Source organism: Methylotenera sp., from assembly GCF_029945535.1.
In the GTDB taxonomy this organism is placed as follows: Bacteria; Pseudomonadota; Gammaproteobacteria; order Burkholderiales; family Methylophilaceae; genus Methylotenera.
Genome location: NZ_JAQSCU010000008.1, coordinates 57,672 through 159,527, shown reverse-complemented (window position 1 = coordinate 159,527; position 101,856 = coordinate 57,672). Strand labels below are relative to the sequence as shown.

The window sequence follows — 101,856 nt, the reverse complement described above, 5'->3', positions numbered from 1 at the left end:
GGCAGATACTGTACAAGAGACATTGGCAAATGTAGAGCAACCCCTAGAAACGTTAACGACTGTGCCTATTGAGTCGCCAATATTCACCCAAATTGCCAGTGAAAACGGCGATTACTTATTTGTGCTGCCAAACTCCGCAATGAACGCAGAAGAGTTACAGTTATTTCAAAATATTTGCAAAGCACTACGAATTAAAACCAAGCCTGCTGAAACTTCATCTGATATTTTAGCGTCTATCAAAGATATGCAAGCAAAGTTGTTGATTGCGATGGGCGAGGCAACCGCACAAGCGATATTGCAATCCGCTGAGCCAATCGCGCACTTAAGTGGCAAGTTGCATCAACTGCATGGCGTTACTTTAATCGCTACTTATGATTTGCCGCACCTATTAAAAAATCCTGCAGGTAAAGCAAAAGTCTGGCGTGATTTATGTATGGGGCTGCAAATTTTACAAGACTTAAAAGTTGCAAATAGTTAAATCAGCTAGAATTGTAAGGTCTTGAAATGTAGTGCATAAGGCGCAATCTAATTAGTACAGAATATATCTCGGTGTTATGTATATCATTACAACGAGTCTTTAAATTTGATTTATTCATAAGGAATGAACATGCAAAAAATTTACTTAAAGCTATTCACAGTTTTACTTTTGTTGAATCTAAGTGGCTGTGGCTACAACAACTTTCAGTCGCTAGATGAAGAATCAAAAGCCAGTTGGTCAGAAGTGCTTAATCAGTATCAGCGTCGTGCCGACCTAGTGCCTAACTTGGTGAATGTAGTGAAAGGTTATGCAGAACATGAAAAAGAGGTGCTGACACAAGTGACTGAGGCACGTTCAAAAGTAGGTAGTATGCAAGTCACGCCAGAACTGCTGAATGACCCAGAGGCTTTTGCCAGATTTCAAGCGGCACAGGGTCAGTTAACAAGTGCTTTATCACGATTAATGGTGGTTTCTGAGAACTATCCAAACTTAAAAGCAGACCAAGGTTTTAGAGACTTGCAAGCACAGCTTGAAGGCACTGAAAATCGCATTACTGTTGCGCGCAATCGTTACATCGAAACGATTAAAGTTTACAACATTGCAATACGCTCATTCCCGCAAAATCTAACGGCAATGATGTTTGGCTATAAAACTAAACCATCATTCACTGTTGAAAATGAAAAAGCGATTTCAGTCGCACCAACCGTTGATTTTGGTGACAAGAAATAGCCTCTGTAATTTTACTAATCATTTTAAATGAGCAGTAAGTGATTACTCACATTAAAGCGACTCTGTTTGCAGTTTGCACAATGCTGTTATTTGCAACGTGTAATCTGCATGCTGAACTCGTTGCTATCCCTGCACTTCAAACACGCGTCACAGATTTAACGCAAACTCTTACTTCAGATCAGCAAAGCCAATTGGAAGCAAAGCTTAAGGCTTTTGAGTTGGAAAAAGGTAGTCAAATCGCGGTGTTAATTGTGCCTAGCACCCAGCCAGAAGAAATTGAGCAATATAGTATTCGGGTGGTCGATGCTTGGAAACTAGGTCGCGAAAAACAAGATGATGGCATTCTTGTTTTAGTGGCTAAAAATGATCATAAAATGCGGATTGAAGTTGGGCAAGGCTTAGAAGGCGCGATTCCAGATTTAATTGCGAAGCGGGTCATCAATGAGGTAATGTCACCAAGTTTCAAGCAGGGCGATTTCTACGGTGGAATTAATAAAGCTACAGATACATTGATGGGCTTGGTTAATGGTGAAAAGCTTGCACCGCCTCCACCTCAAGCCAATCATGCCAATATGAGCTTTGATAATAGCTTAGCGCTATTTGTCATCGGTTGCGTGGTAGTTGGTGCCTTTCTCAGCTCAGTCTTAGGTCGATTTTTTGGCGCGGGTGCTACGGCAGGCATCATTGGCGGCGTGTCTTGGTTCATTTTAGGTACCTTAGGCATGTCAATTTTTGTTGGCATCATGGCATTTGTTTTTACCTTAATCATGCCCTATATTTTTGATGGCACGCGCGGTGGCGGAACATATTCCAGTGGCGGTTTTGGTGGCGGTGGATTTGGTAGCAGTAGCGGAAATGACAGCTTTAGCGGTGGCGGCGGTGGGTTTAGTGGCGGTGGCGCGTCAGGAGATTGGTGATGTCATTTAAACGCTTGAAACGGTTAGCTAAACACTTATTTATTTTGCCCGGTATTGTTAAAAAATACTTTCCAAAAGAATCAATGCAGCGCATAGAAAACGCGATTGCAGCCAGTGAAAAAACACATTTTGGTGAAATTTGTTTTGTGGTTGAATCGAATTTGCATGCGTTTGATATTGTTAGACAGGTATCGGCTAAAAAGCGTGCCATCGAGATTTTCTCAAAACTTCATGTGTGGGATACCGCGCAAAATAACGGCGTGTTAATTTATTTGTTGTTGGCTGATCATGACTTTGAAATTGTCGCTGACCGAGGCATTCATCATTATGTGGGCACTGAGGGATGGGAGCAAATCAGTCGCGAGATGGAAAAGCACTTCAAGCACGGTGATTTTGAGCTTGGCGTTTTACAAGGCATTGCAAAAATAGCCGAACATTTAGATCGACATTTTCCTTCAGGCTCAGAAAACACCAATGAGTTAAGTAATGCGCCTATTGTTATTTAGTGTTGTTTGTTTATCATTGATTTCGTTTGATGCAACAGCCGCACTCTCTGACATATCAAAAATTTATCGCGAAGTGCCAACTTTAGGTGGTTTAGATGTTTGTTTTGGCGGAGGTTGCGCTGAAATTAGGCATGTCTCCATTAACACGCAAGAATGGACTCAAGTGGTCTCTGTTTTTGCATTCAAGACAGATGATGCAACACTTGAACGTCAGCAGATTGCCGATGCTGTAGGCATGTTAGAAATAATTGTCGGCGCTAAGATAGGCACATCAGGTGACCGCGCAGGCACTTTCAGTAATTCAAAATTTCCAGATCAGTTAGATTGCAATGATGAGGCAATTAACACCACGACTTATATGCATTTGATGCAATATTACGGCTTGATTAAATTGCATGAAGCCGAAGATATGCGCACAAGAAGCTTCTTTTTTAATGGCTGGCCGCATACCACCGCGGTGATGCATGAAAAAGCCACAGGCGAACGCTTCGCGGTGGATAGCTGGTTTTATGATAATGGCGTACCAGCAACGATAGTGCCGTTTGAGCTTTGGAAGTCAGGCTATATTCCTGCGGACAGCCCAGTTCGTCGTCACTAGATTTCTATGGCTGTAGCGCGGCTCAATAATGCGTTATAACTATTGCTGACTAAATGACTGATTAAATGTAAAATTCGGTCTTTGATTTTTGCTCAGATTTGATACCACCATGCGCGCCTCACAATTTTTCTTCAACACACAAAAAGAAGCTCCAAACGATGCAGAGTTGCCAAGCCATATCCTAATGGTACGCGCAGGACTGATTAAGCGTTTGGGTTCTGGTTTATATAGCTGGATGCCGCTAGGTTTGCGTGTGCTGCGTAAAGTTGAAACCATCGTGCGCGACGAAATGAATAAGGCTGGCGCTTTAGAGTTGTTAATGCCCGCAGTACAACCCCGTGAGTTATGGGATGAAACCGGTCGCTGGGCAGTATTTGGTCCACAAATGCTCAAAATTACCGATCGCCATTCACGTGAGTTTTGCTTTGGTCCAACGCATGAAGAAGTGATTACTGACATCGCACGTTCAGAGGTGCGCAGTTATAAGCAATTACCACTTAATTTCTACCAAATACAAACTAAATTTCGCGATGAAATTCGCCCACGCTTTGGTGTGATGCGCGCGCGTGAATTTATGATGAAAGATGCTTATTCTTTCCATACCGATTTTGCCTCTCTAGAAACTACGTATGCGAATATGTATCAAGCGTATAGCAATGTTTTCAATCGCTTAGGTCTAAAGTTTCGTGCAGTAAAAGCCGATACAGGTGCTATAGGCGGTGATGGTTCTCATGAGTTTCATGTGCTTGCTGATTCAGGTGAAGATGGCTTAGCGTATTGTGATACGTCTGATTACGCAGCCAACGTAGAGTTGGCCGAAGCAGTTGCGCCTAGTGTGCGCGGCGCCGCAACAGAAGTGATGCAAGATGTTGAAACGCCAAAACAAACCTCTTGTGAAGAGGTGGCAGCATTACTCAACATAGGCTTAGATCGTACGATTAAAGCCATGGCATTAATCGCAACGCTTGAGGATGGCAGCACACAGTTTAATTTATTACTTATTCGTGGCGATCACCGCATGAATGAAATTAAAGTGAATAAATTGGAAGGTTTACATGACTTCCGATTCGCTACAGAAGAAGAAGTCCGTGAGAACTTAAAATGCCCACCAGGTTTTATCGGCCCAGTAGGCGTTGGCGCACATGTGCGGGTGATTGCAGATAGAACAGTCGCGGCGATGAGTGATTTTGTGTGTGGTGCGAATAAACCAAAATACCATTTAAGCGGTGTTAATTTTGGTCGCGATTTACCAGAGCCAAGTTTAGTCGCGGACATTAGAAATGTGGTGGAAGGCGATGCAAGCCCAGATGGTAAAGGCACATTGTCACTTTGCCGAGGTATTGAAGTTGGGCATATATTCCAGTTGCGAACTAAATATTCTGAGGCAATGAATGCCACTTATCTTGACGAAAGTGGTCAAACACAAGTAATGGAAATGGGTTGTTACGGTATCGGCGTTTCACGTATTGTCGGTGCGGCAATTGAGCAAGGCAACGATGCGCGCGGAATCATCTTTCCAAAAAGCATGGCACCGTTTACCGTGACAATTTGCCCGATTGGTTATGATAAGTCAGAGGCGGTTTCAGCAGCGGCGAATAAGATATACGCTGATTTGAATGCTGTAGGCATCGAGGCGATGCTAGATGATAGAGGCGAGCGCCCAGGTGTGATGTTTGCCGAGGCGGATTTGATGGGTATTCCACACCGTTTAGTCATTGGTGAGCGCGGCTTGGCAGATAGCACAGTGGAATATAAAGGTAGAACTGATGCGGAAGCGCAGATGGTTTCATTGAATAATGTAGTTGAATTTATGCAAAAAGTGGCACTATAATCAAACATGCTTAAAAATATTCAAATCTGCTTGCTGACATTGATTGGAGCTTTGGCCTCAATCAATAGCTATGCTGGTGCGCAGATTGAAGAGCCGTTATCAAATAGCGTAAAAGCGATGATGCAGCGCAGCATTAGTGATAAAGCCGTTCCAACGCTCACTTTTGCCAGCCCAGAAGAAGGTGAAGCTTGGCTGAATGAGATGTCAAGACGCTTGCAAAAACGCATTCCTGATACTAATTATCGTGAAGATTTACTTCGTACTGTTCACTATGAAGCGACTCGTGCAGGGCTGGATCCTCAAATGGTATTAGGTTTGATTCAGGTGGAAAGTGGCTTTAAGAAATACGCATTATCTTCAGTTGGTGCGCGAGGATTTATGCAGGTGATGCCATTTTGGGCGCGTAGCATTGGTGCAACAGACCATAACTTATTCCTTTTACGTACTAACTTACGTTATGGCTGCACAATTCTAAGGCATTATATTGATATCGAGCATGGTGATTTATATCGTGCTTTAGGTCGATATAACGGTAGTTTAGGCAAGCCGCAGTACCCTAACTTGGTGCTTGGTGCTTGGCGTAAGAACTGGGACTATTCGACCAAAAACTGGAATTACGCACCAAAAAACACCTAAATTATTAGGCGTTTTCTCAATTAGCATGGTTTTGGCACTAGATTAGTGCTAAAAACCCCTTCAAAAAAGTTTACATTTCTGTAAAAATCATTCAGTATGCCCCTAGCGTTTATACGACTAAGGCAAAATTTGCACTATTCCAATAAGCCCAGCGTATGACGTTGCTGTTCGAAAAACTTGCTACTCAATATAAAAATTAGGAGAAAAGTATGTCGAAATTAACTGCATTAGCACTAAGTATTGCTGTTTTAGGTGGGGTATGGGCATTTTTAGCATTGGGTCCGTTGGGTGGAGCTGCGCCAATTGCTTTAGTATGGGTTGGCTTTATTGCATGGGGTTGTTATTTTCATACGGGTGGCGATAGCGCAGCATTACAAAAAACAATCGCTGGTATGTCTTTTGGTGCAGTAATTGCAGGTGTTGCTTTATATCTAGTGAGTTCTGGAATGTTGGCTGCCTTGGGCACATTAGCTGCACCTGTTATTATTGCAGTGACTGTGTTCGTACTGGTGATTGTGGCAGGTAATACCTTACTGTCAGTTGTTCCTGCAAACGTGTATGGCTATGCAGCAACCGCTGGCTTGGCTTTAACTGCAGGTACGGCAGGTAACGCAACGGCAATGAACTTGACTAATCCAGTGCTGCTAGTCATTGTTTCTACAATTATTGGTGCAATATTTGGTATGCTTTCAGGTAAATTAGCTGGCATGCTTGGTAAGTAATCAGAACTAAATAAGTCTTACTTCAGTTGTAAATTAAGATAATAGTAGCTTAATCTAAGCTGTTAAGTGAGATTAAAAAAACCGCCTTAAGTGGCGGTTTTTTGTTTTTAAGAGTTAGGTCAATCTTTATGGTTAGTTGGCTTTTTGCACTTTGAAACCATAGTAGGTACCAAACTCACCTTCAGACTCATGGTAAACAAATAACATGTCATTAGCATACCCAGCGCCATTTAGATGATTATGTGAGCGTAGTTTTAAGTCTTTAGGTAACTCGCTTTTACCTATGAACTTGCCAGTTAAATCAAATACCAGAACGGCTTTGTGGTCGATGTCGAGTAACTCTAACTCTTCACCTTTTATGCCGGTGTAAGCTACAAAGAAATCGCTGACATCATCAAATGCTACGCCCGCTTTAACTAAATCTAAATTAATTTCACCGATTTGCTCTCTGGCTTTTAGGTCTACTATCAGAACCTTATTGCTACGTCCTTGCTTTGCATAATACAGGTTCTTTTCTGCGTTATAACTAGGCATGGTATTCGCGTCACCAAAAGCGGGGTTAAAGCCAAATACATCGGAAGAGGTGTCTTTTACTTCGCCTGTTTCAGTCAGGTCAATTGAAAATATGCCTGTGTTCGGCGAGAAGCCACCAAAGCTTGAAATATTGTAAGTAATGGTTTCCAGCTTATTGGAGTTTGAGTTGTAATAAATTGAGCGGTTGTCATAGCCGGGTTTTGCAGAATTGATATATTTACCTGCATCATCATAGGCATGAATTTGAGATTTAGAAATAGGCGCTTCTGTTTCGCTACCCATAGGCGCTAATCCACCATCAGCAATATAGTAACGTTTCAAGTTAGGGATATAAGCTACCGTCATTGGGCGTGTACTTGGTTTTTGTGTCAATGGGATTTTAATGCCAACTTGCGCTTCAGGAAAAATCGCTGCTTGAGAGGTTTGCAGCGCGGTAGCGAATGCCATTGAAACTATCACTGTAGAAATACGCATTATTATTCTTTCTTTCAAAACTTAATTTATAACGTTAGGTTTAAGCCGAGACTGAGTTTAGTCAGTCTGTTGTTCTCAATCGTTCAATTCAATTTATGCTGCGGGGTGCTTCTCAATCAGCATGGCATCACCATAACTAAAAAAGCGGTAATGCTCATTGATGGCGTGCTCATAAGCTTTTTTAATATTATCCATCCCAGCAAACGCAGACACTAACATGAGCAGGGTACTTTTAGGTAAATGAAAGTTGGTAAATAGTCGATCCACTACTTTAAATTGATAACCTGGTGTAATGAATATATCGGTATCACCATTACCCGCTTGCAAATAACCTTTATTATTAGACTCAGTAACTCTCGCGGCACTCTCTAAAGCACGTAGCGCAGTGGTGCCGATTGCTGTTACTTTTGCGCCATTGTTTTTGGTGGCATGAATCATGTCAACAGTCGTTTGTGAAATGCTGTAAAGCTCACTATGCATTTTATGCTCATTAATATTATCTACTCGTACTGGCTGAAAAGTACCTGCACCAACGTGCAATGTCACGTAGGCAATGTTGATACCTTTTTGTTTCAGAGTGTCTAACATGGCGTCGTTAAAATGCAAGCCAGCGGTAGGCGCAGCCACCGCACCTAGATGTTTACTGAATACCGTTTGATAACGTTCTTCATCGTCACTAGTCGCGGTGTGCGTTATATAAGGAGGCAAAGGCAATGCACCATGTTGTTCCAGTAAATCTAATACAGAGCTTTCACTTAAAAAACGAAGTTCAAATAAATCGTCGTGTCGTGCAGTCACTTCAACATCAAAAGCGTTTGATAAAGTTAAGCGAGAGCCAACTTTAGGCGCACGAGATGCCCTAATTTGTGCATATGCGGTATGTTGATTAATAACACGCTCTATCATTACTTCGACATTGCCGCCTGTATGTTTCACGCCAAATAAGCGAGCTTTGATGACGCGCGTGTCATTAAACACTAATAAATCACCGGCTTGCAGGTGTTCTGGTAGGTTGATAAACATCTTATCGGTTACCTCACCTTTGCTGCTATTCAGGTGCAACATACGGCTGGCCGTTCTCTCAGCGGTGGGGTGCTGCGCAATTAATGCGTCAGGTAAATAAAAATTGAAATCTTCTGTTCTCATAAATGCTATAGCTTGCTATAATGGCGACCGTTGCAATTATACAGTAATGTATATTCCCAAATGCCCGGGTGGCGGAATTGGTAGACGCACGGGACTCAAAATCCCGCGCTGGCAACAGCGTGCCGGTTCGATTCCGGCCCCGGGCACCAAAAAACAATGACTTGCATTTTTGCAGGTCATTTTTTTGCCTACTTTTATGAAAATTTAAGCCAACCTCCTGAATTTTTAAATTTAAAACCTAGAGTAATGCTCGGATGCTGCCCTTGGTGTCCCGAATTCAGGCAGCTTAATCACCACATTTATGTTGTATTAGTATTGCCAAATTGTTACATAAGTGTAACTTTTCGCTTGAGCCTAACTGCTTTTTGTGATACTTTTAACATGCGTCAAATTGTCGCATGTCAAAGAAGTGTAAGAAAATTTAACTAAATAAGTTTTCTGAGTGAAGGGCGGTCTGTGGTGATAACTGATTTAGGTTACAAAATCATTGCTAGACACAATAACTCACTTACGCCTAAAGCTGGAGTCAGGCTTCTTTTGGCATTGGCAGGAATAGTATTAGTGGTAGGGATCAGTTTTGCTCGCATAGGTGCTTGGTTGGTATTGCCTTTTGCTGGCTTGGAAATATTAGCATTTGCTTATGCTTTTCATTACATCTATTTGCATTCAAGTGATTTTGAAAGCATTACCATAGGAAATGACAGTGTTGTTGTAGAAAAAAGAGATTATAAAGAAGTTACTACAACAGTTTTTCAGAGACATTGGGCGCAAGTTAGTTTGCGTGAAGTAGCAAGTGTTGGTGGCGTAATTGGTAGGAACGGACTTTTTATTCGTTCGCACGGAAAAGAAATTGAGTTTGGTAAACACTATATGAATGATGAGCAACGTGCTTTACTTGCGCGTGAGCTCAAACAAAAATTAAAAAATATTGATTAATTAGTTTTGGAGCATGTTTTATGCAGGTATTTAGAAAAATTGGTTTAGGTGTTTCAGCAATGCTGGTTTCATTCAGTGCTTTTGCTGATTATGCATGGAATTTCCCTACACCAGCTACCCCTATGGCATTAGATACTTTGCATGTGCATAACAAGTTCATGCTGATTTCTATGGCTATTTTTGTTTCTGTATTAGCTATAATGATCTATTCTATTTTTGCGCATCGCAAAAGTAAGGGCTTTAAAGCCGTTGCTGATAAAGCGCCCTCTACAGCAGTCGAGATTTTTTGGACGCTGATTCCATTTGTAATTCTGCTAGTGATTGACTTTGTTATTATGGGTATTCCTGCTTATCACAGTGTGATTATGATGGAGAATACTCGTGAAAAAGCAGATATGGTCATCAAGATAACTGGTTCACAATGGCGCTGGCAGTATGAGTATTTGGATGGTGATGCTAAAGGGGTTAAGTTTGTAAGTAATTTGTCGACACCAAAAGAGCAGACAGATAAAGGCTTTGATGGCAAGAAAGATGAGCATTACTTACTCGAAGTGGATAATCGTTTAGTTTTGCCCGTAGGTAAAAAAGTACGTATTTTGATGACATCTACAGATGTATTGCACAACTGGTGGGTTCCGCAATTTGGCTCTTCACGCGTTGCTGTACCTGGTTTTCTTCGTGAAACTTGGGTTCAAGTTGAAAAAGAAGGTACTTATCGCGGTCAATGTAAAGAACTCTGCGGTAAAGGTCATGGTTACATGCCTATCGTAGTGGATGCGATGCCGGCAGAAGAGTACAAAGCTTGGGTTGCATCTAAAAAAGATGAATTGGCTAAAGCTTCTGCAGGTGCTGATAAAGAGTGGACAAAAGAAGACTTGGTTGCAACTGGTAAAGGTGTTTATGAGAAAAACTGTGCTGTTTGTCACCAAGTGAGTGGTGCTGGTCTTCCTCCAGCATTTCCGGCTTTAACAGGTAGTAAAGTAGCTAATGGTCCAATTTTTGGTGCTGATGGAAAATATTTAAAAGATAGCCATTTGGACCGTGTTTTAAATGGTAAAAATGTGATGCCATCATGGAAGGCATTGTTGAACGATACCGAAATCGCCGCAGTCATCACATACGAACGTAATGCATTGGGTAACAGTGTCGGCGATGTATTGCAGCCTTCACAAGTAAAAACGGCTCGCCAGTAGTAAATTGGCAATTAAATTTTAAGCATTAACTATTAGTTATTTAGTTTGAGTATTAGGAGAAAGCAATGAGTACAACAACGGTAGCACATCATGATGATCATGCTGAACATCCGACAGGGATTATGCGCTGGCTAACCACCACGAATCATAAGGACATCGGGACGATGTACTTAACGTTTTCACTGATCATGTTCTTTGTTGGCGGTGCGATGATTTTAGGTATTCGCGCAGAGCTATTCAAGCCGGGTTTGCAATTGATGAATCCAGAGTTTTTTAATCAGTTAATTGGTGTACATGCATTGATTATGATTTTTGCGGCATTAATGCCAGCAGCGACGGGCTTTGCTAACTGGATGATTCCACTACAAATCGGCGCGCCTGATATGGCTTTGCCGCGTTTGAATAACTGGGGCTTCTGGTTGCTTCCTCCTTCAGCAATTCTTTTAACCTTACCATTCACACTTGCATTATTTGGTATCGGTGATGGTGCTTTAGCAACGGGTTGGACATTCTATCCACCGCTATCTGTGCAGGGTGGCATTGGCGTTGACTTCGCGATTTTTGCAGTTCACTTGTTAGGTATTTCTTCAGTACTTGGCTCAATCAATGTGATTGTGACTGTATTTAATATGCGCGCTCCTGGCATGACATTAATGAAAATGCCAATGTTTGTATGGGGTTGGTTGATTACTGCTTTCTTGTTGATTGCGACTATTCCTGTTTTAGCTGGTGCTGTGACTATGCTACTGACTGATCGTCACTTTGGTACGCATTTCTTTGATGCCGCTGGTGGTGGTGATCCAATCATGTTCCAACATTTATTCTGGTTCTTTGGTCACCCTGAAGTGTATATTTTGTTATTACCAGTATGGGGTTTCATTCCACAAATTCTAGAAACATTCTCACGTAAACCTATGTACGGCTACAAGGCTCAAGTATATTCACTATGGGGTATCGGTGCTTTAGCTGTGGTTGTTTGGGCGCATCACTTCTTTACTGCTGGTATGCCTGTACCTGCTTTACTTTACTTTATGTATAGCACGATGGCAATTTCACTTCCATTAGCTGTATTGTTCTTCTGCTGGATAAAAACAATGTGGAGAGGCTCAATGAGCTTTGAGACACCAATGTTATTTGCAGTGGGTTGGATTATTTTATTTGGTATTGGTGGGTTAACTGGTTTGGTGTTGGCCGATGTAGCAGCTGATGCGCAATATCATAATAGTTATTTCGTGGTAGCTCACTTCCATTACACGCTTTTTGCTGGTGGCATTATGGGGATTATGGCTGGTACTTATTACTGGTTACCAAAAATGACTGGTCATATGTACAGTGAGAAATTAGGTAAACTACATTTCTGGCTCACTGCAATTTCATTCAACATGACCTTTATTCCTCAGTTCTTCTTAGGTTTAGCAGGTATGCCTCGCCGAATTCCAGACTATGCATTGCAGTTTGCTGAATTCAATATGATTTCATCAATTGCCGCATTTACACTAGGTCTGTCACAGTTGCTATTTGTTTACAATATTGTAAGTTGTGCAAGAGGCGGTAAAAAAGCGACTGATAAAGTTTGGGAAGGCGCGCAAGGTTTGGAGTGGACGTTACCTTCACCTCCTCCATATCACAGCTTTACTGAGCAACCAGTAATTAAATAAATATAGCAGCTAGGTTCATTGAAATTGAACCTAGCTGTTTAGTAACAGGAATATGATTCGGGTAAATATGAACGACCAAGAAGCAAAAACTAAACGTAGCAATAAAAAGATCGCATTAGTTTTAGGGGGCATTGCTTTGATTTGGTATGTGGTGTCTATGTTTTCAATATGGCATTAAACGAAGAACCAAAAGTAAAAGCGCCTGAAAACTTAACGGCTAAAGAGCAGCTGGATTTAAAAAACAAAAAATTAGTGCGTAAGTTATTGTGGTTGGTTGTTGGGTCTTTATTATTTGCATTTGCTTTAGTGCCTTTGTATGACGTTTTATGCAGTCTTACAGGCTTAAATGGCAAAACACAAAACTCTGCTGCATTAGCTGCTAAGGCTAAAGTTGATAATTCTAGATGGGTAACTGTTCAGTTTACTTCAAGTGTGATGCCAGGTTTAGGTTGGAATTTCTATCCTAAGCAGACTAGCATTAGGCTGCATCCCGGACAGATAGAAACCGTGTTATTTGTAGCAAAAAATATCACGAATGAAGTAGTGGTTGGTCAAGCAGTGCCAAGTATTACGCCAGGTATTGCAGCAGCTAATCTTAAAAAAATTGAGTGCTTTTGTTTTGTGAGGCAATCGCTCAAACCGGGCGAAGAAAAAGAAATGCCTTTAAGGTTTTTTGTAAGCCCTGAATTGCCAAAAGATGTATCTGATATGACATTGTCATATTCATTCTTTCCAGCAGTGAGTCAGAGTAAATAGATTTAGTAATTAAATGTAAGTAGTTTCAGGCGAGGAAATGGCGGCTATAAGCCATTGTGAATTTAAAATATTTATAAAAATGCACAGGAGTTATTGCATGGCGACACATTCTAACAATCAATATTATGTACCTCACGGTAGCGTTTACCCGTCTATCATATCTGTAGGCTTACTATCGTTAGCATCAGGCTTTATTTTTAGCGTAGCAACCGATAGAAGTAAAGAGTTAGCATATTTGCAAGCACCTGGTAAATGGATGATGATATTAGGTGCACTACTTATTCTGGCTATGGTGTTTAAGTGGATGGGTTCGGTTATTACTGAAAATGTAACTGGTAAGTTTAAGGGCTGGGAAGATAAGTCATTTCGTATTGGTATGATAGTATTTATTTGCTCTGAAGTTGCATTCTTTGCCGCGTTCTTTGGCGCATTGTTTTATATGCGCGTTATTTCAATTCCAGATTTAGCTGGTTACGACCTTGATATCACCCCATATAAGGACTTCTTAGCTTCTTGGCCTTCAATTGGTCCCGGTGGTAGTGTTCTAGGTGCAGAGTATAAACCACCTGCAAACTTTAAGCCGATGGCAGCTTGGGGCTTACCCGCTATTAATACTGCACTTTTGCTAACATCGGGTGCAACAATTACTTGGGCGCATTGGGGTTTAATTAAGAACAATCGTAAGCAGTTAATTATCGGTATGGCACTTACTGTAGCTCTTGGTATTGCTTTCTTGTGCTGCCAAGCAATGGAGTATCACGAAGCTTATACAGAGATGGGATTAACACTTGGTTCAGGCGCTTACGGCGCGAGTTTCTTTATGCTAACTGGATTTCATGGCTTCCATGTGATGCTTGGTACTATCATGTTGATTGTTATTTTGATTCGCTGCATGAAGGGTCACTTCACACCAGAGCATCACTTTGGTTTTGAAGGTGTTGCTTGGTATTGGCACTTTGTAGATGTAGTATGGTTAGGCTTGTTTATTTTCGTATACTGGCTATAAATCATCTAAATAAAAAGGGCGATGCAGCAGCATCGCCCTTTTTATTTTGTTTTATTAATTACAAATAATGTTGATTTAAAGTGGATGGCCAATCAAGCCAAATTTGCCTGCAATTAATAAAAGAATAAATAATAGAATAGACAGTCCAATCCGAACAGTCAACGCTTTAACGGTTCTATCACCACCGGTTTTGTCCTTAGATAAAAAGAATAGTGCAGAAAATAAACTGCCAACAATAACAATTAAAGTTAATACAACAATGATCTTTATTAACATAACTTTGTCCAATTAAGCTTTAAATAGTCATTATGAGACTCTAATGAAACAATTGCAATTTAGAATGCATCGCTATGTTTTTCAGCCAACTTTAGTTGGCATAGTTGTTACTTTGATATGCATTCCATTGTTTATTAAGCTTGGTTTATGGCAATACAACAAAGCGCAACAAAAGCAGGCTATTCACGAGGCGTATGATCAAGCAAAAGTAGATAAAGCTCTAAAGTTTCCATTAGAGCTAACGGATAGTAAAGCCATCAATATTGATGATTGGAAGTACAAGAAAGTAATTGTACAAGGTGTGTATGAAACAAAATATCAGTTTTTGTTAGACAATCAAGTTGAGGGTGACAGGGTGGGTTATCATGTGATAACGCCACTAAAAATTGATAATACTAATGAGTATTTGTTGGTCAATCGTGGTTGGATATTAGGTAAAGATACTCATACGGAGCTACCAATATTTAATACACCTACAGGCAAGCAAACGCTAACAGGTCAGGTATGGGTGCCTAGTAAAAAGATTTTTACTTTAGAGAGTTCTGATAACCAATCCATAGCCAGCGCTCAATCTGGCAATCAACCTTGGCAGCAAGTTTGGCAGAATATGAGTATGGAAAAGTATAAGCGCAGCGTGCCATTTGTTGTTTCAGAATTGGCAATAAAGTTAGATCAAGACAGTCATGCTGGTGGTTTTGTACGAAATTGGCAGATTCCAGCAGAGCGAATTACTAGCAATCTAGGCTATGCCTATCAATGGTTCGGCTTCGCATTTACAGCGTTGTTAATATTTATTTATACGAGTACGACTAAAATTAGACCAGAAAATAGTTCTGATAAATTGTAATTAATTTAACCCCTAGATATTGAGTCAATGCCTTCATCATCAATTTTTATTAGTAGAGCGATACATGCAAAACGAAAAGCAATTAACTGAATTAGAAATGCAGAGTAAAGGCCGCAAGGTTTTTATGTTGATGGTGGTATTTTTTGTAGTGCCTGTCATCGTGGTGATATTGATGTATCAATTTAACTGGAAACCAAATGGCAATAGCTTGGGTGAGTTAGTTAATCCGCCGCGCCTATTAAACAACCCAAAAGAGCTTACTGATGAACAAGGCTTATTATTGTCAGATCAGTTTTGGAAAACCAAATGGAGTATTGTTTATGTGGCAGCAGAATGTAAACAAGCTTGCCTGGATAATCTACATGATTTACGTCAACTACACGTGTCACTTTACAAAGACATTGAGCGTGCGCAACGCGTATTAATTACCAACACACAGGATGTTGCGAAAATTAAACATGATTACCCTGACTTAATTATCATCAATAAACCGGAAGCTAAGGTGTCGAGTCTTGCTCAGGAGTTTCAAGTTAAAGCAGAAAATCCAATGAGCACTAATCGAATCTATTTAGTGGATTCGCTCGGTTATTTTATGATGAGTTATCCAGCTAGTTTTCCTTTGGCGGATGTACGTAAAGACATTACTCGCTTATTAAGATACTCTTGGGCAGGATAAGTATGTACGGTAATTCAAAAAGTTTTAAATGGTTCAGAGCGTTAGTCTTAATTGGCACCATGCTCTCTTTAGGAGTTGTTGCACTAGGCGCATACGTTAGACTTACCGATGCGGGCTTAGGTTGCCCAGACTGGCCAGGATGCTATGGCACGCTGACAGTTCCGCAAAGCGAAGCCGCGATCGCCAGCGCACAAAGTGCTTATCCAAGTAATATGATTGTAGTTGGTAAGGCATGGCGAGAAATGATTCATCGCTACTTTGCAGGTACTTTAGGTTTAATCGTACTGGCGATTTTTATCCTTGGCTGGAAGGCTAAACGAGAAATTAAATGCTCACCATGGACGCCAAGCTTCTTACTTATATTAATTGCATTTCAAGCTATGCTAGGCATGTGGACCGTGACAATGTTATTAAAACCTGCCATTGTCAGTTCGCATTTGCTTGGGGGAATGTCTACGTTAGCCATACTCACTTGGATAGCGCATAGGCATTGGGGGCATTCTTCTGCCACTATCGTTACTTCAACTCGATTAAGAGTCACGATGCGCATCGGATTGTTGATATTGTTTATGCAGATTTTTTTAGGTGGCTGGACTAGTACTAATTATGCCGCTTTAGCCTGCACAGACTTTCCTACATGTCACGGTGTATTTCTGCCTGAAATGGACTTTAAAGATGCGTTCCACATGGTACGGGAACTTGGCAAAGGCGCTAATGGCGGTGGATTAACACTCGCGTCCATCACCGCAATACAATGGACACATAGATTGGGTGCTTTAATCACTTTTATATACTTAGGTTTATTAGCGCTCAATACCTTCAAGTACTGGCAGATGAAACGTATAGGCGTTATTTTGTTGATTGTGCTTTGCGCTCAAATCTCGTTAGGTATTGCCAACCTGTTATTACATTTACCCTTAGTGCTAGCCGTTGCACACAATTTTACTGCAGGGTTATTAGTCATTATTTTAGTAACAATGAACTCCAAAATAACTGGATATAAAAAGTAGAGCTCACACAATGATAGTTGAATTACATGAAAACAAGCGAGAAAGTAAAATGAGTAACAGTGTAAGCGCCATGCGAAATATAGGATTAAGCTTTAAAAGTTTCTTCTCGTTATGTAAACCTAGAGTCACCTCACTTATTGTATTTACGGCGATTATCGGTATGTATCTTGCAAAACCAGCAGAGCTGCCTATGTACTGGCCATTACTTATAGCAACAACAATAGGTATTGCTTTCGCTTCTGGTGCCGCAGCTGCCTTTAATTGTTTGATTGAACACAAAATTGACGCGATTATGGCACGTACACGTGCGCGTGCACTACCTACAGGACAAGTGTCTTCAGCGCAAACCACAGTATTTGCAACCATACTCGGTAGCACAGGCTTGACCATTTTGTACTTTTACGTTAATCCACTCACCATGTGGCTAACCTTCGCAACATTTGTAGGATATGCGGTTATTTATACGGTATTTCTAAAGCCAGCTACACCAATGAATATTGTCATCGGCGGCGCATCTGGTGCTATGCCGCCAATACTAGGTTGGGCTGCTGTTAACAATACCGTATCGCCAGAATCATTGATTATGTTTTTGATTATATTTGCTTGGACCCCACCGCACTTTTGGGCGCTAGCATTATATCGACGTGAAGAGTATGCAAAAGTCGGCATGCCTATGCTGCCAGTGACGCATGGTGAAGCGTTCACCTTGTTACATATTTTGTTGTATACCATAATTTTAGTTGCGGTCTCACTCATGCCTTATGGGCTTGGTATGAGCGGCTTACTTTACTTAATCTCAGCAATTATTCTGAACGTGATTTTTATGGCCTATGTGATTGGTCTTTATCGTCATTATTCTGATGACTTAGCTAAAAGGACATTCAAGTATTCAATTATTTACTTAACACTGCTATTTGCAGCACTGTTAATTGATCACTATTGGGTGATTTAGTCAGAATAGCTCAGAAGGAAATGAATTTTAAATACTCAAGCTACAGTGCAATTGCTTCCTAGCTTGAGTACATTACTGCAAAATGGCTTGCAATCAAGGTCTCTCTTAATCCCAATGCATAGCGTTAGTACTAATGGACTAACTAACGAACTCATGTCGTTAGTACTAACGGGCTATTGTCGAAAAAATCTAATTTAGTAATATGTGGTTGTACTCAAAGCAGGCTAAGACTAATTAGATGCTTTCACAAATTTGCTTAATATTGGATGAATCATGAAAACACGTCAACTTATACAATTGGGTTTATTAGCCGCTTTAACAAGCACATCGCTAGCAGCCAACGCTACAGCCAACACATTTAACACTATCTACGGTACAAATTTCGGTACAAATAGCAGCTACTCAACAACTTTCCTAGGTGATATCAACACTACTTTCTCTGCGAAAGTGGGCGCAGATGACGGTAAGTTCAGCTTTAAAACTGCACAAGGTGGTTATCAAGGTGTGGGTGTTTCACCAAAGCATGGCTCAGAAAGAACGCCAGGTGAAATTGATATCGGAGAATCAATTAATGCTAGTTTTTCTAAAGGCATATTCATTACCAACTTTAAATTGGGTCTATTGTTTGATGGTCCTGAATACGGTGATGTGAATGAAAAAGCGCAAATTACAGCAACTTATTTAGACAACTCAGTGCGCAGCTTTACATTTACAGCCACGGGAAAAACTACCGGTATTTGGACAGGTGAAGGAAGTTACGCGAACTTAAGTAAGGCTGTAGAAGGTTATGGCGGCGTTTGGAGTCTTAGTAACCCATTTGGTGATGTCCGAGTTAAGGGGCTTTCATTCACTGCGCTAAAAGGTGTATGTGGAACCGCAGGTGGATCATGTTCAAACCAATCTGATTTCACTTTGATTAGTGTATCTGCAGTACCAGAACCAGAAACTTACGCAATGATGTTGCTTGGTCTTTTGGGTGTGGGCTTTATGTCACGTAGAAATAAACAAGCTTAATAGCTTAGTACGTATGGACTATTGTTCGCTAGCAGCTAATAAGGTCTAATGCTTGTCAGAGAAATACGTTTTATAGCAATTTTGTTTGGTTTTAAAAATGTTAGATTCAACGGTATTTTTAGTTTAATTTTTTAATATTTATAGGGGTAACATCATGAAATCTTTAAAGTTAAAAGCTTTAGTTTTAGCTGCTGGTCTAGTTGCAGCTTCTTTATCAACAAGCGCTAGCGCAACAGTAACAACATTTCAGGCAAGTCCAGTTGGCTATACGTTTTCAGGTATAGCTCTTCCAGGTAGCTTTACTGATTACATTGGTACATTTACACTAGCGCCTTCTACAAGTTACACTGCTGATGTATTTTTTAGTTATCTCGGTTTCGGCTCTGTTGACATTACATCGTTTTCATTGGTAGATGCTGTAAGTCATGCTGTAGTTTCTACAGGTACAAACACAGACTATGGAGTATTTTCATTTGCGAATGTGCATGGCTCATCTAGTGGTAAGTATTCACTAGCGCTAAATGCTAGTAGCTCAAATGGTGGTACTTACCTTGGCGGTATTACGGTTAAAGCAGCTTCAGCAGTTCCAGAGCCAGAAACTTATGGCATGATGTTAGCTGGTTTAGGTTTAATGGGCTTTGTAGCACGTCGTCGTAAATCTGTATAAGTTACTTAGGCAGATTAATGTATTAATCTGCCTACGGTGATTAAAAAAAAGCCCATTCAATGAATGGGCTTTTTGTATTGAGTTTGTGTTCTTTGTACCGCTGATATTATTGTAAATAATTCCGTTACGAATCACCTATGGCTGTTGATTACAGGTAGGGTTATCTCACTACATGATGTCCGCGAACGGTTGGTTTCTTGAAATCTCATAGGTTTTAGAGCCGCACGTTTTAATATATATTGAAACCTTCAAACGTTACAGTCAATGTGGTCTAATCACTTGTTGTAACAGGGTGCTCTAGCTCTTAATGGAAGTCGGTTGTTGAAGAGCAAACGTAGCTGCAAAGAGCTAAACCCAAGCAAGTCTTATCAAATGCGTTGATCGTAGGAAGGCCTGTTATATCTGAGTTTATTGTCAATAAAAATATAAGGCCTGATTTTGCAAGAAGGCGCTGCTGGATTCAGTATTTTAAATAGACCTGTGATGAATCCCTGCCAGGACAGCCATCATGAAAATGAACTTATGCAAACAGCTATAAAGTAAAACAGCTGGGGTGCTCAATAAGCATTTTTTTCGCCTTTGAATACAACACTTATCGTTCTAAACACGATGTATATATCTAGTTTTGGGCTCCAGTTGCGTAGGTATTCTAAGTCGAAATCAATGCGCGCTTTCATTTTGTCAAGCGTTTCTGTTTCTCCACGTAATCCATTCACTTGAGCCCAGCCTGTAATGCCTGGCTTCACTTTATGGCGAATCATATAGCCCTTGATGAGCTTACGATACATTTCATTATGAGAAACAGCGTGAGGACGTGGCCCCACCACGCTCATGCGGCCTTGAAGGACATTAATGAATTGAGGCAGCTCATCTAAAGACGATTTGCGCAGAAAGGCGCCAAGTTTTGTAACACGTTGATCATTTTTTGTTGCTTGTGTGACTGCGCCGCCATCTTCACAAACTGACATAGATCTGAACTTGTAGACGAGGATCTCTTTCCCGTCTAGACCGTATCTGCGTTGTTTGAAGATGATAGGGCCTGGTGAGCTTGATTTAACGCCAATTGCAATAATAATAAGTATTGGTAATATTAATAAAAGTATTGCCAGCGAAAACACAACGTCGGCTGAACGCTTAATAACGCCATTAAAACCTGTGAATGGAGTTTCACATACTGCAACAACTGGAATGTCATCGACTTGTCCCATGCGTCCTTGAATAAGGTCTGTCATGAAAATGTCGGGAATAAAATAAATTGAAGCCGTAGTGTCTTTAAGGTCATCAAGCAGTTTAAGTATGCGCGGGTGACCAGACATTGGTAAAGATAAGTAGATGATGTTAACTTGATGAGATTTGATGTAATCAGCTAATTCATCGATTTTTCCTAATATTGAAACGCCAATATTGCCATTAAGTAGTACATCGATATCCGTATTTTCTGCAACACGCTTTAAAGTCCGATCTTCAAAAAAGCCGATGATGTTCGTAGATTGAAGTTTTGTATCATTCAGTCTCAGCGCAAGTTCGATACTCTGTTCATTAATGCCAGCAATAACGGCCTGTTTAACTGGGCCTTGAAGTGACATGATGAGTGGCGCCATGCTTCTAAGGAGAAGTAAGGCAAGGATTTGCATAATAGGCGTTAAGACCACCCATAAGACAATGGTTTGAGTGGAAAACAAATACATATAACGAGTTGTGTACGCAAACAGTATCAGTAACGAAGACAAGATTATCCACGTGACGATTATATTCATGACGCCTTTATTGATGGGGAGGTTTACTTTAGACTCACCAGGGTATGAGAGAAAAAAGATAATCAGCGAAAGAAATAGATAGATTGGGCCTAGATGGCCTTCTTGAATAAAAGCGACAGCCCATAAGCCAATAACAGCGACCAATGGATCGGCTAATGACTCTGTAATTGATAGAATGTTGTCGCGCGCTAATCTAATGCCAGATGCTTTACGTACGAGAGGAAGATAGTTTTTATTGCTCATTAAGATTGATATATTCGATTATATTTTGTGGCAGCTTGTGCGCGATTTAGAACATCTAATTTTTTAAAAATACGCTGTAAGTGATTCTTAACAGTAAAAGCACTAATGTTAAGTATCATTCCTATTTCGTGATTAGTTTTCCCCATTTTAACCCAAAGCATAATTTCTGACTCTCTGTCTGAAAGTATATCAACAAATTCACTTTCTGGTTCATTAAGTATCGGCGGCACAACAGGAAGTTGCTCAGGAAGATGTTCTAGCTGTCTTAAGGCTGAGTCGATAAAAGGTAAAAATACAGGCGTCATTTTACTTGTGCGATTGAGTATTCTAGCTGAAGCGTTAATGAAAACATATAAACAATCATGCCCACCCCTAAAATCTTTGATGCCGTGAACGATAGCACATTTCATTTTTTGAAGGTTAATATTAGCTTCAATACAGCCTAATTCGTGCTCGTGAAATATACCTTTATCTACATTTAGGGTAAAAGGAGACTTGGCGTTTTCAAGCCAATATTTAAAAAGATTTTGCAGTAAGGCGGTTAAGCTTTTGCTGGAAATTTTCCCAGTTCTAACCCCTGGTAGTGCTGAAACAATATCAACATATACGATTCCAAGTGAGAAATCACCCCAAGCGGCAATCATGACTTCATGCGGAATGTAACGTTGAAAATCTCCCTGCAGCCAAAATAGCAATTCAACATGTGAGCGAATATGCAAAGATTCTTGAATGAGTTTCTTCAACCCTGATTCACGCCTATTCATTAAATGCTCTTCAATTATCATGCAGGGTTTCTTTTCGAGTTAATAAAACTCCTTTCGCTAGTCAGCATTTTTATTTGCTATAGATGCATTCGGACTATTGAAAGTGGTGTTTAAAGGTTATATTATCAAATAGTGGTATTTTGTAAAGATAATGCGCACTGCAATAGAGTATGCACGAAATGTGCCAGCTTTTTATTTAACGTAACAAATGAGAAGTCTTGTGTGCTGAGATTTGGTAATGCTTGTCGTAAGAACGAAGTAAATACGGGTGCTAAGTGAAATTATGAAAAGAGAAATTATGGAGTTGCATCCAGACTTGGTATATTTAGGTGGGGCAGATCAGTATGAAGAAGAGATTTTTGAAATAATCGAAGATATTAAGCTTTTTGAGACTTTTAGTCTTGATGAAGTGAGAACGCTGTGTCAATTGATGCATTGTTATGCAGCGCCCAAAGATATGACTTTGCTAAAAGAGGGTGATGCTGGAGACTTCTTGATTTTAATATTAACTGGTAATGTGGAGGTTACTAAAACTATTTCTACAGGAGAAGTTAAACTAATATCGCAGGTTGGTGTAGGTGCCACTCTTGGCGAGATGTCCATGATAGATGGGTGTCCAAGATTTGCCAGTTGTGTCACGGTTTTGCCAACAGATTTTGCAGTGTTAACACGTGAAACACTAAATGATGTTCTTTTGCAAATGCCCCGGTTGGGAAATAAGCTCTTACTAACTTTATTGCAAACCATGAGTATTAGGCTTCGTGAAGCCATTGTTGAATCAAAGTCAGACCTCTCTAATGGATTGTATGTTGCATCGCTTTAACGAATCCTTTGTGGGGAATAAACACAATAAAAATGCGTTCAAGACATTTGCTTTAGTAATTTCTTGCTTCTTATTTCAGTGCGCCGCCACTTCGGCTTATGCAGATAGCGACGATACAATTAACTTTTTGATTGGAACGGACTATAGTCATTATGATAATTTATTTCTGCTGCCAGATGGCCAAAACCCAACTGGGGCGGCTGAGCGATCTGATAATGTGCTGAGAACGAATTTTGGCATTAAAGTGAATAAAAAATATGGCTTGCAAGCGTTCAGATTTGATTACTCTCATTTGGATAGCAAATACGACAACGCTAGTTTTCTAAACTTTAACTCCAATAATTATAAGGCGGCATGGCTTTGGTCGCTTACACCTAGTTTAAAGGGTAATTTATCATCAGAGCGCAAAGTTGATTTGATACCATTTCTCGATAATAGAAATTCAAACACTCAAAATATACGCACTCTCGAAATGCAAATGTTCGATTTTGACTGGTCACCACATAATGTTTGGCACTTACTAGGCGGCTATACTAAGCTTGAGAGTGTCAACAGCCAAACATTTCTGCAAGAAACTAGTTTCAAATTTAACGCAGCGGAGGTTGGAGTTAAGTATTCATTTCCATCCGATAATTTTATTGCATTGAAGCTGCGTAAAAGAGATGGAGAGAACCAAGAAATTAATGTTCCAAATCAAGTTGGTAAAGATTTTTCTGAAAATGAAGCAGAGTTAAGCGCATTATGGAGGCTCTCGGGTAAATCTAAGTTAACTGCAAATTTAGGTCATAATGGACATACGGATGATACGTATGGTTTGCGGGACTTTTCTGGGTATTTTGGGGGAGTCAATTACTCTTGGGATGCTAGTGCTAAACTAAATGTAGGTGTTGATTTGACTAGAAAACTTGCGTCTTATCAGGATTTCACTAGTAGTTACACTGTGAACGATGTGCTAAGCATAAGGCCAACTTGGGCTTTAACTTCAAAAGTAACGCTTGGGGGCTCTCTGTCAGCAAGCAAAAGAAAATTTCTTGGTGATGGTCCTATAGTAAGTGCAACAACGCCTACTCGGATTGATGATGGAGTTACATATGGTATTGAGGCTACTTGGGTGCCAAGGAGTACTATGAGGTTTGGTGTTAATTTGCAGCATGATAAAAGAGACTCAAATTTTGCAGATAGAGATTTTTCATCAAATACGGTTGGTATCAATGGACAACTTACTTTTTAATCTACTTACAAGGTTTTTATGCTGATGAATAAAATTCTAAAACTTACTCTGGTTGTTATTTTTTGCAACTTAGCTGCGTGTGGTAAGGGCGGCGAAAAGGTCGCTAGTTCGCAAATAGCAGCCAAAGTGAACGGTGTGGAAATTACAACGCACCAAATAGATTCGGTGATGGCTGGTGCGCAAAACGTAACCGCAGAAAATGTTGCGGAATTCAGAAAAAAAGCCTTAGATAAGCTAATTGATCAGCAACTTGTGCTTGATAAAGCAAGCAAAGAAAGTTTAGATAGAACTCCAGATGTAATTTTAGAGATAGAAGCCGCTAAAAAAGAAATATTAGCAAGAGCCTATTTAAAGAAAATGTTGGCTAGCTCTTCAGAAATAAATGATAGTGAATTCAAGAAATACTACGACGAGCATACCGAGTTATTTTCTAAACGTCGTGTATACAACCTGCAAGACATTAGTACACAAAGCAATGCGCAAACACTTGAGCTTTTGAAAGGGGATGTGACCGCGCAGAAGTCGATGATGGATATTGCGGAGAGTCTAAAAGCTAAAGGAATTAAATTCTCAAGTGGTTCGTTTACACGTCCAGCAGAACAGTTACCATTAGATATTTTACCCAAAATGCAATTGCTAAAAGATGGTGATATGTTTGTTTGGCAGTCTGGTGATATTGCTCATGCCATCAAATTAACAAGTATTGAAGAGTCGCCAGTCGGATTGCTTGAAGCAACTCCAATGATTAAAAATTACTTTATTAATACGCGAGGCAAGCAAATCGTTGAAGATAAAATCAAAAAATTCCGCCAAGAAGCCAAAATTGAGTATTTAGGTGCTTTTGCGAGTCAATCAGGTGCTAGTCAAGTTAAGCTCCCCGCAGCTGACAAAGCTGAAGCTGCCTCGAACCTTACAGAAGAGCAAAAGAAGTCAAAGAAAGACTCAACTATTGAAGCTGGTGTAGCAGGTTTAAAATAAGTATGAACAGACCTGATAACTTTTTACTCAAGGACATATCGTGAAACTACGTTTTTTAAGATTCATCACTTTAATAGGCTTATTTTTGACAATCATGTCGTTTAGTAATTTAGCTCGAGCGGATGGTAAGCCGGACTATTTGCTTGGTGTTGGAGATTCTATTCGTATTAGCGTTTTCCAGAACCCTGAGCTAATGACGGAAACTCGTGTTTCAGGTACTGGGTTAGTGACGTATCCTCTAATTGGTGAGGTGAAGGTTGGTGGAAAGAGTATTCAAGCTGCAGAACAATTAATCGCTCAGGCCTTGATTAAAGGTGGTTATGTAAAAGAGCCGCAAGTCAACATTGTATTGTTACTAGTTAGAGGTAATCAGGTTGCAGTATTGGGGATGGTAAATAGACCAGGGCGTTATCCACTAGAAACTTCAGATATTCCACTGAGTCACGTTGTAGCTACTGCGGGTGGTGTATCAATCAACGCAGGTAATGGAATGGCTCTTTTATTAGGTACTCGTGATGGTCAGCCTTATAAGTATGAAGTTGATCTTGCTACCCTCTTTCTCGGAGATAAAAAGGCTCAAGATATTTTAGTGAGCAACGGGGATGTAATTTATATCACTCCTGGAAACCAAGTTTCAATTATAGGGCAAGTATTGCGCCCAGGTAGGTTCTCTTTAGACGGTGTGAAAATGCGACTTGTAGATGCGCTAGCACTCGCTGGAGGTATGATTCCTACTGCGTCAGATTCTGTTGTTGTTACCGGGATGCACGACGGGCAGCCATTCAAAAAAGAATTTGATGTTGCAGGTCTTTTCCTCTCAAGTGAAACTACTGAAGACATGTACGTCTTTGCCAATGACCAAATCTATGTACACCGCGCACCTGTGTACTACATTTATGGTGAAGTACAACGTCCAAGCAGTTATAGGGTAGAACGAGATATGACGGTAGTGCAGGCGCTAGCTCAAGGTGGAGGGCCAACTGTACGTGGTACGCAACGCAATATTAAACTGATGCGTCGCAATGATGCTGGTGTTGTAGAAAAAGTAGTGCCTAAGTTGACTGACTTAATTAAAGCAAATGATGTGTTGTATGTTGAAGAAAGTCTATTTTAGGGATATTTATGAATTTGCTTCAATTTTTACTGATATTAAAGGCGCGTTATAAAGTTATTCTTATTACTTTTTTAATTACAGTATTCACTGCAACCGTAGTGACGTTATTTTTACCCAAGAGCTATACTGCAACAACCTCATTATTACTCAACTATAAAGGCATGGATCCAGTGACAGGCATGGTGCTGCCTGCACAGTTAATGCCAGGTTATATGGCAACGCAGAACGATATTATACAAAGCCGAAATATTGCACTTAAAGTAGTTAGTCAGCTTGGACTGGATAAATCTGAGCAAGCACAAGAGTTGTTCAGGACATCAGCTAAAGGTGTAGGAGATATTAAAAACTGGTTGTCCGATTTGTTACTGAAAAATCTAACGGTAAAGCCATCTAAAGAAAGTAGTGTCATAGAAATTTCTTTTAATAGCGAAGACCCCAATTTTGCAACTGTTGTGGTGAACTCATTTGCAGAAAACTATCAACAAACCAGTACTCAATTAAAAGTGGCGCCAGCACAACAGGCTGCAGGATACTTTGGGCAGCAAGTCAAAGTTTTAAGAGACGACTTGGAGCAGGCACAGTCAAGACTGTCTGCATATCAGCAAGAAAAAGGTATTACCAACCCTGAGCAAACATTAGATGTAGAAAGTATCAGATTGAATGAGCTATCTACACAATTGAGCATGGTGCAAGCGGCTTCGATAGATTCGCAATCACGTAGTGCAAACTCTCAGAGAAGCGCATTAGATGCCCCAGATATTGCATCTAGCCCAACAATACAAGGTCTAAAGTCTGATTCAGCTCGTGCAGATGCTAAATTAGCTGAATTAGCCCAGCGCTTAGGCAAGAATCATCCTGCTTATAAATCTGCAGAAGGTGAAGCGAATAAAATTAGAAGTCAGTTGCATGAAGAGGCGCAGCGTTTATCAAATAGTATTAGTAATTCAGCAAGCATTAACCAGCAACGAGAGTCGCAACTTCGTGCTCAAGTTGAGATACAAAAGAAAAAGGTACTGACCTTAAATCGTTTGAGAGATGAAATGGGCATTCTCCAGAAAGATGTAGAGGTTGCAAAAAAAGCTATAGATGCTGTCACACAACGATTTAGCCAAACTAGCATAGAGGGTCAATCAAATCAAAGTGATATTGCTATTTTGAATCCTGCCATTGCACCAACTGTCCCTAGTAGTCCTAGAGTCCTTTTAAATATAGTCTTGGCCGCTTTTGTGGGGATGGTGCTAGGTGTAGGTTTTGGCCTATTGGCAGAGTTGTTAGATAGGCGAGTTCGCGGTAGAGATGATATTTCCATTATTCTGGGCGTGCCAGTATTTGCTGTGATTGAAGGCAATACTACAAAGACAAGTGAAAACTTATTGCTAGGGCAAGCACGAAAATTGCTTACTTCTAATTAGAAACATATGGGTGATATTAACGTGGATAAAAAGCAGTTAGTGCCAAATGATGGTCGCAAGGCCGATTCAAGTATAGGTAAGTTACTGCTTGATTTAGGCAAAATAAAGCCAGAGGATGCTGAGCGCATTCTTAGATTGCAAAAAGCAGAAAATATTCGTTTTGGTGATGCTGCTCAAAAGCTTGGTTTAATCACTGAGGCAGATATTAAGCAAGTGCTGTCATTACAATTTGATTATCCTTATCTTCAACCTAATCAAGGCCAGTTTAGTAAAGAACTTGTGGCTGCTTATAAGCCCTTTTCTAAGCAAGTAGAAGCGCTCAGAGCGTTAAGAAGCCAGCTAATACTTCGTTGGTTTAATGAGGGGTATAAGTCGTTAGCGATTGTATCTGCAACATCAGGCGATGGTTGCAGTAACTTAGCGGCAAACTTAGCGGTAGTGTTTTCTCAATTGGGTGAGCAAACCTTATTAGTTGATGCAAACTTAAGAGAACCTGTTCAACATAAGATTTTTAACTTAAATGAAACAAGAGGACTTTCTGATATTTTAGTGGGTCGTGCAGGTCTTGAAGTTGTGCAGAAAGTAGATTCATTTGTAGATTTAACAGTGTTAGGTGCAGGTACCGTGCCGCCAAACCCTCAAGAGCTATTAAGCCGTTCAAATTTTGTAGAGTTTATGAAGCAAGCAACAGCCCATTACGACGTAGTGATTGTTGATACAGCACCTGCGGTTGAAACATCTGATGCGCAAACTGTAGCGAGCCGCTGTGAAGGTGCATTGCTGACATCAAGGCTCAACCAAACGCGACTATCGGATTTAACCAACATTCGCGATCAGCTAACGCTTGCTGGTGTTCAAATTGTTGGAGCAGTGGTTAACGACTTTTAAGAGCCTCAATAAGTGTAAGAAATTAGACTGCAATACAATCGTAATACATTTGGAAAATAGCCATTAACTACTCAGTTTCAAATTTAAGCAAAAGAAACCTAATGCCACTATTGCCATTGCTAACAATATTGCTTGGTTTGGTAGTTGTTTATGTGCCTACATTTTATGATTTACTTCATGGTATTTGGAAAACAGACCAACAAGCGCATGGTCCGATTGTATTCGCGGTAGCGTTGTGGTTTTTTTATTACAAAGCTAAGCTATTAGTAGGTACTAAAATCCCCGTTATTCCTGCCCCCAAGTTAGGTTGGCCTGTTTTAGTGATTGGCTGCATACTTTATGCCATTGGTCGATCTCAATCACTCTATATATTTGAAGTGGGTTCATTAGTAGTTGTACTACTCGCTTTAACACTTATGTTTTTTGGCGTTGGCATTGCTAAACACTTTTGGTTTGCATTCTTTTTTATGTGCTTTATGGTGCCGTTACCGCCATCTATTATTGATATTATTACGCAACCAATGAAAATGGCGGTTTCTTTTGCATCTGAACACTTGCTATATCAAATGGATTATCCAGTCGCTAGAAATGGCGTCATCATCTATATTGGGCAATATCAGCTGCTAGTTGCTGATGCGTGCGCAGGTCTAAACTCACTATTCACTTTAGAAGCACTAGGCTTACTCTATATGAACGTAATGAGGCATGAGTCGCCCATGCGTAATGCACTGCTAGCTACATTGATTGTGCCAATATCTTTCGCTTCTAACGTCACTAGAGTCATCGTACTCGCGCTCATTACTTTTTATTGGGGTGATGAGGCAGGGCAAGGCTTTGTGCATCAGTTTTCTGGCATGTTTCTATTTATGACGGCTTTAATGTTGATTATTGGCGTTGATAGCTTATTAAGATACATTACAAGCAAGCTAGAAAAACGCTCAGTTGTAGCGCTTAAGGATTAGTCAACATGATGAAAATAAGCATGTTAGTTTTTCCACAAATAACACAAAGAAAAAGTCTGCTAGTCGCAGCACTTCTGATTGTAGCCGCATTGCTTGCCGTTAAATTAACGCCTACTTCCCACGCGGTCGAAACTACGCCAGATCTAGATACAATCATCCCAGTAGAGTTTGGAGAGTGGAAACAGATTGCAGATCCATTTACACAAGTTGGCCTAACTACTGGCGGTAACGACCTAGCAAGCCAACTTTATGACAAAGTGGTGATGCGCACCTATGCTAATAAAAATGGTGATAGAGTCATGCTAGCCATCGCTTATGCTCGCGAGCAAAAGCAAGATATTAAAATTCACCGCCCTGAGGTTTGCTACGTCGCCCAAGGGTTTCAATTGTTAAGCAAAAACAATAACACTATTAATGTGTCAGCAGCCAACTCTATAAAAGCGCTGCGCTTGCTAGTTAGTAACCAAAACCGTTATGAAGCCGTCAGTTATTGGGTAAGAATCGGTGATGATTATCCTGCAAACGGAATGTCCGCTAGGTTAAAAATATTACGTGATGGATTAAAAGGTAAGGTTTTGGATGGAGTGTTAGTTCGAGCCTCAACTGCAATTAGCGATCCAGCAGCTGCAGAAGCAGCCTACAAAAAGCAAGAGGCGTTTTTGGTTGAGCTAGTTAATTTAACTAAAGCAAAGATCCCTAATGTGCTAGCAGCTAAGTAGCTAACGTATCAAAATAAAATACCTATTTCGAAAGACTTATTTGACCAATCTTAATTTATTAACTTACATTAAATGACTGCTGCATCAAACTCTAAATGGGCAGCAGTTGGGCAGTCAGCAAGAATACTATCTCAGTTAGCTAATATTTTTATATTGGCGAGAATTCTACCTCCATCAGACTACGGTCTAATGGCAATGGCTGGTGTTGCAACTAATCTGGCCTTATTGCTAAGAGATATGGGCACAGCGGCCGCGGTAGTACAAAAAAATGAATTAGACCACCATATTGTCAACGCAGTATTTTGGTTAAATGTAGCAATGGGCGTAACCATAGCAATAGTACTCGTCGCCACCTCGCCTTTAATAGCCAATGTATTTAAAACACCAACATTAGTTGGAGTCTTATGTAGTTTAGCCATAGCCTTTCCGTTATCTAGCTCATCTGCAGTACACCAAGCATTGCTAGAGAGGCACTCGCAATTTAAACGTTTAGCACTCATTGATGTCACGTGTGCCATTCTCGCGATGGCTGGCGCTGTAGCTGCAGCAATGTACGGATTAGGTGTTTATAGTTTGGTTATACAGTCGATACTTACCGCAGGGTTAACAACGCTATTTCTGTGGCTAAACTCAACTTGGCGACCTAGTAAAGACGTTCAAATGTCACGCCTAAAAGAACTATTTGCCTTTAGTAGCAACATGGCAGGCTTTCAGTTGGTCAACTATTTTTTCCGCAATGCGGATAGCATCGTAGTTGGGCGCTTACTTGGTCAAAGTGCATTAGGTATCTACTCTATTGCCTATAAAGTAATGCTAATGCCAGTACAAAATATTACTTGGGTGTCATCTAGAGCCATATTCCCTGTGATGAGCAGGCAACAAAACGACATACCAGCCATGGCAGCGTTATATTTAAGCACTGCGCGAACAATTTCATTTTTAGCGGCCCCAATTATGGCTGGAATATTTGCAGTGCGGCATGACTTTGTGCAGCTTGCCTTAGGTCCACAATGGAGCATGGTGGCTACATTATTAGCTGTTATGGCGCCTATTGGTTATTTGCAATCAATCAATGCCTCAGCCGGTCCTGTATTTATGGCACAGGGTAAAACATCCCTGATGCTAAAATTAGGTATATATAGCGCAATAGTACACATCTTTGCCTTTATTATCGGTTGTAGATGGGGAATTCAAGGAGTGGTTTGGAGTTATCTAATCGCTTCTATTTCTGTAATAATACCTACCTTGTACGTCGTTCAAAAAGCACTGAGATTACATCTTTTTGATACAGCAAAAGCTATTCTGCCATCAGCACTTACGGCTATATTTGCTGCAATTATCGTATTACTACTTCAGCAAAGTGTGATGCAAACAAAGTATCTAACAGTTAACTTACTTATACAATTTTTAGTAGGTACGAGTGTATATCTATCTATATTATATTTTTGCTTAAAACCATATTTTGTTAATGTTTTAAAGCGTAAGTAATTTGTAATCAATAGAATATAACTTAATATAAAAATCACAGACTTTACTTTTTAAATAGTTTTGAGGAAAACATGCAATTAACCAAAGACATTATTCTAGACAATCAAAAAAGTTTTGTACTTTTTGGCGGTATCAATGTACTAGAGGATGTAGATAGCACGCTAAAAGCTTGTGAGCACTATGTAACTGTTACGCAAAAGTTAAATATACCACTAGTGTTTAAAGCTTCATTTGATAAAGCTAATCGTTCCTCTATCAACTCACACCGTGGCCCTGGTATGGAAGAGGGCTTAAAGATATTTCAAGCAGTAAAAGCTGAATTTGGTGTGCCATTAATTACCGATGTGCATGAGCCATGGCAGGCTGCGCCAGTAGCTGAAGTCATTGATATTTTACAGTTGCCAGCATTCTTAGCACGTCAAACAGACTTAGTTGTAGCATTGGCAAAAACGGGCAAGCCAGTTAACGTAAAGAAACCACAGTTCTTAAGCCCACATCAAATGCTCAATATTGTTGAAAAATTCAAAGAGGCGGGCAATGATAAAGTGATTCTGTGTGAGCGTGGCAGTGCTTTTGGTTACGATAATTTAGTGGTCGATATGCTTGGCTTTGGGGTGATGAAAAAAGTATGCCCAGGCACGCCAATCATATTTGATGTGACACACGCACTGCAACAACGAGAGGCCTTAGGCGCAGCATCAGGCGGTAGGCGTGAGCAAGTAGTAGACTTAGCACGTGCTGGTATGGCGGTCGGTTTGGCTGGCTTGTTCTTAGAGTCACACCCAAATCCTATAGAAGCTAAATGCGATGGTCCAAGTGCTTTGCCTCTTAATCAGTTAGAAGCATTTTTAAGGCAAATTAAGGCGATTGATGATTTGGTGAAATCTTTTCCACCAATTAGCATTGTGTAATAAATTGCAGATAGCCTACTTTGCTTTTGTGAGATTCATAGATTAATTTTTAACAAAAATCTACTTTTGAGGCCTATTGTGAAAGTTTCCGTATATACACCAACAAAAAATAGACTAGAGGCGCTAGCCAAAGCTATAGATTCTGTGTTGAATCAAACTTATCAAAATGTTGAAATGATAGTAGTCAACGATGGCTCTACTGATGGTACTGCTGAGTATTTAGAAGGCAGGGCAAAGCTTGATAACCGTCTTAAATTTTTCAATAAAACAGTTTCAGAAGGTGCGCCAATAGCAAGGAATCTTGCAATTACAAATGCTACGGGTGATTTTGTAACAGGGTTGGATGATGACGATGAATTCACGCCTGAGCGAATTCAAGCGTTTGTTGAGTATTGGGAGCTGCTAGCTCGATTGGGATTTAAGCCTTCGTGTATTTATGCGCAGGATATTTTTACACGCCATGGAGAGGTTTTATTTACTACTCAGAAAAAAGGCATGGTAAAGGCTGATGATTTATTCGAGTTCAATCACATAGGTAATCAGGTTTTTGCCCCTAAAACCCATTATATTGAGGCGGGGTTGTTTAATCAAACCTTGCCAGCATGGCAAGATATGGAAATGTTTATAAGAATTGTAAAGATGTTTGGTACGGCACATTTGCTTGATTGTGCAACCCAACTTTATGATGACTCTCCCAAGAAAGATCGAATATCAGTTAAGGCTGAAAGTAAAGTTCGTAATGCATATAAGCAGTTCTCTACTATACATGCTGTAAATCAGCCAAGAAATTCGCAGGCCCTGATGCTACAAATGTTTTCTAAGCATTATGGCGTTCGACCTGGACTAACCGATTGGTTGAGTTTTACTAAGCTAGGTTTTTGGCCAAAAGGGCTTCTTAAATTGGCACTTGCCACATTTAGACCATAAAAGTGTTAGTTAATTGAATTTAGTTTTTAATTGTTGATGATTGGTTGATTAAATATGAAGTCTTACAAAATATGTATTGCTGGAACAGGTTATGTTGGTCTCTCAATTTCTGTTTTATTAGCACAAAATCATGAGGTTGTTGCTCTAGATATTGTGCCTGAAAAAGTAGCCATGCTTAATAATAAGCAGTCAACAATCGCTGATCATGAAATTGAAGATTATCTTAAAAATAAGGTATTAAACTTTAAAGCTACGCTGAATAAGCAAGAGGCTTATGAAGGTGCTGATTATGTAGTGATTGCTACCCCTACAGATTATGAAGCTGAAACTAACTCTTTTAATACCAGCTCTGTTGAGCAGGTGATTCAAGATGTGATTGCGATTAATCCTAATGCGGTGATGGTGATTAAATCAACCATACCAGTTGGGTTTGTGGCGAGCGTCAAACAAAAATATCAGACTGAAAATATCATTTTCTCACCAGAATTCTTACGAGAAGGTAAAGCGCTATACGACAACCTTTACCCATCGCGCATCGTGATGGGCGAACGGTCAGCGCGCGCTGAGATTTTTGCAGGCTTATTGCAGCAAGGCGCTATAAAAGAAAATATAGCTACGCTCTATACTGATAGTACTGAAGCTGAGGCGATTAAATTATTCTCGAATACCTACTTGGCAATGCGTGTAGCTTATTTTAATGAGCTTGATACTTATGCGGCTACCCACAATCTTGATACTCGCCAAATTATCGATGGCGTATGCTTAGACCCACGCATTGGTCAGCACTACAATAACCCTTCATTTGGCTATGGTGGCTATTGCTTACCTAAAGATACTAAACAGCTGCTAGCAAACTATCAAAACGTACCGCAAACCTTGATCCGTGCAATTGTTGATGCCAACACCACTAGAAAAGACTTTATTGCACAGGATGTACTAAAACGAAATCCTCAAGTGGTGGGAATTTATAGGCTAATTATGAAAGCCGGCTCCGATAACTTTAGAGCATCTAGCATTCAGGGTATTATGAAGCGCATAAAAGCTAAAGGTATTGATGTGATTGTTTATGAACCCGTCATCACCGAGGCTGAGTTTTTTAGATCACCAGTCGTGAATAATCTTGAAGAGTTTAAAAAACGCGCTGACGTTATTATAGCAAACCGCATTACTGAAGATTTAAGTGATGTGCTAGATAAAATTTATACGCGCGATTTGTTTGCTAAGGATTAATATTTCTTAGGCAGCCTTTTTGCGATTGCTAAATTTTTAAACAATAATCATCACTATTTATAATAAATAGAGCACTTTGTGCGGAACAGAATACGGCTAAAAATCTGAAGAGTAACTGCAACTCGTCCTTCTAGCGGAAGCGGGAATCCATTTTAATCAAACTGTTAAATGGATCCCTACCTTCGCTACGATGATAATGTTGTAAGATTTTAGATTGAAAGTAAGTGCGTGCAATGTTCTCAAATATATTTTATTGAAGTGATTTTACACACCTCTGCTACAAGTTACTTTAAGGATGATTTCTTGGCTAAATCTGCATCATCAATGTCTAAACCAATAGTGGTTCTTATGTTATTGGGGATGTTCATAGCCATTTTTTTTGGTATTTTTGTAGCGTACTTTGGTTCCGCTGTCGGTGATAGTCTGGGACTTCTTGTTGCGTTACCAATGGCGATGGTTATTGGCTTCCTATTTCTGTTTGATCGATATTCACTGCTACTTTTAATTATGCTTTCTAGAGCGTCACTAGACGTACTTTTAGATAATACTCGTTTTGGTAGTTTCGGGCTTGGCGCTGTATTAAATGCATTAGTCATATTTATGGCAATAATTGCTATTATTCAACACCCTATTCCAGCGCGAAAAGTTTTTTGTCAAACATGGTTGTCGTTCTTATTGATTGCGCTTATGAGTATATTCTTTGCGCCAGAAAAACTTACAGCATTAAAGTACTTCTTAGTGCTTTTATCTTTTGCATCAACTTTTGTATTGGCTATAGTGCTGATAAAAAGTGAGGAAGATTACGGTCGTTGGATTAAAGCTGTACTTTTATCTTCAGTTATCCCTGTTATTTATGGATTTATTGATCTTGCTAATGGTGGCTATAATGGGCAAGAGTCAGAAGGTTTGAGAATAAGTAGCACCTTCTCACACCCCAATGTGTTTGCGTTTTATTTAGTACTGATGATTTCTTTAAGTTTTTATTGTTATAAAACTAAAGCTGCATATATTTCAGTATTCATACGTCGCACTTTACCCATCTATATATTTATTCTGCTGGCTCTATTAGTGCTCACTAAAACACGAACTGCATGGGTATCATGTGCTGCGTTCTTTACTATGTATGCTTTGATTTATGAGCGTAAGTATTTGCTTTACATTTTATTAGCACCAATATTGGCCTTCATGATTCCTGAAGTTAGGGATCGGCTTTTAGATCTTGGTCAAGGCAACCAGGTTATCAACTATAGTAAGTTAAATTCGTATGCTTGGCGCAAGTTAATTTGGCATGATGGTTTAAGTTTTATGAGCCGGAGCCACTACTTTTTTGGTTATGGATTAGAGGCATTTAAAGAGCGTTCGGTAGATTTTTTCACCATGTCGGGTGGTAAAAAAATGGATGCACATAGTGTTTATGTACAATTGTTTTTTGAAACAGGCATTTTTGGCTTAGTCACCTATATTTGGCTACATATTAAAACGGCAACGTTATTGGCGCCATTTTATAAAAAGAATAAACTCATGATATTTACAATGATTATGCTCTTATTAGAGTTTGCTTTTGAAGCATATGCAGACAATATGTTGTCATACTTATCTTATATTTGGTATATGTGGTTTGTATTAGGCGCTGTTTATGCCGTGAACACATTAAAGCCAATAGAATCGCCGGCCGAGGCAAAGACGTAAGTGTTTTAATTTTTAAAATCATAGATGTTAGGTTTACTATGTTGGTTGGTAATGACTGGTTGGAAGATTTAGCGCGGTATCCGCAAGTAAGGCCTTTTTTTAAAGAGCAATCAATTTGGGCTGTTTGGGTTTATCGTTTCGGCCGAAGCGTCGATATAAAGCCAGCAGGTCTGTCTCGTAGGGTATGCACGATTATCTACTGGCTTCTGTTTAGAGTGGTAGAGACAATTACAGGTGTTAGCTTGCCAAAGTCAGCTACTATTGGTGGAGGGTTGCGTATATGGCATTTCGGAGGAGTTTTTGTTAATCCAGATGCTATTATTGGTAAAAACTGCACTCTAAGGCAGGGGGTAACTATTGGTAATAGAAAAGAGAATGGCCCTGTACCTGTAATAGGCGATGATGTTGATATTGGTGCGTATGCTCAGATTTTGGGGGATATTAGAGTAGGTAATCACTGTAAAATCGGTGCTATGTCTGTAGTTCTATGCGATGTGCCTGATGGAGCAACTGCTGTTGGGAATCCTGCTCGTATTATTTTAAAGTCAGTTAATTAAAGTTTGAGTATTGAAGGGCATATATGAGTATAAATAATCTAACATTAGTGAAAAGGCTTTTAATAAGCTCAGCTTTAATATTCATGCCAATGAAATTAGTCGCGGCGAGTTTAGTGACAGATCAAGTTTTTGCGCCGAGTAGTTTTTGGTATACACCAATTCCGAATATTGTACCGCTACATCCAAATTCATCTGGGTTTTTGTCTGATTTTATTAGGCAGAAAAATACTTATTACGGCACTGTTAGTATTAATACTTTTAAATATGCTAGCCCTGTTTACAACGCAGACTTAAGCTTACGTAAAGTCAAAGTCACTCAGTGGGATTGCCAAAATAAAGGGTCGTTAGATACTAGTTTGGCGGAACAGTGGGCTGAGGTGCCGATTCCTAGTTATGCTAAACCTGCTGATGGTACAGATGCTGAGATGACGATTTACCAAGCTTCAACAGATACCTTATGGGAGTTTTGGAAGACTAGGCAGGTGAATGGGCAATGGCAAGCATGTTGGGGTGGTCGTATACAGCATGCGTCTTTGAGTGATGGTGTTTTTAATACTTACTACGGTACTACTGCGACTAGTTTACCTTTTCTTGGTGGACAAATTACTGCAGAGGAGCTACAGCGCGGTGAAATTAAACATGCAATCGGTATTTCGCTAGTAGAAACTGAAAGTTCTAAAGTTTTTTCATGGCCAGCGCATCGTTCCGATGGATTTAACCCTAATAATGTGCCAAACCGTATTCCCGAAGGTTTACGTTTTAGATTAGATCCAAAAGTGAATGTAGATGCACTCAATATGCATCCCGTTGGTAAAATTATTGCTAAAGCCGCACAGAAATATGGTTTTGTTGTTTGGGATAAAGCTGGCGCTATTACGTTACGCGCACAAAATCCTTACTCATATACTGCTTTAAGTAAACCTAATCCTTATGAAGCTTTATATGCAGGCTCTCCTGGATATAAAATTTTGGAGAATTTCCCTTGGGATAAATTACAGTTTTTACCCATGGATTACGGTAAGCCAAAGTGATATTTATGATTATTGACCAGTATTGATTTGAAACAATCATTCATGATAAGTAACAATGTAGTGATGATTGCGAGATTTCCTGTGCGAGTGACATCGCCAGACGAGTTAGCTGCGCATATATCCAGCTGCATTGGGGCTTCTAAAAAGAGTATTTTGTTTTTTGCCAATACTAACTTTATTGTTAAATGCAGGTTACTGGTAGAGCGTTTTTCAAATGAAAATATTGTAATTGTTAACGATGGTTTGGGCATGGACATTGCTTGTATGTTGTTGCATGGGCGCAAATTTAGGTCTAATTTAAATGGTACGGATTTTATGCCGTATTTCTTTATGCAGTCTAAGCAAAAGTTGCGTGTATTTTTGTTGGGTGGTCAACCTGCTACTTTGAATGGTGCTGCGTATTATTTAACCCATACATTGGGGCATGAGGTGGCCGGTACTTGCGATGGGTACGACGGCTTAAATAATGGTTCAAGTTTAGTTGATACTATTAATGATAGTCGTGCCGATGTCGTGCTGGTTGCGCTGGGTAATGCGCAACAAGAAGAGTGGATATTGGCTAATTCTGAGCAAATCAATGCAAAGTTCTTTGCAGGTGTTGGGGGGTTATTTGACTTTTGGAGCGGTGATAAACCTCGTGCACCAAAATGGATGCAAAATATTCGTATGGAGTGGTTTTACCGATTATGCTTAGAGCCAAAGCGGCTTTATAAACGCTATACGCTAGACGCGTTAAAGTTTTTAGTTAGCTGTATTAAATATAGAAAGCCGAGTATTAAGTCATGATGTTTGTTGAGAAGCGCATAGCGGTGTTGCTGCTTGTTGGAGTGTAGATGAAAATATTAGTCGTTGGTGGGGCCGGTTATATAGGCTCTCACATGGTGAAAATGCTGCATGATTTAGGAAATCAGGTTATTACGTTTGATAACTTATCCTCTGGATTTAGAGATGCAGTATTGGGTGGAGAGTTTGTACAGGGTGATTTAGCTGATATACCCACTATTGATAAAGTGTTTCAGCAATATCAGCCAGATGCTGTGATGCATTTTGCCTCATACATACAGGTGGGTGAGTCCGTACAGCACCCCGATAAATATTATTTAAACAACTTTACAAATACGCTTAATCTTTTAAACGTGATGGTAAAGCATGATGTTAAGAGCTTCATTTTCTCATCTACTGCTGCTGTATTTGGCGAGCCAGAATATGTGCCAATTGATGAAGCGCATCCTAAAGCGCCGTTAAATCCTTATGGCCGTTCAAAATGGATGGTAGAGCAGGTGCTTGCAGATTATGAGCGCGCCTATGGTTTAAAATCTGTCTGTTTGCGTTATTTTAATGCGGCTGGAGCAGATCCATCTGCTTTGCTGGGTGAGCGTCATGAGCCTGAAACACACTTAATTCCATTGGTATTACAGGCAATATCAGGTAAGCGGCCGCATATAAGTGTGTTTGGCCGCGATTACGATACGCCAGATGGCACGTGTATTCGTGATTATATTCATATTGTTGATCTATGCTCCGCACATTTATTGGCGCTTAAGCAATTAACTGTAGATGGCGTGAGCAAGCGTTTTAACCTTGGTAATGGAGCTGGGTTTTCAGTGCAAGAGGTTATTTCAGTCGCTGAGCAAGTGACTGGCAAAAAAGTCAAAGTAATTGATGCGCCTAGGCGCGATGGCGATCCAGCTAGGCTGGTGGCAGATGCAACCTTAGCGAAACGCACACTTGGCTGGGCGCCAGTCTATACTGATCTAGCGACCATTATTAAGCATGCATGGGCTTGGGAAACTAAGGTTCGGTAGTCAGTTTAATTTAAATAATAATTCAATTTGCAGGAACAACATTTGAACAACATCAAAGTAGCATACCTAACCAGCCAATATCCTAAAGTGAGTCATAGTTTTATTAGGCGAGAAATTCTTGCCCTTGAAACTAACAACGTAGAGGTTAGCCGTATATCTGTGCGCGGTTGGGGGGATGAGCTAGTTGACCCTATTGATATACAAGAACGAGCTAAAACACAATATGTACTGAGAAATGGCGTTGCTGGCTTGTTGTCAGCTACTTTAAAGGTATTCTTGAGTAGCCCGGTCAGCTTTTTGAAAGCACTTGGTTTGGCTGTGAAGCTAGGTTTAAGAGCCGATAGGTCTTGGCCGTATCATTTGATTTACGTGCTAGAGGCGTGCCAAGTATTATTATGGCTTAAACAAAGTGATGCACAACATATGCATGTACATTTTGGCGCAAATGCTACCGAAGTGGCATTGCTGGTGCGCACGCTGGGTGGCCCTAGCTATAGTTTTACTATTCATGGCCCAGAAGAGTTTGATAAGCCTGAGTTTATCAAGTTAGCAGAAAAAATTAATGGTTGTGCTTTTGTCGTCGCAATTTCATCATATTGCCGCAGCCAAATTTTTCGCTGGATTCCTTACTCGCAATGGTCAAAGGTTAAAGAGGTGCATTGTGGTATTGAAGATGCCTTCCATAATATTAGCCCTGTACCTATCACGGCAAAGCCAAAGTTGGTATGTGTGGGTAGAATTTGTGAACAAAAAGGCCAGCTGTTATTAGTAGATGCGGCTAATATTTTAGCCAAAAAAGGCATTGATTTTGAATTGGTATTAGGCGGGGATGGCGAAATGCGCTCAGAGGTTGAGGCGCAAATTAAACGCTACGGCTTAGGCGACAAAGTGCGCATTACAGGCTGGATTAGTAGCGACCAAGTGCGCAATGAAATTTTAAATGCAAAAGCATTGGTATTGCCTAGTTTTGCTGAAGGTTTGCCAGTGGTGATTATGGAGGCTATGGCACTCAGGCGTCCTGTGATTAGCACTTATATTGCGGCCATTCCTGAGTTAGTGATTACTGGTGAAAATGGTTTTCTCTTCCCTGCGGGAGATGTGGATGCTTTGGCAGATACACTAGAGAAATTTTTAGCCTTACCCAATGAACAGTTAACGCAAATGGGTAATTTGGCATATAAACGTGTGTTAGAACGACATTCGGTGAGTATAGAAGCCGCCAAATTGGCGCAATTATTTAACGAAACAATTGCTAATAGCAAGGCTAGTGCATGATAGTGCTAGAAGTGCTTTTTTGTGTGGCTATTGCTGTAATCAGCATTCCAGTGGCTACTTTCTTCGTGCAAATTTTAATGTCGCTGTTGCCTATAAGCAATAAAAGTAGAAGTGAAAAATCGACCTCATTAACGACAATATTGATTCCTGCACATAATGAATCTACAGGGATCACTCAAACTTTACGGTCTATTAAGGCGCAATTAACAGCTAATGTTAAGGTACTAGTGGTGGCTGACAATTGTAACGATGATACGGCCACTGTGGCTAGAAGCCATGATGTTGAGGTGATTGAGCGGTTTCATGAGACCAAGCGTGGTAAAGGTTTTGCACTTGATTTTGGTATCCAACATTTGGCTAAAAATCCGCCAGATATTGTGTTAATTTTAGACGCAGATTGCGTACTAGGAACGAATGCAATTTCAATCTTAGTGAGTGAGGCCGTGCAATATAAGCGTCCTATACAGGGCTTATATTTAATGCATGCTAAGGCAGATTCACCACTGAAAATAAAAATTGCAGCGTTTGCTTGGGCAGTGAAAAACTGGGCTAGGCCATTGGGTTTTCACCGATTGGGCTTGCCCTGTCAGTTGATGGGTTCAGGAATGGCGTTCCCTTGGCAGGTGATTAGCCAAGTCAATTTAGCGAGTGGGCATATTGTGGAAGACATGAAACTGGGTGTGGATTTGGCTAAGTTAAAGCTTGCGCCAAGATTTTGCCCTGCTGCGCTCGTTACGAGCGAGTTCCCAAGTAGTGCCGAAGGTATTAAAACCCAGCGTACGCGCTGGGAGCACGGACATATTGGCATGATCGTTAAAGAGGGTTTGCCTTTAATTATGCAAAGTATTCAAAAAGTTAACTTAAATATGTTGGCTATCGCGCTTGATATGTGTGTGCCGCCACTTGCCTTGCTAGTGTTAATTATCTCCACATTAAGTACGGTTGGCGTGCTGATGGTGATACTGACTCAGCAACTGATGCCATGGTCTTGGATATTTTTAGATTTTCTATTGGCTGCTATGGCGGTGATATTGGCATGGTCTAAATTTGGTCGTAATATCGTCAAGTTTTCAGAGCTACTAATGGTTCCGTTTTATATCCTTGCAAAAATCCCTTTGTATATCAAATTTGTGTTTAAACGCCAATCTGAATGGGTGCGCTCTAAGCGCGATAATTAATTAAGCATTTGAGAAATTTAAAAAATATGGCAAATATTATTGCAAAGAAAATTAATATATTCGGTATTACGATTAATCCGCTCACGATGAATGAAGCCGTTGATTATGTGAGTACATGGATAAGGTTTGCAGAAAGTAACTGCAAATTTATAGTGACACCAAATGTAAACTGTGTGGTGCAGCTAAGTAAAAATCAAGCTTATCGAGATGCTTTTGAGAGTGCCTCAATGGTTGTGGCAGATGGTAAACCTGTGGTCTGGACTGCAAGATTAATGGGTGAAAGCATCCCCGGTACGGTCACTGGTAGTGACCTCGTGCCAGCCATTTTTCAACACTTTCATGATAATGCCGATGCTGAGTTAAAAGTCTTTTTGCTTGGCGCTATGCCTGGTGTAGCTGAAATTGCTGCTGGAAATATAGAACGCACATACCAACACGTTAAAGTCACCGGCTTGTATAGCCCACCGTTTGGTTTTGAAAAAGATGCCGTTGAATGTGAGCGAATTTGCCAACTGATTAGTGATTCTGGTGCAGACTTTTTGCTAATAGGACTTGGCGCGCCTAAACAAGCAACATGGGTAAATCAGTATGCTCGTCAATTACCCGTGAAAGTGGCAATATGTGCCGGCGCAACGATAGACTTTTTAGCAGGTAATAAACCACGTGCACCTAAATGGATGACTAATATCGGCATTGAGTGGTTTTACCGCATGATGACGGAGCCTAGGCGTTTGGCAAAGCGCTACGCAGGTGATGCCTTGGTGTTTCCAGGGTTAGTTTGGAAAGAGTGGACGAGTCGTCGTTAATTGAAATTAGGTGTTGGAGGAAATTGCAACGATGAGATTTGAAAAGCTAGACTTATTACGATTTGTTGGCCTTTCAATGATTATCTTGGCTCACTCATCGCCTGGGTCAGTTATATTCCAACTTAGAAATTTTGATGTTCCCTTAATGGTACTACTGTCTGGGGCAGTATTTGGACTATCGTACAAAGGCGAGAACTATTTCGCTTATGTTTGGAAGCGCTTTAAGCGATTGGTCTTGCCGGTCTGGGTTTTCCTCACGGTATATTTCTCAGCCATTTATATCACTGGCTACCAGCTCAACTCAGTCTCGTACGATGTTATATTTAATACTTATGCGCTACTCAGCGGAATTGGCTATGTATGGGTGATACGAGTTTTCTTATTGGTGGCTCTTATCGCCCCAGTTTTATATTGGTTGAATAAAAAACAGACTTCGACTTCAGTCTATTTGGTGGCGCTGCTTAGCATATATTTAATTTATGAATTTTTTGTTTTTACCAACAGCGAGTTGCTTGAAAAAGCCCCAGAGTCATTTACTTTACAAAGCATATTTTTACTAGTGGGCTATGGTTGCGTCTTTGCTTTAGGGTTGCGTATGCCATTATTAAAAACAAGGGCAATATTACTTCTTGCAGGATTTTTCTTTATAACCTTTACTTCGTATTTGCTCTATTATATTTTCACAACAGGTCATTTAAAATATACGCAAGCTTTTAAATACCCGCCAACCGGCTACTATTTTTCCTATGCTCTTTTTGCTGGATTTATCCTCTGGGTATTTTCAGATCGACTGTATGCCTATTCTGTTAAGATTCGGTTGAGTAAATTCATCTTATTTATTGCTAAAAACAGTATATGGATTTATATGTGGCATATTCCACTGATACAGGCCGTGCATCTTATATGGTTTGTTAAGTTCCCAATAGCCTTACTGGGTGCAACTTTAATAACATACATCCAAGTTACTGTTGTGACTCGGTTCTTGGAGCCAAGAATTTCTAACCATGTAGTAAGGAAAAATGTGCATTTGGTCTTAACTGGCTAATTAACTCCCAAAAGAAAATTCAATAATTTAACTCGTTATATTACCCCTGTAGCAAAATATAAAATCAATCACAGAAATCGTATACCAATTAAATTGAAGGTAACGTCACTTCACTAAGTGACGTTACAGCTTTAATCTGAAGTTCCTTCGCCTGAACTTGCTCTATTCCCGTGATAGTTCGGTCTATGCGATTACTAATAAATAGATTCAAATGCCCCACCCCGGCAGCAATAGCAGCCTCTAAATCAGATATATTGTCGCCAACCATCACAGAGGCTTGCATATCAATATTAAATGCGGCTTGCGCTTTTAAAAACATGCCCGGTGCTGGCTTTCGGCAATCGCACTCAGTATGGTATTCACCTAAACCGTGTACTGGGTGGTGTGGGCAAAAGTATATTTCATCAATATGTGCTTGATTGCGGCTGAATTCATTCTTCATCCAAGCGCTGAAATCTAGAAATTGAGCTTCAGTATAATAACCACGGGCAATTCCAGCTTGGTTGGTGACAACGATTACTTTATAGTCTAACGAATTTGCCCGTTTTACTAAGTCGAAAATGCCTTCTACGAACTCGCATTCTGCGGCCTGATGTACGTAGCCTTTATCTATATTGATGACGCCATCTCTATCTAGAAACAGCGCGGGGGTGAGTGTCATGAATGGTAGGCTTACTTATTGAATGTTATTTTTTTAATACCATATTTGGTACTTTTTCTTGAGCTAGCGCGTAGTCTTCTGGGATGCCAATATCAATAAAATCTGTGACTTCGCTATAGGCAATCAAATTTAAGCTGTTGATGTGTTTCATTAGAATATCTGCTTCGAATGAAAACTTTTGTGGCAGATTAAAATCATTAAATAATGACTTATTCAGCAAGTAAATACCTGCATTTATTAAACCTGCACCAGTTTTGCCTTTTTCAGCAAAGCCCGTAATTTGGTTGCCATCAACAATGACTGTGCCATATCGGCCCGCATCTGTAACTTTGGCTACGGCTAAAAACAGTTTTGAAGCAAAGCTATTTGCGAAATTTATAAAGTCATTTAAGTCTGTCATGGCCAACGTGTCGCCATTTAACACTAAAACTTCTTGTTCTGGAATTTGTTGGCAAGCATTCATAATTGCTCCACCAGTGCCTAGCGGCTCAGTTTCTACAATATAGTGAAGATTCATTTGATTGAATTTTGCACCAAAATAACTTTGTATATGCTCATGCATATAGCCAACTGATAGATACACCTCTTTGGCGCCTTGGTTTTCAAGCTGCTGTAATAGCCACCATAAAAATGGTTTGCCATTCACATCTGCCAAGGGTTTAGGTAGGTCTGGCACAACACTTTTAAGGCGCGTACCAAAGCCGCCTGCTAGAATTAGAACTGGATGCATCATGTTGGTGCGTATTGTTCGCGTGGGAATATTTTAAGCTCTACTAAGCCACAAATAATATGGCCTAAGAGCAAATGGCCTTCTTGTACTTTTGGCGTTTCAGGAGACGGAATCTCTATAGAGAAATCGACTAGGTCTGGACGGCTCCAGCCATTTTGACCTGTAAAGCCAATGACTTTCAAACCTAGTTGTTTTGCTGTTTCCATTGCAGCGATAATATTCGCTGACTTACCCGAGGTTGAATATGCCCAGAAAATATCGCCTGGTACACTGACTGCTTGAATTTGCCTAGAAAATAACTTGTCGTAGCCATAATCATTGCCAATAGCCGTTAATATTGAGGTATCCACTGTGAGTGCAAATGCAGCTAAACCAGGTCTGTCATAATTAAAGCGGCTGACAAACTCACCTGCAATATGTTGCGCATCCGCCGCGCTACCACCATTACCAGCCAGCAAAACTTTATTTTTGTTGCCAAGGGCTGAGCAAATTTCAGTCACGCAAACTTCAACTTGCGAAAGTAATTTCTCGTTGCCCAGAATGCTAGAAAACGTATTGATTGACTTTTCAATCTCTTGATTGATGAATGATCTCAAGCTTTTCTCCATGATTGAGTGCCCGTATCAGTAAAGTTACATGTTGATACTTGGCCGTTAAATTTAGAAAGTGCGCGCATTACGTAGGGGCGCTGTGCTGGGTCAACAAAAAACATAATGAATCCACCGCCGCCTGCGCCTGAAACCTTGCCCGCTTTTGCGCCAGCAGCAATAGCCGCATTATAAATCTCTTCTATCATTGGGTTGGAAATACTCTTAGCCATTTTCTTTTTAGACTCCCAACCATGCTGCATAGAGGCCGCAAAAGCATCGAAATCAGCTTTTAATATAGCTTCTTTCATACTGACGGCTTCCGCTTTAATTGCATGTAAAGGCTCTAGATATTTAGCATCGCCTGTTTTTACATTAGTCGTTTGCTCGTCAACCAGCTTAGCAGACTCTCTAGAAACGCCCGTGTAAAACAGCACTAATGATGATTCCAACTCGGCTTTAATGTGAGCCTTAATGCGGAGTGGATTAACAATCACGCGATCTTTATAAAACTCCATAAAGTTTAGCCCGCCAAAAGTGGCAGCGTATTGGTCTTGCTTACCACCTGTTAAGCCTAAGTCATTACGCTCGATTTGATAAGCAAGTTGCGCAATTTCATACTCACCTAAAGGTAAGGAGAGCAGCTCGCAGAACGCCTGTACTAAGGCAACAACCATAGTCGACGACGAGCCTAAGCCTGAGCCTGGAGGCGCTTCAGAGTGTGTGATAATGCTAAGCGATAGCGGCTTGTTGTTGTTGAAGTCTTTGATGATGCGGTTATACACACCTACATGTAAATCTACACCAGAAACACGTTCCAGCTTAGATGACATTTTGCCAAACCAGCGATTGTTATTATCCGCAGCAATCAGCTCTACATGGTCATCGTTGCGACGTATGATGGTTGCGTAAGCATATTTATCTATAGTCACGTTAAGGACTAAACCGCCAAATTCGTCTGAGTAAGGGGATACATCTGTACCGCCGCCTGCTAAACCTAATCTTAGGGGGGCTCTAGCTCTTATTGTTGAATTGTCGTTATTCATTAGTTAATAATTTTTAATTGGGTTAAATGCTTAGGCATACTTTAGGATTTAAAAAATTCACTTTTAATGAAGCAAGCATTATGCCAAATTCAAGTAGATAGTATTTGCGAACTTTTTAGTAAGTTTAGACTAATTGTAGATAATTTTCATCATAGCTATGAAAGTATACGCTGTTCGCAACTTAAAAATGCAAAGATATTGAGTCGTTATAACTATAGATTTAGGTAAGTTAAATCAGGTGTTTTTAACAAAAATGAGGTTTCAATGATTAACTTTGTACAATACAAATCAATTACAAATTTGGTGTAGTCAGTACTGTTGTATGTGAATATAATTGAAATGTTGTTAACTTACTTGATGATTGGTCATAATGAAAAAAGTTACTAAAGCAGTTTTCCCAGTTGCCGGTTTAGGCACACGTTTTTTGCCAGCTACCAAAGCAAATCCAAAAGAAATGCTACCCATTGTAGATAAGCCATTGATTCAATATGCGGTTGAAGAAGCGGTTGCGGCGGGAATTACTGATTTAATTTTTATTACGGGTAGAAATAAGCGTTCTATATCTGACCATTTTGATATGGCGTATGAGTTAGAGAATGAGCTTGAGCGTAACGGTAAAACCGAGTTGCTTAAAATTGTACAAAATATTGTTCCTAAAAACGTTAACTGTATTTATATTCGCCAAACGCAAGCGTTGGGTTTAGGCCATGCGGTGCGTTTAGCTAAGCCTGTGGTGAATGACGATGCTTTTGCTGTCATTTTGGCAGATGATTTGCTCGACGGTAAAATGCCAATCATGAAGCAGATGGTTGAGGCTTATGATTACTACCGTTGCTCACTTTTAGGCGTTGAAAATGTCCCAGCGGATCAAACCAAGAGCTATGGTATTGTGGCAACTACGCCACTCAACAAAAATATTGAGCAGGTTTCAGCGATTGTAGAAAAGCCAGATCCAAAAGATGCGCCATCTACATTGGCGGTGGTTGGACGTTATATTCTTACCCCTAGAATTTTCCATCATTTAGACAATGTTAAAGCGGGCGCTGGTGGTGAAATACAATTAACGGATGGTATTTCAGCATTATTAACCGAAGAGCAAATCTTAGCGTATCGATTTGATGGTGTTCGTTATGATTGCGGTTCTAAATTTGGTTATTTAGAAGCAACGATTCGCTTAGGGCTAAAACATCCTGAGGTTTCTAAGGACTTGCGCGCTTTGTTAGAGTCTATCGTGAATGATAAAAAGAAAACTAGCTAAAACCTGAATTGGTTTTAAGTTTAAAAATGCCCGCAGTGATGCGGGCATTTTTATTTGTTTAACGGAATTAGTGTTATTCGAAATTACGTAAGCCAGCGACGTTGGTAATGACGATTTCCTTACCGTTAACTTCAATGAGTTTAGCGGTTTGTAACCTAAGCATCACGCGCGAGAGTGTTTCAGGCGTGATGTTGAGCATGGATGCAATTGTCAGTTTATTCGCAGGTAATTGCACTCGTTCTGGATTAGGCGAGTCAGCGCTAATCTGTAATAAATAGCCAATAAGCCGTTGTGTACTATTTTGCAATGAAATAGATTCTATATCGTTCACTAGTTGGCGGTTACGAGCAGATATACCAGCCAACATACGCCTCACCACGGTCACGTCGTTATCCAGAATATCAAAAATTGCATCTCTGGTAATTAGTAATACTTTGGAATCTAAAGTTGCCTGCGCATATATTGGAAACGTGCGCTCTAAAAACAAGACTGCCTCACCGAAGCTTTCACCCGGCTGAATCAAGCCAATGACTTTTTCATCACCTTGTGGAGAAATCACGCCAAGTTTAATCTGACCTTCAAGTAGTAAATAAAAGCCATGTGCTCTGTCTCCACGGTTAAACAAGATGCCTCCTCTTGGCGCATCTATCATTCTAGTGCCATTGGCTAGCGGCTCAATTTGAGCAGGCTGAAGCTCTGAGAACATGTAGAACTGAGACAGTCTTAGAGCAATATGCGCTTTATCCATTGTTATTTCCCTGATATTTTTTATAAAAGTATTGTGTACTAAATTACTCAAGTTTCAAAACTTGATTAGCGTCAAGAACTAAAGAATGGTCACCTGTTATTGTTCGTCTTGTATTTTTATTAACTCTGTCATTAAAAGGAGCAATGTTATGAGCGCAACTTTCACTAAGTCCATGGCGCGAAATGTTTTTTACGGTGGGGGAGTGTTCTTCTTCCTTTTGTTTCTCGCACTGACTTTCGACACCATGAAAGTCTTACCTAAGCGAGACAATAGCCAAAACATTACGCCTGCCGTAGCACACGGCAAAAAACTGTGGGAGACCAACAACTGCATTGGTTGCCATACATTATTAGGCGAGGGTGCATATTTTGCGCCTGAACTGGGCAATGTTTACACCCGTCGCGGACCTGATTTTATTAAAGCTTGGATCAAAGGTCAGCCTACTGGCGTGCCGGGACGTCGTCAAATGCCACAATTTAATCTAAGCGATGCAGATATTGATGATGTTGTTGCGTTCCTCAAATACGCTTCAGAAATCAACACTAACAAATGGCCGCCAAACATTGAAGGCTAATTCGTCATTTTCTAAGGAGATCACAAAATGAAATATAAATCTCAGGCAGTGGCGAAGCTTTATTTTATCGCTGCTATAGGCCTTTTTCTTGGTCAGATTCTGTTTGGTCTGATTATGGGACTACAGTATGTGGTTGGGGATTTTCTATTCCCGGCTATTCCTTTTAACGTGGCTCGGATGGTGCATACCAACCTGCTGATTGTTTGGCTGTTGTTTGGTTTTATGGGAGCATCATATTATTTGATTCCCGAAGAATCAGAAACTGAGTTGTTTAGTCCTAAACTCGCCATTATTACCTTTTGGGTATTCTTAGCCGCTGGCGCTATTACAGTACTGGGCTATTTGCTAGTACCTTACGCATCATTAGCTAAATGGACAGGGAACGATCTACTCAATACCATGGGGCGCGAATTTCTAGAGCAGCCATTACCAACCAAAGTGGGTATCGTATTAGTCGCCTTATCTTGGTTATTTAATATCGTCATGACCGTGCTCAAAGGCCGCAAGACTGCTATCAGTTTAGTGTTGTCATTAGGTATGCTCGGTTTAGCGGTATTTTTTCTGTTCTCGTTCTATAACCCGGTCAACCTTGTAAAAGATAAATTTTACTGGTGGTGGGTAGTGCATCTTTGGGTTGAAGGTGTATGGGAATTGATTTTGGGTGCGATGTTAGCTTTCGTGTTAATCAAAGTCACAGGTGTAGACCGTGAAGTGGTTGAAAAATGGTTGTACGTGATTATCACTATGACTTTGGTGACGGGCATCATCGGTACAGGTCACCATTATTTCTGGATTGGCGCTCCTGCATACTGGCAATGGTGGGGTTCAGTATTCTCAGCATTAGAACCTATACCATTTTTAATGATGACTATATTTGCATTCAATATGGTGAATAAACGCCGTCGGGAGCACCCAAATAAAGCAGCAGTTTTATGGGCACTTGGCACGAGTGTAATGGCATTCCTGGGCGCCGGTTTATGGGGTTTCTTGCATACGCTAGCCCCAATTAACTATTACACACATGGTACACAATTGACTGCGGCACATGGGCATTTAGCGTTCTTTGGCGCCTATGCATTAGTGGTGTTAACCATGATCTCTTACGCAATGCCAGTGTTACGTGGTCGTGCTGCTAATCCTGAAAGAGCGCAAATTATGGAAATGTGGTCATTTTGGTTAATGACAATCTCAATGTTCTTTATTGCTCTGTTCCTAACAGGTGCTGGCGTTGTGCAAGTCTGGTTGCAACGCCTCTCACCAACGCCAATGAGCTTTATGGCGGTGCAAGATCAAATATCGATCTTCTACTGGGCGCGTGAAGCAGCTGGGGTGGTGTTCTTGATAGGACTGTTGCTCTACATTGGCAGTTTCTTTGTTAAAGGTGATAGCCACGCATTTGAGTAATTAAGTAAGAAGGGTAGTGAAGGTAAAAGAGGAGTTTTGGCTCCTCTTTTACATTACTTTCAATTGGTTTTTGTAACTTGATTTACATCATAGAGTAATTTGATTTAGCAGTGCATCATGCACTCAAGACTAATCAATTCATATATTGGAATTTAGTGAACCCTAATTTAGTGAACATTCATCTAGTGAACAGCAATAGCACTCATCATAAAGAAGATCTTCCAGGTGATTTTGCTATCTGGATTTTCATTTTTGCGGAAATGCTAGCATTTGGTGTGCTATTTGTGGCTTATGCCTTTACCCGCGCTAACAATGTTGAGCTATTCAATGCATCGCAGCTGACATTAAGTCGTACCTCTGGCGCAATCAACACGCTGGTGCTGATTACCAGCAGTTACTTTGTAGTTCAAGGCGTTGCTGCCATTAAACGTGGTTTAAATAAACAATGTGCGCATTGGCTGACAGGAGCTTTTTTACTTGGCGGCGTATTTGTCGGCATCAAAATAGTGGAATTCCACGCTAAGTTCGCTGCTGACATCACCATGAGTACCAACAATTTTTATATGTTTTACCTATCTCTCACGTTTTTTCACTTTATGCATGTACTGATGGGCATGATTATTCTTGCATGCATTATCGTTAAAGCGCGTCGTAGTGCTTACAGTGCCCAAGACTATGTTGGCGTTGAAACTGGCGCCTCGTTTTGGCACATGGTGGATTTTCTATGGATTATTTTATTCCCACTGGTTTACATCATACGTTAGGAAAACTATGAGCAACGATAGAGCACAATCTAAGCTATTTCCCACAACCATTTGGCTAGTGCTGGTGGCGTTGACCATTGCGACCTTTAGCTTAGGTGAGGCGGGATTGTCGGGCAAAGGCGTCATGCTTACGCTATTAGCCATCACTATGATTAAAAGTCAGTTGGTCGCTAATTATTTTATGGCTTTGCGCAAAACTAAGTTCTTGTGGCGCGCCATTATGTTTGGATATTTCATTATCGTTGGCGGCTTGATCGCCATGGCTTATTTAATGGGCCTTAAATAAAATTAAACGCATTTAAGCGACTAAATTTAAAAGTAATACGGGAAACATTATGGAAAACTTACCATTTTATCAATCGCAAGGCAGCGAAATAGAGCTTTTTGAGCGGGCATGGCGTAACAATCTGCCTTTGCTCATTAAGGGGCCAACTGGCTGTGGTAAAACACGCTTTGTTGCACACATGGCAGCAAAGCTTAATTTGCCGCTCTATACCGTAGCCTGTCACGATGATCTCACCGCGGCTGACTTGGTAGGTCGCCATCTGATTGTTGATGGTCAAACCGTATGGAGCGATGGCCCTTTAACGCGGGCAGTGCGTGAGGGTGGTATTTGCTATTTGGATGAAGTAGTAGAAGCGCGTAAGGACACAACGGTTGTCTTGCATCCGCTGGCTGATGATAGGCGTATATTGCCGATAGACCGCACTGGTGAAATATTGGCCGCACCACCATCTTTCATGTTGGTGGTTTCTTATAACCCCGGCTATCAAAATTTTCTAAAAGGCATGAAGCCATCTACACGGCAGCGTTTCATTTCACTTGCTTTTGATTTCCCCTCCGCCGCGCGAGAAGAAGCTATTCTGATTGGCGAAACAGGTGTCGATGAAATGTTGGCAAAACGCCTAGTTTCTATCGCCAATGCATTCCGTGCATTGCGCGACCATGATTTGGAAGAGGTCGCCAGTACGCGCTTATTAGTGTATGCCGCCACTCTGATTAAAGATGGTTGTGAGCCAACACTGGCTTGTCAAGCTGCCTTAGTTGAGACGTTGACCGATGACCCTGAAACAGCGGTGGCTCTGCGAGAAGTGATTGATGCGACTTTTGGACTTTAGCCTGAGCGCGATGAAGTCACCTTATCTGAATAGAAGCTAACATGGAAGAATACGTCGGTGAGTTATGGCATAAATTGGTCACACGTGTTGCCGATAAGCAGCATGTGGGGGCTGCCGTTAGCTTAGATGAAATCAGCAAAACTGCCGCTATTTTTTTTCGCGCTTTGGGTGGTGATGCAGGCTTAAACCTCTCTGCAGCGCCTTCTACTCGACATGGCGCGCGTCGTGGCTGGCGAGATAGACTTGCCAGCAGTGGTGAGCGGGTTGAGTTATCTTGGCGCGATGGCGAAACTTTACGTTTACCTGAAAAAATAGACCTATTCACAGAGCGTAGCCTTAATCGCGATTTATATCTATGGCTAGTGGCGCTGTCTGCGGCTGATGTTAACGATAGCTTACCTTGGATTGTTCGCAATCAGACGGCGACGTTGGCAACACTTGCACGTTTCCCAGGTTTGGGTTCTCGATACAATCGTCTCGTGGACGCGCTTCTACCTTTGCGCACCTTGCCATCTAAACTGCCTAGCGATGAAGCTGCACAAGAGCTAGCCATTCGCCAGGCACTTCAACAACCAGGCAGCATTCATACTTTGCCACTATCGAAGAAACCATTTCAACCAGTACCGCTGTGGACGCACCCAAGCCCGCCAGTCAGTGTGAGCAATAAAGTTAGCACCAGTGATGGTGCGCCTGAACGAGAGCAATCTGACGATAAAAATGTTGCGAAAAGTCGTCGTAAGCATGCCGCTGAACGCACCGACATGCCTGATGGTAAAGACGGGTTTCTCATGATGTTTCGCGCCGAGAGCTTATTTTCATGGACTGAATATATCAATGTGAATCGTCCGCAAGATGAAGAGGATGATATTGAAAGCGCCGCTCTTGCCGCAGAAGATATGGATAGTATGACCGTGGCTCGCGACGGTGAAACAACTGTGGCGAAACTGCGTTTCGACCTAGACCTACCAGCCGCAGGTGAGGATGACGCGCCGCTGGGAGAAGGCATTTCATTGCCTGAATGGGATTATAAAAAACAAGTGATGCAGCCAGATTATTGCCGTCTGCAAGAGTGTATATCCCCACAAGCTCAGCCATGCGAATTGCCACCACACTTACGTCGCACCGCGAGGCGCTTGCGTAGTCAATTTCAGGCACTGGCACCAACCAGAACTTGGTTAAAAGGCCAGCAAGATGGCGAAGAGATAGATCTGGATGCGTGGGTGCGGCAAGAAGCTGATTTGCTTAGCGGCGCACATGCAGATAGCCGCGGCATGTATCGAGCGCAAGTGAATCAGCAACGTGATTTGGCATGCTTGCTATTGGCGGACTTATCGCTATCTACCGATGCTTATGCTTCTGACCATGCACGCGTGATTGACGTGATACGTGATAGTTTATTTTTATTTTCTGAAGCGCTTTCCGCAACGGGTGATCGTTTCGCTATGTACGGCTTTTCATCGCTCAAACGCGGCAACGTGCGCTTTAATCGCTTAAAAAGTTTTGATGATCGTTATGATGGCCTTGCGCGAGGTCGTATTCAAGCCATTAAACCAGGCTACTACACGCGCATGGGCGCAGCAATCCGCCAAGCCAGTGCTTTACTTGCGGCGCAGCCACAACGTCAGCGCCTGTTGCTATTGCTGACCGATGGTAAACCTAATGACTTAGATCGCTATGAAGGGCGCTATGGTATTGAAGATACGCGCATGGCGCTACACCAAGCACGCCAGCTTGGTTTACGACCATTCTGTGTGACGATTGATAATGAAGCTAACGAGTATCTACCGCATTTGTTTGGCGTAGGCGGGTTTGCCGTGATACGGAAACCAGAAGATTTACCTAAAGAACTTCCGTTGTTGTATGCGCAGATGACGCGCTAGAAGAACCTTTAATAATTAATTACGGGGTTCTTGATACTGGTCAAGTTAATCTAAATAGTTAGCCGCTATTCTGTCTTCAAGGTGCGACACATGGTCGCAAACATTTGAAAAAAATGTCATACCTATCGTCAAAGGGAGGTAATCATGTTCAGTTTCAAGAGCCAATTTAATATCAAGACCTTTAATTCCAAGACCTTAAATTTCAAGACTAAAGTACTCGTGACTATGGTGAGTGCGGCATTAGCACTGGTTTCATGCGCTCAAGTCGCTGAACAATCGGCATCACAGTCAACGTCAAGTAGTGCAAAAAAAGACACCAGCGCTATTGGGCAACTGCCTGTTATACAAGCAGTTTTAACGCATGCCCCGAATGTGCCGCCACCAATTACCCGTAATTACGCTGCAAAAGTAGTCATCAATGTAGAAACGCAAGAAAAAGTGATGCGCATGGCTGATGGCGTGGACTATATGTTCTGGACGTTTGGCGGACAAGTGCCGGGGCAGTTTATGCGCGTTCGTGAGGGTGATGAGGTTGAGTTTAACTTATCCAATAGCCCAGACTCCAAGATGCCACACAACATTGATTTACATGCAGTGACTGGCGCAGGCGGCGGGGCTGCATCATCTTTCACAGCCCCTGGTCATACCTCTACATTCAGCTTTAAAACACTCAATCCTGGTTTATACGTCTATCACTGCGCCACAGCGCCAGTGGGCATGCACATTGGTAACGGTATGTATGGTTTGATTTTGGTAGAACCTAAAGCTGGCTTATCAAAAGTTGACCGTGAATATTATGTGTTGCAAGGTGATTTCTACACCAAAGGTAAATATGGCGAAGCTGGCTTACAACCGTTTGATATGGAAAAAGCTATTAAAGAGCAACCAGATTACGTGGTATTTAACGGCTCAGTGGGCGCACTCAATGGTGAGAAGGCGATTACCGCCAAAGTAGGTGAAACAGTGCGTTTGTTTGTGGGTAATGGTGGCCCGAATATGGTGTCTTCGTTCCACGTCATTGGTGAGATTTTTGACAAAGTTTACGTAGAAGGCGGCAAGTTAGAAAATCACAATGTCCAAACAACTCTAGTACCAGCTGGTGGTGCCGCCATTACTGAATTTAAGGTAGATGTTCCGGGCACGTTTATTATGGTTGACCATTCCATTTTCCGCGCCTTTAACAAGGGTGCTCTTGGTATGTTGAAAGTCACCGGCCCAGAAGACAAAATCATTTACTCAGGTAAACAGGCTGATAAAGTTTACTTGCCAGAGGGCTCAGCCACACAATCAATCGCTAACCCGACCGCTGCAGTGGTTAAAACCTTAACTAAAGACGAGCAAATCGCCCAAGGTCAAAACGTATTCGAGAATAACTGCTTAGCATGTCACCAATCTAATGGCGAAGGCATTCCGAACGCATTCCCACCGTTGGCTAAATCTGATTTCTTAAATGCAGACCATGACCGTGCGATTGGCATCTTGCTACACGGTCGCTCAGGCCCGATTACGGTGAATGGCAAAAACTTTGACAGTGTGATGCCTGCTATTGCTCTTAATAATGAGCAAATTGCGAATGTCTTAACTTATGTGTTGAACAGTTTTGGCAATAATGGTGGTCAGGTCACACCCGCCCAAGTTGATAAACAGCGTAAGGTCGCTCCTGCAAATTCTGACAACCATGGCTAGTCACTAAGGCTAGCAGCTAAGGTTGACTATGTTGCGATACTGTCTTGCTCTTATGGTGTTCATTCCCCCTAGCACTTGGGGGCAAGATAGTATGGCAAACCATGGCATGGCTAATATTACGGCGGGTGAGTATCGCCCGCTGTATCTTAGTTCTGACAGCCCATTAGTGAGTATGGCGCCATTTAAGTTGGATAAGCAGCCTGTCACCAATCGCGAGTTTCAACAGTTCGTGGTGAAAAATCCAAAGTGGCAGCGTGATGCTGTCCCCAGTTTGTTTGCTGAAAATGCATATTTAAATCATTGGGAAAAATCAGCTAATCAATACCAGCCCAGCTTTACTGATTTAGAAAAGCCTGTGATTTATGTCTCTTGGTATGCAGCACAAGCTTATTGTCAGGCACAGCAGAAGCGTCTGCCAACCGTTGCTGAATGGGAGTATGTGGCGCAGGCCTCATTTACTCAGAAAGATGGAAGCCAGGAAAAGGACTATAACCAAAAGATATTGGATTGGTACGCGAAGGCTGCTAAACAGCAACCTGCAGAAGTCGGTAAAGATGAGGCTAACTATTGGGGCGTACATAATATGCATGGCTTGATTTGGGAATGGACTGAAGACTTTAATTCAAATCTTATTAGTGGTGAATCGCGTGATGACAGCAGTGTGAATAAAGACCTTTACTGTGCGTCAGGTAGCGCTGGAGCAGTGAATCCCAGCGATTACGCAGCGTTTATGCGCTATGGATTTCGTTCTAGTCTCAATGCCAAGTTTACACTGAGTAGCTTGGGTTTCAGGTGCGCGGCAGATGGCAATGATTAAGGATTACACCAAATGATTCACACCATGCGAATGTTAATAATAGCTTTGTTATTTAGTTTCAGTAGTTCAGTCTTTGCTGCATCTGATTTGCCGAGCGACTCTGTTTATCAAGTCGGCGGTACATGGCTAACAGAAAATAATGAGTCTATTCAACTAGAGTCTTTAGCAGGTAAGCCGCAGCTTATTGCATTGATTTACACGGGCTGTTCTAACGCTTGTCCGATTATTGTGGAAAGTATGAAGCGTGTAGAAAAACAAGTTCCAGCAAATATGCGCAGTAAGATGGGCTTCGTGCTGGTTTCACTTACGCCAGATACCGACTACCCAAAAACGCTCAAAGCTTTTGCCGAAAAAAAGGGGTTGAATTCAAACTGGAAGCTACTTCGCGGCAATAACGAATTAGTTCGCACACTTTCTAATGCGCTTAATGGAAGGTACAAAGTCATTAAAGATGGTGATGTTGCCCACTCCAACACAGTCACGCTACTAGACAGCCAAGGTCAAATTCAAATGCAGACCAGCGGAACGCTAACAGGAATTAAACCGATTCTGGACTTAGTTGCGAAGGAATACTCGGCTAGTCCGACTGATGCAACACGCTGATTGATTATGAATATTTTAAACACGATAGGGTATTGATATGAAACGCGCATCAAGCATTTTACTGGCAGTTATTGCGGCATTTTACGCCTTGCCGACCTTGGCTGAAGATGTCGCCAAAACAGAGACGCCAACAACGCTGATGGAAGCAATCACTATGGGTAAGCCTATGACCAGCTTTCGTCTACGTTATGAGAATGTCGATCAAGATGGTAAGGCAGAGCAATCTAACGCTTGGACTATGCGGAGTCTAATTGGCTGGCAAACCAAACCACTTAATAATTTCAGTATTGCCGCACAACTAATAAACGTAGCACAGTTCAATCATGATTTTTATGATGGCACCAATACAACTTTTGGAGGCGCTACTCCGGCAGATAAAAAGAATTTCCCATTAGTTGTTGATCCCGATTACACAGGTGTTAACCAATTTTTTATTGAATGGACAGGCATACCAGAGACCAAAGTAAGAGTAGGGCGCCAATCAGTCAAGCTCGATAATGTGCGTTTTGTGGGAAATGTTGAATTCCGCCAAATCATGCAGGTGTTTGATGGTATTGCCATTGAGAACAAAAGCGTTCCAAATGTAGAAATCTATGCAGCTCACTTTGAAGGGCTTAGACGCATCACTAGCGAATACTTAAGCGATGGCAACGTCGATATTGCGCATGCCAGTTGGAAGTATTCTCTCACTGAAAGTTTGATAGGCTATGGCTACTTCCAAGCCATGCCGCTTAATGGCTTTACTTACCCAACAACAGGCGCAGCTTTCATCAACAACTCAAGTCGTACCCTTGGATTACGTGCAGATGGCAGTCACAAGGTAGATGCCGACTGGAAAGTGCTTTATACCGCTGAATGCGCAAAGCAGGATGATTACCGTGGTGGTGACAGTCGCATTGATGCGCACTATTGGCGACTTGGCGCTGGTGCAGGGTTTGGCAATTGGTCAGCCCGATTAGATCGCGAAGTACTTTCTAGTAACAACAGCTTATATGGATTTCAAACGCCATTAGCAACAGGGCATTTATTCCAAGGTTTAGGTGACTCATTCTTAACCACGCCAAAAGATGGCATAGAAGATACGTTCATCACGCTCAATGGCAAGGTTTATGATGTGCAATTATCGGCTGAGTACCATTGGCTTAACTCTGATAAAAATTTTACTGCAGCTGGCAGTGCACCAAATAGTAGTCAATACGGCAAAGAGTTAGATTTAGTAGCTGGGTATAACTACAATAAAAACTGGAGCGGTAAATTAGAGTACTTTAGCTTCAAAGAAAATGAATTGTATGGCTCGGTTGCCGCTGCAAGTCGTAAACGCGACATCGATAAATTGCTAGCAACGGTGATGTATATGTTTTAATGGTGTGCATGAGAAATTACAAAATATTATGGGGTGTGATTGCATTACTAATGTTAGCACTCACTACCATTGCTTATAAGCTGGTGCAAGGGAATGTCACCCCATCTGACGACAATAGTATAGCGGTGAATCTAAGTAAAAATGAGCGCAATTTTGTATTAACTGAAATGCGGAACTTCCTTATTACAACGCAGGGTGTAAGTGAAGCCATTACTAACAAAGATTTGGAACTTGCGGCTAAGCTTGCCACGCAGGCGGGAATGCAAACTGAAAAGGATGCTCCAAGCTCGCTACTGCCAAAGATCCCGCTCGCAATGAAAACGCTAGGCTATGACACGCACCAAAAGTTCGACCAAATCGCCTCAGATGCTCTACAACTAAAAAATCCAATGCATAGCCGCCAACAGCTAGATGCCCTCATGAAAAACTGTATTGCCTGTCATGCCAGCTTTAAAATTCTAGAGCGTTAAAATCGCTTAGCCGTTGTATGATGGGCATCACTTTCTACGCAATTAAAACTTAGGATTGTATCAATGATAGGTATTTTATTGGCGGCGGGCTTCTCTAGACGATTTGGCGCCTCCAACAAATTATTACAAGTTTTGCCAGATGGTAGCCCCATAGCGCAGGCGTCAGCTAAAAGACTAATTGAGGCCATTCCACTTTCTATTGCAATTGTTAGACCTGAAAATAAGGTGTTAGCGCAGTTGTTGCAAGATGCAGGACTTAAGGTATTTTTTTGCACCGAGCAAGAGACAGAGATGGCAGATAGCTTATCTGCAGCAATTAAATTTTCTGCTGCCTTTAGAGACTCGAGTGATGGTTTTGTGATTGCGTTGGCGGATATGCCGTATGTTGACTCAAAGACTACAGCTGCAATCGCTTCTAAATTAAGTGAAGGTGCATCTATCGTTGTACCTACTTATCAAGGCAAGCGAGGGCATCCTGTTGGGTTTTCTGCCAAATTTCGCACTGAGCTTGAAAGCTTGCATGGCGATGAGGGCGCGCGGTCGATACTTAAACGTTACCCGGAAGAGATTATCTTTTTAGAATGTGATGACTCAGGAATTCTGACCGATATTGATACCCCAGCAGACCTGATACTTTAAGTATTAGGCGGCGCAATACTCATAGATTGGATTTTCAGCATTAGCCTTTAATTGTTGCGCCCGCACTTGAATAAGCTCAGCAAGTATCGCAATCGCGATTTCAGCTGGCGTGCGACTGCCGATAGATAGGCCAACAGGGCCATGCAATGTAGCAATCTCTGATTCAGTCAGGTCGAACATACGCATGCGCTCACGACGCTTTACTTGATTTTTGATTGAGCCCAGCGCCCCAACGTAGAATGCATTGGATTTGAGTGCTTCAAGTAATGCCATATCATCTAGTTTAGGGTCATGTGTGACGGCTACAATGGCTGTGTAGGCATCGGGGTTTATTTCCACCACGGCATCGTCTGGCATTTCATAAATCCACTCCACGCCTTCTACGTGCCACTCGGCACGAATATCTGCACGAGGGTCACAAATAAGTACGTCAAAATCCAGTACCTGTGCCATGCTTGCTAAAACAGAACCAAGTTGATTGGCGCCAATAATCAGTAAGCGCCATTGCGGCCCAAAGTAGCTGTGGAACCAATCGCCGTCAATTCTTGGCGGTCCTTCAGGTAGCACCTGATTAATCTTTACTTGTTCTGTACTCAGGCTAACGGAACGCTTGATTAACTTACGCTGCTCAATACTTTGCAATAGCAATGATAAGTGTGCTGAATCATTTAAAGGTTCGACAAATATCTGTAGACGACCGCCACATGGAATACCGAATCGATGCGCATCATCATTGCTGACGCCGTATTCCAGTACCGTGGCTGATAGTGGTAATTCCTGATGGCGCGCTTTGTCGGCAAGGTCATCTTCAATACAACCCCCAGACACCGAGCCAATAAGATGCCCATCTTCGCGCACAACCAGTAATGCACCTGGTAGACGTGGTGCCGACCCCCAAGTGTGCATCACGGTAAATAAATGCGCTTTATAGCCACTATCTAGCCATTCAACAGCTCGGCTCAGCACTTCCCAATCGAGCGATTTCATTTTCTTAAGCCAGTTGATTGCCAATTGGCAAGCTGCGTATGCGTTTACCTGTCGCAGCAAAAATGGCATTAGTGACTGCAGGTGCTACAGGCGGTAAACCAGGCTCGCCTGCACCACCCATTTTTTCAGTACTTTGAACAATGTAAACCTCAACTTTAGGCATGTCGGCCATGCGCATCACCTTATAGTCATGAAAGTTTGATTGCTCTACCATGCCATCTTTAAAGGTGATTTCACTTTGCATTGCAGCACCAAGACCGAAAGAAATAGACGACTCCATTTGTGCTTTCAGAGAATCTGGATTGACCGATAAGCCGCAATCAATCGCACATACCATGCGATGTACTTTAACGACACCTTTATCTACGGAAACCTCTGCAACCTGTGTTACAAAGCTACCAAAAGATTCATGTACCGCAATTCCTCGAAATACGTCTTTAGGTAAGGGCTTGCCCCAGCCAGCTTTCTCTGCCGCTAAGTTCAGTGCAGCTAAGTGTCGCGGGTGATCTTTCAATAAGGCGCGACGATATTCCAGCGGGTCTTTTTTCGCTGTGTGTGCGAGTTCATCAATCAAACTTTCCATCACAAGTGCACTATGGCTGTGGCCCACTGAGCGCCACCAAAGCACCGGAATGGCAGTTTTTGCTGTGTGCAGACTGACTTGATAATTAGGGACGCTTTTCAAGTATGGAGAGTCCGCAACACCTTCCACAGAAGTTGCATCCACGCCTTCTTTAATCATAAATGCTTCGAATGGAGTTCCCAATAGGATGGATTGGCCAACAATCGTATGCTCCCAAGTCGCTGGCATACCGTTAGCATCTAAGCCAATTTTAGCTTTATGTAGATACATAGGGCGGTAGTAACCACCTTTCACATCATCCTCACGGCTCCATACGGTTTTCACAGGAACGCCAGCAGCCTTTGCAACTTGAACGGCTTCAGAGACAAAGTCAGCCGCTGGATTGGCACGTCTGCCAAATCCGCCGCCAAGGAATAAGGTGTGTATTGTTACCTGTTCAGGTTTTAATCCAAGTATTTTTGCAGCAGCTTGTTGGTCGGTACCCTGCATTTGTGTGCCAGTCCAAATTTCACAGGCGTCTTTACTGATTTTCACTGAGCAATTTAGCGGCTCCATCGGCGAGTGAGCTAAATACGGTAAAACATATTCTGCTTCAACAGTTTTTGTGACTTTAGCGGATGCAGTTTTAATGTCACCAGCTTTAGCGGCCGTTAATCCTTGGGTAGCAGCCATTTTGCGGTATTCACTGACTAAGGCTTTTGAATCAAGACCTGCGTTTGGTCCTAAATTCCACTCCACTTTAAGTGCCTCACGACCTTGCTTTGCTGCCCAGTAGTTATCGGCAATCACCGCCACTCCAGACGGCACTTGCACTACTTGTTGCACCCCTTTAATTTTCTTTGCGGCGCTAGCATCAAAAGACTTCACAGATCCGCCAAATACTGGAGAGCGTGCGACCATAGCGGTCATTAAACCCTCAAAGTGAATATCCTGACCGAAGATGGCTGTGCCGTTAATTTTTTCAGGGCCATCAAGGCGTTTAGTGGCTTTGCCGATGATCTTCCAGTCTTTTGGTTGTTTCAGCGTGACCGCTTTCGGTGTTTCCAGCTTGGCTGCAGCTTCAGCTAAATCACCATAGCTAATTTTTTTATCGCCACTGATGGCGAAACCGTTTTCTGTTTTGATGCTTTCGGCGGTAACACCTAATTTTTTCGCTGCTGCATTGACCAGCAACGCACGTGTCAATGCACCAGCTTGGCGATAGCGGTCAAACTCAGACCACGTGGTTGAAGAGCCTCCAGTGATTTGAATACCATAAGCGGTGTGAATATATTCTGGCGCAGCAGGTGCATGCATCACTTTAACTTTGCTTAAGTCTACATCCAATTCTTCGGCAATCAACATTGGTAGTGTGGTCCAAATACTTTGACCCATTTCACTGTGTGCCAACATGACTGTAATCGTGTTGTCCGTATCTATGCGCAAAAATGCGTTTGGGGTTGGCAGTTTATTACCTTCTTCAGCTGCATTAGCCTCTGGAATACCTGGTAGCAAAAAGCGCTTAGCGTTTGGGATGGAGAATGCAATCACCAGCCCGCCAACAGCTAATGCAGTGGCTTTAATAAAAGTGCGTCTTGAAATATTTAACGGTGAGTTCATGGTCGGATCCTTAAGCTAACTTGTTGGCTGCTTCGTGGATAGCCGCACGAATTCTTGGATAAGTGCCGCAACGGCAAATGTTGCCGCTCATTGCCGCATCAATATCGTCATCTGTAGGTTTCTTATTGCTAGTGAGTAGGGCGGTTGCCGCCATGATCTGACCAGATTGGCAGTAACCACACTGCACTACGTCAACGGCACTCCATGCAGCTTGTACGACCTGACCGACTTTGTCATTTTGCATATGCTCGATAGTGGTGATTTTTTTACCGACAGCTGCGGTGACTGGCGTCACGCAAGACCGAATCGCTTGACCGTCAAGATGCACTGTACAAGCGCCACATTGCGCCATGCCGCAGCCGAATTTAGTACCCGTCAAATGCACAACATCTCGTAATGCCCATAATATTGGCATATCTTCTGGTGCATCGAGTTGTACATCTTTACCGTTAATGTTCAAAGTAATCATGTTGGATTGTCCCTTGTTTGGTTCTATTGGTTTGACTCTGTTGGTTCGATTTTGATTATGGCTTTATCTTAAAACGTAGCTTAGTCTTAATATATTTCGATTGTTAAACAGGTTTAAAAATTTAACATCACTTTTATTGATAATCGATACTATCGCATAGTGTTAGTTGGCACAGTATGGAATAATTTGGAATTGATAATTCCAAATAGTGGAGTAATTGTGGGCATGTAATTAATCTAGTCAATATCGTTCTTCTGTGCCAATTCACTCGCTTTAAAATACTTGTTGCAACTACTTTACTCTAGTTTGAAATTCTATTCAGGTAATAGTTAAATAATTTTTACTAGCTGCTTCTAAGGTTTAATGCGACTGCCATTTCCAACCACAAATGATGACAAAACTAAAAGCACGATGCCGCCCATCAGTGTTGCGGCGATTGAAGTATGATCTAAGAGTAGTCCACCAAATGAAGCTCCCATCATAATGGATAGTTGAATAGCTGCCACAAAAAGACCGCCGCCACTCTCAGGCTCATCACTGATTCCTTTACTTAGCCAAGTTGACCAAGCTACTGGAATTGCCGCGTTTAGAGTCCCCCATGCAATCATGGTAATCCCCACAGCCCACATGATATGTCCTGTAACCAGCATAATAAGGGTAACTCCGCCTAGCGTTAACGGAAGCCACCTTAATAATGCATAAAGATGCTTATTAAGCAGTGAAGTGGCTAAATAAGTGCCAGCAAATCCAGCTAGTCCCAACCCGAGTAGCAACAATGAAAGTTGAGGCACAGTGACGTGTGTATAGGTTTCAAGAAAAGGTCTCAAATATGTAAATATCGCAAACGCACCTGAGAAGGTTAACATCACACCGAGCATGGCAAAGGCGACATTTCGGCGCTTTAGCAATTTGAATAGATTGCTAACAGGTTTATTTTTTTCTGGCGGCATAGATGGTAGGCTAAGCCACAACCAAATCAAATTTATAATGACCAGTGGAGCGAGCATCCAAAATGCGCCACGCCAACCGATAATAGAACCTAAATAGCTTCCAATTGGTGCGGCAAAAGCGGTAGCAATGGCATTCCCCATAAACATCACCCCCAGTGCTTTGGGAACGGATTCCTCTGATACTAACCGCATAATCGTGGCCGTAGCGAGCGCCCAAAATCCACCAATGGTTATTCCTAAAAAAGCACGCGCCATCATCAGTGTGCTAAAACTTTTAGCCTCGGCAATTAGGAGTAATGATGTCAGCATCACTCCTGTGAGGGCTATTAATACGTGGCGTCTGTCGTAGCGGCTAGCAATGGACGGTATGAGCAAACTTGTGACTACTGCGAATAAACCTGAAATAGAGATTGCTTGCCCCGCCATTCCCTGCGTTGCGCCAAGGTCAGCCGCAATTGGCGTTAATAAGCTAACTGGCATGAATTCTGAGGCGATTAGCATTGCTACGCACATTGACATGGAGCAGACGGCGCTCCATGTCTGTCCATCGGAAATGCCTAATTGAGCTGTCGAAGTCGTCATATCTTAACTTTGTTTGATTGAATGTTGCGTCATGCTCACTATGCACCGTCAGTTGATCTTGATAACTCTTCATGGGCATGTACCGCCTGAAGTCTAGCCTCGATAGCAGGCGAAATCATTGCCAAGGCATCACTTCCGGCGACAAAAATTTGTGGCGGCACTGCCATACATGTTAACGTCACTAAGGCCTCACCGAATTTTGTAGAATCACCAAGCTGTGTACCGTGGTAGCCCGACCACATGTTTCTGGAGCTACCTTCATGGGCATAGTCAGCTATGCTGTTTGTGGGGTATTTGGCATTTTGATCATCTAATAAATCCGTACGGAAGAAGCCCGGTTCGACTACTGTGATCTTGATGTGAAATTGCTCGACTTCCTGCGCTACTGACAGCGAGAGCCCTTCCAACGCGAACTTGCTGGCGCTATATGCACTGCAGTGTTTGAAGCCAATTACACCTGCAGCAGAGCTTATATTGATAATGTGGCCCGACTGCTGTTTTCGCATAAGCGGTAGTACAGCTCGCATCACATGCATCACACCAAAAAAGTTGGTAGAAAGCTGCTGTTCGATGTCTTGCATAGATAGCTCTTCGAAATTACCAAGCAAGCTGTAACCAGCGTTATTGACCAAAACGTCTATGCGGCCAAACCTTTTTACTGCTTCATCTGCGACTGATTCTGCTTGTGCCGCATTGCTAACGTCTAGCTGAAGAATCACAAGATTTTCGCTACTAACATCATGTAGAGCAGCACGCACTTTGTCGATGTTTCTACCTGTGGCGACTACGCAATCACCCGCTTTTAATGCTGCCTTTGCAGTTCCCGCACCTAAACCACTTCCAGCACCAGTAACTAACCAAACTTTACTCATGATTTCCTATCCTTTGGATGTTAATTGAGAACAATTACTTTCAAAGCAGCACTATCCCATAGTCTTGGTTATCAGAATATGGAATAATTAGGATTTCATAATTCCATATTATGGGTGAAATAAACATGCAAAATAAACTAGAAATGCTGCGTATTTTTAAGGTGGTTGCAGAGTCTGCAAACTTTAAAGAAGCCTCTGTCAGATTAGGGGTTTCCCCGCAGTCTGTGACGCGTGCGATCAAAGAACTGGAAGATATATTAGGCGAGCCACTGTTTTACAGAAGTACACGCAACACGACTATTACCGAATTTGGCAAACAGATGGCGCTAAAAAGTGAAAGTGTGATTGACCAGATCGATGCACTGCTTCAACGAACTACAAGCCCTAATCCGCTGCGTGTTGAAGGCTTAGTTAAAATCACTATGACGAGCCTATTAGGTCGGCGGTATTTGTTACCAGCACTCACAGATTTTTTAAAAGATCACCCAGGCATTAAGCTGGATTTAAGATTTTCTGACTTAATTGATAATGTAGTGGCTGACCAAATGGATATTGGGGTGCGCATAGGCTTCTTTAACAATAACAGAAACGTTGCCAGGCGAGTGAATGAAATGAAACTTCATATCGTTGGAACGCCAGAACTTATCGCAAAAACCGGTTTACCTAATACAGTGGATGAGCTATTTAAAATGCCCTATACCAATTTAATTGATCTAAATACAGGCAGAACGTGGCCTTGGTCTTTTGCAAATACGTCTAATAGCTTTTCGACTGCACCTGCATTTGTTACTGACGATCCGGAGGCTGAATTAGCTGCGGTACTTGCTGGTATTGGTTATGGTCAACTCGGGGATTTTTTATGTGCGGAGTATATTAATAATGGTAAGTTGGTCACTGTATTGCCAGACCAATCACCCACGCCATGGGGTATTTATATCTATCGCCCACAACGCGGCCCTGTGGCTGAGCGTGTAAGGCTGGTGTTTGATCATTTAGTGAAAACGCTGAATAACTTGAATTTATATTAAACTCAAAGAGTTAATTTCTGGGATGTACAATCACGGTACACGTCATCCCCGCCACTAAAGTCATATTTTTAGGTATTTCATCCAGCGTAATTCTGACAGGCACCCGCTGCGATAACCTTACCCAGTTAAAACTCGGGTTCACGTTTGCCAATAATCTCACATCAGTGGGATTGTCTCGGTCAGTAATGCCGTGTGCAAAGCTTTCTACGTGGCCTTTTAAAATTTGATTAGAGCTGATTAACCTGATTTCCGCTGGGTCACCTATTTGCATCAACGCGAGTTTGTGTTCTTCAAAGTAGCCATAAACCCAGAATGAATGTTGGTCTATCACCGCCAGTTTAGGTGTGCCTATCTGGGCAAAATCGCCGGGTCGTACTAATAAATTCGATACCCAGCCATCAACAGGTGAGCGCACAACCGTACGTGATAAATTCAATTTAGCTAGATCTAATTGCGCTAATGCGGCTTCATATTCTGCTCTGGCGCTAGTGGCAATTAGCGAGCTATCTTCACGATTTTCCTGCGAGATGACTTGATCATCAATTTCAGCGCGTCGCTTTGCCTGACCACGTTTCATAGTCAGCTCAACTTTGCGCTGCTCAACTAAGGCTTTTGTTTGAGCAACGGCTGTTTTGTAATGCTCAGTATCCACAGTAAACAGTACATCGCCACGATGCACGAATTGATTGTCTCGTACGGCTACCGAGGTGACTAAGCCGTTCACATCAGGTGCGATATTCACGATATCAGCCCTCACTCTGCCGTCACGTGTCCATGGCGAGTCCATGTAGCGCACCCAGAGCATGCGACCAAGAATAATGGCGACAATCACCAATGTAAGCGTAATTGATAGTCGAATCAGTTTTTTGCTAAGACCGTTCATTTTTTTATTCCTATTAGTAAATCCAAAGCCCACTCAAGGCGAACATACAGCCAAAAGCCGCTAATCTAAACAGTGCTGGATACCAAATAAAGCGGTATAGATGATAGCGTGTAAGTAACCAATCTATGATGAGTGAGCCACAGCTTGCGGCTAAAAAGCCAAATAATAAGGTGGGGACTAGCGCATCTAGGAGTGCGATTTCACGTGGCATGGTTAGTTTTTCTCCTTAGTCACTAGAACAGATTCCTCATCCAGTAATGCGCTATGAATAAAGTGCAGCATAGAAAGCGCTTGGCCTCTCAGTTGGTGTGCCGCTTCAGACATGGCAATATCTGTAGAGATATCTGTCGAGAGATTTTGAATGGCATTGTCTATGGATTTCAAAGTTTTTATGCGTAGCGCTTCAGTAGGTGTTTCATGTAATGCCGCAATTGAATCAAGACACATCGACAAAAGCTCGGAAAAATATGGATGATTAATTTCAGGTTTAAGTTCTCGTAGTGCAATCACGGCGTGACCAATTTCAAGCGTGGATAACAGCCAGTCAATGACCAATCTATCTTGTTCTTGTGCGACACGCTGTGCGCTGCCAGCACGCTGCACCAAATCGAAAGCGGCATTTTCAAGCTGGCTGCGCTTCATCATTAATGGGCTGCGACATGCTGTGACAATTAATCCACGCAAAGTTGCAGCAATGCGACGCCTAGACCATGTACTGCTACTAATATCAATGAGGCCATACATCACCCCAGAAACAAGTACCGCCAATAAATCTGCAATCGCATCGTTAATAAAAGTCACGGGGTTGGCGTTGTATGCACTATTAAAGCCAATGTGCATTAAAAACACGATAAAAATACCGGAGCCAACAACCGCAATTGAAGGCTTGGTTGTTAACCAGCTAGCAAAGAGTATGGTTGGTGTCACTGCCAATGCCAGCATCAAAAAGCCCTGTGCTTGAGTGAGTAAATGGAAATTGCAAATATAGGCCAGAATAGTCCCGATAATCGCGCCTATCATAAACTGCTTGATGGTTTGATTAGGTGAAGGAGACGTCGCAAAAAGCGTACTGGTAATCACCCCGATAGTGATGGCTTCAATCCCCGAGCGCCAGTCAGTCAATAGCCATAAAGCCGTCATAATGCCAAGCGTCAATGTACCTCGCACACCAGCTAAGGCAACTTCTACTGGGTCAAAATGCATTTCTAGCTTGGGTGGCGCTACCGTTTCCTCTGTAGCTGACTTCTGTTCACTATAGTTTATAGAGGAGTAAGTAACAGCATACGCATGCAGCTCATCCGCCAGGCGTTGTAATAATTCAGCACCAGTTTCAAAGTCCAGAAATTTGTGATCACTCATCTCCTGAGGTAACTGCATTCTATAAACAGTCAGATTTTGTGTAAAAGTGCTCCGAAAAGCGGTGAGCTGTTTTGTGACAAGCGCCGCCTCTTGCTCATTGCATGCGCTTTTTCCATCAAACGTAATCGCCTCACTTAACTGTCGATACATGCTGACTAATGCCGCGCCAACTTCAGGGTGACCGTTGTTTCGTTGACGACGTAGCAGTTCTTCTAGCGCATGGAAAGTAGTCGCCACCGCCATGAACTCGTTATTCATTTCACTGATACGTAAACGATTATGTTTAGCGCCGTCATTTTCCATGATAGCGGAGGCACGAAAAGACTCCAGACTATAAATATCGCCTATAAATCTTAATAGCACTTGCTTTGAGCTTTTAGTAGAGACTGAGCTTTCTGCAGTCGTGCGTAACAAATCAGAAAAATCACTGAAACGTTGCCTTACCTTAGTTTGTATGGCATCCCAGAGACGCTGCGGGAAAACTAAGTCGCTGACCATGGTGGCGCATATTAGCCCAATCAATATTTCTGAAATTCGAGTGACTGCAATATTAAAGGTAAGCTCTGGGCTGATAGCTGCAGGTAAGCCAACGATACAAAGCGTGTAACCCGCCAATACGAATCCGTAAGACTGATGATTGCGGTAAACCATAGAGCCTGCAGTGCACAAACCTATCCACAGTGCCATGCTTAGTAGAAACAATACGCGCTCTTGAGCAAACAAAGCCACGAGGATGAGGGATACGACAATTCCAACCAATGTACCCAATAAGCGGTAATAGCTTTTTGCGAACACCATACCAGAACGTGATTGCATGACAATCGCCACTGTCAGCATGGCTGTGCGTGGCTGATCTAGCTCGAACCTAAGTGATAACCACATCGCGAGCAAACTGGCTAACAGTACTTTTAACAGATAGCCAAAAACGGGCGCATCTTCATTTAACCAATCACTCAGTTCGGCTCTAATAGTAACAAGCAGTCTATTTCTTCTGCCTTTCATTAATTGCAATACACTCATGGCAAAGGCATAGCTTTAGCTATAGTTTCATCAACTGTGCCGCCACCAAGCGCTCGCATCAAGCCAGCATAAGCATCTAATCGAACGGCTTGTAATTGCGTGCGTATTTCTTGTTGATGAATGACTATGTTATTGGTATCAAGCACATGCTGATAATTGCTTAAGCCGCCGCTATAACTTACTTCGGCTAAATGATGCGCTTTTTTTGCAGAAGCCAATGCCATATCAACCTCTTGGATTTGCTTGCGATTAGACTGCATAATCACTAACTGATCTGAAACATCTTGCAGCGCTTTAACGAGGACTGTATTGTAATTTTCTACCGCAATATCATAGCTAGCAGTTTTAGCTGATAAGTTTCCACGTCGTCTTCCGCCATCAAATATAGGCAATGAAATTGCAGGGCCGGCGCCAGCAATACCCGCAGCGGTGCTAAGCAGTTGACCAAAGCCGAGTGCCTGAAAACCAATAAACCCAATCAAGTTAATATTCGGATAAAAAGCTTTCTTTGCTCCTTCAATATTTTCTTGCGCCGCTTCCACATGCAAACGATGCGCTAGTACATCAGGTCTGCGTCCAACTAGATTAGCTTGCAAAGTGTCTGGCAGCCCAGCACTGGCTTCCAGTGTCATGGATGGACGTGTGATGCTGTCACCAGCGCCAGGTCCTTGACCTGATAACGCCGCTAATTGATTGCGTAACAGCTTAATACGCTCGTCAATCACTTCAATTTTTGCCCTTGCTAGTGGCAGCGGAGTTTCAGCTTCAATTACCTCCATTTCGTTACCCAGCCCAGCTTTCATACTACGTTGCTTAATAGCTACGCGCTGATTAACTTCAGCTAAGTACTCTTCAGCAAGGTCACGTAATTGGTATTCCATAGCTAATTGAACATAGCTTCTAGTCACAGCATTTACGAGTTCAAGTTTAACCTGCTGAACTTCTAACTTGCTTGCATTAGTTTCATTAACCGAGGCATTCCAAATGCTTTCCTGCCTACCCCATAAATCAAGGTCATAGGCGATTGAAGCTGTCATTTTATTGTCCCAATCCCAATTGCCAGCCGATGGTGTAGGAATGAACTGTAACTCGGTAAAACGTTGACGAACTGCAGAAGCATCACCGCCTATATTAGGTAGTGTTTCGGCATGCATGCTATCTGCATAGGCTTGTACTAGATTTACGCGACTTTGTGCCATGCGTAATGTTGGACTATCGCTCACAGCTTTATCAATTAAAGCATCTAGCTGCTTATCGTGATATGCCTTCCACCAATCTACCGTGGGCCACTCAATATGTGAGGCGGACGCTATTGCCTGACCAGACTTTAATGTGACTGCTTGAGTACTTTTCGCTTTTGGATTGATACCAGACATGCTGACACAGCCCACCAATGAAATCATCACAGCCGCTGCAGTGATATTGCGTGCGGTGTGAATGACATTACTTACATTAAATTTGTGAAATTTAAACATTGATATTTATTTAGTACGGTTCCAAACAATATGGGTAAAAAAATAACGACCTATTTCATTACATCAAGACCAGACGCTAAAACGTTAACATTAACCAGCAAGCTTGCCCTCTGGTCAGTATTAAGGAGCGACATAAGTGCGCTGACTTTTTTATAGTAATCAGGCAAAACCATATCTAATTTTTGTTGACCAGCATCAGTCAGTTTAATGAGAAGTTTTCTGCGATCTACATCGTCTGTAATTCTGGTGACTAAGCCTTCTCTCACCAGGCCATCAATAAACCCCGTCATTGTGGCTTTCGTTACACCAGCTTTTTCAGCTAAATCTGTCGGCGTCGAAGTCAGATCATCCTGACGCATTAGCAATACAAGCACCCACCAGCGCCCTTGTAGAAGCTCATGTTTAGCTAGCAGTTTATCAAGTGCGGTAGAAATGTCGGAGCTTGCACGAAGCAAGTTTACAAAATCAGAAATAGCTGCGATGTCAGCGTCTGGATAACGCTTCACAAACTTTTCTAAGCTTTTAGAGGTAGGTAATTCTTTGAGTAATAACATAGTACGGATAATGATAATATGGTTCCGTACTTAAATGCAAGTTTAATATAAAATAATTATTTTATATTAATATTCAAATACTATAGTTTAGTTGAGTGGTGAGTCTAAATAGACGCGCGTATCAGCGTGATGGCTGCATTTTTTGCGCGGCTAGCGGCGCCTGATCCAGGGCTTAATCTTTCAACCAAAGCAGCACCTTCAAACAAGATGGTGAGCTGTTGCCCTAATGCTTCAGGGTCTTTTGCACCAGCCGTTGCTGCAATCTTGGATAAATAGCCTTGTAGCTCAACTGCTAAAACCGCTGAATATTGATTGATTGGATGATCGGGTTCTGGGAACTCTACAGCCGCAATGTGAAATGGCAGACCATGGAACTCAGGCGTCATAATCCATTGTTCAACAAGCTCACATAGCGAAATCAATATCTCAAGCGAAGTCGCCTTTTTAGAGACAAGGCTTGAGTTTAGCCATTCATAGAATCTATCTGATTTCTCTCTAAGATAAGAAGTAATCAATAGATTCTTACTGGGAAAGTGCTTGTAAAGCGTGGCTTTAGCAATGCCTGCCTCAGCAATGATGGTATCTACTCCAGAAGCCTGAATGCCTCGGGATTCAAATAAACTGGTAGCCGTCGCTAGTATTTTATCGCGCATTTTCATACTCGTTCCTTATAACCTATTTCCCGTGGAAACTACTGGATGCATGAGCTCCTGTGGATATAGGCAATTAACGTAACCTAAAGCAAGTCTTAGATTTTCTACATGTTGTACTTCAACAATCCCATTATTCACAAACATTAAAAAGGCTTGTCTTTGTTCGGGCGGTAACATTGCCGCTTGCGGTAGCTGACAAGTACCACTTTTCATTTTGTTGTAAGCAAGTAACAGCGTACTCATTGTGACTGGGTCAGTGCCGCTTGCTACAACTTTAGTCGCAACAGCTTCTGTTGCTAATATCTGTGATGTATCTTCCATCTGATGCATTTTAGGCATTGGCACTGTGGTTAAACTCAGGCAAATCAGGATGGCTGCAGTGAGAAGGCCGAATGAAAATAAGCGTTTGCTTTTTTGAGCACTTAAAAAGCTTTGTATCGATTGATTGACCAATGCCCATGCTTTATCAGAGCCGGTCTGTGATTGCACCTGAATTGCGCCAATCGTCAAAAAAAGTAGTTGATCATAAATAGTTTCAGGGTATTTGACCGACGCTTTGTTGATAGCCACTTGAATCAATTCTTTGAGCGCATTCACGTCATCAAGCGTTAAGTCTAGCGCTTGTTCATTGATGTTTTTATTAGAAATTCTTTCTAAATTCCAACGGCTCAATTGGCTGGAAAGCTTCAATAGGTAAGCGTTAGAGGTTCTTTTGTAAGTGGCTAAGCTCTTTAAAAAGCCTAATGAACCTAGATAACCTAAGTTTAGAAGTCTCAGACTCTCAGTTTGAAAACTATGAGTTTGGTTCAATGTAAATTACCCCTAAAAATTTACTTGTATATTTCAGAACTCTTCAAGTAGACTGTAAATAAGTGAACAGACCTGTCTGAATATTACATTAACAATGAATAAAAAGCAACCGCAAAAAGAGACCGTAAAAGTAACGCAATAACAAACCAAACGTACCCTTTAAAAATTTATTTTACATAGGATTATATATGCATATAGCAACTCACGATATTCAGCTGGCCGACTGGCGCAGCCATGCTTTAAAGCTGGAAAAGGAAGTGCAGAAAGTGATTGTAGGGCAGGATAAAGCCATACGATTGATGAATATTGCCATCTTTGCACGTGGTCATGTGTTGCTGGAAGGTGGCGTTGGGGTTGGTAAAACGACATTACTTCAATCTATCGCCAGATGTATCGGTGGCGCTTATGAGCGAATTGAAGGCACAGTAGACCTGATGCCAAATGACCTGATTTATCACACCTATTTGGGTGAGGATGGTCGACCAAAAATTGATGAAGGTCCGTTGTTACGTGCAGGTGAAAATCTATCTGTATTTTTCTTCAATGAAATCAATCGTGCACGTCCGCAAGTGCATGCTTTGATGCTGCGTGTGATGGCTGAGCGCCATATCAGTGCATTCAAAAAAGAATATCGTTTGCCACACATGGTGGTATTTGCTGACCGTAACCAAGTCGAAAAAAATGAAACCTTTGAGATTCCATCCGCAGCGCGCGATCGCTTTATGATGGAAATTCCGATTGATATTCCAGCCGATAGAGAACTGCGCAAGGCTTTGATGTTTGATGTGAAGTTTCAACATGCGGAAAGTCTGACTAAACAAGTTGAGTCAAATGTATTGCAATTTGACCAGTTGAATGCATTTTCAGATGTGCTGCAAAGCCATATCAAATCTAGTGATGTGCTGGAGGAATATGCCTTAGATTTATGGGAATCAACTCAAAATCCAGAAAAATTTGGCATTAAGCTGGATAGCGTTGATGTGAATCGTTTAATACACACTGGCGCGAGTCCGCGCGGTATGGGGATGTTGCTCAAAGCCGCACGCGTCAATGCTTGGTTAATGAACCGTGACAGTTTATATCCTGAAGATATTCATGCGGTATTCCACGAGTTAATAGCGCACCGATTGGTATTCAACACTATGTATGAAAATCGCAGAACGCAATTGGCGCGCGAACTGACCACGCAGATTCTGAGTACGGTAGCGGTGCCTTCACAAACTAAATCAGTTCAAGCAAAAGCAGCATGATTCCAGCTTACGCTAAACCGTTTTATTACCAAATTCCTTGGAAGTCTAGCAGCATCCATTTTGGTGAACACCGTGGCACGCAGCGTGGTTTGGGTTTTGAATTCAAAGGTAATGTACCTTTGATTGATTATCCTGATGCTAGGCGTGTGGACTTGCGCCAAACGTTGCGCGATCCCTATGAACAGGTGCAGGTGAAGTTGTTTAATCAAGACAATACCACGCCAATTTTTGCCGTTTGTGATTTATCTAGCTCCATGCAGTATAAGGGGCAAGGCCGAAAATTAGACTTGGCAAAGGACATCGCGGCATCAATTGCCTATTCAGCCTTTGATAAAAGTGATGTTTTTAGCTTTATTGCTTACAACAATCATGTGATTGAAGACCTTACGCTCAGTTTAAGTCATCACGTGCATCAGTCATTTGAGGTAATTGAGCAGCTTGGCGAATACAAAAAGATGCGCGTTGGTTCTGAAGGCATACTCGAAGTGCCGGAGTATTTGAGTCAGAACCGAGGTTTGGTGTTTTGGATTTCAGACTTTCATATGCCAATGCCTATGATTGAACAGGCTTTAAATGCGATGTCTGCGCATCAAGTGATTCCTATCGTACTTTGGGACGATCACGAATACAAAAAGCTGCCCAAGTTTGGTTTTGGCAACATGATCGATCCTGAGACTGGCTTGAATCGCACTATTTTCTTTCGTGAGGCAGTCAGAGCGCAATTTGAGGAAGCTTTTGCAGAAAGAAAACAAGCGCTGGAAGCTTTATTCACACGTTTTGACAGTCAGGCGATTTATATCAGTGGCAAGTACGACCCAGATGTGATGTCACATTATTTTGAACAGATGATGGCTTAAATGAAGAGAATGATGAAAAACTCAATAATGAAATCAATGATGATTGTCAGCTTGTCGCTGTTCGCGTCACTGGCGTTTGCGCAGACAACAGATGTCAAGATTCTAAGCACAATCAATCCACAAACTAGTAATAACATACAGATGGGCGATGTGTTAAGTCGCAGCATTGAAGTTGAAGTGGACGCCGCCTACCAACTACCAAAAACTTCATTGCCGATGAAAGGTGAAAGTAGGAATGGCATTGAGCTGCGCGATGTAAGTGTGCGGACATCTAAAGGTAGCAGCACAAATATCTATAAAATCACGCTAAGTTATCAAGTGTTTATCAGCGCAGCAAAGCCTTTAGTGATGCAACTGCCAGATGAGCATCTGGCGCTTATAGGCGGTGCAAAAGCATTATCGATTGATATTCCTGCATGGAAATTCTGGTATGCACCATTAGTTGCAGAAGGCATTACTAACGCAAAAGATAATATGCTGCCACAGTCTAAGCCTGCGCTGATTGATTTGAATATGCATTATGCTCGGTTTTGGGCGGCATTAGCCTTGCTGGTAACTGGCTTGCTTGGCCTTGTTTATGTGAATGCAGATAAACGTTGGTTACCGTTTATGAATGGCGCATTTGCCCAAGCGCATCGCAATATTAAAAAGCTTGGTCATGAGCAAACTGCAAATAAGAATGCCTTGATGCATATGCATCAAGCATTTAATAAGATTTACGGTGCAAATCTCTTTGCCAATGAGCTAGAGCATTTTTTAGCGGCTAATCCAAAATTCTTGAAAGTGAAGCAAGAAATCACTCAATTTTTTGAGCAGTCGAATGCCGCCTTATTTGCCAATCAAGTAGCAAGTGCTAATCAACTACAACAGCTTAAAACACTCAGTAAGCGTTTAAGAGATTGCGAGCGGGGCGTTTAATGATTCTATTGCAACCATGGGCACTCTTGCTGTTGCCGCTTGTAGCCGCGCCGTTTGTATTTAAAAGCCATCAAGGTCAACTGTACTCTTGGCTTGAAATTATGCCGAAAGACAGGGTTTCCGAAATCGCAAACCTTGTTGTAAAAGCCATTACCTCATTAATCTTATTGAGCATTATCTTGGCTTTGGCTTCGCCTCAAGGGGCGAGTAGAAAAGAGCAAAAAGTAGGTAAAGGTGCACAAACAGTTTTAGTGATTGACCGCAGCGTGAGTATGGATCATCCATTCGCTGGGCAAACGACTAGCGGTCGTGCGGCAGAAATTAAATCTGCCGCTGCACGAAGGTTGATTACTGATTTTATCGACTCGCGCCCAGATGACATGATGGGCGTGGTGGGTTTTACTAACTCTGCCTTATACGGTATGAAAATCACCACGAACCGCGATGCCATTCATGCGGCAATTAATGCCGCGACAGGCTCCGCGCTGAATCAAACCAATATTGGTGCGGGGATTACTGAAGCGGTTAATTTGTTCGATAACATCCAAAGCTCTGGCTCACGCGCAGTGATATTGCTTTCAGATGGGGCGGGTAAGTTAAGTCCGCGCGTGAAGCTAAAAATTTCACAATACTTTATTGGCAAGAAACTGAATCTCTACTGGATTGTGTTACGAGAGCCAGATGACATCAGCATTTTTACTAAAGAAACCTACTCAGAGGACAAAGTACCTGATTCGATTGTACTGGATCAATACTTTAAATCACTCAAAATCAAATATAAGGCGTTTGAGGCGGATAACCCAACGGCTCTGCAGTCCGCCCTGCAATACATCGACTCTAAAGAAAAAAATATGATTCAGTATACGGTGAGCATTCCTGGGCATGATTACTCGAATAACCTCATCGTGCTTGCGTTGGTTTTAAGCCTGCTGATATTAGTCATTAAAAACCTAAAGGTACACTCATGGTAAAACATATCAAAAATAGCAATATGATATTTGGGGCATTTCTAGCTATTGGCTTAATAGGTGCGGGTTATGAAGCTTATCAAATCCATCACATCACCAAGGTGAATCAGACAGTTGCTGCTGGGCAATTAGTGACTGATGATGCTTACCCGTATTTGCAAAAATTCACCGCCGCTTATGACCAAGGCAATAAAAAAGACTATAAACACGCCGTGCAGACCTACGGGCAACTTTTAGAGACGCAACCATCGCTACATGATCAGGCGAAGATTCAATACAATATCGGCAATAATCTGTTTGTATTTGGCTTGATTCGTAGAATTAATGATGATGGCACCCTGCAAGATGAAGCGCGCTACGCCTACACGCAAGCAAAAATGGCTTATGAGCAGTCGTTGAGAATTGACCCACAAGACCGTGCAGCGAAGTTTAATCTAAGCCTATTGCATTCGGTGATGGCGAACAACATGAAGCCAGCGCCTAAAGACCAATCTACCGTGGAACTTAGCAATTTGCCGATAGGTTTGCCATGAAAAAAATACTACCATTTTTAAAAGACAATCATGAAACATCGCTCTATGTGGCTGCTTTTGGCTTATTGTTATTAGCACTTTTTAAGCCAGACATTCAACTAAAGCAAGAAGTACACAATTACTTGCTAGTGGCTGATGTGTCACAAAGCATGAATGCAGAAGATGAAAAGCTGAATAATCAGCCAGTCAGCAGGTTAGCCTACACGCGCCAACTCATGAAAAAAGTAGTGCAAACCTCGCCTTGTGGCACCTATTTTAGCGTGGGTATTTTCGCCTCAGATAATGTTGCTTTGCTGATAACTCCGCTAGAAGTATGCGCAAATCTAGATGTGATTACAGATTCTATTGATCACTTGGAATGGCGCATGGCTTGGAAAGGTAATAGCCGTTTAAGTTTTGGCGTACGTGCTGCGGCCAATACTTTTGACTCATTAAACGTGCCTGCGCAGATGCTATTTTTTACGGATGGCGATGAAGCGCCAAGAGTCAATGTGACCATCAAGCAAGATTTGAGTGGTATTCAAATTGGTAAAAACTTTGTATTTGTAGGCGTTGGCGGCAATACTAAAGTTGGCGTGCCAAGATTCAACTCTGCGAATAAACGTGTTGGTTACTGGCCGATTAGTGACAACAATAATGCAGGGGCTGTAGGGGTCACTTATTCTGACCCTAGTCAAGATGAGCCTGATCCTTCTGTGGCATCGGCTGAATATGACCGCTTTTTATCTCAGCTTGAAGGCGACTATTTAATCTCGCTCGCAGGAGAAATTAAGGCTAAATATATCAAAGGCCAAGACAACTCAGCCTTTTATGATTTTGTGCAAAAACAAAAACCAGCAGCTAGTTTTGTGACCTCTTATTCTATGCGATGGGTGTACCTACTGCTGGCGATAGTTTTGATACTTTCAACATTTGTACCGAATATTTTAGCTAGGTCGACATTGGGAGCAAGGTTTAAGTTTTAAGCTCAAGTTATGAGTAATATTAAATTATGACTCTTCAGTAAAATCTTTTATCAATAGTTGTGGCGAAGCAGCGAAGCATCTAGACAAACTTAAGTGGTTGCTGCTTCAGGTATAGGCTGCGCGCGCTTCTGGATTCCCTGCTGAATAAACCATGTCAGGACGGCGGTCACAATTGTCGTCCCGACGACGATATAACCGACCCAGGCGAAATGCTGCAACTTTCCATCTGCCCCGATCGCGACAATGTGACCAGCTAGAATTGAGGCAAAACCGCCCGCAAACTGCTGAATAGAGGCACTGACCGCGTTGAATGAGCCGCGCTTAGTTGTTTCCGGAACAGACGTTACTAATGCCTGAAACGGAATCATCCGAGAGAATATGCCAATAAACATTAAGACGTTGACGATGATGACTGTGGCGAATGGAACTGTACCTAAATGGGTGTAGATCATCACCATTATCATGGTGACAATACTGCCAACCATAAACACTGGAATTTTGCCAAATTTATCAGCGGCTCTGCCAACTAACGGCCCCACAAATATTGTGCATAAGCCAGTGATCAAATAGATTGTCGGCAAGTGTTCAATACTCACTCCCAAGTTATTGACTGTGAATACACTGCTGAAAGGCATGAGCATAAATCCACCAGTCGTTAATAGTGCGGTCGTAGCAAAGGCTGTTAGATGGCGCGGGTCAGATAGCGTATTGAGTAAGTGTGTAAATGCACTGTGTTCCTGCGGCGCTTTGAGATGCTCAACAACGGGTTGCATGCGCCACACAATGATGATGCCTCCAATGGCACCGAATGCTGCCATGGCTAAAAAAGGCGCGTGCCAAGTCCAACGATTCGATAAGTAAAGTCCTACGGGCAATCCTAATACCTGGCTTGCTGCAAACGCCGTTTGAATGACGCCCATCACGCGCCCACGCAATTGCGGTGCGAAAAGATCGGTAGCAATCGCAAGAACGACTGAGCCAATCACGCCGCCGAAGATTCCGGTGACGATGCGCGCCAGTAGTAACATTGGGAATGTTTGAGCTAAACCACACCATACGGTGGCGGCAACAAAGCCAGTATAAAAGACGAGCAATATTTTCTTACGGTCGTAGCGGTCGGCAAACCCAGCCATTAATAGCCCGCTGATGCCCGCACTAAATGCATATGCAGAAACAATCAGGCCAAACTGGCGCGGGCTAATTTCCATCGCAGGCATAATCAGTGCACCGAGCGGCGACATAATCATAAAATCAAGAATGACCGAGAACTGTAAAAACGCTAACAGCCCCATGACAAAGATTTGATAGCGAGTAAATTCGGGTTTTTTTTGTACGTCAGCGTGAGTCATAGGATTGATCGTCAATTCGTCAAATATTGTTGGTTAAACGTAGATTATTTGGGGGATACAGTCGCTAATAGACATTTGCCATCGCCCACATTAGCAATCACACGGTGAAGCAAAGCGACCAACTGTTCGATCTCGCTGTCGTTAAAACCTGCCAAGGCTTCTTGATTACCTTGAGTAAGGATGGCTCGAACAGGTGAGAACAGGCTAGTGGCGGTATTAGTCAGTGAAATAAGACTGCTTCTTCCATCGTTCGGATCAGCTTCCCTGCGGATAAGACCGTCGCGCTCCATGCGAGTTAGAAGCTGGGCCATGCTGGGCTGTTCGACGTTGGCTAATAGTGCCAACTCTTTTTGTGTAAGCCGTGCACCATCCTTTAAAGCTACAAGCACAGGGAATTGACTAGTGCTGATGCCAATATCTCGTAACTTTGTATCGGCTCTACGCGCAAGCGCTCTTGCCGCATGAGAGATGAGTATTGAGGGCATCGTTTTTGGCTGCCAATTTTCTGATGACTCTGACATTTATTGACTATCCTGCTTAATGGTGGATATATTATATAGGCTCCTATGCAAATTGTATAGGAGCCTATATATAATTAATGGAAATTATTTCTTCATAACATTTCGGCGCTATTTAAACAGTGCAATTCTCATTACGCAGCACTAAGTTGGTGCGGATAGCTATGAATTACAAGATCGTCAATTTCGTGATGAGTTATTAACTATATGATTTAGAAGGAAAGTAATTTTTATCAATAGCTGGCATGCTGATTGCTTATAAGTAATCAGCGAGAAAGCGGTGAGTGTTTACTAACCGCTGAAGTTTCAAAAAGATGACTAGGGTTCCGGCTTTTATTTTATAAGAGTGTCTGGTCCGAGAGTTGTCGGCCAATCAACATGTGGCTACACGGAGGGATAAAAGCCCGGGAGGAAGCGTTTATATAAATGCCGCCTTCTCGACTTTTTACCAACCTAGGAGCCAGCCATGCAAAACTCAAGTTTTATCAAACGTTTTTCTGCACGTACTGTATTAACTGCCACTGCATTTACCGCATCTTTACTATTCACAAGTCTATCTAACGCTGCTGCGCCTTTAAAGGTCGGTTACAGCGATTGGCCAGGTTGGGTCGCATGGCAAGTTGCCATTGATAAGGGCTGGTTTAAAGAGGCTGGTGTAGATGTCCAATTTGAGTGGTTTGATTACGTTGCTTCTATGGATGCATTTGCCGCAGGGAAAATTGATGGTGTTACTGTCACCAATGGCGATGCGCTTGTTACTGGTTCAGGTGGCGCTAAAAATGTCATGATACTTTTGACTGATTACTCTAACGGCAACGATATGATTGTGGCTAAGCAGGGCATTAAAAGTCTAAAGGATTTAAAAGGCAAAAAAATCGGTCTTGAAACAGGCTTTGTTGAACATCTTTTACTGCTGAATGGTTTAGAAAAAATTGGCATGAAAGAGTCTGATGTCACAATCATCAACACCAAAACCAACGAAACCCCACAAGCATTAGCTTCAGGTGATTTGTCTGCTATTGGCGCATGGCAACCAAATTCTGGTGAAGCTATGAGTCGCGTTCCTGGCGCTAAACCAATCTACACTTCTGCTGATGAACCCGGCCTTATCTATGACGTATTAACAGTAAGCCCAACGAGCTTGTCTAGCCGCAAAGCTGACTGGAAAAAAGTGATTAAAGTTTGGGACAAAGTGGTGATGTACATCAATGACCCTAAAACTCAACCAGATGCAGTAAAAATAATGGCAGCTCGCGTTGGTATTAAACCAGAAGCTTATTTACCATTATTGAAAGGCACTAAGTTGCTCAGCCTAGAAGAAGGTAGAAAAGTATTTGTTAAAGCACCTGGCTTTAAATCTCTATACGGCTCTTCAAAAATCTCAGATGACTTCAATGTGAAATACGGCGTATACAAAAAGCCTATGGATATACAAAAAGCGATAGACCCATCATTGCTAACTAAATAGTCTGACTGTTTAGTTTTTTGAATATCGACACTAATTAAACTAAATAGATTGGTTGCAGAATGAGTCTAGAGTCTTGGTTTGCTGTGCGTAGGGAGCTGTCGCCGCGTAGGCAAAAGTTATTGGGTTTAGGCTCATTTCTGTTGCCTTTGCTAATTTGGTGTGTAGTGAGTTATGTGCCGTTTGTATGGCATCCGATGGTGTTAGTGAGTAAGCCAGGAGATGTCGATTACTTTCAGGTAGACATGCTGGTGGATAAGGCATCATTTAAGGAAGAGTCCGCCAACATGAAGGCTGCTGGCAAGGTGATTCCTGAAGGCAAGCCTGCCAACCCCATCTACTTACCTGCACCACATGAAGTTGCAAAAGCATTGTATACAGGCTTTACAACAGCGCCTGAGCAGCGTGATGGTAAATGGCTACATGAAAGTCTTTGGCATAGCATTCAGATTATATTTTGGGGGTTCTTTATCTCATCATTGATTGGTGTTCCCATCGGAATTTTATGTGGAACATACAGTGCAGTTTCTAGGCTAAATGAGCCATTCATAGAGTTTTTCAGGTATTTGCCTGCACCTGCATTCGGTGCGTTAGCGGTCGCTATTTTGGGGATATATGACGGTCCGAAAATAGCCATTATCGTGATTGGTACTTTGTTTCAGCAAATTCTGATTATCGCAAATACCACACGTAAGCTGGATTACTCACTGCTAGAAGCCGCGCTAACGCTAGGCACTAGTAAATTTAAACTCATGATGCACGTGATTATCCCTGGTATTTTGCCAGAGCTATATCGTGATCAACGCATCCTATTAGGCTGGGCCTGGACATATCTGATAGTGGCAGAGTTGATAGGTACATCATCAGGCATCACATGGTTTATCACACAGCAGGCACGGTATCAGCATTTTGATAACGTTTATGCTGCCATCATCATTATCGGCGTGATTGGCTTAGGTGGAGATTTAATTCTAGCTTGGCTAGGTAAGCACTTGTTCCCTTGGGACAGGCCTGCGAATAAAGAGTAAGGGCGTATATAGACATGAACACTAATCTTCCAAGTTATTTAGATCAATCTGAAGCCGTTAAAAATCGCTTTGATAGACTCAAACAGCGCGAAGTGATTTTAGAGGTGAAGCAGTTAGGTAAAGTGTACAAGACTGCAAAAGGTGAGGTCACCGCACTTAAAAACATTAATTTTAAAACGCATAGACGTGAATTTGTTTGCGTGATTGGCCCATCAGGTTGTGGTAAATCAACGTTAATTCGCATTTTGGCCGGTTTGGAACCACACACTTCTGGTGATGTTTTACTTGATGGAAAACCAGTGACAGGGCCAGGACGTGACCGGGGAATGGTATTCCAAGGCTACACTTTATTTCCATGGTTAAGTGTTAGAAAAAACGTCATGTTCGGCTTGGAAATGAACAATGCCAGCGCCGATGAAGCTGGAAAAGAAGCGGATTTGTGGCTGGAATTAGTTGGCCTAGAGAAGTTCGCAAATGCCTATCCGCATGAACTTTCGGGCGGTATGAAGCAGCGCGTTGCCATCGCGCGTGCCCTAGTCAATCAACCACGTATTTTGTTAATGGATGAGCCTTTTGGTGCATTGGATGCGCAATCTCGCGCCAAGATGCAAACACATTTACTTGAAATTTGGCGCAATGTCGATGTGACTATTTTGTTTATTACACATGATTTGGATGAAGCTATTTTTCTGGCGGATAGAATTCTGGTTCTAAAAGCACACCCAGGCGAAGTGCAAGAGTTGATTGAAGTACCTGTGCCAAGACCACGAAGTGTTAGAGATTTTACAAGTCCAGAATTTTTAGCTACCAAGGCGCGGCTGGAAGCACTTATCCATCCACCCAAAACGCTGGCTGAAAAGGACGCTGAAGATGAAGCCATTACTCAGCGCATGATTCGTTTTGTAAACATTGAAGATAATGTGGAGTAATCGATAGCATGTTTTGGTCTGAACTCACATGGGCAGAATTGCCCGAAAAAATTGCAGAAGCGAATCAAGCCGCCATTTTGCCGATAGGCGCAACCGAGCAACATGGGCCGCACATGGGCTGTGGCATGGATTATGTTTTAGCGGATGTTTTATGTAGTGCCGTATCAACATTGACCAATGTGCCAATGTTGCCAACCATGCCCTATGGTTGCTCAATCGGGCATAGCCAACGCTGGCCGGGTACTTTGGCAATTCAGCCAATCACCTTGATAAACATGATGAAAGATATTGGAGACTGGGCTTATCACAGTGGAATTCGTCGCTTATTTATTGTGAACACCCATGTTACCAATGCCGCACCGTTACGCTGTGCTTTAGAAATGTTACGTGCAGAACACGACGACATGATGGTGACAGTGATTAATTCCGCCCATATTAGCGAGCGCGTGAGACAGTTTCATCATGCAGATGGTGACGATTGGCATGCGAATGATGCAGAAACTTCGCTGATGCTTGCCACAGCGCCTCATATGGTACGTACTGAGTTATTAAATCTTGCTGATGACCCGGATCGTACAGAAGGCTTAGTTTTCTCTCACCCCGTCAACCGCACTAGTACTAATGGTGTCACTGGCATGCCCAGTATTTCGACTGCTGAAAAAGGTCAGGAATGGTTTCAATGGATGGTAGAAGACCTGAGTAGATTAATTCAACAAGGTTTAAAAGAAACACCCCCTTTAGCAAATTCTTATTTTTCCAATCATACGCATTAGAAAGAATTATTTATGAAATCAGCAAAAGAAGTTTCAGCAATACAGCAAAAACTACAAGACCAAGGTGTTAAATACTGCATCGGTGCTTATGTCGATATTCACGGTATTCCTAAAGCTAAAGTAGTGCCTATAGATCATTTGCCACAAATGGCGGCTGGGTCAGAGCGATATACAGGCTACGCGCTGGATGGCTTGGGTCAGGCGCCGAGTGATGATGAATTGAATTCCGTACCAGATCTAGACCATATCATTCAACTGCCTTGGGAGCCTAAAGTTGCATGGATGCCAGCGGATAATCACTTTCAAGGTAAGCCTTATGCATTGAATACTCGCGTAGCGCTTAAAAATGTTTTAGCACAAGCTGCTGAAATGGGTTTCGGCATGAACCTTGGTATTGAGTGCGAAATTTATTTGTTGAAACAAAATGCTGATGGTAGCTTAAGCGTGCCTAATCCAGACGATAAGCTAGAGAAGGCTTGCTATGACGTACGCGGCTTTATGGATAACTTTGCCTGGCTAGATAAAATGGCCACGGCAATCAATGGTTTGGGTTGGGATTTATATTCATTTGACCATGAAGATGCCAACAGCCAATTCGAGTTTGATTTTAACTATAGCGATGCACTCACTCAGTGTGACCGCCTGATTTTCTTCCGTTATATGGCAAAGCACTATGCCAAAGAAGATGGGCTTGTTGCCACCATGATGCCTAAGCCATTTGCCGATAAAACGGGCACGGGCGCACATTTTAATATGTCACTGTACGATTTAACAACAGGTAAAAACCTATTTGCTTGCGACCCTAAAGATGACCCGCGCGGACTGGGTTTAACGACTTTAGGTTATCAGTTCATCGCTGGTATTTTGAAGCACGGCCCCGCCCTATGTGCTGCATTTGCACCTACGGTTAACAGTTATAAACGATTGGTTCGCCGTGGTGCAATGAGCTACTTTAGCTGGGCACCAGTATTTAACTCATACGGCTCCAATAACCGCACTAACTCTGTACGCGTACCTATGGGCGGCGGGCGTTGTGAATCGCGCAATGCTGATGGCGCGGTAAACCCATATCTTGCTGCAACATTAGCTTTGGCCGCTGGTTTAGAGGGCATTCGTGAAGGATTAGATCCAGGTAAACCGAATGAAGATAACCTCTATGACATGAACGAAGAGCAACGCCAAGCGCGTGGAATTGGCTTTTTACCACAAACGCTAATAGAGGCAGTCGCAGCGTTTGCAGCAGACCCATTAGTTGAAAAAACATTAGGTAAAGAGCTGCGTGATGAATTCATAAAATATAAAACTGAAGAGTGGGAAACCTACCATTTGACTGTCAGCCAATGGGAAATCGAGCGCTACAGCTATATGTTCTAAGCAGTATTTTGTTATTTATAAATAAGACTAAGTTGAAAAAATGAGCACATTTAATCCAAAAGAAATACTGTGGGAAGAAACTGTACCAGGAGGTAATCACTGGTCTGGGCTTATGCGCAGAGGTTCCGCATTGCGTTTTACTGACTTGCAAGGTGGGGCGAATGTCTCTCTCTTGCTATATAACTTCGAAGAAAAACTAGAACGCTACAACATGCCCGATAGTTTGAAAGCACAACATACGGCTTTTTTAACTACGGGGAATGTGTGTTATTCCGACATGGGGCGAGTGATGTGCTCATTTATTCATGACACGGTAGGCTGGCATGACACCATGTGCGGCATCTCTGATGCAAAACTCATCGAACAGAAATATGGCGTTGCCAATTATCAAACACATCGCAATAACATGTACCGTAGTGCAAAAGATGGCTTGTTAATCGAGCTTGCCAAGCATGGTTTAGGTCAACGTGATTTGGTTGCCAATGTGAATTTATTCAGCAAAGTACGTGCGAACGATACTGGTGGTTTAGTTTTTAATGCAGGCAATAGCAAAGTGGGTGATGTAGTCGATTTGCGCTTTGATATGAACGTATTAGTGGTGCTATCAACTGCGCCACATCCTTTAGATACTGCAATCGCTTACAAACCATCGGATGTGTTATTAAGCGCTTGGCATGCTGGCACTGCAGCAGAGGATGACGTTTGCCGTAACGCTTGCGAGCAGAATCAGCGCGGCTTTATCAACACTGAACGCTTTTACGCTAATTAGGATTTAGATATGTTAACTGAAAGCAAATTACGCACTCAAGATGCAGTATTGAATGAGAAGTGCAACGCTGGTGACCCATGGACTGGTCTCGTCAAAAAAGGTCAAACCTTCCGCATTCTAGATTTGGAAGGTAATCAAGCGGTTGATACGTTGTTTTACAATGCAGATGATGCGACCGAGCGTTACAGCGCGGTAGATACCATTCAACGCCAAGGCCAGATTTACCTTACCACAGGCTCGGTGTTGTATTCCAGCGAAGGCAACCCAATGCTGACGATTACAGCAGATACATGTGGTCGACACGACACCATAGGCGGCGCTTGCTCGGCGGAAAGCAATACAACGCGCTATGCACTATCAAAACGCCCTATGCACAGTTGTCGCGATAGTTTTATGCATGCTATTACCCATTCGGCTTGTGTGATTGAGCGCAACATCACTAAACGCGACATAACAGCTAACATCAACTTTTTCATGAATGTGCCTGTCACGTCTGATGGTGGTTTAAGTTTTGCCGATGGCATTTCAGCGCCGGGTAAATATGTAGAAATGCGTGCTGAGATGGACGTGTTAGTACTTATCTCAAATTGCCCACAATTGAATAACCCATGCAATGCCTACAACCCAACACCCATTCAATTGTTGGTTTGGAATTAGGTTAACCAAATAGACAACCGTAGCTGGACGACCTGATGCGGATTGAAAAAAGCGAGACGGCTCGCAACGCAGTGAGAATAACAATATGTTTAAAAAAGTCCTAATTGCCAATCGCGGAGAGATTGCTTGCCGTGTGATTCGCACACTCAAGAAAATGGGCGTTCAATCAGTCGCGGTGTATTCGCAACCAGACTCAGGTGCTCGCCATGTGTTGGATGCCGATGAAGCCATTTGTATTGGCCCAGCACCAGCCGCTGAAAGCTACCTGAATGCTGACAAAATTCTCCAAGTTGCCATAGAAACTGGCGCGGAAGCAATCCACCCCGGTTATGGATTTCTTTCTGAAAATGCTGACTTTGCTGAGAAATGCGAAGCGAAAGGCATCGTCTTTATTGGCCCAACGCCTAAGCAAATGCGCGACTTTGGCTTGAAGCATACTGCACGTGAATTAGCCGAAAAGAATGGCGTACCTTTATTACCGGGCACAGGTTTATTAGCTAGTGTAGAAGACGCACATATTAACGCTGAAAAAATCGGTTACCCAGTTATGCTTAAAAGTACTGCTGGCGGTGGCGGTATTGGCATGCAGCTTATTTGGAGTAAAGATGAGCTTAATGCGGCTTTTGAATCCGTCCAACGATTATCACGTGCAAACTTTAAAAGTACTGGCATTTATTTAGAAAAGTATGTGCAGGCAGCACGCCATATCGAAGTGCAGATTTTTGGTAATGGCCTAGGCAAGGTGATTGCGCTTGGTGAGCGTGATTGCTCGGTACAGCGCCGTAATCAAAAAGTGATTGAAGAAACACCCGCGCCAAACATTTCAGAGGATGTTAGACAAGCATTATCTGCCACAGCTGTTAAATTAGGGAGCGCTTTAAGCTATCGTTCAGCAGGCACTGTTGAATTTGTTTACGATAACGACTCAGGGCAGTTCTACTTTTTAGAAGTGAACACACGTCTGCAAGTAGAGCATGGTGTCACTGAGTTGGTCACTGGCGTAGATTTAGTTGAGTGGATGATACGTATCGCTGCAGGTGAAACTAACGCACTAGATACTTATTCGCACAACCCCTCTTGGCACGCTATTCAAGTGCGTTTATATGCTGAAGACCCCAATAAAAACTTTGAGCCTTCAAGTGGTGTGTTGACGGAAGTTAAGTTTTCATCGGCAGCACGTAATGATACTTGGGTGGAAACTGGTAGTGATGTCTCACCATTCTATGACCCGCTGATCGCCAAAGTCTTAGTCCACGCTTCAGACCGTGATAGTGCTGTGGAAAAAATGCGTACTGCTTTAGCTGAAACCTCTATATACGGCATCGAAACTAATTTGGAGTATTTGCGCCAAGTTTTGATGGATAGTGTTTTCCCCGCAGGCAAACAAATCACCCGTTATTTGAATAGCTTTACATACAAGCCACATACCATAGACGTGCAAGATGGTGGTGTGATGACGACCATTCAGGATTACCCAGGCCGAACTGGCTACTGGGCAGTTGGTGTGCCGCCTTCTGGGCCTATGGATCATCTAGCTTTTAGGTTTGCGAATAAGTTAGTAAGCAACGCCGAAGGAGTTGCTGCGTTAGAAGTGACATTGATTGGCCCAAAACTTAAATTTAATACCGATGCTGTGATTGCCATTACTGGTGCGCCCATTGATGCGACTTTGGATGGTGAAACCATTTTGATGTGGCAATCGCACCTCATTAAAGCAGGGAGCACTTTAAAGTTAGGTAAAGTGCTTGATGCAGGTTGCCGCACCTATTTGGCTGTTCAAGGTGGCTTTGATGTGCCTGATTATTTGGGTAGTAAATCTACCTTTACGTTAGGTCAATTCGGAGGGCATGGCGGCAGAACCTTGCGTGTTGGGGATGTGCTGCACATACCGCCGTTGGCAACTGAATATATTGCGAAAGTTTTACCCCAAACATTGCAACCAAGTTACAGTAATTATTGGGAAATCGGTGTGCTGTATGGTCCGCACGGTGCCCCTGATTTCTTCACTGATGATGACATCAGCATGTTCTTCTCGACCGATTGGGAAGTGCATTACAACTCCAATACAACAGGTATCCGCCTAATCGGTCCCAAGCCACAATGGGCACGTAAAGATGGTGGCGAAGCTGGTTTGCATCCATCTAATATCCACGACAATGCTTATGCTATTGGTGCGGTGGATTTCACTGGCGATATGCCCGTGATTTTAGGACCAGATGGCCCGAGTTTGGGTGGCTTTGTTTGTCCTGCAACCATCATCCAAGCTGAGCTATGGAAAATGGGGCAGCTTAAAGCTGGCGATAAAGTACGCTTTATCAAAGTGACACAAGAGGATGCAGCATGCTATGAGTTAGCGCAAAATGCTGTCATTTCAAATACAGGAATTACGAACCTTGCTGGAGAGCCCGCAAAGTTGGTCGCCAACCCAACAACCCAACATAGCCCGATTCTGGCTGAAATTGCCGAAACAACCGATCAAATTAAAGTCGTGTATAGGCAATCAGGCGATAAATATCTGTTGATTGAATACGGCGAGCTAGTGCTGGATTTAAATTTAAGATTCCGCGTGCATGCACTCATGCAATGGCTGGAAGCACAGAAAATCAAAGGCATTATCGATCTCACTCCGGGTATTCGCTCGCTGCAAGTACATTTTGAAAGTTTAGTATTACCCGTCAAGCAGCTTATTCAGATTCTGCAAAAAGGCGAATCTGAATTGCCTAGTGTTGATGAGATGGAAGTGCCCACACGCATCGTGCATTTACCTCTCTCTTGGGATGATGTCGCCACGCAATTAGCGATTGAGAAGTATATGCAATCGGTGCGCAAAGACGCCCCTTGGTGCGAAATGGTCGACGGACATGCTAGCAATATTGAGTTTATTCGCCGCATTAATGGCTTAGATTCTATTCAACAAGTGAAAGACATTGTCTTTAATGCCAGCTACTTAACGTTAGGTCTAGGTGATGTTTATCTCGGTGCGCCAGTTGCAACACCAGTGGATCCACGTCACCGTTTGGTGACCACAAAATATAACCCAGCACGTACTTGGACGCCTGAAAATGCGGTGGGTATTGGTGGTGCTTATATGTGTGTATACGGCATGGAGGGCCCAGGTGGTTACCAGTTTGTGGGTCGAACCATACAAATGTGGAACAGATGGAACCAGACCAAAGACTTTGTAGATGGTAAACCGTGGCTATTACGTTTCTTTGATCAAATTCGTTTTTATCCAGTACAAGCCGATGAGCTTTTGCAAATGCGCGAGGATTTTCTACATGGCAAATTCAAACTGAAAGTTGAAGAGCAAACGTTCCGTCTCAAAGACTATAACCAGTTTTTAAGTAATGAAGCTGAAACTATTAATGCATTTAAAGCCAAGCAGCAAAACGCTTTTGATGCAGAGCGTGAGCGATGGATTGCTAGTGGGCAGGCCAATTACAGCAATGAAACGGAGTCTGCAAGCGCATTAGATGTATTGGAAATTCCGGCAGGTAGTCGCGCTATAGCCTCGCATGTAGCAGGCAACTTGTGGCAGATTAAACTGAAAGAAGGTGATTTGGTACAAGAGGGCGATGAAGTAGCGATTGTGGAGTCTATGAAGATGGAAATCGCTGTCACGGCAACTGTTGCAGGCAAGGTTGCTAAAGTTTTATGCACTGAAGGTATGTCAGTTTCTGCCGGTCAAAATCTAATCGTGATTGAAGAGGAATGAAAATAGAATGAACTTACAAATCTCACATTTACGAAACTTGTATCTTTCAGATACGCTAACACCAACAGATTTAGTAAAACAACTCGATACAGAAATTGGTAATGAAGATAGTCGTAATATTTGGATCAGGCGCTTAACGCTTGATGAAATGCTGAGTTACGCTAAACGTTTGGAAGGAAAAAGCATTGCTGAATTACCTTTGTACGGCGTGCCATTTGCAATTAAAGACAATATCGATTTGGCTGGCATTCCCACTACTGCAGCTTGTCCAGAGTACGCCTATATTCCAATGGTGAGCGCCACTGTTGTACAAAAGCTGATTGATGCGGGTGCGATTCCAATCGGCAAAACTAACTTAGATCAGTTTGCCACGGGCTTAGTCGGCACACGCTCACCTTATGGCGCCTGTCAAAATAGCTTTAATCCGGACTATATTTCAGGTGGCTCAAGCGCTGGGTCTGCGGTTTCAGTAGCACTTGGCATGGCAAGTTTTAGTTTAGGTACAGATACGGCGGGTTCTGGCCGTGTACCAGCCTCGTTTAATAATTTGGTTGGGCATAAACCTAGTTGTGGTTTGTTGAGCACCAGCGGAGTTGTTCCAGCCTGTCGAACACTTGATTGCGTATCAATCTTTGCACTTACCGCTGAAGATGCCGCTCAAGTGCTTGAAAGCGCTCAGGACTTTGATGAAGAAGATGCTTATTCGCGTAAAGCTGTTGCTGAAGTGCTTACGATTGCAGAAAAAGGATTTACTTTTGGTGTGCCAAAGCAAGATCAGCTCGCATTTTTTGATAACACTGAAACACCTGAGCTCTTTAAGCAAGCGATTGAGCAACTTAAAGCACTTGGCGGAAAAGCTGTCGAGATCGATTTTGAGCCATTCTTAGAGACGGCACGCTTGCTTTATGAAGGCCCTTGGGTGGCTGAGCGTTATGCTGCTATTCGTGAATTTTTTGAAGCGAAACCCGATGCTATATTTCCAGTCACCAAACAAATCATAGGAGGTGCCACTAAGTTTAGTGCAGCAGATACTTACCTTTCACAATACAGACTTAAAGCCTTGCAACGCAAAGCGGAAGCGGTTTGGAGCGATATTGATGTCATGGTGACACCAACTGCCGGCACGATATATACCATTGATGAAGTGAACGCTGACCCAATAAGATGTAACTCTAATTTGGGTTACTACACCAATTTTATGAACCTGCTAGATTTGTCGGCAACGGCTGTGCCTACAGGTTTTCAAAGTGATGGCATGCCTTTTGGCGTGACTATCTGTGCCCCCGCGTTTAAAGATATGCAGTTGTTGGCTTTAGCCGCCAAAGTACAGAAACACTCAGCAAAAACTTTGGGTGCAACTGGCTTGCCGTTTGTTAAGTAATACCAATTAATCACTAGAATAGAAACGAGCACCTATGACCAACAATGTAAAATTTATCCAAGTGGCAGTCTGTGGCGCGCATATGACAGGCTTACCGCTCAATGGGCAACTAACAAGCTTGGGCGGTACCTTCCTCGAAGAAACGACCACTGCACCAGCCTACAAGTTATATCAATTAAATGGATTCACACCCGCACGCCCAGGTCTGATACGCGTTGTCGACGGCGGCGCTGCAATAGCGCTAGAAGTATGGCAATTGCCAATTGAAAATTATGGCACCTTTGTATCTGGTGTGCCTGCCCCGCTAGGTTTCGGTACATTAACATTAGCGGATGGCCGCACGGTAAATGGATTTATGTGTGAGCACTATGCAACGTTAAACGCTGTTGATATTTCACATCTAGGCGGATGGCGGCATTATTTGAAAGAAGTGGCTTAGAGTAAGACTATATAAGCACTTTGGGTAGCTCTGCTAGTTGAGTTCTAAACTAGCAGAGCTACTTGTCCAAAGTTGTCATTCATCATGACTAGTGTAACTGTTGAATACTGAAACCTTCACTCCACGTGAACTATGGACTTTAATAAGTGCTAATAAATATCTTCTATTTTCCGAGCGCAGGAAACAGCCCTATGAGACCGTGCGCTATAAACTCAACTGCCATCGCAGCAAGAATCAGCCCCATTAATCGCGTCACAATATTAATTCCTATAGTCCCTAATTTATCCGCTATATAACTAGAAAGCTGCAAAGTCAGCCAGATAAGAATAGCAACCACAAAGATTGGAATCGCTAGTGAGATATGTCCAAAAAAGGTTTTACTTTGCTGTGCTGCAATAATCATACTGCCTATAGCGCCAGGGCCAGCTAGTAACGGAATACTCAGAGGTACTATCGCAATAACATCTCGTTCTTCTAGTGTTCTAGCTTCTTCAGGGGTTTGCTTAGAGTGGCTTTGTTTGGCATGCAGCATATTGATTGCAATTAACAGTATTAAAATTCCTCCGCCAACCTGGAACGATGGAATCGTGATACTAAAAAACTCAAGAATCCCATCGCCAAACAAAGCTGAAGTTAGCAGCACCAGAAAAACGGTCACAGTCACAACGTTGGCTGTTCTTAACTTTTCTTTTCTATTCCAGCCATCTGTCGCACTAATAAATATTGGCACACTTCCAATGGGGTTCACTATTGCAAATAGTGCTATTCCGATCTTAAATAGATAAGCCCAATCCATTTTTTAGTTCCTTAACTAGTAGCTGCGAAATTGTCCAGTGACAACGCCATAAATTCCAAATGCTTCTCTGGGTCGAATAATATCAAAATCAGGATTTGCCGGAATCAGCACAAATAGATCCTTCTCTTTTCCGAGTGTCTTGATCGTAAACTTGTCATCAATGATAGCCACTACAATATCGCCAATATTCGCAAATGGTCTTTTTTCCACAATCACAGTATCGCCATCAAGAATCCCTAAGTCTCTCATTGAGTCTCCAGCGACAGGTATTAGCTCAGTGATTGAAGGCTTTTTAACGAGGTGTTCATCAATCGTAATGTAATCGCCACCTTCACTGTACGCAGCGGTAAAAGACCCCGCCTGTACTGTCGTGTTAGATAATGCTCGCTCGAAGAATCGTTTACCAGGAATTAATTTATTATCAGGCGCCATGTCTAAGAAACCCATTAGTTTGAGCCTCGATACAAATCTGCTAATCGTATCTTTAGATTTCATATTCAACTGATCTTGCATATATCGATAGCTTGGTAATGACCGATAACTTGCAAAGTAATCGCGCAACTGACCTAATTTCTGGATATCCGATTCTTGTACTTCATTAAAATCACTCATGGGTAGAAACCTTCTTTACGCTAAAATAATTCACGTTATCGAACGAACGTTCGTTCGATTAATTATCGCTTTAATAAACGCTAATTACAAGTAGTACAACATTCATTTAACCGTAAAGACATTAGCCATACATCTATGTGAGCCTTAGTAACCTTGATGTGTTCATTAGTTTGGAACATAAGTCGATATTGGTTGTCTGAGTTTTGCATGTAAAAAATAGATGTTATTAACTTAAAACAACGTAAAAAAAACTTAAACGGAGGGATAAACAATGGTTATAGCTTTTAATAGATTCGCGGCATTGCTTTCACTTATGCTGTTCTTAGGCGCTTCTAGTCACGTATTTGCTGGAGAGTATGAAGGGTCATGGATGTTATATGACACGCATGGAGGTGGTTTTGAGGCGACTCTTAGTCCAGATGGTAGCGCTTCAGGAACGCATGGCGACTCGATGAAGCATGGTACTTGGAAAGAAGTGGATGGTGCAGTTGTGATTAGCTGGAAGACTGGCTGGACTACACGTATTGTTAAGCAAGGAGATAAATACGTTAAAACCTCTTTTAAACCAGGCACAACGATTACTGATGCCCCTACCGATAGCTCGGAAGCTACGAAAAAACATTAATTTACATTTCAATCACTTTTTTAAAACCTAGCCCGAGCTGGGTTTTAAAAAAGCCAAAAGCTCATGATGGTGAATCTTACTTGAGATTCTCTATGCTATGCCCAGCAGCACGCCAAGCATCAATTCCACCAGCTAGTGGCCTTACATTGTAATGGCCTCGAGTCATCAGTGCTTTAGCAATTTTTGCTGCCGTTACCTCATTTGGGCAAGAGCAGTAAAGTATGACGGCTTCATTATCATCCGTTTTAAGTGTTAACCGATCTAAGGTTTCCATCGTGATGAATTGCGCGCCAGGAATCCAGCCATCCTTAACAAGATGAGGTGCTCTTGTATCTAAAATAATGGGCGTTTCACCATTTGTTAATAGCGTATTGAGTTCTTCCACACTAATGCGCGCCATTCGCAAGTCTTTCAGAAATCTTTGCCTCTCCCACCATTTAGATGCGATGAAAGCAAATAGTGCGAATAAAACCAGCAACATGCCCCATTTACCCATCTCAATTAACACATTCATCAGTTCATCAATAGCATTGCTGAATAACGAGCCTAACCATAATGCAGAGCCAGCCCACAACGCTGCACCTAGGGCATCCATAATAAGGAAAACGATTAATTTAGTACCTGTAGAGCCTGCCAAGGCGCTAGAGATGGAGGCGAATCCAGGAATAAATTTACATATTAATAAAGCTGGCGAGCCGAATTTCAGAAACAGTGACTGAGATTGAGCCACGCATGCATCTGGTGAAAGAGATATTTTACAAAGCTTGCTTAATACCCTGTTTCCATATTTTCGCCCAGCAAAATACCAGAATGTATCCGCGATGACTGCCCCCACTACGGCAGTCAATAAAAGCACTGGTAAAGAAAACTGTTCAGGGCTGATTAAAGCTCCCGCAATCACTAATGTAGGGTAAGCAGGGATGGGTACCCCTAATTGCTCCAAGAAAACATTAACAAATACGATGATTAACCCAAACTGCTGAATTAGTTCTGCGATATAGCTCATAGATCACTACTATTCATTTATAAGGTTGAATCATACTCGATATCATGAGATTGGCTATTCACCAGCTTGCAAATTTTCTGCACAGTGTTAATTAAGTGAAATGTTTATTATTTTCTTCTTTAAGCCCCGCAATCGTAATCGTCTGAGTAGAAAGTTTGCATGTAAAAATTAGAGAAAAATATTGCATAATGCCAATACTTCGTTAAATTTAAAAAAGCATTAATGAACTCACCTAACTTTCTTGTTCAAGCCACGATATATCTTTCCTCGGCGATTATTCTGGTACCTTTGTTTAAGCGTCTAGGGTTAGGCTCAGTCCTCGGCTACTTGCTTGCCGGCATATTAATCGGCCCATACGCTTTAAAACTTATTCCAGACCCTGAGCAAGTACTTCACTTTTCAGAGTTTGGTGTAGTGCTTATGCTTTTTCTCGTAGGCTTGGAGTTGGAGTCTCAAAAGGTTTGGGAGTTACGTAAGATTTTGTTTGGGTTAGGTGGTCTGCAAGTTGTTAGCACAATTGCGCTGGTGACTTTTGCTGCTCATATGATGGGTTTTACATGGTCAATCGCTATTGTGATTGGAATGGGCGTTGCGATGTCTTCAACGGCGATTGGCTTGACCTCGTTAACCGAGAAAAAACAACTAAGCACGCCTGGCGGTCAAGCCTCATTTGCAACTCTGCTCTTTCAGGATTTGTCCGTCATTCCAATATTTATGTTGCTGGCACTGATTGCACCTAACAATGCTAAGTCTGGCTTTGATATATGGGCGGTGGCTAAAGCCATAGCTGTCATCTTGGCGATTGTCTTTGCTAGTCGCACTTTGTTACGCCCCATTATGCGCATCGTCGCAAAAACGGGCATTCGCGAGATTTTCGTCGCATTCTCATTACTATTAGTCATTGGCGTTTCATTGGCTATGCAGTCAGTTGGCTTATCTATGGCGCTAGGTACATTTCTCGCTGGTGTGCTACTGGCGGACTCGGAATATAGATACGAGCTTAGACTAGATATTGAACCTGTTAAAGGCTTGCTCTTAGGGCTGTTTTTTATTGCGGTAGGTATGTCGGTCGATTTATCGCTATTAGCAAATTCGCCGCTATTGATTTTTGGATTAGCCTTGTTAATAGTCATCACAAAAATGTCTATTTTAATTGGCCTCGGACTTTCATTTAAATACTCTATTCGTGATGCATTATTATTTGGCGTAACCCTTTCTCAAATTGGTGAGTTTGCCTTTGTAATATTTGGCGCAGCTTTAACGCAAGAGACTATTCCACGTGAAACGTACAATATTCTCAATGCCGTGGTGGCTGTATCAATGCTCATCACGCCAATTTTGTTGTTGCTATACGACCGATTTTTAGTCTTAGACTGTGGAGAGCGTCCCAAAGACGTCATCGAAGAAAATAACGCAGTCATCATTGCTGGGTTTGGTCGCTTTGGGCAAATTGTTGGCAGAGTGCTACTCGCAAAAGGCATTACCGCCACCTTGATTGATAACGACCCCAATCAAGTTGATTTAATGCGTGAATTTGGTTGGCGCTGTTATTACGGCGATGCATCAAGACTAGATATCTTAGAAGAAGCTGGCATCGCTAAAGCAAAACTTTTTATTATTGCAGTTAATGACCCAGAGGCCACACTGAGCGTGGCTAAACTTGTTAAAGAGCGTTGGCCACATGTTGCAATTGTTGTTAGAGCCAGAAGCAGAACCGACGCCTTCGACCTGCGCGATTTAGAGTTGCATCCAATACGTGAAACCTTTTACTCCTCATTAGAAGCTGCAAGACACGCGTTACTAGCCATTGGTGAGTCACCAGCCTCAGCCGCTAAAATCATCAAGCATTTTGAGATTCATGATTTAGAGCAACTAGAAGCGACAAGAAGTATTAGGCACGACAGAAGTGCGATTTTTAGCTTAGCTGAAAAAGGTCGCCAAGACCTCAAAACGCTTTTTGAATTAGAGCAACCTAAGGCTGAAAGTAAATTGAAAAGCGGTTCTGACTGAGTTTAGCTAAAACTAACTTTAGAAATTAAATTGCTATGAGAGTAAAAATAAGGGCTTAGATTTATCTAAGCCCTTATTTTATTTGGTGCGCACTAGATGAAGAGTTTGATCACTGGGAAGAGATTGTTTTAGTATCCTAATTTGCTCACCCATTCATATAAAAATCAGACTAGACTATTACATTTTTAATATTGTAGGTTACAGAATGTAATCAGTTCATAAGCTGATGTAAACCTCAAAGTTAGCTTTTAAATGTTCTGTAAATGGTTTACTTTTTGCCATGTTTATTAAGTTGACATTTGGGTTGGCAGTTACATATGAATTAATGCTAGAAATTAGTAAGTCCAAAGACTTTTTGAAGTTTTCTTTAGTGTAATTGTTTAGGTCGATAATCGCTATGTCTTCAAAGTCGTACTCTGTTTTATTGAGTACAATAGAAGTGGCTATTCTTGCTAGATGTAGTTTTAAGTTTGTAGTAGCTTTTTTCAAGTGAGCCTCTTCAATCAAGCTCCAATGTTCATTTGTTTTTTTAAGTATCAAGCAACAATTTAAATATGATTTGAATTGCTTGCTAGAGTCAAAAATCCTGTTGTATGCTTTATCGTCTTTTATTAGCGAGGTTGGTTTTGATCTGGCTGTGTGAGGACCATCAAAACCTATGGTTTCTATGGCTTGAGCGGTAAACTGAATGCTAAATATTTTTGATGCAGGTTTACCTTGATTTTTGTAGTAATTTTTACGTCTGTCATAAAAATATCCCTCATTCAGAAAAAATATCTCAATTTTTCTTTGTGTATTTTCAGTGGCTCTTAAAGCAGTAGATGACACTGCATTTTGACTATTTGTTGATTCAATAATCTTGTCGATTGTTTCTTTATCTTTATTTATTATTACCTTAACGAGAACAGATCTTTCATCATCCATTGATCCGTCATGCGCATTGAATATTGTATAGGATGATTGTAGTCCGTTAACAATCTGAACATTATCTATAGATAAAAGTTTACTTGCTTGATTTGCGTTTTCTGCAATGATTGTAATGCCGTTATTAAGCCACCAAAAATCATTTTGGCTATTTTCTGTAATTGTTTTTGCAATTTTTTTATTTACATCAACTGCCGAACCTTGGAAGTGACGAATATTACTTTCAAACATATAATCCTTTATCGAGCCATCATCATCTGTTAAGAATTTTTTATAATCACCTAATTTAACTGTACCTACATAACCAATACCTGCTTCACCAAACGATGTTGACAGAGGGTTGTCTTTAAATGTAAGGGAAAATCTAGAAGGTTTTCTAGCTTGATAAAACTTTAAGAGCTCTTCACTGCTGTAGCAAATGAATTTCACTTCAGGAGTTGAGCATTTGTCACTTATCAATTTTTCTAACTGAGTTCTCTTAGATGTAAATGAACTACTTATTTCTATTTTGGGAGCTATGCAACAATAGTTAAGCTCTATTAATAAGTCTCCCCCCTTAATTGAAGTCTTAAGCCAAGCAGCACGTAAGATTAGTATTTTTTCTAAGAGATCAGAGTTAAATCTAGCTTCTAAATAAGTTTCATCTTTCTCAAGATCAAAAATCATTGAACATGATGATATTAATTTATCTATAGTTAACTCTTTAAAAGAGTTTTCTTTCTTGCATTGAGTAATATAAAACCTTGTTTTACTTGAGTTGGATAAATTTAACTCTTCCAGCTCATCTATCGACTCAACTACTTCATCATTAACAATTATTAAAATTGAATCTATTCCTCCATCATTACCACCATCAACTATTGAGTTGTAGATGTTTTCATATGTGATATTCATATGTTTAGTAATCTGAGAAATAGTGAAGAGTTCAAAAATTTCACTTGCAACTGATTCCAATTGATTTTCATGCTGATATTGAGAAATGCAGCCTTCTAAAATAATTTTGTTGTTGTTTGTGCTCATTTTCTTCTCGCTATGGTAAATCCCGTTCATGTAACACGGGAGTGGTTATAAATACTGTTACTAAGCACATTAACAGTCATGCCAAATCTAATCAATAATTTTGAACATGGTTGTGAGTTAGTTAGTAAAATTATTATGCTTTAGCTATATCAGCAAATAAAGTATCTAAATATTAGATCAGTTAGCGCTAATATTTATACTTTTACATCCAATTTTGTAGTGGTTAAATACTAATTACCCTAATGTATTAGAATGCAAACGATGAAACCCCTACAAAAGTTGAACTTTAGTAATCGCTATACCTCCGTAGCTATAGGCTTACATTGGTTGATGGCACTGCTGATTATTTCGCTATTTGCAGTTGGCCTGTATATGCATGAGCTGCCTTTATCTCCTTGGAAGCTGCAA

At 41.9% G+C, this 101,856-nt stretch carries 101 protein-coding genes, 1 tRNA gene and 1 riboswitch (1 of these 103 cut by a window edge); of the genes, 74 read left to right on the top strand and 28 right to left on the bottom strand.

From position 1 onward, the window contains the following. The 8 genes from PSU72_RS02975 to PSU72_RS02940 all read left to right on the top strand — a co-directional run. Nucleotides 1–478: hypothetical protein (locus PSU72_RS02975; RefSeq protein ID WP_300430510.1), on the top strand; the 478-nt coding region annotated here is incomplete at its 5' end. Nucleotides 479–607: 129 nt separating this feature from the next. Further along, nucleotides 608–1,207: a LemA family protein gene (locus PSU72_RS02970; protein ID WP_300430508.1), complete on the top strand. Its 600-nt coding sequence runs from the start codon at nucleotides 608–610 to the stop codon at nucleotides 1,205–1,207. A 38-nt stretch (nucleotides 1,208–1,245) separates the two neighbouring features. Next, nucleotides 1,246–2,124 (top strand): YgcG family protein, encoded by an 879-nt coding sequence (locus PSU72_RS02965; RefSeq protein ID WP_300430506.1) that lies wholly within the window; start codon nucleotides 1,246–1,248, stop codon nucleotides 2,122–2,124. Beyond that, complete coding sequence (locus PSU72_RS02960) at nucleotides 2,124–2,630, top strand: TPM domain-containing protein (RefSeq protein ID WP_300430504.1); 507 nt, start codon at nucleotides 2,124–2,126, stop codon at nucleotides 2,628–2,630. The genes PSU72_RS02965 and PSU72_RS02960 overlap by 1 nt, the downstream gene beginning before the upstream one ends. Next, complete coding sequence (locus tag PSU72_RS02955) at nucleotides 2,611–3,228, top strand: hypothetical protein (RefSeq protein WP_300430502.1); 618 nt, start codon at nucleotides 2,611–2,613, stop codon at nucleotides 3,226–3,228. Before PSU72_RS02960 ends, PSU72_RS02955 begins: the two co-directional genes overlap by 20 nt. Before the next feature lie 109 nt (nucleotides 3,229–3,337). Next, nucleotides 3,338–5,059 (top strand): proline--tRNA ligase, encoded by a 1,722-nt coding sequence (locus PSU72_RS02950; RefSeq protein WP_300430500.1) that lies wholly within the window; start codon nucleotides 3,338–3,340, stop codon nucleotides 5,057–5,059. Between the two features lie 6 nt (nucleotides 5,060–5,065). Beyond that, complete coding sequence (locus tag PSU72_RS02945) at nucleotides 5,066–5,695, top strand: lytic transglycosylase domain-containing protein (RefSeq protein WP_300430498.1); 630 nt, start codon at nucleotides 5,066–5,068, stop codon at nucleotides 5,693–5,695. A 209-nt stretch (nucleotides 5,696–5,904) separates the two neighbouring features. Beyond that, nucleotides 5,905–6,417 (top strand): DUF1097 domain-containing protein, encoded by a 513-nt coding sequence (locus PSU72_RS02940; protein ID WP_300430496.1) that lies wholly within the window; start codon nucleotides 5,905–5,907, stop codon nucleotides 6,415–6,417. 132 nt (nucleotides 6,418–6,549) lie between these two features. On the opposite strand, the gene PSU72_RS02935 is transcribed toward PSU72_RS02940, so the two are convergent. Both PSU72_RS02935 and queA read right to left on the bottom strand, forming a co-directional pair. Further along, the gene (locus tag PSU72_RS02935) at nucleotides 6,550–7,425 is read right to left on the bottom strand and encodes a hypothetical protein (protein ID WP_300430494.1); all 876 of its coding nucleotides are present in this window, start codon (nucleotides 7,423–7,425) and stop codon (nucleotides 6,550–6,552) included. 93 nt (nucleotides 7,426–7,518) lie between these two features. Beyond that, nucleotides 7,519–8,571 carry a tRNA preQ1(34) S-adenosylmethionine ribosyltransferase-isomerase QueA gene (gene queA, locus PSU72_RS02930; protein WP_300430492.1) on the bottom strand — a complete coding sequence of 351 codons (1,053 nt, stop codon included), beginning with the start codon at nucleotides 8,569–8,571 and terminating at the stop codon, nucleotides 7,519–7,521. Nucleotides 8,572–8,633: 62 nt separating this feature from the next. Here queA and PSU72_RS02925 point away from each other — a divergent pair. From PSU72_RS02925 to PSU72_RS02900, 6 genes are all read left to right on the top strand, one after another. Further along, nucleotides 8,634–8,720: transfer RNA gene (locus tag PSU72_RS02925), tRNA-Leu, on the top strand. A gap of 310 nt (nucleotides 8,721–9,030) precedes the next feature. After that, a complete protein-coding gene (locus tag PSU72_RS02920; protein WP_300430490.1) occupies nucleotides 9,031–9,507 on the top strand; it encodes a DUF2244 domain-containing protein in 477 nt (158 codons plus the stop codon). A 20-nt stretch (nucleotides 9,508–9,527) separates the two neighbouring features. Then, the gene (gene coxB / locus PSU72_RS02915; protein ID WP_300430488.1) at nucleotides 9,528–10,700 is read left to right on the top strand and encodes a cytochrome c oxidase subunit II; all 1,173 of its coding nucleotides are present in this window, start codon (nucleotides 9,528–9,530) and stop codon (nucleotides 10,698–10,700) included. Between the two features lie 65 nt (nucleotides 10,701–10,765). Further along, a complete protein-coding gene (gene ctaD, locus PSU72_RS02910) occupies nucleotides 10,766–12,358 on the top strand; it encodes a cytochrome c oxidase subunit I (RefSeq protein ID WP_013148961.1) in 1,593 nt (530 codons plus the stop codon). A 168-nt stretch (nucleotides 12,359–12,526) separates the two neighbouring features. Further along, nucleotides 12,527–13,114: a cytochrome c oxidase assembly protein gene (locus PSU72_RS02905; protein ID WP_300430484.1), complete on the top strand. Its 588-nt coding sequence runs from the start codon at nucleotides 12,527–12,529 to the stop codon at nucleotides 13,112–13,114. 97 nt (nucleotides 13,115–13,211) lie between these two features. Next, complete coding sequence (locus PSU72_RS02900; protein WP_300430483.1) at nucleotides 13,212–14,120, top strand: cytochrome c oxidase subunit 3; 909 nt, start codon at nucleotides 13,212–13,214, stop codon at nucleotides 14,118–14,120. Nucleotides 14,121–14,195: 75 nt separating this feature from the next. Here the strand turns inward: PSU72_RS02900 and PSU72_RS02895 are convergent, their stop codons facing one another. Beyond that, nucleotides 14,196–14,396: a twin transmembrane helix small protein gene (locus tag PSU72_RS02895; protein WP_013148958.1), complete on the bottom strand. Its 201-nt coding sequence runs from the start codon at nucleotides 14,394–14,396 to the stop codon at nucleotides 14,196–14,198. A gap of 43 nt (nucleotides 14,397–14,439) precedes the next feature. Here PSU72_RS02895 and PSU72_RS02890 point away from each other — a divergent pair, with 43 nt between their 5' ends. The 6 genes from PSU72_RS02890 (at nucleotide 14,440) to PSU72_RS02865 (ending at nucleotide 19,562) form a co-directional block, all read left to right on the top strand. Continuing rightward, nucleotides 14,440–15,243 carry an SURF1 family protein gene (locus PSU72_RS02890; protein ID WP_300430480.1) on the top strand — a complete coding sequence of 268 codons (804 nt, stop codon included), beginning with the start codon at nucleotides 14,440–14,442 and terminating at the stop codon, nucleotides 15,241–15,243. Nucleotides 15,244–15,307: 64 nt separating this feature from the next. Further along, nucleotides 15,308–15,919 carry a hypothetical protein gene (locus PSU72_RS02885; RefSeq protein ID WP_300430478.1) on the top strand — a complete coding sequence of 204 codons (612 nt, stop codon included), beginning with the start codon at nucleotides 15,308–15,310 and terminating at the stop codon, nucleotides 15,917–15,919. Between the two features lie 2 nt (nucleotides 15,920–15,921). Then, nucleotides 15,922–16,929 carry a COX15/CtaA family protein gene (locus PSU72_RS02880; protein ID WP_300430476.1) on the top strand — a complete coding sequence of 336 codons (1,008 nt, stop codon included), beginning with the start codon at nucleotides 15,922–15,924 and terminating at the stop codon, nucleotides 16,927–16,929. 49 nt (nucleotides 16,930–16,978) lie between these two features. Then, entirely contained in the window at nucleotides 16,979–17,881 is a 903-nt protein-coding gene (gene cyoE, locus PSU72_RS02875) for a heme o synthase (protein WP_300430474.1), read from the top strand. 273 nt (nucleotides 17,882–18,154) lie between these two features. Continuing rightward, the gene (locus PSU72_RS02870; RefSeq protein WP_300430472.1) at nucleotides 18,155–18,895 is read left to right on the top strand and encodes a PEP-CTERM sorting domain-containing protein; all 741 of its coding nucleotides are present in this window, start codon (nucleotides 18,155–18,157) and stop codon (nucleotides 18,893–18,895) included. Between the two features lie 154 nt (nucleotides 18,896–19,049). Further along, nucleotides 19,050–19,562 (top strand): FxDxF family PEP-CTERM protein, encoded by a 513-nt coding sequence (locus PSU72_RS02865; RefSeq protein ID WP_300430470.1) that lies wholly within the window; start codon nucleotides 19,050–19,052, stop codon nucleotides 19,560–19,562. A 557-nt stretch (nucleotides 19,563–20,119) separates the two neighbouring features. Here PSU72_RS02865 and PSU72_RS02860 read toward each other — a convergent pair. Together PSU72_RS02860 and epsA are read right to left on the bottom strand one after the other, a co-directional pair. Beyond that, a complete protein-coding gene (locus tag PSU72_RS02860; RefSeq protein WP_300430468.1) occupies nucleotides 20,120–21,562 on the bottom strand; it encodes an undecaprenyl-phosphate glucose phosphotransferase in 1,443 nt (480 codons plus the stop codon). Beyond that, a complete protein-coding gene (gene epsA, locus PSU72_RS02855; protein ID WP_300430466.1) occupies nucleotides 21,562–22,347 on the bottom strand; it encodes an XrtB/PEP-CTERM-associated transcriptional regulator EpsA in 786 nt (261 codons plus the stop codon). The genes PSU72_RS02860 and epsA overlap by 1 nt, the downstream gene beginning before the upstream one ends. Nucleotides 22,348–22,609: 262 nt before the next feature. Between epsA and PSU72_RS02850 the strand changes: the two genes are divergently transcribed. The 21 genes from PSU72_RS02850 (at nucleotide 22,610) to PSU72_RS02750 (ending at nucleotide 44,395) form a co-directional block, all read left to right on the top strand. Next, nucleotides 22,610–23,149 (top strand): cyclic nucleotide-binding domain-containing protein, encoded by a 540-nt coding sequence (locus tag PSU72_RS02850; protein WP_300430464.1) that lies wholly within the window; start codon nucleotides 22,610–22,612, stop codon nucleotides 23,147–23,149. Beyond that, on the top strand, nucleotides 23,133–24,380 hold the full coding sequence (epsL, locus tag PSU72_RS02845; RefSeq protein ID WP_300430462.1) for an XrtB/PEP-CTERM-associated polysaccharide biosynthesis outer membrane protein EpsL: 1,248 nt from the start codon (nucleotides 23,133–23,135) through the stop codon (nucleotides 24,378–24,380). Before PSU72_RS02850 ends, epsL begins: the two co-directional genes overlap by 17 nt. Nucleotides 24,381–24,404: 24 nt before the next feature. Further along, nucleotides 24,405–25,358, top strand: a complete 954-nt coding sequence (locus PSU72_RS02840) for an EpsD family peptidyl-prolyl cis-trans isomerase (protein ID WP_300430460.1) — start codon at nucleotides 24,405–24,407, stop codon at nucleotides 25,356–25,358. Between the two features lie 40 nt (nucleotides 25,359–25,398). Continuing rightward, nucleotides 25,399–26,472, top strand: coding sequence for an SLBB domain-containing protein (locus tag PSU72_RS02835; protein ID WP_300430457.1), 1,074 nt, complete (start codon nucleotides 25,399–25,401; stop codon nucleotides 26,470–26,472). An 8-nt stretch (nucleotides 26,473–26,480) separates the two neighbouring features. Beyond that, a complete protein-coding gene (gene epsF, locus PSU72_RS02830) occupies nucleotides 26,481–27,884 on the top strand; it encodes a chain length determinant protein EpsF (RefSeq protein ID WP_300430455.1) in 1,404 nt (467 codons plus the stop codon). 6 nt (nucleotides 27,885–27,890) lie between these two features. Continuing rightward, on the top strand, nucleotides 27,891–28,772 hold the full coding sequence (gene epsG, locus PSU72_RS02825; RefSeq protein ID WP_300430453.1) for a chain length determinant protein tyrosine kinase EpsG: 882 nt from the start codon (nucleotides 27,891–27,893) through the stop codon (nucleotides 28,770–28,772). Between the two features lie 101 nt (nucleotides 28,773–28,873). Next, a complete protein-coding gene (gene xrtB / locus PSU72_RS02820) occupies nucleotides 28,874–29,734 on the top strand; it encodes an exosortase B (protein WP_300430451.1) in 861 nt (286 codons plus the stop codon). A gap of 5 nt (nucleotides 29,735–29,739) precedes the next feature. Beyond that, on the top strand, nucleotides 29,740–30,453 hold the full coding sequence (gene epsI / locus PSU72_RS02815; RefSeq protein WP_300430449.1) for an exosortase-associated protein EpsI, B-type: 714 nt from the start codon (nucleotides 29,740–29,742) through the stop codon (nucleotides 30,451–30,453). Between the two features lie 72 nt (nucleotides 30,454–30,525). After that, nucleotides 30,526–31,941 (top strand): lipopolysaccharide biosynthesis protein, encoded by a 1,416-nt coding sequence (locus tag PSU72_RS02810; RefSeq protein WP_300430447.1) that lies wholly within the window; start codon nucleotides 30,526–30,528, stop codon nucleotides 31,939–31,941. A 71-nt stretch (nucleotides 31,942–32,012) separates the two neighbouring features. Further along, a complete protein-coding gene (gene kdsA / locus PSU72_RS02805) occupies nucleotides 32,013–32,852 on the top strand; it encodes a 3-deoxy-8-phosphooctulonate synthase (protein ID WP_300430446.1) in 840 nt (279 codons plus the stop codon). 78 nt (nucleotides 32,853–32,930) lie between these two features. Further along, a complete protein-coding gene (locus PSU72_RS02800) occupies nucleotides 32,931–33,779 on the top strand; it encodes a glycosyltransferase family 2 protein (RefSeq protein ID WP_300430444.1) in 849 nt (282 codons plus the stop codon). A gap of 54 nt (nucleotides 33,780–33,833) precedes the next feature. Further along, a complete protein-coding gene (locus PSU72_RS02795; RefSeq protein ID WP_300430442.1) occupies nucleotides 33,834–35,009 on the top strand; it encodes a nucleotide sugar dehydrogenase in 1,176 nt (391 codons plus the stop codon). 303 nt (nucleotides 35,010–35,312) lie between these two features. Further along, the gene (locus PSU72_RS02790) at nucleotides 35,313–36,698 is read left to right on the top strand and encodes an O-antigen ligase family protein (RefSeq protein WP_300430440.1); all 1,386 of its coding nucleotides are present in this window, start codon (nucleotides 35,313–35,315) and stop codon (nucleotides 36,696–36,698) included. A gap of 38 nt (nucleotides 36,699–36,736) precedes the next feature. Then, complete coding sequence (locus tag PSU72_RS02785) at nucleotides 36,737–37,255, top strand: serine acetyltransferase (RefSeq protein WP_300430438.1); 519 nt, start codon at nucleotides 36,737–36,739, stop codon at nucleotides 37,253–37,255. 83 nt (nucleotides 37,256–37,338) lie between these two features. Continuing rightward, nucleotides 37,339–38,286 (top strand): DUF4124 domain-containing protein, encoded by a 948-nt coding sequence (locus PSU72_RS02780; RefSeq protein ID WP_300430436.1) that lies wholly within the window; start codon nucleotides 37,339–37,341, stop codon nucleotides 38,284–38,286. Between the two features lie 42 nt (nucleotides 38,287–38,328). Continuing rightward, nucleotides 38,329–39,072 carry a WecB/TagA/CpsF family glycosyltransferase gene (locus PSU72_RS02775; RefSeq protein WP_300430434.1) on the top strand — a complete coding sequence of 248 codons (744 nt, stop codon included), beginning with the start codon at nucleotides 38,329–38,331 and terminating at the stop codon, nucleotides 39,070–39,072. A 47-nt stretch (nucleotides 39,073–39,119) separates the two neighbouring features. Beyond that, nucleotides 39,120–40,091, top strand: coding sequence for a UDP-glucose 4-epimerase GalE (gene galE, locus PSU72_RS02770; protein ID WP_300430432.1), 972 nt, complete (start codon nucleotides 39,120–39,122; stop codon nucleotides 40,089–40,091). A gap of 42 nt (nucleotides 40,092–40,133) precedes the next feature. Then, on the top strand, nucleotides 40,134–41,366 hold the full coding sequence (locus tag PSU72_RS02765; protein WP_300430430.1) for a glycosyltransferase: 1,233 nt from the start codon (nucleotides 40,134–40,136) through the stop codon (nucleotides 41,364–41,366). After that, on the top strand, nucleotides 41,363–42,544 hold the full coding sequence (locus PSU72_RS02760; RefSeq protein WP_300430428.1) for a glycosyltransferase family 2 protein: 1,182 nt from the start codon (nucleotides 41,363–41,365) through the stop codon (nucleotides 42,542–42,544). The genes PSU72_RS02765 and PSU72_RS02760 overlap by 4 nt, the downstream gene beginning before the upstream one ends. A gap of 26 nt (nucleotides 42,545–42,570) precedes the next feature. Continuing rightward, nucleotides 42,571–43,350 carry a WecB/TagA/CpsF family glycosyltransferase gene (locus tag PSU72_RS02755; RefSeq protein WP_300430426.1) on the top strand — a complete coding sequence of 260 codons (780 nt, stop codon included), beginning with the start codon at nucleotides 42,571–42,573 and terminating at the stop codon, nucleotides 43,348–43,350. A 31-nt stretch (nucleotides 43,351–43,381) separates the two neighbouring features. Continuing rightward, nucleotides 43,382–44,395, top strand: coding sequence for an acyltransferase (locus tag PSU72_RS02750; RefSeq protein ID WP_300430424.1), 1,014 nt, complete (start codon nucleotides 43,382–43,384; stop codon nucleotides 44,393–44,395). Between the two features lie 88 nt (nucleotides 44,396–44,483). Here the strand turns inward: PSU72_RS02750 and gmhB are convergent, their stop codons facing one another. Genes gmhB through PSU72_RS02730 form a run of 4 tightly spaced genes read right to left on the bottom strand, consistent with a single transcriptional unit; the run spans nucleotide 44,484 to nucleotide 47,419 of the window. After that, a complete protein-coding gene (gmhB, locus tag PSU72_RS02745; protein WP_300430422.1) occupies nucleotides 44,484–45,056 on the bottom strand; it encodes a D-glycero-beta-D-manno-heptose 1,7-bisphosphate 7-phosphatase in 573 nt (190 codons plus the stop codon). Between the two features lie 25 nt (nucleotides 45,057–45,081). Further along, nucleotides 45,082–45,789, bottom strand: coding sequence for a nucleotidyltransferase family protein (locus PSU72_RS02740; RefSeq protein ID WP_300430420.1), 708 nt, complete (start codon nucleotides 45,787–45,789; stop codon nucleotides 45,082–45,084). Further along, nucleotides 45,786–46,382, bottom strand: coding sequence for a D-sedoheptulose 7-phosphate isomerase (locus PSU72_RS02735; RefSeq protein ID WP_300430418.1), 597 nt, complete (start codon nucleotides 46,380–46,382; stop codon nucleotides 45,786–45,788). Before PSU72_RS02735 ends, PSU72_RS02740 begins: the two co-directional genes overlap by 4 nt. After that, entirely contained in the window at nucleotides 46,379–47,419 is a 1,041-nt protein-coding gene (locus PSU72_RS02730; RefSeq protein ID WP_300430416.1) for a dehydrogenase, read from the bottom strand. The genes PSU72_RS02735 and PSU72_RS02730 overlap by 4 nt, the downstream gene beginning before the upstream one ends. 370 nt (nucleotides 47,420–47,789) lie before the next feature. On the opposite strand from PSU72_RS02730, the gene galU reads away from it, so the two are divergent. Beyond that, a complete protein-coding gene (gene galU / locus PSU72_RS02725; protein ID WP_300430414.1) occupies nucleotides 47,790–48,677 on the top strand; it encodes a UTP--glucose-1-phosphate uridylyltransferase GalU in 888 nt (295 codons plus the stop codon). A 73-nt stretch (nucleotides 48,678–48,750) separates the two neighbouring features. On the opposite strand, the gene PSU72_RS02720 is transcribed toward galU, so the two are convergent. Further along, nucleotides 48,751–49,425, bottom strand: a complete 675-nt coding sequence (locus PSU72_RS02720) for a Crp/Fnr family transcriptional regulator (protein WP_300430412.1) — start codon at nucleotides 49,423–49,425, stop codon at nucleotides 48,751–48,753. Between the two features lie 148 nt (nucleotides 49,426–49,573). On the opposite strand from PSU72_RS02720, the gene PSU72_RS02715 reads away from it, so the two are divergent. The 12 genes from PSU72_RS02715 (at nucleotide 49,574) to PSU72_RS02660 (ending at nucleotide 60,743) form a co-directional block, all read left to right on the top strand. Next, nucleotides 49,574–49,999, top strand: a complete 426-nt coding sequence (locus tag PSU72_RS02715; protein WP_300430410.1) for a cytochrome c — start codon at nucleotides 49,574–49,576, stop codon at nucleotides 49,997–49,999. Nucleotides 50,000–50,026: 27 nt separating this feature from the next. After that, nucleotides 50,027–51,403: a cbb3-type cytochrome c oxidase subunit I gene (locus tag PSU72_RS02710; RefSeq protein WP_300430408.1), complete on the top strand. Its 1,377-nt coding sequence runs from the start codon at nucleotides 50,027–50,029 to the stop codon at nucleotides 51,401–51,403. Between the two features lie 155 nt (nucleotides 51,404–51,558). Then, a complete protein-coding gene (locus PSU72_RS02705; protein ID WP_300430406.1) occupies nucleotides 51,559–52,167 on the top strand; it encodes a cytochrome c oxidase subunit 3 family protein in 609 nt (202 codons plus the stop codon). A gap of 7 nt (nucleotides 52,168–52,174) precedes the next feature. Continuing rightward, nucleotides 52,175–52,453, top strand: coding sequence for a cytochrome C oxidase subunit IV family protein (locus PSU72_RS02700; RefSeq protein ID WP_300430404.1), 279 nt, complete (start codon nucleotides 52,175–52,177; stop codon nucleotides 52,451–52,453). Nucleotides 52,454–52,502: 49 nt separating this feature from the next. After that, a complete protein-coding gene (locus PSU72_RS02695; RefSeq protein WP_300430402.1) occupies nucleotides 52,503–53,285 on the top strand; it encodes a CbbQ/NirQ/NorQ/GpvN family protein in 783 nt (260 codons plus the stop codon). 41 nt (nucleotides 53,286–53,326) lie between these two features. Further along, nucleotides 53,327–55,165, top strand: coding sequence for a VWA domain-containing protein (locus PSU72_RS02690; protein WP_300430400.1), 1,839 nt, complete (start codon nucleotides 53,327–53,329; stop codon nucleotides 55,163–55,165). Between the two features lie 144 nt (nucleotides 55,166–55,309). Beyond that, complete coding sequence (nirK, locus tag PSU72_RS02685) at nucleotides 55,310–56,851, top strand: copper-containing nitrite reductase (protein WP_300430398.1); 1,542 nt, start codon at nucleotides 55,310–55,312, stop codon at nucleotides 56,849–56,851. A 106-nt stretch (nucleotides 56,852–56,957) separates the two neighbouring features. Then, nucleotides 56,958–57,668 carry a formylglycine-generating enzyme family protein gene (locus PSU72_RS02680; protein ID WP_300430396.1) on the top strand — a complete coding sequence of 237 codons (711 nt, stop codon included), beginning with the start codon at nucleotides 56,958–56,960 and terminating at the stop codon, nucleotides 57,666–57,668. A gap of 12 nt (nucleotides 57,669–57,680) precedes the next feature. Next, a complete protein-coding gene (locus tag PSU72_RS02675) occupies nucleotides 57,681–58,271 on the top strand; it encodes an SCO family protein (protein WP_300430394.1) in 591 nt (196 codons plus the stop codon). A gap of 37 nt (nucleotides 58,272–58,308) precedes the next feature. Then, nucleotides 58,309–59,634, top strand: a complete 1,326-nt coding sequence (locus PSU72_RS02670; protein WP_300430393.1) for an alginate export family protein — start codon at nucleotides 58,309–58,311, stop codon at nucleotides 59,632–59,634. Between the two features lie 8 nt (nucleotides 59,635–59,642). After that, on the top strand, nucleotides 59,643–60,104 hold the full coding sequence (locus tag PSU72_RS02665) for a hypothetical protein (protein WP_300430391.1): 462 nt from the start codon (nucleotides 59,643–59,645) through the stop codon (nucleotides 60,102–60,104). 63 nt (nucleotides 60,105–60,167) lie between these two features. Continuing rightward, entirely contained in the window at nucleotides 60,168–60,743 is a 576-nt protein-coding gene (locus PSU72_RS02660) for a nucleotidyltransferase family protein (protein WP_300430389.1), read from the top strand. Between the two features lie 3 nt (nucleotides 60,744–60,746). Here the strand turns inward: PSU72_RS02660 and PSU72_RS02655 are convergent, their stop codons facing one another. The 5 genes from PSU72_RS02655 to PSU72_RS02635 all read right to left on the bottom strand — a co-directional run bounded on the left by PSU72_RS02655 (nucleotide 60,747) and on the right by PSU72_RS02635 (nucleotide 66,785). Continuing rightward, nucleotides 60,747–61,730, bottom strand: a complete 984-nt coding sequence (locus PSU72_RS02655; RefSeq protein WP_300430387.1) for an XdhC family protein — start codon at nucleotides 61,728–61,730, stop codon at nucleotides 60,747–60,749. A 4-nt stretch (nucleotides 61,731–61,734) separates the two neighbouring features. After that, nucleotides 61,735–63,912: a xanthine dehydrogenase family protein molybdopterin-binding subunit gene (locus tag PSU72_RS02650; RefSeq protein ID WP_300430385.1), complete on the bottom strand. Its 2,178-nt coding sequence runs from the start codon at nucleotides 63,910–63,912 to the stop codon at nucleotides 61,735–61,737. A gap of 10 nt (nucleotides 63,913–63,922) precedes the next feature. Beyond that, nucleotides 63,923–64,381 carry a 2Fe-2S iron-sulfur cluster-binding protein gene (locus tag PSU72_RS02645; protein WP_300430383.1) on the bottom strand — a complete coding sequence of 153 codons (459 nt, stop codon included), beginning with the start codon at nucleotides 64,379–64,381 and terminating at the stop codon, nucleotides 63,923–63,925. A 353-nt stretch (nucleotides 64,382–64,734) separates the two neighbouring features. Further along, entirely contained in the window at nucleotides 64,735–65,850 is a 1,116-nt protein-coding gene (locus tag PSU72_RS02640) for an MFS transporter (RefSeq protein WP_300430381.1), read from the bottom strand. Nucleotides 65,851–65,951: 101 nt separating this feature from the next. Continuing rightward, nucleotides 65,952–66,785, bottom strand: coding sequence for an SDR family oxidoreductase (locus PSU72_RS02635; RefSeq protein WP_300430379.1), 834 nt, complete (start codon nucleotides 66,783–66,785; stop codon nucleotides 65,952–65,954). A gap of 125 nt (nucleotides 66,786–66,910) precedes the next feature. Here PSU72_RS02635 and PSU72_RS02630 point away from each other — a divergent pair, with 125 nt between their 5' ends. Continuing rightward, entirely contained in the window at nucleotides 66,911–67,813 is a 903-nt protein-coding gene (locus PSU72_RS02630; RefSeq protein WP_300430376.1) for a LysR family transcriptional regulator, read from the top strand. Between the two features lie 10 nt (nucleotides 67,814–67,823). On the opposite strand, the gene PSU72_RS02625 is transcribed toward PSU72_RS02630, so the two are convergent. The 7 genes from PSU72_RS02625 to PSU72_RS02595 all read right to left on the bottom strand — a co-directional run bounded on the left by PSU72_RS02625 (nucleotide 67,824) and on the right by PSU72_RS02595 (nucleotide 74,567). Further along, nucleotides 67,824–68,696 (bottom strand): efflux RND transporter periplasmic adaptor subunit, encoded by an 873-nt coding sequence (locus PSU72_RS02625; protein ID WP_300430374.1) that lies wholly within the window; start codon nucleotides 68,694–68,696, stop codon nucleotides 67,824–67,826. A 13-nt stretch (nucleotides 68,697–68,709) separates the two neighbouring features. Further along, on the bottom strand, nucleotides 68,710–68,907 hold the full coding sequence (locus PSU72_RS02620) for a DUF1656 domain-containing protein (RefSeq protein ID WP_013148912.1): 198 nt from the start codon (nucleotides 68,905–68,907) through the stop codon (nucleotides 68,710–68,712). Nucleotides 68,908–68,909: 2 nt separating this feature from the next. Next, nucleotides 68,910–71,075: an FUSC family protein gene (locus PSU72_RS02615; protein WP_300430371.1), complete on the bottom strand. Its 2,166-nt coding sequence runs from the start codon at nucleotides 71,073–71,075 to the stop codon at nucleotides 68,910–68,912. Beyond that, nucleotides 71,072–72,550, bottom strand: coding sequence for an efflux transporter outer membrane subunit (locus tag PSU72_RS02610; protein WP_300430370.1), 1,479 nt, complete (start codon nucleotides 72,548–72,550; stop codon nucleotides 71,072–71,074). The genes PSU72_RS02615 and PSU72_RS02610 overlap by 4 nt, the downstream gene beginning before the upstream one ends. Nucleotides 72,551–72,600: 50 nt before the next feature. Further along, complete coding sequence (locus PSU72_RS02605) at nucleotides 72,601–73,104, bottom strand: MarR family transcriptional regulator (protein WP_300430368.1); 504 nt, start codon at nucleotides 73,102–73,104, stop codon at nucleotides 72,601–72,603. Between the two features lie 104 nt (nucleotides 73,105–73,208). Further along, nucleotides 73,209–73,763 (bottom strand): TetR/AcrR family transcriptional regulator, encoded by a 555-nt coding sequence (locus PSU72_RS02600; RefSeq protein WP_013148908.1) that lies wholly within the window; start codon nucleotides 73,761–73,763, stop codon nucleotides 73,209–73,211. 9 nt (nucleotides 73,764–73,772) lie between these two features. Next, a complete protein-coding gene (locus tag PSU72_RS02595) occupies nucleotides 73,773–74,567 on the bottom strand; it encodes a hypothetical protein (protein WP_300430364.1) in 795 nt (264 codons plus the stop codon). Nucleotides 74,568–74,755: 188 nt separating this feature from the next. On the opposite strand from PSU72_RS02595, the gene PSU72_RS02590 reads away from it, so the two are divergent. From PSU72_RS02590 to PSU72_RS02565, 6 genes are read left to right on the top strand one after another with little or no spacing between them, the layout of a single operon-like run. Next, nucleotides 74,756–75,817, top strand: a complete 1,062-nt coding sequence (locus PSU72_RS02590; RefSeq protein ID WP_300430362.1) for a MoxR family ATPase — start codon at nucleotides 74,756–74,758, stop codon at nucleotides 75,815–75,817. Then, a complete protein-coding gene (locus tag PSU72_RS02585; protein ID WP_300430360.1) occupies nucleotides 75,814–76,674 on the top strand; it encodes a DUF58 domain-containing protein in 861 nt (286 codons plus the stop codon). The genes PSU72_RS02590 and PSU72_RS02585 overlap by 4 nt, the downstream gene beginning before the upstream one ends. A 27-nt stretch (nucleotides 76,675–76,701) precedes the next feature. Beyond that, entirely contained in the window at nucleotides 76,702–77,592 is an 891-nt protein-coding gene (locus PSU72_RS02580; protein WP_300430359.1) for a nonribosomal peptide synthetase MxaA, read from the top strand. Beyond that, the gene (locus tag PSU72_RS02575) at nucleotides 77,592–78,563 is read left to right on the top strand and encodes a vWA domain-containing protein (RefSeq protein WP_300430357.1); all 972 of its coding nucleotides are present in this window, start codon (nucleotides 77,592–77,594) and stop codon (nucleotides 78,561–78,563) included. The genes PSU72_RS02580 and PSU72_RS02575 overlap by 1 nt, the downstream gene beginning before the upstream one ends. Continuing rightward, entirely contained in the window at nucleotides 78,557–79,093 is a 537-nt protein-coding gene (locus PSU72_RS02570; protein WP_300430355.1) for a hypothetical protein, read from the top strand. Before PSU72_RS02575 ends, PSU72_RS02570 begins: the two co-directional genes overlap by 7 nt. Then, nucleotides 79,090–80,058 carry a VWA domain-containing protein gene (locus PSU72_RS02565; protein WP_300430353.1) on the top strand — a complete coding sequence of 323 codons (969 nt, stop codon included), beginning with the start codon at nucleotides 79,090–79,092 and terminating at the stop codon, nucleotides 80,056–80,058. Before PSU72_RS02570 ends, PSU72_RS02565 begins: the two co-directional genes overlap by 4 nt. 89 nt (nucleotides 80,059–80,147) lie before the next feature. Here the strand turns inward: PSU72_RS02565 and PSU72_RS02560 are convergent, their stop codons facing one another. Together PSU72_RS02560 and PSU72_RS02555 are read right to left on the bottom strand one after the other, a co-directional pair. Beyond that, nucleotides 80,148–81,407 carry an MFS transporter gene (locus PSU72_RS02560; RefSeq protein WP_300430351.1) on the bottom strand — a complete coding sequence of 420 codons (1,260 nt, stop codon included), beginning with the start codon at nucleotides 81,405–81,407 and terminating at the stop codon, nucleotides 80,148–80,150. A gap of 44 nt (nucleotides 81,408–81,451) precedes the next feature. Beyond that, entirely contained in the window at nucleotides 81,452–81,928 is a 477-nt protein-coding gene (locus PSU72_RS02555; protein WP_300430349.1) for a MarR family transcriptional regulator, read from the bottom strand. 304 nt (nucleotides 81,929–82,232) lie between these two features. Next, nucleotides 82,233–82,338, top strand: a riboswitch (guanidine-I (ykkC/yxkD leader). A 53-nt stretch (nucleotides 82,339–82,391) separates the two neighbouring features. On the opposite strand from PSU72_RS02555, the gene PSU72_RS02550 reads away from it, so the two are divergent. The 10 genes from PSU72_RS02550 (at nucleotide 82,392) to PSU72_RS02505 (ending at nucleotide 94,455) form a co-directional block, all read left to right on the top strand. After that, nucleotides 82,392–83,393, top strand: coding sequence for an ABC transporter substrate-binding protein (locus PSU72_RS02550; protein ID WP_300430347.1), 1,002 nt, complete (start codon nucleotides 82,392–82,394; stop codon nucleotides 83,391–83,393). Nucleotides 83,394–83,452: 59 nt separating this feature from the next. Next, complete coding sequence (locus tag PSU72_RS02545) at nucleotides 83,453–84,418, top strand: ABC transporter permease (protein ID WP_300430345.1); 966 nt, start codon at nucleotides 83,453–83,455, stop codon at nucleotides 84,416–84,418. An 8-nt stretch (nucleotides 84,419–84,426) separates the two neighbouring features. Then, nucleotides 84,427–85,347 carry an ABC transporter ATP-binding protein gene (locus PSU72_RS02540; protein ID WP_300430540.1) on the top strand — a complete coding sequence of 307 codons (921 nt, stop codon included), beginning with the start codon at nucleotides 84,427–84,429 and terminating at the stop codon, nucleotides 85,345–85,347. 8 nt (nucleotides 85,348–85,355) lie between these two features. Then, the gene (locus tag PSU72_RS02535; RefSeq protein WP_300430343.1) at nucleotides 85,356–86,120 is read left to right on the top strand and encodes a creatininase family protein; all 765 of its coding nucleotides are present in this window, start codon (nucleotides 85,356–85,358) and stop codon (nucleotides 86,118–86,120) included. A gap of 12 nt (nucleotides 86,121–86,132) precedes the next feature. Next, nucleotides 86,133–87,494: a type III glutamate--ammonia ligase gene (gene glnT, locus PSU72_RS02530; RefSeq protein ID WP_300430342.1), complete on the top strand. Its 1,362-nt coding sequence runs from the start codon at nucleotides 86,133–86,135 to the stop codon at nucleotides 87,492–87,494. Between the two features lie 40 nt (nucleotides 87,495–87,534). After that, nucleotides 87,535–88,263, top strand: coding sequence for an urea amidolyase associated protein UAAP1 (locus tag PSU72_RS02525; protein ID WP_300430340.1), 729 nt, complete (start codon nucleotides 87,535–87,537; stop codon nucleotides 88,261–88,263). 9 nt (nucleotides 88,264–88,272) lie between these two features. After that, on the top strand, nucleotides 88,273–88,920 hold the full coding sequence (locus tag PSU72_RS02520) for an urea amidolyase associated protein UAAP2 (RefSeq protein WP_300430338.1): 648 nt from the start codon (nucleotides 88,273–88,275) through the stop codon (nucleotides 88,918–88,920). An 85-nt stretch (nucleotides 88,921–89,005) separates the two neighbouring features. Further along, nucleotides 89,006–92,635 (top strand): urea carboxylase, encoded by a 3,630-nt coding sequence (gene uca / locus PSU72_RS02515; RefSeq protein ID WP_300430336.1) that lies wholly within the window; start codon nucleotides 89,006–89,008, stop codon nucleotides 92,633–92,635. A gap of 7 nt (nucleotides 92,636–92,642) precedes the next feature. Next, on the top strand, nucleotides 92,643–94,016 hold the full coding sequence (gene atzF, locus PSU72_RS02510) for an allophanate hydrolase (RefSeq protein WP_300430334.1): 1,374 nt from the start codon (nucleotides 92,643–92,645) through the stop codon (nucleotides 94,014–94,016). A 34-nt stretch (nucleotides 94,017–94,050) separates the two neighbouring features. Further along, nucleotides 94,051–94,455, top strand: coding sequence for an amidase (locus PSU72_RS02505; RefSeq protein ID WP_300430332.1), 405 nt, complete (start codon nucleotides 94,051–94,053; stop codon nucleotides 94,453–94,455). Nucleotides 94,456–94,618: 163 nt separating this feature from the next. Here the strand turns inward: PSU72_RS02505 and PSU72_RS02500 are convergent, their stop codons facing one another. Both PSU72_RS02500 and PSU72_RS02495 read right to left on the bottom strand, forming a co-directional pair. Then, on the bottom strand, nucleotides 94,619–95,251 hold the full coding sequence (locus PSU72_RS02500) for a MarC family protein (protein ID WP_300430330.1): 633 nt from the start codon (nucleotides 95,249–95,251) through the stop codon (nucleotides 94,619–94,621). A 15-nt stretch (nucleotides 95,252–95,266) separates the two neighbouring features. Next, nucleotides 95,267–95,863 carry a S24 family peptidase gene (locus PSU72_RS02495; protein WP_300430328.1) on the bottom strand — a complete coding sequence of 199 codons (597 nt, stop codon included), beginning with the start codon at nucleotides 95,861–95,863 and terminating at the stop codon, nucleotides 95,267–95,269. A 271-nt stretch (nucleotides 95,864–96,134) separates the two neighbouring features. Here PSU72_RS02495 and PSU72_RS02490 point away from each other — a divergent pair, with 271 nt between their 5' ends. After that, nucleotides 96,135–96,488, top strand: coding sequence for a hypothetical protein (locus tag PSU72_RS02490; protein WP_300430325.1), 354 nt, complete (start codon nucleotides 96,135–96,137; stop codon nucleotides 96,486–96,488). 76 nt (nucleotides 96,489–96,564) lie between these two features. Here the strand turns inward: PSU72_RS02490 and PSU72_RS02485 are convergent, their stop codons facing one another. Then, nucleotides 96,565–97,494, bottom strand: a complete 930-nt coding sequence (locus PSU72_RS02485; RefSeq protein WP_300430323.1) for a DedA family protein/thiosulfate sulfurtransferase GlpE — start codon at nucleotides 97,492–97,494, stop codon at nucleotides 96,565–96,567. Between the two features lie 222 nt (nucleotides 97,495–97,716). Here PSU72_RS02485 and PSU72_RS02480 point away from each other — a divergent pair, with 222 nt between their 5' ends. Then, nucleotides 97,717–99,504: a monovalent cation:proton antiporter-2 (CPA2) family protein gene (locus PSU72_RS02480; RefSeq protein WP_300430322.1), complete on the top strand. Its 1,788-nt coding sequence runs from the start codon at nucleotides 97,717–97,719 to the stop codon at nucleotides 99,502–99,504. A 216-nt stretch (nucleotides 99,505–99,720) separates the two neighbouring features. On the opposite strand, the gene PSU72_RS02475 is transcribed toward PSU72_RS02480, so the two are convergent. Next, nucleotides 99,721–101,448 (bottom strand): AIPR family protein, encoded by a 1,728-nt coding sequence (locus tag PSU72_RS02475; RefSeq protein ID WP_300430320.1) that lies wholly within the window; start codon nucleotides 101,446–101,448, stop codon nucleotides 99,721–99,723. 261 nt (nucleotides 101,449–101,709) lie between these two features. Here PSU72_RS02475 and PSU72_RS02470 point away from each other — a divergent pair, with 261 nt between their 5' ends. Further along, nucleotides 101,710–101,856 carry the start of a cytochrome b gene (locus PSU72_RS02470; RefSeq protein WP_300430318.1) on the top strand. 414 nt of this gene lie beyond the right edge of the window, so only the first 147 of its 561 coding nucleotides appear in the window; its start codon is at nucleotides 101,710–101,712; its stop codon lies beyond the right edge, outside the window.

Bases quoted from the DNA above. Each gene is read 5' to 3' on its own strand.
- PSU72_RS02970 (WP_300430508.1), top strand. From the start codon at position 608: ATGCAAAAAATTTACTTAAAGCTATTCACAGTTTTACTTTTGTTGAAT.
- PSU72_RS02960 (WP_300430504.1), top strand. From the start codon at position 2,124: ATGTCATTTAAACGCTTGAAACGGTTAGCTAAACACTTATTTATTTTG.
- PSU72_RS02955 (WP_300430502.1), top strand. From the start codon at position 2,611: ATGCGCCTATTGTTATTTAGTGTTGTTTGTTTATCATTGATTTCGTTT.
- PSU72_RS02950 (WP_300430500.1), top strand. From the start codon at position 3,338: ATGCGCGCCTCACAATTTTTCTTCAACACACAAAAAGAAGCTCCAAAC.
- PSU72_RS02945 (WP_300430498.1), top strand. From the start codon at position 5,066: ATGCTTAAAAATATTCAAATCTGCTTGCTGACATTGATTGGAGCTTTG.
- PSU72_RS02940 (WP_300430496.1), top strand. From the start codon at position 5,905: ATGTCGAAATTAACTGCATTAGCACTAAGTATTGCTGTTTTAGGTGGG.
- PSU72_RS02935 (WP_300430494.1), bottom strand. From the start codon at position 7,425: ATGCGTATTTCTACAGTGATAGTTTCAATGGCATTCGCTACCGCGCTG.
- queA (WP_300430492.1), bottom strand. From the start codon at position 8,571: ATGAGAACAGAAGATTTCAATTTTTATTTACCTGACGCATTAATTGCG.
- coxB (WP_300430488.1), top strand. From the start codon at position 9,528: ATGCAGGTATTTAGAAAAATTGGTTTAGGTGTTTCAGCAATGCTGGTT.
- ctaD (WP_013148961.1), top strand. From the start codon at position 10,766: ATGAGTACAACAACGGTAGCACATCATGATGATCATGCTGAACATCCG.
- PSU72_RS02905 (WP_300430484.1), top strand. From the start codon at position 12,527: ATGGCATTAAACGAAGAACCAAAAGTAAAAGCGCCTGAAAACTTAACG.
- PSU72_RS02900 (WP_300430483.1), top strand. From the start codon at position 13,212: ATGGCGACACATTCTAACAATCAATATTATGTACCTCACGGTAGCGTT.
- PSU72_RS02895 (WP_013148958.1), bottom strand. From the start codon at position 14,396: ATGTTAATAAAGATCATTGTTGTATTAACTTTAATTGTTATTGTTGGC.
- PSU72_RS02890 (WP_300430480.1), top strand. From the start codon at position 14,440: ATGAAACAATTGCAATTTAGAATGCATCGCTATGTTTTTCAGCCAACT.
- PSU72_RS02885 (WP_300430478.1), top strand. From the start codon at position 15,308: ATGCAAAACGAAAAGCAATTAACTGAATTAGAAATGCAGAGTAAAGGC.
- PSU72_RS02880 (WP_300430476.1), top strand. From the start codon at position 15,922: ATGTACGGTAATTCAAAAAGTTTTAAATGGTTCAGAGCGTTAGTCTTA.
- cyoE (WP_300430474.1), top strand. From the start codon at position 16,979: ATGAGTAACAGTGTAAGCGCCATGCGAAATATAGGATTAAGCTTTAAA.
- PSU72_RS02870 (WP_300430472.1), top strand. From the start codon at position 18,155: ATGAAAACACGTCAACTTATACAATTGGGTTTATTAGCCGCTTTAACA.
- PSU72_RS02865 (WP_300430470.1), top strand. From the start codon at position 19,050: ATGAAATCTTTAAAGTTAAAAGCTTTAGTTTTAGCTGCTGGTCTAGTT.
- PSU72_RS02860 (WP_300430468.1), bottom strand. From the start codon at position 21,562: ATGAGCAATAAAAACTATCTTCCTCTCGTACGTAAAGCATCTGGCATT.
- epsA (WP_300430466.1), bottom strand. From the start codon at position 22,347: ATGATAATTGAAGAGCATTTAATGAATAGGCGTGAATCAGGGTTGAAG.
- PSU72_RS02850 (WP_300430464.1), top strand. From the start codon at position 22,610: ATGAAAAGAGAAATTATGGAGTTGCATCCAGACTTGGTATATTTAGGT.
- epsL (WP_300430462.1), top strand. From the start codon at position 23,133: ATGTTGCATCGCTTTAACGAATCCTTTGTGGGGAATAAACACAATAAA.
- PSU72_RS02840 (WP_300430460.1), top strand. From the start codon at position 24,405: ATGAATAAAATTCTAAAACTTACTCTGGTTGTTATTTTTTGCAACTTA.
- epsF (WP_300430455.1), top strand. From the start codon at position 26,481: ATGAATTTGCTTCAATTTTTACTGATATTAAAGGCGCGTTATAAAGTT.
- epsG (WP_300430453.1), top strand. From the start codon at position 27,891: ATGGGTGATATTAACGTGGATAAAAAGCAGTTAGTGCCAAATGATGGT.
- xrtB (WP_300430451.1), top strand. From the start codon at position 28,874: ATGCCACTATTGCCATTGCTAACAATATTGCTTGGTTTGGTAGTTGTT.
- epsI (WP_300430449.1), top strand. From the start codon at position 29,740: ATGATGAAAATAAGCATGTTAGTTTTTCCACAAATAACACAAAGAAAA.
- PSU72_RS02810 (WP_300430447.1), top strand. From the start codon at position 30,526: ATGACTGCTGCATCAAACTCTAAATGGGCAGCAGTTGGGCAGTCAGCA.
- kdsA (WP_300430446.1), top strand. From the start codon at position 32,013: ATGCAATTAACCAAAGACATTATTCTAGACAATCAAAAAAGTTTTGTA.
- PSU72_RS02795 (WP_300430442.1), top strand. From the start codon at position 33,834: ATGAAGTCTTACAAAATATGTATTGCTGGAACAGGTTATGTTGGTCTC.
- PSU72_RS02785 (WP_300430438.1), top strand. From the start codon at position 36,737: ATGTTGGTTGGTAATGACTGGTTGGAAGATTTAGCGCGGTATCCGCAA.
- PSU72_RS02780 (WP_300430436.1), top strand. From the start codon at position 37,339: ATGCCAATGAAATTAGTCGCGGCGAGTTTAGTGACAGATCAAGTTTTT.
- PSU72_RS02775 (WP_300430434.1), top strand. From the start codon at position 38,329: ATGATAAGTAACAATGTAGTGATGATTGCGAGATTTCCTGTGCGAGTG.
- galE (WP_300430432.1), top strand. From the start codon at position 39,120: ATGAAAATATTAGTCGTTGGTGGGGCCGGTTATATAGGCTCTCACATG.
- PSU72_RS02760 (WP_300430428.1), top strand. From the start codon at position 41,363: ATGATAGTGCTAGAAGTGCTTTTTTGTGTGGCTATTGCTGTAATCAGC.
- PSU72_RS02755 (WP_300430426.1), top strand. From the start codon at position 42,571: ATGGCAAATATTATTGCAAAGAAAATTAATATATTCGGTATTACGATT.
- PSU72_RS02750 (WP_300430424.1), top strand. From the start codon at position 43,382: ATGAGATTTGAAAAGCTAGACTTATTACGATTTGTTGGCCTTTCAATG.
- gmhB (WP_300430422.1), bottom strand. From the start codon at position 45,056: ATGACACTCACCCCCGCGCTGTTTCTAGATAGAGATGGCGTCATCAAT.
- PSU72_RS02740 (WP_300430420.1), bottom strand. From the start codon at position 45,789: ATGATGCATCCAGTTCTAATTCTAGCAGGCGGCTTTGGTACGCGCCTT.
- PSU72_RS02730 (WP_300430416.1), bottom strand. From the start codon at position 47,419: ATGAATAACGACAATTCAACAATAAGAGCTAGAGCCCCCCTAAGATTA.
- galU (WP_300430414.1), top strand. From the start codon at position 47,790: ATGAAAAAAGTTACTAAAGCAGTTTTCCCAGTTGCCGGTTTAGGCACA.
- PSU72_RS02720 (WP_300430412.1), bottom strand. From the start codon at position 49,425: ATGGATAAAGCGCATATTGCTCTAAGACTGTCTCAGTTCTACATGTTC.
- PSU72_RS02715 (WP_300430410.1), top strand. From the start codon at position 49,574: ATGAGCGCAACTTTCACTAAGTCCATGGCGCGAAATGTTTTTTACGGT.
- PSU72_RS02710 (WP_300430408.1), top strand. From the start codon at position 50,027: ATGAAATATAAATCTCAGGCAGTGGCGAAGCTTTATTTTATCGCTGCT.
- PSU72_RS02700 (WP_300430404.1), top strand. From the start codon at position 52,175: ATGAGCAACGATAGAGCACAATCTAAGCTATTTCCCACAACCATTTGG.
- PSU72_RS02695 (WP_300430402.1), top strand. From the start codon at position 52,503: ATGGAAAACTTACCATTTTATCAATCGCAAGGCAGCGAAATAGAGCTT.
- PSU72_RS02690 (WP_300430400.1), top strand. From the start codon at position 53,327: ATGGAAGAATACGTCGGTGAGTTATGGCATAAATTGGTCACACGTGTT.
- nirK (WP_300430398.1), top strand. From the start codon at position 55,310: ATGTTCAGTTTCAAGAGCCAATTTAATATCAAGACCTTTAATTCCAAG.
- PSU72_RS02680 (WP_300430396.1), top strand. From the start codon at position 56,958: ATGGCTAATATTACGGCGGGTGAGTATCGCCCGCTGTATCTTAGTTCT.
- PSU72_RS02675 (WP_300430394.1), top strand. From the start codon at position 57,681: ATGATTCACACCATGCGAATGTTAATAATAGCTTTGTTATTTAGTTTC.
- PSU72_RS02670 (WP_300430393.1), top strand. From the start codon at position 58,309: ATGAAACGCGCATCAAGCATTTTACTGGCAGTTATTGCGGCATTTTAC.
- PSU72_RS02665 (WP_300430391.1), top strand. From the start codon at position 59,643: ATGAGAAATTACAAAATATTATGGGGTGTGATTGCATTACTAATGTTA.
- PSU72_RS02660 (WP_300430389.1), top strand. From the start codon at position 60,168: ATGATAGGTATTTTATTGGCGGCGGGCTTCTCTAGACGATTTGGCGCC.
- PSU72_RS02655 (WP_300430387.1), bottom strand. From the start codon at position 61,730: ATGAAATCGCTCGATTGGGAAGTGCTGAGCCGAGCTGTTGAATGGCTA.
- PSU72_RS02650 (WP_300430385.1), bottom strand. From the start codon at position 63,912: ATGAACTCACCGTTAAATATTTCAAGACGCACTTTTATTAAAGCCACT.
- PSU72_RS02645 (WP_300430383.1), bottom strand. From the start codon at position 64,381: ATGATTACTTTGAACATTAACGGTAAAGATGTACAACTCGATGCACCA.
- PSU72_RS02640 (WP_300430381.1), bottom strand. From the start codon at position 65,850: ATGTCAATGTGCGTAGCAATGCTAATCGCCTCAGAATTCATGCCAGTT.
- PSU72_RS02635 (WP_300430379.1), bottom strand. From the start codon at position 66,785: ATGAGTAAAGTTTGGTTAGTTACTGGTGCTGGAAGTGGTTTAGGTGCG.
- PSU72_RS02630 (WP_300430376.1), top strand. From the start codon at position 66,911: ATGCAAAATAAACTAGAAATGCTGCGTATTTTTAAGGTGGTTGCAGAG.
- PSU72_RS02625 (WP_300430374.1), bottom strand. From the start codon at position 68,696: ATGAACGGTCTTAGCAAAAAACTGATTCGACTATCAATTACGCTTACA.
- PSU72_RS02620 (WP_013148912.1), bottom strand. From the start codon at position 68,907: ATGCCACGTGAAATCGCACTCCTAGATGCGCTAGTCCCCACCTTATTA.
- PSU72_RS02615 (WP_300430371.1), bottom strand. From the start codon at position 71,075: ATGAGTGTATTGCAATTAATGAAAGGCAGAAGAAATAGACTGCTTGTT.
- PSU72_RS02610 (WP_300430370.1), bottom strand. From the start codon at position 72,550: ATGTTTAAATTTCACAAATTTAATGTAAGTAATGTCATTCACACCGCA.
- PSU72_RS02605 (WP_300430368.1), bottom strand. From the start codon at position 73,104: ATGTTATTACTCAAAGAATTACCTACCTCTAAAAGCTTAGAAAAGTTT.
- PSU72_RS02600 (WP_013148908.1), bottom strand. From the start codon at position 73,763: ATGAAAATGCGCGATAAAATACTAGCGACGGCTACCAGTTTATTTGAA.
- PSU72_RS02590 (WP_300430362.1), top strand. From the start codon at position 74,756: ATGCATATAGCAACTCACGATATTCAGCTGGCCGACTGGCGCAGCCAT.
- PSU72_RS02585 (WP_300430360.1), top strand. From the start codon at position 75,814: ATGATTCCAGCTTACGCTAAACCGTTTTATTACCAAATTCCTTGGAAG.
- PSU72_RS02580 (WP_300430359.1), top strand. From the start codon at position 76,702: ATGAAATCAATGATGATTGTCAGCTTGTCGCTGTTCGCGTCACTGGCG.
- PSU72_RS02575 (WP_300430357.1), top strand. From the start codon at position 77,592: ATGATTCTATTGCAACCATGGGCACTCTTGCTGTTGCCGCTTGTAGCC.
- PSU72_RS02570 (WP_300430355.1), top strand. From the start codon at position 78,557: ATGGTAAAACATATCAAAAATAGCAATATGATATTTGGGGCATTTCTA.
- PSU72_RS02565 (WP_300430353.1), top strand. From the start codon at position 79,090: ATGAAAAAAATACTACCATTTTTAAAAGACAATCATGAAACATCGCTC.
- PSU72_RS02560 (WP_300430351.1), bottom strand. From the start codon at position 81,407: ATGACTCACGCTGACGTACAAAAAAAACCCGAATTTACTCGCTATCAA.
- PSU72_RS02555 (WP_300430349.1), bottom strand. From the start codon at position 81,928: ATGTCAGAGTCATCAGAAAATTGGCAGCCAAAAACGATGCCCTCAATA.
- PSU72_RS02550 (WP_300430347.1), top strand. From the start codon at position 82,392: ATGCAAAACTCAAGTTTTATCAAACGTTTTTCTGCACGTACTGTATTA.
- PSU72_RS02545 (WP_300430345.1), top strand. From the start codon at position 83,453: ATGAGTCTAGAGTCTTGGTTTGCTGTGCGTAGGGAGCTGTCGCCGCGT.
- PSU72_RS02535 (WP_300430343.1), top strand. From the start codon at position 85,356: ATGTTTTGGTCTGAACTCACATGGGCAGAATTGCCCGAAAAAATTGCA.
- glnT (WP_300430342.1), top strand. From the start codon at position 86,133: ATGAAATCAGCAAAAGAAGTTTCAGCAATACAGCAAAAACTACAAGAC.
- PSU72_RS02525 (WP_300430340.1), top strand. From the start codon at position 87,535: ATGAGCACATTTAATCCAAAAGAAATACTGTGGGAAGAAACTGTACCA.
- PSU72_RS02520 (WP_300430338.1), top strand. From the start codon at position 88,273: ATGTTAACTGAAAGCAAATTACGCACTCAAGATGCAGTATTGAATGAG.
- uca (WP_300430336.1), top strand. From the start codon at position 89,006: ATGTTTAAAAAAGTCCTAATTGCCAATCGCGGAGAGATTGCTTGCCGT.
- atzF (WP_300430334.1), top strand. From the start codon at position 92,643: ATGAACTTACAAATCTCACATTTACGAAACTTGTATCTTTCAGATACG.
- PSU72_RS02505 (WP_300430332.1), top strand. From the start codon at position 94,051: ATGACCAACAATGTAAAATTTATCCAAGTGGCAGTCTGTGGCGCGCAT.
- PSU72_RS02500 (WP_300430330.1), bottom strand. From the start codon at position 95,251: ATGGATTGGGCTTATCTATTTAAGATCGGAATAGCACTATTTGCAATA.
- PSU72_RS02495 (WP_300430328.1), bottom strand. From the start codon at position 95,863: ATGAGTGATTTTAATGAAGTACAAGAATCGGATATCCAGAAATTAGGT.
- PSU72_RS02490 (WP_300430325.1), top strand. From the start codon at position 96,135: ATGGTTATAGCTTTTAATAGATTCGCGGCATTGCTTTCACTTATGCTG.
- PSU72_RS02485 (WP_300430323.1), bottom strand. From the start codon at position 97,494: ATGAGCTATATCGCAGAACTAATTCAGCAGTTTGGGTTAATCATCGTA.
- PSU72_RS02480 (WP_300430322.1), top strand. From the start codon at position 97,717: ATGAACTCACCTAACTTTCTTGTTCAAGCCACGATATATCTTTCCTCG.
- PSU72_RS02475 (WP_300430320.1), bottom strand. From the start codon at position 101,448: ATGAGCACAAACAACAACAAAATTATTTTAGAAGGCTGCATTTCTCAA.